The organism is Mucilaginibacter sp. CAU 1740 (genome assembly GCF_039839285.1).
Lineage (GTDB): Bacteria > Bacteroidota > Bacteroidia > Sphingobacteriales > Sphingobacteriaceae > Mucilaginibacter.
In genome coordinates this window covers 57,672-173,014 of record NZ_JBDOQS010000013.1, presented here as the reverse complement: position 1 = coordinate 173,014, position 115,343 = coordinate 57,672, and the positions used below count along the sequence as shown (strand labels likewise).

Sequence of the window (115,343 nt, the reverse complement as noted above, 5' to 3'; positions counted from 1 at the left end):
TTTTTTGGCGCGCTCGTTAGCTAATTTTTTAATACCGGCTATATCCTTACGCTCACGTTCCGATTGCAGGATGCGTTTTAGCAGCGCGTCGGCAGCGGCAGGGTTTTTATGCAGGTAGTTATCAAGCTCCTTTTTAACAAAGTCGTTAACAAAACCACGTACCGATGGGCCTTCCGGACCAACATTCAGTGAGCCTAATTTGGTTTTGGTTTGTGATTCGAATACCGGCTCCTGCACTTTGACAGCGATAGCGGCAACTATCGATGCCCTGATATCAGCCGCGTCGTATTCTTTCTTATAAAACTCGCGCACGGTTTTCACCACCGCCTCGCGGAAGGCAGCCTGGTGGGTACCGCCCTGGGTGGTGTTCTGTCCGTTTACGAAGGAGTAATATTCTTCACCGTATTGCTGGCCGTGGGTCATGGCTATCTCAATATCTTCCCCTTTTAGGTGGATAATAGGATAACGAAGGGTTTCGGCATCGGTATTACGGGTAAGCAGATCGTAAAGGCCCCGCTCCGAATAATATTTCTGGTTATTAAAGTTTATGGTGAGGCCAGCGTTCAGGAACACATAGTTCCAGATCATGTTCTCTACAAACTCGGGGATAAAACGGTAATGCCTGAAAATGGTATCATCGGGCAAAAAGTTAATAGCGGTACCGTTACGTTGGGTAGTATCTTTTTCTGCTTCGTCACGAATCAGTTCCCCTTTGGCAAATTCGGCCAGTTTGGTGCGACCATCACGGTATGATTGTACGGTGAACGAGTTTGAGAGCGCGTTTACCGCCTTGGTACCCACACCATTTAAACCTACCGATTTTTGGAATGCTTTACTATCGTACTTACCACCGGTATTTATTTTGGATACGCAATCAATCACTTTACCCAAAGGTATCCCGCGACCGTAATCACGTACCGAGACCTTATGATCGCTCATGTTGATCTCGATGGTGCGGCCCGATCCCATCACAAACTCATCTATCGAGTTATCAACGATCTCTTTCAACAAAACATATACACCGTCGTCATAAGCCGAGCCGTCGCCCAGTTTACCGATATACATACCGGGACGTAAACGGATGTGCTCCTTCCAATCGAGGGAGCGGATACTATCTTCACTATAATTAACTGGTTCTGCCATTTATAATAGAATAGAATTTTAAAGAGGCACAAAATGCACCAACTGCAAAAATAAAACTTCCGGTTTGAATAAACCGGAGACAAATATCAACTTATTAACATTCGGGGAGATGTAGCCTACCTTCTTTTTCCTTCAGCTTTGAATTTCAAGCAGTTGCTTGCCCTGTCAACATTTTTAAAAAACTCCGGGCCTTTATCGTTGGTGAAACAAACAGCCATAATGGTGCCGGTGTGGTTGCGCTGCAAAGTAATGAGCAAAGCGTATTTATAATGCTTGGTAGCCGGGATATCGGGCAGGGTTAACAGGTATGATTTTCCGGCATCAGCTTTAAAGCGTTTTAAAACGTTATTGGGTATAACGCGCAGCGGATTTTCACGTTCGCCGGTAAATGCGGTGGCCTGGGCGCGGCTCATGTTAATGTACAACGAGTCGGGGTTTTCGGTTTGCTTATCAGTATCATACCGCCCCTGCTCATAACTCACATAGTTTTGCTTTTGCGATTTTACCTGGTACCAAACCTCAAAGTCCTGATCCGGAATTTCGAGTGCGTAATCAAATAAAAAATCCTCATCATTGGGGGCCTGGATCTCTTTAAAACCTCTTGGTGGGGTGTAAACAACGTTGGCTTGCGCTAATACACGGATAAAATCTTTGTATTGCTCAGAACCCTGCTCGGCTTTTGCTGCAGGATAAATAATTTTCTTTTTTGCAGGTTTACGCTTATTTTGAGCATAAAGCTGCGAAGGTTTTATCTGTGCTGTGCTTTGCTCAAAACACAATAATGATAAAACCAATAGCAACAAGGTTATGGTCGGCTTCAAAATAGCTTTCATTTCAAAGGGTATGCCCCAAATTTACGGGCAAAAGCATCATAGGTAAATATAATAAATTGTCAACAAACAATTGAACCAATTATCACTTCGGCATTGTTAGTTGCCTTGCTTTAACGATAACATCAAAAATTTATTTGCTCGTGACGTATTTTTTTACGCTGTCAATTTTCTATTGTTTCGTTAAAAACACAAACAAACGTAACAATTTTGTTGATAAAATCAACAACCCTTAATGCTAAAAACTATAGCCTTGCGCTCTGCAACATCTGCACATAATCTGTATCTTTACCCATCCAAAAGTTTTTTATTGAATAATGAGTGACGATCTGAATCAAAACGATACACCTGCCCCTGATAATGAAAAGTTACATGCCGTTACATCGCTCGATGGCTTATACGAGAACTGGTTTTTGGATTATGCATCGTATGTAATTCTTGACAGGGCGGTTCCACACATTAATGATGGTTTAAAACCGGTACAACGCCGTATCCTGCATTCGCTAAAAGAAATGGACGACGGGCGCTACAACAAAGCAGCCAACGTTATTGGTAATACCATGAAATATCACCCCCATGGTGATGCCTCCATTGGTGATGCTATGGTACAGATAGGTCAGAAAAACCTGCTGATTGATTGTCAGGGTAACTGGGGCGACCCGGTAACCGGCGATTCGGCGGCGGCACCACGTTATATCGAGGCGCGCTTATCAAAATTCGCGCTCGATGTTGTTTTCAATGCCGATACCACTATATGGCAGGCCAGTTATGATGGCCGTAATAAAGAGCCTATTACCCTGCCTGTAAAATTCCCATTGCTGCTTGCTCAAGGTGCGGAAGGTATTGCCGTAGGTTTGGCTACCAAAATTTTGCCGCATAACTTTATCGAGCTGATAGATGCATCGATAGCAGCGCTAAAAGGCGAACGCCCTAATCTTGTTCCGGATTTCCCAACCGGTGGTATGGCCGATGCTTCCCTATATAATGAAGGGCAACGTGGCGGCAAGGTACGTGTGAGGGCTAAAATTGTGGAGCGCGATAAAAAAACGCTGGCCATTACCGAGATCCCTTTCACCACCACCACCGGCAGCTTAATTGATAGCGTAATATCTGCCAATGATAAAGGCAAGATCAAGATCAAAAAGATCGAGGATAATACAGCTAAAGATGTAGAGATCATTATACACCTCGCTCCCGGCATTTCGCCCGATGTAACTATCGACGCGCTTTATGCCTTTACCGATTGCGAGGTTTCCATATCGCCAAACACCTGTGTAATTCAGGATGATAAGCCGCGCTTTATGAGCGTGAACGATATGCTTACCGAAAGCACCTTCTTCACCAAAGATCTGTTGAAGCAAGAGTTGGAGATCAGGCTGAACGAATTGATGGAAAAGATCTTTTTCAGTTCGTTATTAAAGATCTTTATCCAGGAGGGGATGTATAAAAACGCTGAGTACGAAAACTCAGGTAATTTCGAAGTAGTACTTGAGGTGTTAAACAGGTTATTTGAGCCTTTCTTCCCTCAATTTTATCGCACCATCCTGCCCGAGGATTATAAAAAGCTGATCGATAAACCGATGAGCAGCATCACCCGCTTCGATGTTAAAAAAGCGGATGAGCAAATGAAAGCTTTGGAGAATGAGATAAAACAGGTAAAACATCACCTGAAACATCTCACCGACTATACCATTGCCTGGTTTGAAAAACTGAAAGAAAAGTATGGCAAAGGCCGCGAGCGTAAAACCGAACTGCGCACCTTTGATAAGGTAGAAGCAGCCCAGGTAGCCTTAGCCAACATTAAACTATATGTTAACAAGGTAGACGGCTTTGTGGGTTCGGGCCTGAAAAAAGATGAGTCGGTTGAGTTTGTGGGCGATTGCTCGGATATCGACGAGATCATTGTTTTCCGTGGGGATGGCCGTTGTGTGATCACCAAGGTGCAGGATAAGGTTTTTGTGGGTAAAGATATTATCCATGCCGCCGTTTTTAAAAAGAACGATGAGCGTACCGTTTACAACATGATATATAAAGATGGCGAAAGCGGCATCGCCTATATCAAACGTTTCTCGGTAATGGGTGTAACCCGCGATAAGGAATACGACCTTACCAAAGGCACCAAAGGATCAAAAGTATTATACTTTACCGCCAACTCCAACGGTGAGGCCGAGGTGGTAAACGTACAGCTTAAACCGCACTCCAAACTTAAAAAGCTGCAATTTGATGAGGATTTCGCTTCGATAGCTATTAAAGGCCGTGGTTCTATGGGTAATATCATTACCAAATACCCGGTTAAAAAGATCATCCTGAAAAGCAAAGGTGTATCAACACTGGCTGGCCGTAAGATCTGGTATGATGACATCTTAAAACGCCTGAATGCCGATAGCCGAGGTAAATACCTGGGCGAGTTTGATGGCGACGACCGGATCCTAACCGTACTAAGTAATGGTGTGTACGAACTAACCAGCTTCGATCTTAACAATCACTTTGATGATAAGATGATGGTATTGATCGAGAAGTATGATCCGCAGGCGGTATTCACCATTGTACACATTGAGGGCAAATCGAAAAACTACCTGGTTAAGCGTTTCAATTTTGAAAACGTTGCTATTGGTAAGCAGGTGAGCCTCATTAGCGAAGAAGCCGGCTCGAAAATGGTAATACTGGGCCATGCCGCGCCGGTGGTTAGCATGGTACACCTGAAAGGTAAAGATCAAACACCTGAAACGTTAGAACTGAACCTTGCAGAAGTGATTGATGTTAAAGGTATGAAAGCTATGGGTAACCGCCTGTCGCAAAGCCCTGTTAAATCAGTTGAGTTGATAAGTGATGAAGTTGCAACAACAGAAGCGGGAACAGATGAAGCACAGGAAGAAAGCCCTTCGGAAGTAACAGAGCCTAACGAGGAAGAGTCATCATCCGAATCAAAATCGGTGGAATCACCAGACCAGTCAGTAGAATCCCAGGCAAAAAAACCGGAACAATCCCCTGAGGAACCTGCAAAATCTCCAGCAAAAAAAGTAGATTTTGAGATAACTAACCCCGACGATATTGACATAGACGATCAAGGGCAATTAGGCTTATTTTAAATAAACTAAAAAATTGAATTTTCGGCCGTAAGCATAATGTTTACGGCCTTTTTTTATATTTTTGAGTTATTACTAAATCTTATATCATCAATGGGCATGTTTTTCGGTGGGGGAAACTATTATTATCTCATTTTAATTTTAGAAGCATTTTGCGCCATCCATTGCATCAGGCGTGGTACACAGCAAAAATGGCTTTGGATGATCATTGTTTTACCTGTGATCGGTTCCATTTATTATATCTATAGCGAAATACTATCTAATCGCAATTTCCGCGCGCCAAAAATCAATGTAGAAGCTGTTATAAACCCGGGGGCTAAAATAAAACGCCTGGAAGATGAATTACGCTTTACCGATACTTTTGCCAACCGTGTAAAACTGGCAGACGCTTATCTTGAGGCGGGCCTTACTGATAAAGCTATCGAGCTATATCAAAACAGCCTTACCGGCGCCTTTGCCGAAAACGAACATGTGCAGGCCCAACTCATCATTGCTTATTTTGAAAAAGGCATGTACAGCGAGGTGATCCCGATTGCTAAACGCCTCTACAAGCTACCGCAATTCGCCCGGTCAAAAGCGCATATTCTATATGCAAAAGCGTTGGAACTTGCCGATCAGCCGGAGCTGGCCGAAAACGAATTTAAACTAATGAAAGGCCGCTACTCCTACTTCGAGCCGAGATATGAATACGGCATGTTCCTGAGCCGTGCTGACCGCAGCGATGAGGCCTGGCAGATTTTTACTGATATGCTTAACGAGCAATCGCAACTTAGCCCGGTTGAGCGGAAAAGCAATAAAGTGTGGTTTGCCAAGGCTAAGGATGAATTGAAGAAGTTGGCCGCGGAGAGGAAGACGGCGTAAGATTATTTTTTTGTAGAGACGCATCACATGCGTCTCCCGCATGCAAATCCAACTGCTCGGCTTTATTAACAATACATCTTGGATAAGCAAGGCTGCTTGTCCTCTGGGAGACGCATGTAATGCGTCTCTACATTTGATCCCCTCCGTCATCCCCAAGTCATACTGACATCCTGACACCATCCCGTTAAAAAATTGTTAAGCCGCCAAAGCCCAATAACCTTTTGCTGACATTAAAACAGTTTAGCATGTCAATAACTGGCATAACGGGCAGTTGGCATAATTGATGTTGCACTTCGGGCTGAAAACTTAAATAAACAAACAGTTATAACTATGTCATTAAACATTAAACCTATCGGCGATAGGGTTGTAGTGGAAGCCGCAGCCGCCGAAGAGAAGACTGCTTCAGGTATCTTCATTCCTGATACTGCTAAAGAAAAACCTCAGCGTGGAACTATCGTTGCTGTTGGCCAGGGAAAAGTTGATGAGCCTTTAACCGTACAAGTTGGTGACCAGGTTTTATATGGTAAATACGCAGGTACTGAAATTACTTACGAAGGTAAAGAGTACTTGATCATGCGTGAATCTGACATTTACGCGGTTCTTTAATCAATTAGTGAATTAGTGGGTTATTGAATTAGTGAATTATTACTGTTCAGGCCGCTTATTCGGAAAAGACAAAAATCAAAAGAAATAATTATTGAGAGTGAGTTTCAAATCACTAATTCATTAACTCAATAATTCAATAACTAAAAAAATGGCAAAACAAGTTAAATACAATGTTGAAGCACGCGACGCCCTGAAACGCGGTGTTGATATCCTTGCTAACGCAGTAAAAGTAACCTTAGGTCCTAAAGGCCGTAACGTAATTATCGATAAAAAATTTGGCTCACCAGCTATCACTAAAGACGGTGTTACTGTAGCTAAAGAAATCGAACTGAAAGATGCCCTTGAAAACATGGGTGCTCAAATGGTTAAAGAAGTAGCTTCAAAAACTGCCGATATTGCAGGTGACGGTACTACTACTGCTACCGTTTTAGCTCAGGCTATTGTAACTGCAGGTATCAAAAACGTAGCTGCAGGTGCTAACCCAATGGATTTGAAACGCGGTATTGACAAAGCTGTTGCAGCTGTTGTTGAAAACCTGAAAACTCAATCGCAAACTGTTGGTGAAGACAATAACAAAATCAAACAAGTTGCTTCTATCTCTGCAAATAACGACGAGGTTATCGGTTCATTAATTGCTGAAGCAATGGAAAAAGTTGGTAAAGACGGTGTGATCACTGTTGAAGAAGCAAAAGGTACTGAAACTGAAGTTAAAACTGTAGAAGGTATGCAGTTTGACCGTGGTTACCTTTCTCCTTACTTCGTAACCAACGCTGATAAAATGGAAGCTGAATTAGAAAACCCTTTCATCCTGATCTACGATAAAAAGATCTCTTCGATGAAAGAATTGCTTCCAATCCTTGAAAAACAAGTACAAACCGGCAAACCATTGTTGATCATCGCTGAAGATTTGGACGGCGAAGCTTTAGCTACTTTGGTAGTTAACAAGATCCGTGGTTCACTGAAAGTTGCTGCTGTTAAAGCTCCAGGCTTTGGTGATCGCCGTAAAGCTATGTTAGAGGATATCGCTATCCTTACTGGCGGTACTTTGATCTCGGAAGAAAGAGGTTACAAATTAGAAAACGCCGACCTTAGCTACTTAGGTACTGCTGAGAAAATCGTTATCGACAAAGATAATACTACTATCATCAATGGTTCAGGTTCTGCAGAAGAGATCAAAGCCCGTGTTGCCCAGATCAAATCGCAAATTGAATCAACTACTTCTGATTACGACCGCGAAAAATTACAAGAGCGTTTAGCCAAATTATCTGGCGGTGTTGCTGTACTTTACGTAGGTGCTGCTACCGAAGTTGAGATGAAAGAGAAAAAAGACCGTGTTGACGATGCTTTACACGCTACACGTGCCGCTGTTGAAGAAGGTATCGTAGCTGGTGGTGGTGTTGCCTTCATCCGTGCGGTTGCTTCTATCGCTGATTTGAAAGGTGATAACGAAGACGAGAACACTGGTATCCAGATCATCCGTCGCGCTATCGAAGAGCCTCTTCGTCAAATCTGCGAAAACGCTGGTATCGAAGGTTCGATCGTTGTGCAAAAAGTTAAAGAAGGCACTGCCGACTTTGGTTACAATGCACGTACCGATAAATACGAACACCTGATCGCTGCCGGTGTTATCGACCCAACTAAGGTAGGTCGTGTTGCTTTAGAGAACGCGGCTTCAATTGCAGCTATGTTGTTAACAACAGAAGTTGTATTGGCTGACGATCCTGAAGATGCTCCAGCTGGCCCACCAATGGGTGGCGGCGGTATGGGTGGTATGATGTAATATCCCCGCATCCGGAAACGGGTGTACCAAAATATATACTCATCAAAACCCTGTCTGTTTTTGCAGACAGGGTTTTGTGCTTTATTACAGGCTGTTATCGTCATACCAAAGTAAACGGATGGTCATTAATCAATCATTTGATTAATTTTTAATTTTTAGGCTGTGTGTAAAGCATAAATTTGCATAACAAATCTGATACAGCCCCCATTAGGCACAGGATTTGAATAATGCAGGTCATGAAACGTCTATCTCAAAAAACTAAACAAATACAAAGCACCCTGGTTGATTGGGTACTTTTCAAAGGGCCCGAGCTCTTTGTATCTTTATACAGTTAATAGATAATTATTAACTTTGCGCCCAGTTATGAAACTGGACGAATTTTATCCGCAACTCCACCATTGGCTAATTACCCGCGGCCCAAATTATGTAGGTGGGATCATCGTATTTTTTATAGGTATCTGGTTTATTAAATGGCTGCGTAACCGCTTGCGTATGCGTATGGCCAAAAGGCAGGTACACTCGTCATTACAACCCTTTTTTTTAAGTTTAACCATTACCGCCCTATATGTATTGCTCGTGATATGGGTAATGAACATTATAGGTTGGGAAATGACCATTTTCACCACCATTATCGGCGCGTTCTCGGTAGCGGCGGGTTTAGCCCTTTCCGGAACCTTCCAGAACTTTGCAGGTGGTGTATTGATTCTCTTATTAAAACCATTTGAAATTGATGATAGCATCGTAGCCCAGGGACAGGACGGTAAGGTTGTATCTATCCAGATGTTTTACACCGTACTCATCACTGCCGATAATAAAACGGTGATCATCCCCAACGGTAAATTATTTAACGAAGTAATTGTAAACGTAACCCGCGAAGGAAAACGCCGTCTCGATTTTGAGTTGCGTGTTGGCTACAGCAATGATATGGAAAAGGCGAAAGCCATCATGCTGCATGTTGTTAACGCCAGTAAAGATATATTACATGATCAGGCAGCACGCGTAGGAGTTATCGGCCTTGATAATGATTGTGTAAGGTTCACCATTAACGTTTGGGTTGATCCTGCCAACTTTTTAGTTGCAAAGATCAATTTACAGGAAGCGATGTTGAAGGAATTGGCAGCGGGTGGTATCAACTTCCCTAAGCCGGGCTTTTAATTAATCGGCAAGTTCGCCCTGAAGCCAGAGCGTGCCTGTTACCAGCATCCCTTTTTGTATCTTATCGGCCTTGATATTACTGTTTGAAACATAGGTATCAATTATAAGGTCGGAACCTGGTATGTACCCACTGTTCACCAACATTAATGTCATGATACAGCCTATGGACTGCTTATCAACTGCGGCGGCTTTAATTTCAAGTATCACGGCCTCAAAGCCAAAATAACTTGGATGTTTATATCCTGTAGCGGGCCACAAGCCCTTTACTTCCTGATTTAACTGGTTATTATTTCGCTCAGATTCCAGCAGGTCAAAAGCAAATGCCGAAAGCCTGATATTGATATTATCCCCACTTTTGTATATGTTTTTATTAACCGCATAATCAGTAGCAAAAAAACAAAGCTGCAAGCGTTTATTCCACTCCCCTTTTATTTCAGCTTCAATAACCGGGTCGCCATTAACCCATTCTGTTATTTGCCCGGATTGAAATGAAATGGGGTTACTGCCACTCAAATAAGGATATACGGCCTGCCGCTGATTATTAACAGCAACGGCCCGCAAAAACAAACGATCCTCGTTCCCTCCGTGTCGCGCAAATGAGCCTTGCTTTATGGCAATATCACCATTTACAATAACCGCTGCAGCTACCATGGCATCGTTGGTAACAGCGTATAGTACCATCCTGCCGACTATGTCGCAATACCTTTTAAAGCCTATTAAGGCACTGTAATGCAGGGCGTGATCCTCATCGGCTATTGATATCGTTTTTACGGCCGCTTCATTTATGCCAGCATTTTGCTGAACAGATAACTCATTGTATGTATTTAACACACTTACTGTGGCATGCTGATTTTCGTTAAACCAATCTTTATAACGGTTTTCTGCCTTTTCTATCACCACATCCAAATGGTCTTCATGCAAACCATTACCAAGCAACATGGTTTTAACCTCATCAGGTTTACGCCCGTCATTTATCATGGCATTAGATGCCATTTCAATATATTGACTGATAGATTTGGACCTTTTTTGAAATAAGGCCGGATCCAACTGAGGTGCAGCCTGATTTTTTGCTTCCTGCCTGGCAACATAAAACACAATATTGATCAATATTCTAATCAGTTGAAACATATTATAACTTTTGCCTCGCCTTGATCTCCAAATACCTGTTCACCGTATTAACCGTAAGGTTTTGCGGCGATGTTAATATTGATTGGATGCCATACCCTGCCAGTTCTTTTACCATCAATTTCTTATCATAGGCAAACTTTTCGGCAATGGTTTTTATGTAGATGCCTTCAACATCGTTGGCAGGTTGTTCGCTCAAGGTTTTCAGTTCGGTATTTTCAAAAAACACCACCAATAGCAAATGGAATTTGGCTATGCGGCGCAAAAAAGGCAGCTGGCGCTGTAAGGCCGGTAAGCTTTCGTAATTGGTAAAGAAAATAACCAGGCTACGTTGCTTCAATACCCTGCGCGTATTGGTGTACAGCGCCTCCATATTAAGCTCAAGGTAGCGGGTTTTCTCCTTGTACAAAACCTCCATTATTTTATTAAGCTGCGCGTAGTTTTTATCCGCAGGCACTACCGATCCTATCTTTTCGCCTACGGTTATCAGGCCTGCTTTATCCTCTTTTAGCAAAGCGACGTTTGATAATACCAGGCTGGCATTGATGGCATAATCCAGCAGGCTAAGCCCCTCAAACGGCATACGCATTGATCGCGACTTATCGATAACACAATACACATGCTGCGATTTTTCGTCGGTATAGGAGTTTACCATCAGGTCGCCGCGACGGGCGGTGGCCTTCCAGTTTATGGTGCGGTAATCATCGCCCGGAACGTAGGCTTTTACCTGTTCAAACTCCATGCTATGGCCAATCCGTCTTATTTTTTTTATGCCGATATCCGTAAGGCGGTTTGATATGGCCATCAACTCGTACTTACGCATCTGCAAAAATGAGGGATATACCGGCAAGGTTTCGGTTTGCTCAAAATTGTAACGCTTAGCTATCAACCCAAGTGCCGAGCGCACAAACACCCTTACAAAACCAAACTCATATTCGCCACGGCGGGTTGGCCTCAGTACATAATTGATCTGCTTACGTTCGCCCGCGCTGATGGTTGTTGCAAACCAAACATCACGTTTTTGAAACTGCTCGGGGATCTCATCAATAATACCCGCGTTGATCCTGAAGCCATACCTGTTTTCAATGTAGATGCTTATCTCATTATCATCGCTGTTACTCAACCTCTCGGGGGCCATACGTTTGGCAAACACCCCGGCGCTTTTGCGGTAAAGCATTAAAAAATCAATAGCGAAAAGCAGCAACAGCGCGTAAAAAGCAATATCGGGCACTATACCCAGCCACGTAAAGAAAAACGATAGCAGGTACAACACCACACAGGCGGTTATAGCGCCAAACAGGCGTGTGGTTAAAAACAGGTTTGTATAAATAATTCCGAATAGCTTTTTCACGCGATCAGTTATCGTGGCACTTCAATTTTCTGGATTACCTGGGCTATTACCTCATCAGGGGTTACGCCCTCCATTTCCTTATCAGGCGTTAGCATAATACGGTGGCGCAATACCGGCGCTGCAACGTAAATAATATCCTCCGGGGTAACAAAATCACGACCGCGGGTTGCAGCAAGCGCTTTAGCGGCGTTTATAATAGCCAATGAAGCACGCGGCGAACCGCCCAACTGTAACGATTTGCTGTTGCGGGTTTCGTGAATAATTTTGGCCGTGAACTCCAATATCTTATCCTCCACATGCAGCGCCCGCACCTGTTGCCTTAACTGGATAATATCAGCTGCAGAAAGCAAAGGTTTGATCTCGCTTAACTGGTCAGTAGTTTTTTGCTGGTGCTGGCGGGTTAGGATGCTTATCTCTTCCTCGAGGGTTGGATATTTCACCTCTATCTTAAACAAAAACCTATCTAACTGGGCTTCGGGTAAGCGGTAAGTACCCTCCTGCTCAACCGGGTTTTGAGTGGCTAAAACAGTAAATGGCTCATCCATTTTATAGCGATGGCCATCTATGGTCAATTGCCGCTCTTCCATCACCTCAAATAAGGCCGATTGCGTTTTTGCTGGTGCACGGTTGATCTCATCAATAAGAATGATGTTACCAAATACCGGCCCTTGCTTAAATTCAAATTCGGCTGTTTTAGGATTGAAAACAGAGGTACCTAAAATATCCGATGGCATCAGATCGGGCGTAAACTGGATGCGGGAATATTTCGCATCAATAGCTTTGGCAATAAGCTTGGCGGTAAGTGTTTTGGCAACGCCCGGCACACCTTCAATAAGGATGTGCCCATCGGCCAGTACACCTGCTATCAGCAGATCGATCGATTCCTGCTGACCAACAATTATTGTTGCCAAAGTGGCCTTTATTTGCTCAACAGCAGTATTAAGCTTTGTAAGATCGGTACGTTGTTCAAAAAATTCGTTTTCCATATTTACCTGGATTGGATATAAAATTGTTCGATAAGGAAGTTCAGCCTGATCAGTTCATTATCTGTAACCAGATCATGCGTGCTGATAAAAATAAATGCGCCGGAGAGGTTCCGGGCCAGTTCTTCGGTAACACCGGTACGGCTAACCAGTTCTTCAACAAACTCAGGGCCTGGCCTGTTGGCCTTCATGCGGTAGCTTTCGCGTACGTTAGCCAAAAAGTATTGCATTTTTTTACGGGCTATGTTGATGTTCTCCCGGCGTTCGTAATAAACCTGGCCAACCACGTTAACAAAATCAACGGTAGAGTTCTCGAGCGGTTTAATTACAGGGATAACACGCTGACGCCTTTTAACCTCGTAAAGCACAAATATCAGTAAACCAGCCAGCGCAAGGTAGTAAGCTGCCTTTAGCTGCGGGTTACCAAAAAACACCCGCATCGGCGAATCCTCTTCGCCTGTGCCCTGGGTATAATATTCGTCCCAAACCACTTCATGGGTACGTTTCAGCATTGATAACGTGGTTGAAGCCCATTCGGCACCCTGCGTTTTAAGCATGCTATAATTGGTAAACATGCCGGGCAATGTACTTAAGTACAAATTACCTTTACCTATAGGGTACTTGATCAGGTTGGCGTTGTGTTTATCAGTTTCGCCAAGTACTACGGCACGTGTTGTATCTATTTGGGTAAAATAGGTCGAAGTAAGGCCTTTATCCACATAGTAATGCACCTCGGGCGAAAGCGCCGGGTTTACAAAATGGATCAACGTATGATCATTAACGTTGATCAGCTTGTTATCAACACTTGTTTTCAGTTCCTTTTTAAAAGGCTCACCAAAATATTCGGCAGCAATAAAAACGTCATTACCGGCAGCTACATACTTTTTAAGCTGTTTAATATCGGGTTGGGTAATATTAAGGCTGGCAGCAATAATAACGTAGGTTGATCCTTTGATAGAATCTTCGGCAATGGTATTATAAATAGCGTTACGCTTAGGCTTAATTGCCGCGCCAGGAAAAATATCGTCGGCACGTTCATAAAGCACCCGGGTACCAAACGGAATTTTATCAACGTTGCTAAATGTGGGCCTCCAGTCAACCTCGCGCGGTTTGTTCATGTTGGCAACAACGTAAAGTACAAACAGCGTTGTGGCTATGATCAGGTATATCTTCAGGTCTCTCATAACAGCTGCTTTTTAAAGTTTTGAAACAACTGGTTAATATTACCGAAGGCGCTGCCATCAATACTGAAGCCGCCGTACCAAACGTACTCAAACTGGCGGGTTAAGGATATAAAATCCTGCCGTACGGTGGGATTATTAAGCTCATATATATAAGCCGAGTTTGTTTTTTCGGGCTGCCATTTTATATACTCGCCATCATTAAGTTGCTTGAGGCTGCGTAAGTAAAGCAGGCGTACAGCTAAGCGGTAATTATGGGATGAAATAGCTTTTTCAATTTCTTCATCAAAATTTATCTCGTGGATATTCTCTGTCGATTCGCTGTAGGCCAACGGCGTTTTGCGTGCCTTGCCCAGTATCAGCGAATCCATATCCATACCCAAAAGCTTCATCACAAAATAGGCGATGCAGGCTATTCCCAATATCAAAAACAGGTATTTCAAAAAGCTACCCATACCCGGGTTAGCACTCAAACCCTCCAATATTGCCCGCCAAAACCAGTTCCAAAACCTATCCCATAAAGATATTTCCTGGTTTGGCCCTACATCGTTATATTGATAATCGCTGTCGGCCCTATATTTATCAAGTGCAGGTTCGCTAAAACGCCGTACATTAACTTTTGAACTATCGGAGTGTAAAACAGCAGGCTTCTTTTTTGTTACGCTATCCGTTTTAACAGCAATAGCCTTTCCCTTTACCGGCAAAGCGACAGACGGCATTGAAAAAAGCAATAGCAGTAAAAATATCAGTATCGGTTTAGGCATAGCTTATCAGTATTGCTCGGCGGGTAAATCGTCGGGTTTATCGGCATGGCTGCCAAATGCCTCAATGCGTTCCATTATGCCGGTACCATCTTTCCTTTCCTGCAGGCTGAAATAGCTTAATGCTATGGCTATTGTAGGTATAGTATAACTAAGCATCAGGATGTTTTGCAACATGCTTAAAAATATGATGATAGGCCACGAAATGTATTTAAACTTTATAAAAAGGCGCAGTCCGGACATTAAGGTTAAAGGAACGGTAACTATAGAACTGCCTACGCTAACAATGATCGAGCAAACGAATATTATCCCAAAAATTGTCCACCAATAATCTTTTATCAGCTTAAAACTTTTGTTAAATGAGTAATTGAAACTGGCATTTTCCATTACCATAATGGGCAGCACCAGGTAAAATACATTAAAGAGGTATATGCCCGGTATTATACAAAATACAAAACCAACACAAGCCAAAAGGATCAGTAAAAAACCAGACCACAGCGAGCGGAAGAAATAATATTTAAAGTATCCCCAAACATCCTGCACAGTGATCTTTTCGCCCTTTTTTTCATTATAAACAGCAACAAAGCACAGCGTGCTGAGATAAATAAAAAACTGCCCCAGTACTGTAATAAACCCACCGGCAATTATACCAATGCCTGTGGTAAGGTTGCTATCGTACTCGGTTGCGCCCCCGCTGCCAATGTCATGAATGGATATTTGCGAAAATGAGGTTGCAACTGTACCAGCAAGTATAAAAAAGCCACAGATTAGAAACAGGGATGAAAAAAGCGGCTTAAAGTTTTGTTTCAGAAAGGTGAAGGTATCATTTATTATTTCGCCAAAATCACGGATCCTTCTCAGCTCAATAGTATATTTCATTAATTATTTGATGTATAGTTTAGGCCTTTGTTAAGCTTTGCCGGATACAGTACCACGTACCATATCATAAACAGCAATGATGCAGCTAATATAATAATACTTAACCAAACCGGCATCTCGGTATGGCGGGTTATAAAACTTTCAAAAAAAGCAGCCAGTAAAATAACCGGAATAAGCCCCATGGTAATTTTCAAACCATCAAGCGCGCCTTTTTTTAATGATTCCAGCCGGGTATAAGTTTTCGGGAACAGCAAACTGTTGCCCAGCACCAGGCCGGCACCACCAGCTACAATAAACGATGAAATTTCGAGCGTACCATGAATCCAGATCACCAATACTGATTGCATACCCAATCCCTTACTAAAAAAGTAATATTGAAATGAACCCAGCATAACCCCGTTTGTAAGACTGGCGTATAGTGAACCAACCGAAAAAAACAGCCCCATTACAAAAAAGCGAAGCTCCACAAAGATGTTGTTAGCCGCGATTTGCAGAAACATCCAACCCGACGACATGCTTTTATAAACCCCAAAAGGATCGCCTTTGGCAATGTTATCATTGGTCATGTTCACATAATCATCGCCCATTATCAACCTCACAAAATGGTTATCATATTTGGCTGATAGCACCCCCATGCCGGTAAACACCAGGAAAAATATCAGCGAGTATAAAAGCTGTCTTCGATATTGAAAAAATATCAGCGGCAGTTCGTAGCGCCAAAATGTGATGAAACGGTTACTCTTTTCTTTCTGATTTTTGTAGATATCCTGGTGAAAGGTTGATGCAAGTCCGTTTAGGTATTTTGTAGTGTTTGATTGCGGATAGAAGGTTTTGGAATAGGCCAGATCATCAGTAATGGCTATGAAAGCGGCAGCCAGCTCGTCGGGATCGGTAGGTTTGTTGGTTTCAAAGGCCGTCCACTTTTCGGTATTTTGTTTGATAAACAGCGCCTCACGCATTTTTTTAAAGCAGGTTTTATTTTTTGTTAAAATAGTTACAAATCTTTAATAAGCAATGATATTTTGCATTAACAAATATATCTTTGTTTAGCATGCAAACCATAACCGTACACACAACTCAAAATATTGATATAGACTATGAAATTGCCGGCATTGGTGAACGCATACTGGCCCGGATAATTGATTACGCCATCTTCATAGCTTTTTATCTCATCCTCTTTTTCCTGGTGGTAAGCAGGATGCCCAAAACCGTGCTTATTATAACGATAATTATTATGGTTGCCGTTTTCGCGTTTTACGATCTGGTTTGCGAAATAACCCTTAATGGCCAAAGCGTAGGTAAACGGGTAATGAAAATACGGGTAATAAGCCTTAACGGTAACCGCCCAAGGTTTAGCCAGTACTTGCTAAGGTGGCTGATGCGGATGGTTGATTTTGGCATCACCCTAAATATGGGAGCTTTACTATCGGCTTTGCTTACCGAAAATGGTCAGCGCCTGGGCGATTTGGTTGCCGGTACAGCCATGGTTAAAACTCATCCACGCACAAAAATAGATAGCTTAACTTTCCGTCCGGCAGCTGATGATTACGAACCTATATTTAAAGAAGTAGCCGAACTGCACGATGAGGATGTAAGGCTAATAGGCGATGTGATCCACAATTATGTAAAAACGCATAACGCCATGGTAGTTTATACAATGGCGCAAAAAATAAAAGATCATCTTAAAATATCAGCGGTACCATCAGATATGAACGACCTGCAATTTTTGCAGGCCATTATAAAAGATTACACCCACATAAGCGCCATGGCCGAGCCTTATCAATAGGCGTAGCTACCATAGTGGTAAACATGCCACATTTTTACGCAATAGCTTATCAGCACAATGTTCCCGTTTATCAGGAATACTGTTTTCTTGATGATATGCTTTTCATTATCAAGCTTAAAAAGCCTATCGGCTATGCCATATAAAAAAAACAGGATCAGTGGGATAGTGGCAGGATAAAGCAGGAAGCTTTTTTGAAGATCGCCCTGGATAAGGGCCATTACCGAGCGTTGGAAACCACAACCCGGGCAATCAATACCCGTAAGATATTTAAAAGGACAAGGTAATAAATGCCCCTGCAACCAGCGGATAAAGCCCAACTGGTTGCAGGATGCATGTATCATGTTATAACTTAACCACATTAATAGTTTTGTGGCGGAGGATTTTGATTATTGAAAGGATCGCGGTAGTTGTTTGGATCGAAAGGTATGTTGCCTTGCGCTTCTTTAGCTGATGGGCCTAAATAAGTAGCGCTGCCAAAAGCTAAAATTGGCAAAAAAATGAAGGGTAAAAAGATTATACCTACAGTAAATCCCTCGCTTTTTCCAAAACTTTTGCTCAGTAGGTTTATCATCCATATAACGAAAATAATATTTGCACAAGGTACAAGCAATAAAATTGCCAACCACCACATAGGTTTTCCAATAATTTCGAGCCAAACTATGTAGTTATAAATAGGAATTATTGATGCCCAACCGGGTTTATTGGCTTTGCTATAAATCTTCCATATACTAATTAAGCAAATGAGACCGATAATAAAAATCGGAATTAAAAATGCGCCAAAAATCGCAGCTACCGCGTTACTCGACATATCGGCAGACGAAGTGTAAGAATCCATAGGTTTTGTTTAGTGTTTAAGTTTTGAGGTTATTGTTTGTTTAAGTTTCATCGAAAATAGAAAATATTTTTATCAAAACTATAATGCACAACGTATTTATTACAGAGCCGGTAATTGTAAATTATAGTTAATTTTGGCCTTGATGCAAAGAGAACAGATTTCGGTTTTTGATATGTTTAAGATAGGCATAGGCCCGTCAAGCTCACATACGCTTGGCCCATGGCGTGCCGCGCAACAGTTTGTACAATCGTTAGAAGAGCAGGGTGTTTTGCCATTAGTACAACAGGTTAAGATATTATTATACGGCTCGCTTGCTAAAACAGGCGTAGGCCACGGTACAGATATAGCTATATTATTAGGCCTAAGCGGCGATGACCCGGTTACTTTTGAGGTTGACCAGGTAACACCCAAAATAGCGCACATCAAAGCATCTAATCAATTAATACTTGGCGGTGTACTACCGGTAAGTTTTTATGCCGATGATGATCTGCTGTTCCTTTTTAACGAAAGCCTCCCCTACCATCCCAACGCCGTAACTTTCCAGGCTTTTTTAAATAATGGCAAGGCGATATCCGAAACCTATTATTCAATAGGTGGTGGTTTTGTGGTAAAAGATGGCGCATCGGGCCAAAACAAGGCCGAGGTCGACCTGCCCTTCCCTATCGATACCGCTTCCGAACTGCTGCACTGGTGCATAAAAACAGGTCTGCGTATCTCAGAGGTGGTTGCCGAAAACGAACTGGCCTGGCGCAGCGAGCAGGAAACCCGTACGGGTGTGCTTAATATCTTTAGAGCACTGAAAGAATGTATATACCGAGGCTGTCATACTACTGGGCAATTACCTGGCGGCTTAAATGTGGCCCGTCGAGCGGCTAAGCTAAACGCCCGGCTCATCGGCAATAATAAATACAGCAATTATGATGAGTGGGTTGCAGCCATCCGCGCTACCGGCGATAGTTTTAAAAATACGCTGGATTGGGTGAGCTGTTTTGCATTGGCTGTAAACGAAGAAAACGCTTCGTTTGGCCGCGTAGTTACTGCTCCAACCAACGGTGCGGCTGGTGTGATCCCGGCAGTATTACAATATTATATCGCTTTTTGCGAAGGCGATACCGAGCAAAAGGTGATCAACTTTTTATTTACCGCCAGCGAGATAGGCAGCATCTTCAAAAAAGGGGCAACCATATCTGCAGCGATGGGCGGTTGCCAGGCCGAGATCGGTGTATCATCGGCCATGGCCGCGGCGGCATTAACCGAATGTATGGGCGGTACCCAACGCCAGGTACTCATGGCAGCCGAAATTGCCATGGAACACCACCTCGGCCTCACCTGCGACCCAATTGGCGGCCTGGTACAAGTACCCTGCATCGAGCGTAATACCATGGGCGCCATCAAAGCCATAACAGCCTCACAACTGGCCCTGCAAAGTAACCCCGAAAAGGCTAAAGTAAGTTTAGATGCCGTAGTTAAAACCATGTGGCATACCGCATTGGATATGAATTCGAAGTATAAGGAAACAAGTGATGGTGGGTTGGCTATTAATATCCCGATCAGTTTACCGGAGTGTTAGATATTTCACTTAATATTTACGGTAGATCACAGTTCTAACCGGAAATTAAAGCGTAAATTGAGCGGAGTAGTAATTAGTTCTCAATAATTTATGAAATGCGTTCTCTTATACTCTTTACTAATCGGATTATTATTGTGCTGTAGTTGCGGCAGCAATAAGAAAGCTGCAGTAGATGATTTCTACACAGAAAAAGGAGAGTGGGACTCGGCCCGATTACCATTAGTAAAACCTTATGAAGCAATAATTGTAAACAAAGAAGCCGGATGGGGCATGAACCTGGTGGGAGTTGATGGCGATACAGGTTTCTTTCACATAAAAAAAGCTACAGTTGTAAATGGCGTTATACTTGTTTATTATGAAAATGATTTGCTACACGGAGAAACGGTATGGAAAGCCTGGTACGTTGTAATTCCAGCAAAGAAAATAGAAAAAGGCTTTTCAACCCACAAGCAATACACAGATTATTTAGACAGTATTCATATTCCTAAAGAAACGCCGCTTCATGACATTGAAGCCATTGCCGATTACTATGAATACCATGATACTATAGATTGGAAAGAAATCCACTAAAATGATCCTGCTCAATCGGATTGCCGGGCCTCTATTCCTTTTCAATTAAAACAAATACTTTCAGATCCTGTGGTACGGTGAAAACACCATAGCTGTTCGGAGGATTTTTACATTCCCTCCCTCGGGAGGGGCGCGATGGATTGTGCAGTGGCAGGGAGGGGTTTGTACGCCTTGCTTAACGGATAAGCATATTGAGAAACCCCTCCCTACACCCTCCCAAGGGAGGGAATCGCACTTTCCCCTGCTTCTTTTACTTCTTCCGAACACTTACGGTAAAAACACCGACCACAGGCTAAATAGCATAACTCCAACCAGGTACCAGGGGTTAACAAGGGTTAACAGAATTCAGGGTTAACACCGATTTAAATAACTAACAATCAGACAAATAGAAACAAAATAGTATTAACAAGCGTTAACCCCCATTAAACCGCCTAAAACCGTCGCTCCAAAAAAAACAAATGACTGGCTTAAAATAAGTTACAAAAAAAACAAAGCAAAAAAATACTATTACTGGTCGAAGTTTAGCGATAGCGTAACTTCGACCAGTGATTGCTTTACTTTTTCGCAAACACCTTTTGCACCTCAACCTTTAGCTTATCCACCCACATCTGGTACATTTTGGGCGAAGGGTGCAATCCGTCACTTGCCAAAAGAGTAAGATCATTGGCTGCAAGCCTGGAGATATTGGTTATTTCGATATAATTAACATGGGCATTAGCGCTAATCTCGGCGTTGATAGCATTAAACTGATCGATCTGCGGACTGATAGTATCACCCTTTCCGTTAGCATAAGGTGTAACCCCATAATCCGGTATCGATAATACAAACACATGGCTATTTATCCCGCCCGCAAATTTGATGGCGGTATTTAATACTTCCTGAAACTTTACCCGGTAGTTGTCCTGGCTCAGGCCTCGGTACTGATCATTCACGCCAACAAGCAGGGTAACCATATCATAAGTTTTCCCTTTAATGTCGCTTTGGTCAATGGCATTGATCAATTCCTGGGTTGTCCAGCCGGTGCGGGCAATGATGGTTGGTGTGAATATTTTAACGCTGTAACCCTGGTTAGACAACAGATTTGGAAAATTCTGATCGGGCGGTACGGATTCACCAATGGTGTACGAATCGCCAAGGGCAAGGTATGTTATAGTATCCTGAACCACAATATCTGGTTTTGATGGTGGAATATAATTATACGGCGCAGGCTCATTCTTATTAGCGCAGGCCGAAAGGGCAAAAACCGTAAGTAAACTTAATATGATGATCCTCATTTACAACATCTCCATACCAAAAAGTACGGAAATATGGTGTTTAAGGATTTGTTTAACTTCATTAATATCAACGGGATGGCCAAGTTCTTTCCGGATAGAGGTTACCGCCTTATCATCAATGCCGCAGGGCACAATGTTACCAAAATAATCCAGATCGGTATTAACGTTCAGTGCCAAGCCATGCATGGTTACCCAGCGGCTGCAGCGCACACCCATAGCGCAAATTTTACGGGCGTTTTCATTATCGGCATCAAACCAAACACCTGTATAACCTTCGTATCGGCCGGCCTTTAAACCCAGATCGGCCAGGGTAAGGATCACGGCTTCTTCCAGCGTGCGCAGGTACAGGTGGATATCGGTAAAAAAATTATCCAGGTCTAATATTGGGTAACCTACAATTTGTCCGGGGCCATGATAGGTGATATCCCCTCCCCTGTTTATCGGGTAGTAAACGGCTTGTTTGGCTTTTAACCCTTCGGCATCCAATAACAAATGTTCGGGCTTTCCGCTTTTACCTAAGGTATATACATGCGGGTGTTCACAAAAAACAAGGTAATTAAAAGTTTCGTCGGCTTCGATGGTATCATAGGCTACCGTAGTACCCGCGTTTTTAGCGGCTGCTTCGTAGGCGGTTTCGCGGTTGCGGTTATCTATTTTGGTTTGCACCGTTTGGCTAAACAGGGCTTCCTGCTTATCCCAGGCTTCCTGGTAATCGATCAATCCCCAATCCTGAAAAAATACTTTTTTGTTCTTCATCATTCCCCCTTTACGTAGCCTATCATATAATCCTGGTACTGCATATAGCCTACTGTATAATTAATAAGCGCATCCTTTTTCTGTAAGCGGGCATCCACCACGCCATGGTGCTCAAACTCAAAAGGCTCAAGGAAAATATTATCGGCAAATGATACCTCTTTTTGTCCGTTACATTTATAAATGGCCTCTTTGGCGCACCAGCAAACATAAAGCTGCTCTATTTTTTGTTTGCCGCCTATAAAAGCAAGCTCCTCTTTACGCATAAACTTACCGGCAATACGCTCAACTTTTTGTTTGATCTGCTCAATATCAATACCCACCTTATGCGTTTTGCTGATCATTACAGCGGCATAATCAAACGAATGGCTTAGCGAAATATGGTATGGCAGGTTAACCAGGTACGGCTTGCCATGTTCATCAACTTTACAATCTATATACTCATCCGTTCGGAGCATTTTGCGCAGCAGTACACGCGTGCCCAGCCAGTGCAGGTGGCGCTTGCCGCTGCTCAGGCTTTCCACAAAATCTTTCTCTTCGTGGTTAAGTTGTAATTGGTTGTACAGGTCGGTAGCCTCCTCTTCAATGCGCCAGAGTGCAAACTCGGTGTCATCATCAATACGCTGCCTGTATGCTATCGCCATATAAGTAAAGTTGCAAAATAGGTTGCAAACATATGTCAAAAAAAAGAAAATTATGTATGCCAACCGCAATATTGATAACACATTGATTGCGAAACGGTTCACCCTTTAACAACCTGTATAAAACCGCGTTTGCCAATTGCCGTTTTATTGCCGAAAAAGGGCCTGCTTTGGCTTAATTTTCATAATTTTGTCGCCCAGCAACAGCAACCTATGATATTATCAGATAAGCGCATCCTCGAAGAAATCGACCTCGGCCATATTATTATCGAACCTTTTAACCGCGAATACCTTGGCACCAACTCGTACGATGTGCATTTAGGCAAATACCTGGCCACCTACCGCAACCGGGTACTTGATGCCAAAGTTCATAACGAGATTGATGGCTTTGAGATCCCGAAGGACGGCTTTGTATTGCAACCAAACACGCTATATCTTGGTGTAACTATGGAGTACACCGAAACTCACCGCCACGTACCTTTTTTGGAAGGCAAATCAAGTACAGGCAGGCTGGGCATTGATATCCATGCTACGGCCGGTAAAGGCGATGTGGGTTTCTGCAACACCTGGACGCTTGAAATTTCATGCGCCCAACCTGTACGCATCTATCCGGGTATGCCTATTGGTCAGCTTATTTATTTTGTAGTTGAAGGTGATATTGAAACGCTATACAATACTAAGGCCAACGCCAAATATAATAACCCTACTACCCGCCCGGTTGAAAGTATGATGTGGAAGAATAAGTGGTAAATAATTCTGAATCAGAATTTACAGAATTTGAGAATGTGCAGAATAAAAGGAATAAACTATTCTGATAATTCTTTAATTCTGTAAATTCTGATTCAGACATAGTATCACACTTGTTATAAAACGCTGAATATATTTTTGCGTATATTGGTTCATATTTACCATTATGAACTTTAAACGCCTATCAACCGGCTTATTACTTATTATCACCATTGGTGCAACCCTTGCTTTTATAAAGCCCGAAGATGAACTGATCACCAGGATCATGGCCCAGCTTGAAAAGTGGCGGGCTGATCATCCGCAGGAAAAAGTGTATCTGCAACTTGATAAACCCAACTATGCCATTGGCGATGATATCTGGTTTAAAGCCTATGTAACCGTTGGCAGCGAACACCGCCTTTCGGCTTATAGCGATATCCTTAACGTTGACCTGATTGACGAAAACGATTCGGTAAAACGCAGTCTCAAACTACCGTTAACCGCGGGCCTCACAGCCGGCGATTTTGCCCTGGCCGATAGCATGACCGAAGGCAATTATCGTATCCGTGCCTACACCAACTGGATGCGCAACGAAGGCGACGCCTATTTTTTTGATAAAACCATAGCGGTTGTAAACGGTATCAGCAATAAGGTTTTCACCAAAACCACTTACAACTATAGCACCGCAAACGGCAAACAAAAAGCCGACGCGTTTATCACCTATACTGATTTAAATGGCATCCCCTACGTAAACAAGCCCGTAAGCTACGAGGTAGAGATAAATGGCAAATCGGTTAGCCGTGGAAAAGGCATTACTGATGATAAAGGAAACCTTACGGCTACATTCACCACTAATGCAACAGTAGCAATAACATCGGGGCATATTAATACCGATGTTAAAATTGATGATAAGCATACGGTAACCAAATCACTCCCCATAAAGGCATTATCAAACAAAGTAGATGTTCAGTTTTTTCCGGAAAGCGGGGCTTTGCTTAATGGCGTATTCTCCAAAGTAGCATTCAAAGCTGTTGGCTCTGATGGCTTGGGAGTAAACATTAAAGGCTACATAACTGACGACCAAAATACCCAGATCACAACCCTAAGCGAGACCCATTTTGGGATGGGTACTTTGAACTTTGAGCCGGAAAGCGGTAAAACTTATAAAGCGCATATCACCTATCCCGATGGCTCGGAGGGAGTTATCGATCTGCCAAAAGCAACAGATAGCGGCTACATCCTTAGCATTAATAATTATCGTGATGATAAAGTATTTGTTACCATAACCCCGGGTAAAAATGCAGGCTCAGCTTCACTGTCGGGCTTAACTGTAATAGCGCAATCTGGAGGCGAGTTGTGTTACGCTGGGAAAAGTAAAGACGACGCCACAGCGTTTTCGGCGGCTATCCCTAAAGAAAAATTTCCTTCGGGGATAATCCAGTTCACACTGTTCTCGGCCACAGGCGAACCATTGAACGAGCGGCTGGTGTTTATCCAAAATCCCGACCAACTAAAACTGGCCGTATCGTCAGATAAACAAACCTACAAACCGCGCGAAAAGGTAACCATCAACTTAAATGCTAAAAACAGCGACGACAAACCTATAATAGGCAGTTTTTCGGCATCGGTTATTGATGAAACCAAAGTGATCACAGATGAGGCTAATGAAAGTTCGATATTTTCAACCTTGCTGTTAACTTCCGATTTGAAAGGCTATATCGAAAAGCCCAATTATTACTTCACCAACGTAAGCGCCGAAACCAAGGCTAACCTGGATATACTGATGCTTACGCAAGGCTACCGCCGTTTTGAATGGAAACAGTTACTTGCCGGTAAATTTACCCCAATAGTTTTCAGGGCCGAAAAATCGTTGGAGGTAACCGGTCACCTGAAAACTTTTGGTGGCAAGCCTGTGCCAAATGGTAAAGTAACGCTGATCTCGACCGCTGGTGGTATGTTTGTTTTGGATACCGTTGCCGATGCCGAGGGCAAGTTCACTTTTAAAGACCTTGTTTTTAGGGATAGTTTGAAATTTATTGTTCAGGCGCGTACGGTTAAAGATCGCAGAAATCTGGATATCACCCTCGATAATGTAACCCAGCAACCGGTAAGCCACAACAAAAACTGGCCCGATATCCAAACCAACATTAATGATGGCGCGTCGGCTTATATCATCAACAGCAAAAGAGTTTTTGACGAGCAGGTAAAATATGGAATAGGCAACCACACTATTGTGCTAAAGGAGGTAGTGATCAAGGAGAAACGTGAAAATCAATTCAAAAACTCGGCTAACCTTAACGGTGGCGGCAATGCCGACCAAACCCTCACCAGTAAAGATTTAATGTACGGTGGCGGAATGCTTTCGCAGGTATTACAAGGCCGGTTAAACTTTGTGATATTTAAAAATGGCGTTCCCTATTCAACCCGCAGCCAGGGTACTCCAATGCAAATTGTTGTAGATGGAACATATGTTGAATCGGACTTTTTGGATAACATTACCCCAAGTGATGTGGCCACTGTTGAAGTACTGCGCACCATTGGGAATACTGCTATTTATGGATCGAGAGGAAGCGGCGGTGTATTGGTAATTACCACCAAACGCGGTGGCGGCGACACTGCTTATAACAAATATGCACCGGGCATTATAACCTATGCGCCAAAAGGTTATTACCGCGCCCGCGAGTTTTATGCGCCTAAATATGATGATCCTAAAACCAACGCAGCCATGCAAGATCTGCGCTCAACAATTTATTGGGCACCAGGTTTGTTAACGGATAAAGATGGCAATACTTCCATGAGCTTTTTTAACGCTGATGGCAGGGGAACTTATAGGGTAATTGTTGAGGGGATTGATGCGGATGGTAATTTGGGCAGGCAGGTTTATAGGTATAAGGTGGAGTAGGGTTTTAAAAAGCATATACTACAAAAACGTCATTATCCGCTATTCGAAGTCTCTGACTTCGAATCACCTATGCCTGGAGTTTGTAACTCCAGGCATAGGTATGAAACATTTCATTTTCTGTATTACTCTGGAGTTGCAAACTCCAGGCATAAACGTCCGAAGTCAGAGACTTCGGACAGCGGCGTACGAAGCAATCGCGAACTATACAGGGTAAACCTGCTAATAGGGGATTGCTTCGTACCTCGCAATGACGTCTTTATCAATTATTCGCCAAATAAAACTTCTCCCAAAAATCGATCGCCTTCGCCATTTCTCCGCTGCCGCCCATTTGGCCGCGGCCAGCACCGCCGCCCATTCCACCACGACCACCACCTCTGCCTCCGCGACCGCCGCCCATTCCGCCGCCGCCGCCTCTACCGCCACGACCACCGCCGCCGCCAAAGCCACCGGCATCTCCCTCTCCGCCGCCTCCTGAAGGCCGTTGAAAGCCATTTATTTTAAAATTGAAAGCCCACTCGGTTTTAAAAGCATCGTTACCGGCATGGAAAAAACTTAAAGGGATAGCTGCTTCATAAATTAAACTTCCATCGGCATCATAATTAATAGCCGTTTTAATGCCATAGGTGTTTGATGTGGTGATCATATCGCCATCAATATCTTTAAAACCCACTATTTTAATATAGCGTAGTTTGGTCAGCCTTTCGCGCATCAGTTCGTCGCGGTCGGCCTGAGTTAGTTCGGTGTTATCGGCGTTTGGTTTGGGAAAATCCTGTTTTTCATCGGGTGCCGATAACGGGAAGGTGATCATAAAAGCATCCTTCTTTTTCCCTTTAGGATCGATGGTTAGCGTGATGCCGGCGCGCAGCACCTTCATCTGGTCGAAGCGTTCGGTTACGCGGATGGCCGCGTACAGGTAATCTTTATCATTGGCGAGGGCATAATTTAACTTCTTTTCGTCGTTATAATACCTGAGGCTATCTCCCCACTCTTTGATGTTGCCATCAATATTGATATTTGCCGGAGGGGCCTGCAAATTATTTTTATTGTTTTGGGCCGATAATTGATTAGCTACAAGCAATTGTGCAATCAAGGCCAACGCAAAGCCGGGAAGTGCTTTTTTCATGTGAAATGAATTAGGGTTTTATGTGTAACATGATTTTTAAGACCATGGAACACGATTTTAACACTTTTATTATTGTTTTTGAGTAAATTTGTAGTTACGTATGCCAACCGAGATACAGGAAGAAACATTTACGCTCGAAGAGTTACTTGCAGGACTTAAAGAGATGCATCGTTTAATACTCTGGAACGATGATTTTAACACTTTTGATCATGTAATTCATTGTATGATGAAATATCTTGATTACTCCGAACCACAAGCTGAAAAAATTGCATGGAAGGTACACAACGAGGGCAAATGCGCCGTGCTGGAAGGTTCGTTCACCGAAATGGAAATTTACCGCAAAATTTTGCAACAGGAAGGCTTGACCGTTTCTGTAGAATAATCCAATAACCACTGCCATGATAAAAAGATCGTTTTTACTTTTAATGATGGTAGGTTGGATAAGCCTCACCGCCTGCGGACAGGGGAAAAACCTTAAGCTCGTATTTATCCGTCATGCCGAAAAGCCTGATGTTGGCGATAACCTTTCGTGCGCAGGCTTTAACCGATCGCTTAAACTTCCGGAAGTTATCAAAGCCAAATTTGGTTTGCCCGATTACATTTATGTGCCAGCATTACACCTCGGTAAATCAACACCACGGGGGCGCATGTTCCAAACCGTTTCTCCTTTAGCCGTAAAATACAACCTAACTATCAACAGCAAGTTTGAAGAAGAGGATGACGCAGGCATAGCTGCCGATCTGACCTCGAAAAAAGGCACTATCCTTATTGTTTGGGAACACAACCAGATCAAACCTTTATTAAAAGCATTAGGTTTAAAAGTAAAAGACCTTGACTGGCCGGCTAACGATTTTGATAGCATTTGGGTGGTTACCTTTAAAAAGGGCAAGCCTACTTTAACGCAAGATAAGGAAGGGATTACGCCGGGAGTTGGGTGTAGTTTTTAATCAATAAAATAACAAACACACGACTTTCTATTAATCTGCCGCGGGTTTAGCGATAGCGTAACCCGTGGTGCAAAACTACTTAAGTCTCTGACTTAAGCAACACCAAATTGGATAAATTATTGTTAAGTCCCTGGCGGATGGTATGTTGGTTTGTTGGGGTTAAGTCAGAGACTTAACCTTTTACTACCACGGGTTACGCTATCGCTAAACCCGCGGTAGTAAAAGGCTTTATATATAAACGCAAAACGCCCCGGAAAATCCAGGGCGTTTTGCGTTTATGTGTTGAGTGAAATTATTCGCTAACCAAATAATTCCAGCCACGGGTATCAGGAGCTAAACCATATTTAATAGCATCAAGCGTATCAAATACTTTTTTAGAGAACTCACGTGTTTGCGGATCGCTCAGGAAGTACTCTTCGCCTTCAAAGCTAATAGAAGCTACAGGGGCGATGGTAGCGGCAGTGCCTGCACCGAAAGCATCAGTCAGCTTGCCGTTTTTAGCACCTTCGATGATCTCGGCTACAGAAATTTTGCGTTCTTCTACCGGGATGCCCCATTCTTTAGCTAAAGCGATAACCGTATCGCGGGTTACACCATCTAATATGGTATCTTTTGCTTCGGCAGTAATCAGTTTACCATCTAACAGGAACATCGCGTTAGCGGCGCCCATTTCTTCAATAAACTTGTGCTCTTTGGCATCAGTCCAGATCAGCTGATCGAAACCTTCTTCGGCAGCTTTGCGGGCTGGCAACATCGAGCTTCCGTAGTTACCGGCAGCTTTGGCGTAGCCCATACCACCTTCGGCAGCGCGGGTATAGTGTGTTTCGATTTTAACACGCAATGGTTTTGAAAAATACGGACCAACCGGACCAACCAAAACCATGTATTTGTAAGTTGATGACGGTGTTACACCCAAGTAAGGATCTGTCGCGAACATAAACGGACGGATGTATAACGCATGGTTTGGCTGCGAAGGCACCCAATCACGGTCCAAGTCAACCAAAGTAGCGATACTTTGCAGGAAAATTTCTTCGGGCAAAGTAGGCATGCAAAGCCTCTCGGCCGATTTATTGAAACGGATAGCGTTTTTGTCCGGGCGGAAAACAGTAATTTTTCCGTCGGCATGTTTGTAGGCTTTCAGGCCTTCAAAAAATGCTTGTCCGTAATGAAGTGCAGAAATAGCTGGGCTGAGACCAATTTCGCCGTAGGGAATGACCGAGAGATTTGTCCATTCACCATTTGCATAATCGGCCACAAACATGTGGTCAGAAAAAGTTTTTCCAAAAGGTAAGTTGTCGAAATCCGTTTGCTCCAAACGGGAAGCAGTCGTCCTGCTGATCTTGATGTCCAATGTCTCGGTCATGGCGTTAAAAATTAATAAATTATAGAAAATGGCAAGGTAGGCATTTTTATGCCCTACGCCAAAAAATTATGCTTGCAATTGGTGATTACCACACATAAAAACATCATTTTGACAATATTATTGCGGTGGTTTTGCCGCCGTCCCTCAGTAGTTTAAAACGGATGTCATGCTGAGCTTGTCGAAGCATGGTGGGTAGGCCTCTGCGCGCGACCCTTCGACAAGCTCAGGGTGACGGGCCACCCAGTCAGTGTAATTTTACTTACATCCCGCTCAGCACATCATCAACCCATGCCTTACCCCAGTTGTCCTTTTCCTCATCCGTCCAAACCCAAGGATAAAAAATCCTTTTCTGAAAACGGGGAGGTAGGTATTTTTGCCAGTTGGTTCCGCCCGTAGCTTTGATATCTTCCGGCTCGCGGTTAAGGTAACGTACTGCCGATTTATAGTGCGACAGCGGCCAGTTCACATTTACGTTGATATCCAGCTGCCTTAACTCGGTTTTTAATTCTGGGGTTAGCTGCCCTTCGGTTTCAAAACGTTTAGCCAAACTGTTAAAGTTATTGGTAGCTGCTGATTTACCTAATTCAATAAAAGTTTTTGAATACTTTTTCTCAAACTGCTTTAGTGTAAGTGTTTTTTTACCGGTAGATAATTCAGTGGCGCCAAATTTCCAGTACAGGTACTCGAACTGTTCCTCAACTGAGGCATTCTTTAACTCATCGCGTTTGTCCTTAGCTACCAGATTAATAAAATCGGTAGCGTAGATCTCTATCATTCGGTATTGGCCAGATTGAAACCCACTGGCTGGTAGCAAAGACATTCTAAATTTCAGGAACTGTTCCTTCTCCATACCATCAACCATAATTTCGAACGAGTGGGTTAATGCGCCGAAATAGCGATTGATCCTTTTCAACCTCGCCGTAAAAAACTCAACGGTTAGGTGCTCAGCTTCGGCAATTTGCTTACACTCGTGCAGGGCCAGTTTAAAATACAGCTCGGTGATCTGATGATAGATGATGAAGATTTCCTCATCCGGAAAAGGCGTTTTAGGGCTTTGCAGGCTAAGCAGGGTATCCAGGTGAATATAATCCCAATAAGTTAAAAAATCGGCATAAAGGAGGCCATCCAGGTAGGAGTTCATATCCTGGCCCATGGCTTCGTACTTTTCTTGCAGACGGGTCAGTCGATCGTCTATTTCGGCGGAAAAATGCATGTAACAAAGGTAATAAAATAGTGAGCCTCGAAAACATATCGGCAAATGGTTGTTATATTTATACAAACCTTTTGATAACATGAAGATCAGGAAAGTACTCATCTGCATTGATGAGAGCGAATTTTCACAACACGCTGCCGAATACGGTTTCGACATAGCGCAAATCTATAGTGCCGAGGTTGGGCTTGTACACATTGTTGAACCTTTGGCCCCGGTTGCTGATACTACTGATACGCTCACCGGCGTGCCTTTCGACGCATCTGTTGGCCTACCCGAATCTATAGAGTTGGAAAATATCCAAACCGAACGATCGAACATAATCCTGGAACGCGCCCGTTTAGCCTTTGGCGGCGGACTTGCAGTATCAAAATTTACAGAATACGGCTTAACTGCCGATGGCATTATTGAATGTGCCGTAAATTTTAATGCAGACTTAATTGTAATGGGAACCCATCAACGTACAGGTATCGACAGGTGGTTTTTAGGCAACGTTGCCGATGATGTGATCAAAAACTCGGAGGTGCCGGTGTTGGTGGTTCCGTTTAAAAAATAATGGGTACAGGGTTTTGAGCCATACTGTTAAAGTTTTGTAAATGGTTCAAAACCCGGTGCTCATTTTATAAATGAATGAGGGTATATCCAGAAACGTCATTGCGAGGTACGAAGCAATCGCGAACTATACAGGGTGGACCTGCCTATGTGCGATTGCTTCATACCTCGCAATGATGTGTTTTTTAGTAAAGGCTTACAGTTTCTTAGTAAAGCAACCTAAACTTAATGGTATGCTCAATGGCCTTTAACTCGTTCAACACTTCAGTATCATAACCAGTATTCACATCGGTAATTACATAACCAATTTGCGGGTTAGTAACCAAAAACTCACCAACAATATTAATGTTATGACGGGCAAATACATCGTTGATCTTAGCCAAAATCCCCGGTACGTTTTTGTGGATGTGAATTAAACGGTGTGCATTGTTAACACGAGGCGGCTGCAGATCTGGAAAATTACAGCTGGTATGCGTTTTACCCTCGTTCATAAAGGCCATTACCCTTTTTGGGATAAAATCGGTATTGTGCGGATTGTGCTTAGGGTCATCGAATATAATGATACCACTATCAGTAGCGCCATCGGCCAGTTTGCGGTTGCAACGGCCAAATACGCCGATCACTTTTAAACGGCCTGCGTTTTGAACCTGTTCGGCACTTGGTTGATGTTCTTCATCACAGAATAACACACCCGCTTCTTCCAGGTAGCTTTCTTCAATAGCCTCGCGGTGGCGGATGTTGTAGCCTTCTTTTTTTAATAAGCCTACAGCCTCATCATCAACATTACCTACAACCAAACATTTAATCCGGTTTTTAGGGTATGAGATGGCGCGGGGAAGCTTATTTAGGTACAGGAACTCATCGAAACTCGGGGTAACGTGATCGGCTTTTTCGGCAACCGATTTACGTTCGATATTTTCGGTAAAGGCGAAGAACTTTTTGATCATGCCCGATTCCTTTAGCTGGAAATCAGAATATCCGTCGCCTATCCCATATATATCGCCTGGCAATTGTAGCTCTTTTAAAAGTTTTACTTTACCACCTTCCTGTGAGAGCGGATTTTCACGGTCGTAACCTATAATATTACCTTCTTCGTCGAACACGAAAGTGTTGGCGTAGATGTTTTCTTTTTTGATATGGTACTCGGTAACTACCGGGGTAATGAACTCTTTAAAGCCGCCGGATACGATCAAAACCTCATCCTGGTGATTTTTAAAGAAGATGGTGTTACGCGAAAAAGAGGTAGAAACCTTCTTTTTAAGATGGCTGATAAGTTGCTTTAAGTGATCGCGGTTAGCGTTGAGTAGCTTCACCCTTTTTTCCAAACTTTCAGTAAACGACAGCTTGCCTTCCATCGAGGCGTTGGTCAGATCTTCAATTTGCTTGTAGATATCTTCGCGGTCGGGGCGATTTTTGAGAGAGATACGGGCCAGTTCGTCGAGGGCCTCCACCTGTGTAAAGGTGCTATCGAAATCAATAATAAAGTACTGCTCCATCTTGGGTGCAAAGGTGCAAAAAATTTGCTGATGAAGTATAGGGAGTTTGTAGTTTAAATTTAAAATAACCTTTTTTTGGTAATTTAAGTTTCTGTCATTATATTTGTCTAAAGCAATCACAAGAACCACGGAAAGAACGGACATGAGCAACAAAAATTCGAAATTTAAAACTCCTTAGTAATGGAAGTAATAATTGAAGATCACTTTCTGGGTGAAGTGGCCAATTACAATAAAGTAACCGGAAAATCGCCTTTTCCGGACGAAGTGATTAAAGCTTTCAGAAAACGATTGTACCAAATCAGGCAGGCAAAAAACACCGCTGATTTACGTACGATCAAAAGCCTTCACTTCGAAAAACTAAAAGGAAAGAAATATGAAGGAAAGTATTCAATACGATTGAATATATCTTACCGTTTAATATTTCGAATTGAAAACAACGAGATCAGCAGGTTGGAGATCATGTATATTGAAGAAGTCAACAACCACTACTCATAAATTGGGGCCAGGAGCCCAGCATACTTATTATGAATAATCAGGTATTAGATCATAATGGTAACGAGATTGAAATAGAAGCATTTCATCCCGGTGAATTTTTGCAGGAGGAAATTGAAGAACGCTCAATTCTTAAAAAAGACGTTGCAAGCGCTTTGCATATCTTACCGCATCACTTAAGTGAGATTTTCGCGGGTAAAAGAAATATTTCGGCCAAACTTGCCGTAAGGCTTGAAAAGTTTTTAGGCATCAGTTCTCATTACTGGTTAGGATTACAAATGGAATATGATCTATTTATCGCTAAGGCTGAAGAGCTTTCAGCATAAATAAATCATTTCTATTTCAACGCCGTACAAATCTCCGCTATCGTTTTGCTTATCGGCTTAAATTCAATCCCGATAGCCTTTTTAATCTTCGAGTTATCAAACTCACGGGTTAATGATGCCGTTTTTGCCGATACTTTATCAATAGCCGGTACGCCGCCTGTAATAGCAGCAACAGCAGCAGCCCCACGCCAAGCTACTTCCATAACCCATGGCTTGGCAAACGTTGATGGCGGCTTTACCCCAAAGCCATTGGCAATTTCGGTTACCATACCTTTGTAATCGCGATTTTCGGCGCTGATAATATATCGCTGGGCCTTGATATCGCTATTCATTAAGCCTACCATGCTTTTGGCCACATCCTCTACATCAACAAAACCGATCCCCCCGGAGGTGTAAAATTTAAGCCCATTACGCACAGTTTTAAATAACGCACCACTGCCTTCCGTGCCTGCGCTGGCACCTATAATTAAAGATGGATTTACAATAACCGCATTCAATCCCTCAGCGATACCGCGCCAAACCTCCATTTCACTTTCCAGTTTGGAAATGGCGTAGCCATCATTTTCGGTAGATTGCTCCAGGTGATGATTTTCGGTGATCAGCTCGCCGGGTTTGGCAGCGCCTATGGCCGCTATCGAACTTACGTGAACCATCCTGATGCCGCGTTCAACGCACAGGTTAACCAAATTGGCTGTACCGGTTACATTGGTGTTGATCATCTGCTTTTTATCGGCCTGTTTTAACGATACCCAGGCCGCGCAATGGTAAACCTGCGTAACACCTTCAAGCGCATCCTCCAGCGCGAAAACATCCATCATATCGGCATCTACCCACTCAATATTCTCTGCAAAAGGAATGAGCAACGCCGGAATAACAGAAGATGCCCGCTTAGTACAACGAACGCTGTTGCCCGTAGTTACCAGAAGTTTTGCCAGTTCGGCCCCAAGAAAACCGGTAGCGCCCGTAATTAAGATCATTGTAGAGATGTGCAAATTTCAGATGTGCAAATGTGCAGATTTTAAATTTTAGATGTAAAGATTAATACAATGCTTTTACCATACAGTGGGTTACAAGCAATTTTCTTGACTTTCATTAGATTTCAATCCGCATAATTTATCCTATTCATACATCTGCACATTTGAAATTTGCACATCTGCACATCAAAAAATAATCTGCACATTTGCATATCTGCATATTTGCACATCAAAAATTATGTCGTTAGCTGATTTTTTTACGCCGATTGATCTTAAAAAGATAGCCCCTAAAAAAGGCTATTACACCAGCCAGCTTGGTGATAAAATTGTGCATTATTCTGTGGATTTCCCTGACCTGGAAGAGAAAACCGATATCGCCATTATCGGTGTTTTGGATGACAGGAACGCTATTGGCAACCCCGGCTGCTCGCTCGGCCCGGATTATATTCGCGAAAAACTATATCAGCTAAACGAAGGTGCCTACAATGTTAAAATAGCCGATCTGGGTAATATCCGCGCAGGCGAAAAAGTCACCGACACATATTTCGCGGTAAAAACGGTAGTAAGCGAATTGATTAAAAAAGATATCATCCCGGTTATTTTAGGCGGAGGGCAGGATATTACCTATGCTCAATATATGGGCTACGAAGAACTGGAACAAAAAGTAGACCTCGTGGTGATCGATTCGCACTTCGATCTTGATGAGGACGACCGTGGCGGCAGTATAGAAACCACGTCCAACTCTTATCTCAATAAAATATTCCTGCACGATCCTAATTACCTGTTCAACTTCAGCAATCTGGGTTATCAAACTTATTTTGCAAGTCAGGACAGTTTACGGGTGATGGATAAGCTTTATTTTGATGTACACCGCCTTGGCGAACTAAGCAGCAATATCGCGGCTACCGAACCGCTCATCCGTAATGCCAGCATGATCAGTTTTGATATCGGCGCTATCCGCTCGGCTGATGCTATGGGCAATGCCAACGCTACGCCTAACGGCTTTTATGGCGAGGAGGCTTGTCAGCTTTGCCGTTATGCCGGTTTTAATGACAAGCTTACGTCGATAGGTTTTTACGAGTTTAACCCGGCTTACGATAGTAATGGGCAAACAGCCTGGCAGCTATCGCAAATGATCTGGTATTTTATTGATGGTTTTTATAACCGCAAGCGCGATTTTCCGCTCAATCCAAAATCTCAATACTTGATTTATAAAACCAGTCTTACCCACGAAGACCAGGAAGTTGTATTTGTAAAAAGCAAAAAATCCGACCGCTGGTGGATGCAGGTACCCTACCCTTCGGCAGGTTCACCAAACGAGCGTTTTCATCTTGTACCCTGCAGTTATGCCGACTATAAAACAGCCACATCCGGCGAACTGCCCGACCTTTGGTGGCGCACCTATCAAAAATTAAACTGATAATCAATACTTTTACCCCGCGCAATGCGTTTAGCAAAGCGTATAGTTTTATTTTAATGAAGAAATTACTTTTTTATCTTTTCGCCCTGCTGCCATTAGCAACTTTTGCGCAAACCGGCGATACTTTTATTATTAATGGCAAATTGGGCAATGTTACCACCCCTGCCAAAGCTCACTTATTTTATCAACTGGGTGCCAATAAAGTTACCGACTCGGCCAATGTGGTTAATGGCGTGTTCACCTTTAAAGGCGAAATCATTAACCCGGTAAATGCCACCATAGTCATCAATTACAAAGGTTTACCGCTTGATAAATACCTTGATGCAGCTTACAAGTACGCCGATAATGGGGCGCTGATATCAAAAACTGCTGATGACCTTGATTTCTTCCTCGAAAAAGGCACGATCACCATCACCAGCAAAGATTCGATAGATAAAGCGCAGATCACCGGCTCACAACTTAACCTTGATAATATCAAACTGCAAGCTCAGCTTAAAGTAATTAATGCCAAAGGTGAAAAACTGATGGCCGAAGCAAAAGGAGCCACAGCCGAACAACAAAAATCGGCTACTTTCCGTAATTCGATTCAGGCAAAATATAAACTGTTGCAAGCTGAGCAAAAAGACATATTGAAAAGCTTCATCATTGCTAACCCGGATAGCTACCTGAGTTTATTAGCGCTTACTTCGGTTAGCGGTCCTGCTCCAGATCCATCAGAGATCGATCCGTTATATAACTCATTATCGCAAAACATTAGAGATACCGAGGCCGGTAAAATGATGAAAGTGCAGCTGGATGCATTAAGAGTTACCGCCATTGGTGCTGAAGCTCCGGATTTTATCCAGAATGATGTTAATGGCAACCCGGTAAAACTTTCATCCTTCAGGGGTAAATATGTGTTGATTGATTTTTGGGCATCATGGTGCGGCCCTTGTCGTCAGGAAAACCCGAATGTGGCCCGTGCTTACGGTAGGTTTAAAAATAAAAACTTTACCATAGTGGGCGTATCTTTAGATAGGCCGGATGGTAAAGCAGCGTGGCTTGCCGCCATTAAAAATGATGGCCTTACCTGGACACAGGTATCTGATCTCAAATTCTGGAATAACCAGGCGGCCGCATTATACTCGGTAACCTCTATCCCGCAAAATTTCCTGATCGATCCGCAGGGTAAGATCATTGCGAAGAACCTGCGCGGTGAAGATCTGGATGCTAAGCTGGAGCAGCTTTTTGGAAAATATAATTAATTAGTGAGTGGTGAGTAGGCGAGTAGTTCCTACAACTGAACATTCATAAAAAGATGTCATTGCAGGTAAATAAAAGGCGAGGCCTCTGAAGGACTATATGACATCAGGCGGGTCGGCCTGTCACCCAGAGCTTGTCGAAGGGTCGCGCGCAGAGGCCCGCCCACCATGCTTCGACAAGCTCAGCATGACACCCATTTTTAAACATGTCATTGCGAGGTACGAAGCAATCGCACGGAAGCAGGTCCGCCCTGTATAGTCCGCGATTGCTTCGTACCTCGCAATGACGTTTTAGAGGATAATTTTTCACCAACCCTTAAGTATATCCGCACAAATTGTAATTTTTTACAAACAATTAAATTATTTGGCGGCAAGCCATTATATTGCGGAATGAACTTGACCTCATTAAAGAAATTAACATTAACCGCTTTGGCAGGGGTACCTGCTTTAGCTTTCGCGCAAACCGCGCCATACACCATACAAGGTAAAATAGGTAATTACAACGCTCCTGCCAAGGTATACGTTGAATACCGCGATAAAGACAAAAAACTGATTGTTGACTCGGCGGTACTACACGAGGGTAATTTTAAATTTGCTGGCCAGGTAGGTACTACTCCAATAAGCGCCTACATCCTGGTTAACACAAAAGGTAGCGGATTAAGTGCCTCGGAAGATTACCATGCTGTATATCTCGAACCAGGCACTATCAATGTAAACACCGACGATAAAGTGGCCGATGCTGTTATTGACGGCACCAAAACCAACAACGATAACGAGAAATTCCGCCTCGCCGAAAAACCGGTTAACGATGCTTACGAAGCGCTTGCTGCAAAACGCAAAACCGCTACTCCGGACCAATTAGAAGTCTTGAACGCCGAAGAAAAGAAAATTGACGACCAGGACGCAGAGATCAACAAAAAATTTATCCAGGAAAACCCTGACTCATTCGTAAGCCTTAACGCGCTTGAATCATACGCTTACAGTGCTGATTATGTAGATATCGAGCCGTTATACAACAACCTGTCGGCTGCTATTAAAGCAACCGAAGCCGGTAAAAAATTTGGCGAACGTTTGCCTAAATTAAAGGCCGTAGCTTTAGGTGCAACCGCCCCTGAATTTGCCGAGGCCGATACTGCTGGTAAAATGGTGAGCCTGTCATCATTCCGTGGTAAATATGTATTGATCGATTTCTGGGCATCATGGTGTGGCCCTTGCCGCAGGGAAAACCCTAACGTGGTAAAAGCTTACAACGCTTATAAAGGCAAAAACTTCACTATTCTTGGTGTATCATTGGATAGGCCAAACGCGAAAGATAAATGGTTAGCAGCTATCCATAAAGATGGCCTAACCTGGAACCATGTATCCGACCTGAAATTCTGGGATAGCAAAGCAGCCGATCTGTATGCAGTACGCGGCATCCCTCAAAACTTTTTGTTAGATCCAAAAGGAAAGATCATCGGCAAAAACCTGCGTGGCGAGGATTTGCAGAAGAAATTAGCTGAGTTGTTTGGGAAGATTTAATTCGTTCGGTCATTGAATCATTGACCTGGAAAAGCCTTAGCAGTTTTGTTAGGGCTTTTTTGTTGATCCCCCCTTTCCCGCCACGTCATTGCGAGGAACGAAGCAATCCCCGACTGTACAGGGCGAATCTCATAACGGCTCTGCCTATTGGGGATTGCTTCGTACCTCGCAATGACGTGATGAATAAAAATACAAAAGCCCGGCTTCCGCCGGGCTTTCAAATATCTATGCTATGCAGGGAATTAAACCCCCAACAATAACCTTGCAGGATCTTCTAACAACTGTTTAACCCTTACCAGGAAGCTTACCGATTCACGACCATCAATGATCCTGTGATCATAAGATAAAGCCAGGTACATCATCGGGCGGATCACTACCTGTCCGTTAACTGCTACCGGGCGCTCAATGATGTTGTGCATACCCAGGATTGCCGATTGCGGCGCGTTGATGATAGGGGTTGAAAGCATCGAACCAAATACACCACCGTTGGTAATGGTGAATGTACCGCCTGTCATTTCAGGGATGGTCAGTTTGTTTTCGCGGGCTTTGCCTGCTAATACTACAATGGCTTTCTCAATTTCGGCGAGGCTCATGCTATCGGCATTGCGGATAACCGGAACCACCAGGCCTTTAGGTGCAGATACAGCGATAGAGATATCAGCATAATTGCTGTAAACGATCTCTTCGCCTTCAATACGGGCACCAACGGCAGGCCAATCTTTCAAAGCTTCGGTAACCGCTTTGGTAAAGAACGACATGAAGCCTAAGCCAACATTGTGTTTCTCTTTAAATTTATCTTTGTATTTAGAGCGCAGTTCCATGATCGGCTGCATATCAACCTCGTTAAAGGTGGTAAGCATAGCCGTTTCATTTTTAACCGATACCAAACGTTTGGCAACAGTTTTACGCAATGAAGTCATTTTTTCGCGTTTCTCACTTCTCTCGCCAGATGCCACAACAGCTGGAGTAGTAGTTACCGGAGCAGGAGTTGCAGCAGCGGCAGGTTTAGCAGGGGCAGCTTGCACGTTCAGTGCATCACCTTTAGTAATACGGCCATCAACACCAGTACCAGCTACAGAACCAGCAGCAACGCCTTTTTCGGCCAATATTTTAGCAGCAGCAGGCGATGGAGTACCTGATGCGTAAGTTTTTGAGCCTTCGGCAACGGCACCACCTTGCGGTGATTCATCAGCAGCACTAACTACGGCCGGAGTTACCGGGGTAGCGGCGGTTGCAGCACCGGCACCTTCAATAGTACAAACCACAGCGCCAATTGGCAATACATCACCTTCTTTAGCGATGGTTTTTAAAGTACCCGCTTTTTCGGCAGTAAGTTCAAAAGTTGCTTTGTCTGATTCTAATTCAGCAATAGCCTCGTCCATGGCAACAGCTTCGCCGTCTTTTTTGATCCAGCGTGATAAAGTTACCTCGGTAATTGATTCGCCTACGGTTGGCACTTTGATCTCGATTGACTCTGATGAAGCAGGTGCAGCAGCTACAGGAGCGGGAGCAGCAGCTGGCTGAGCAACAGGAGCCGGAGCGGCTTCTTTTGCCGGAGCAGGGGCAGCAGCTTCAGCGCCACCATCTTCAATGTTGGCAACAACAGCGCCAATGGCTAAAACATCGCCTTCGGCAGCAACAATTTTTAAAGTACCGGCTTTTTCGGCAGTAAGCTCAAAAGTAGCCTTGTCTGATTCCAGTTCGGCAATCACCTCGTCCATTTCAACGCGGTCGCCATCTTTCTTTTTCCAGCTTGCAAGGGTTACTTCTGTAATTGATTCGCCTACGGTAGGCACCTTAATCGCTAAACTCATATTATCGTTTTGTAGATTTTATTTTTTGTAAATGGATATTCTGTTTGCGGGGACATTGATCTCTGGATCAATCAGCACCGGCATCAGCCATTTTCTTTGTTGTTTTTTTGATAGCTTCTTTAACCACTTTGCCTGCTGGCGCTTCAAACGCTTTTGATACAATGTAAGCCTGTTGCGCGGCGTGCTGCTTAGCAAAACCGGTAGCAGTACTTGCACCTTCAATCCTCGAGATCACACTCAGGTTAATCAGTTTATCATTATGGAACTTACGGCAAATGTATGGCCACGCACCCATGTTTTCAGGCTCTTCCTGTACCCAGATAAATTCTGTAGCTTTTTCGTACTTGGCTTTCACCTTCAATATCTGTGTAACCGGGGTTGGGTACAACTGCTCAATACGTACAATGGCCACATCCTTACGTTTATCGGCCTGTTGTTTATCTAACAGATCGTAATAAACTTTACCGGTACACAGCAGTACACGTTTTACTTTTTTAGGATCGGCATAGGTGTCGTCGATCAATTCGTGGAATTTACCGCTGGTAAAATCTTCAATTGGCGATACACATTTAGGGCTGCGCAATAAACTCTTAGGCGAGAAGATGATGAGCGGCTTGCGGAAATCACGGTGCATCTGTCTCCTTAAAATGTGGAAGAAGTTTGCAGGCGTAGTACAGTTAGCCACCTGGATATTATCATCGGCACAAAGCTCAAGGAAACGTTCTACACGGGCCGAAGAGTGCTCAGGCCCCTGGCCTTCGTAACCATGAGGTAATAGCATAACCAGGCCGTTACCACGTTGCCATTTTGTTTCGGCACTGGCAATGTACTGGTCTACTATGATCTGGGCACCGTTAAAGAAGTCACCAAATTGTGCTTCCCAAATGGTTAAGGCGGTAGGGTTTGCAAGGGCATAGCCGTATTCAAAACCTAATACACCATATTCAGAAAGCAGTGAGTTGAAAATGCTCAGTTTAGCTTCCGGGTTGATCTCCGCAAGTGGAGTAAACTCATCTTCCGAATCAACCAAAGTTAATACCGCGTGACGGTGAGAGAAAGTACCGCGTTTAACGTCTTCCCCGCTCAGCCTTACCGGATAACCTTCTTTTAATAAAGTACCGTAAGCCAGCAATTCGCCCATAGCCCAGTCAAACACTTTGGTAGTGTTCACCATCGCGCTGCGGTCTTCAAATAATTTCTCAATTTTTTTGAAGAACTGTTTGTTTGGAGGTAGTGTGGTCAGTTTATTACCGATCTCCAATAACTCAGCTTCAGGAACCGAGGTATCGATAGCTTTTACCAGTTCTTTGTGGCTGGCCAAATGCAATCCGCTCCAGGCACCTTCAAACATGGCAATGGTATCGGTAAACCTTTCTTCCGATTTTACTTCATCCAGTTTTTGCTGCAACTCATCACGGAAAGCTTTTTCCATGCTTTTCAAAAACTCGGCATCAATGCTTCCTTCGTCAATCAGTTTCTGGTTGTAAATTTTTAACGGGTTAGGGTGCGCGTCGATAGCTTTGTACAACAACGGCTGGGTGAATTTAGGCTCATCCGCCTCGTTGTGGCCATAACGACGGTAGCACAGGATATCGATAAACACATCCTCGTTAAATACCTGCCTGTACTCCATAGCAAGGTTAACAACGTAAGCTAAAGCCTCAACATCGTCACCATTTACGTGGAATACCGGCGAAAGCACAGTTTTAGCCACATCTGTACAGTAAGTACTTGAACGGGCATCTTTATAGTTGGTAGTAAAACCTATCTGGTTGTTAATAACCAGGTGAATGGTGCCGCCAGTGCGGTAGCCATCCAGTTTTTCCATCTGTAAAACTTCGTACACAATACCCTGACCGGCAATTGAAGCATCACCATGGATCAGGATCGGGGCGATCTTTGAATGGTCGCCGCCATATTTAAAGTCGATTTTTGAGCGGGTGATACCTTCTACAACCGGATCAACTGCTTCCAGGTGCGACGGGTTAGGGCAAAGGCTCAGGTGAACTTTTTTACCGCTTTTGGTATGCACATCGGTAGAGAAACCTAAGTGATATTTTACGTCGCCACCAAAAGGTGATTCCGAATCGTAGTTTTTACCTTCAAACTCAGAGAATACCTCTTTATAGGTTTTCTCCATAATGTTGGTTAATACGTTCAAACGGCCACGGTGAGCCATACCGATGATAAACTCTTCGATACCCAGGTCGGCACCATTTTTAATAACCGAATCCATCGATGGGATCAGCGCCTCGGCACCTTCTAACGAGAAACGTTTCTGACCTAAAAATTTAGTACCCAAAAAGTTTTCGAAGGTTACAGCCTCGTTCAACTTGCTGAGCATTTCTTTTTTCTCATCAAGGGTGAACGATGGCGTATTGCGGCGGCTTTCCATCCGCTCTTCAAACCATTTAATTTTTATAGGGTTGCGGATATATTTGTATTCCGCGCCGATAGAACGGCAGTAAGTATCTTCAAGCAACTGGCGAATGTCGCGCAGTTTGGCGGCACCTAAACCAACTTCAACACCGGCGTTAAATACGGTATCCAGATCGGCTTCAACCAAACCGAAAGTTTCCAGGTCTTTACCCGGAAAATAGTGACGGCGCTCACGTACAGGGTTTGTTTTTGAAAACAAATGCCCGCGCGACCGGTAGCCGTCAATCATGTTTAAAACGCTAATTTCTTTCAGGAAATGCTCGGGAGTAGCTTCACCAACAACACCTGGCTGTATCGCGGCAGATGCTTCGGTATCCTTACCAAAATCAAAGCCTTCAAAAAATTTTTGCCATCCGTAGTCTACTGATTCCGGCTCCTGTTTGTACTGTTCGTATAGGGAAGATATGTAGGCAGCGTTACCGCTATTGATATAATTGAGACGATCCATGTTAAACTGATCTTTAAAACGGTACAAAAGTAAACATATACCGTTATATACTTCATAATTAATTGCAAAGAAATTTAACCACTGTTGGGCTTATTTTACCCATCAGTAACAAAGCAGGTGTTTTTTTGATTAGGTAAACGGTGATTAGTGGAAAAGAGTATTGGGTGGATATCATAAACAGAGAAAAATCGTCTCTCCCTGGCGTCATTGCGAGGCACGAAGCAATCGCGAACAATACAGAACGGATTTGCAAAGCGCTCGCTTCCGTGCGATTGCTTCGTACCTTATAATGAAGGCTTTTTTTATTAGTTGTTAACCTGTGGTCGGTGTTTTCACCGTACCACATGATTTGAAGAAGTTACATTAATTGGGACGAAAGCATTCTGCCCAGAAAGTGGTTCGGTGAAAACACCGACCACAAGCTAAATAAAATTTTTGCTTTATTAAGCCTCCACCAAATCCCCCGCCTCATCGATGGATGACGGCTGCCAGGTGATCACAAAATCGGTTTTTGCTTCCAATTCTTTGGGTAGTTTGGTGGCAATGGTGTACTTGCTTTCTTTTGCGTCATTCACCCCGGCAATAAAAGCCCAGTTGCCCCAGTTGCTGGCGGGTGAGTAATCGATCAGCTTTTCTTCAAAGTAGGCCGCTCCTTTTGTCCAGTCGGCTTTGAGGGTGTTTACTAAATAATCGGCAACTACCTGGCGGTTTTGGTTGCTGATGTAGCCGGTGGCGTTAAGCTCGTGCATAGCGGCATCGATGAGCGGCACACCAGTTTCGCCGAGTTTCCATTTATCAAATAGCGCATCATGGTCGGTTGCTAATTCGGCAGCTTCATTCTTAGCGCTGATAAACTTCTGTCCATGTTTTTTAAACATAAACCTGAAGTAATCGCGCCAAAGCAATTCAAGCTTTAACAGGTTGCCGTTGTTGCCGTATTTCTGAATTTCCCAATAAACTTGTCTCGGCGAGATACAGCCGATCGAGATCCATGGTGAAAGTTTAGTTGAATTGTCGTTCCCGTTTTTTCCTTTTTGCTTGGCCGAACTATCAATATTAGATAGACTTTTATGCAGCTGAACCAAAGCGGCGGTCTCCCCGCCCTGAAAATACTCGGTAGCGCGCGGATCATCAATTGGTTCGGTTAAACCTAATTGCTGCAAAGTTGGCAATTCACCGGCATCGGTAATCTCGGGCACGCTGATATGATCAGGCGTAGGTACAACCGGGCGCACATTGCTATCACGCTCTACTTTCTTTTTAAAAACCGCGAAGCTATCCGGGATATCTTTTATCGGGAAAGGAAGATCTTCCTTATGGTACATGGTATGTCCGATGAAATGTTTGAGATTAAGCCTCATTTTCCAAAGGGCGGCTTCAACCTGCTCGGAAATATTGGTTTCCTCGTACGCTACTTCCCGGTGGTGGTAAACTTCGCTTACATGATACTCTTCAGCAAGTTGAGGGATGATCTCGGCGGGGCTGCCTATCCTGATGATAAGTTCGGCACCAAAGCCCTGTAGGTTTTTACGCAGATCGGCTACCGCCTCTAATAAAAACCTCGCCCTGAAATTTCCCGTTTTGTTTGCCCCTGTTTCGGTGGGTTGAAAATAATAAGGATCAAAACAATAAACCGGCAGTACTTTATCAGCCTTGCGTACGGCTTCTAACAAAATCTCGTTATCATGAATACGCAAGTCATTTCTAAACCAAACCAGAATAGTTTTATCACTCATAGTTAAACAGGGGGTTAACTGAATAATGCAGTATTGCAAAAATGCAATTTATTTGCGTTTTCTGCACATTTTGCCACAACATTATGACACCGGCACAACATTTTATTACGAGCTTAAGCTAATTTAAAAGCTTTTAGCCCATGGCAAATGCCTGTTCATTGTGTTAATTATACGCAAAACCCGGGTAAAAGTTATGGAGATGGCCTTTAGCAACAAAATGTTACAACGGTTAAATAATAATCTGACCGTTTTTCGTAGAGACGCATAATTGCGTCTTCCGGAGGACAAGCGGCTATGCATGGCAAAAAATCAGTTAAGCTTTGCTATCGTAAATTGCAGGCGGGAGACGCAATTATGCGTCTCTATAGAAAAAATATTATTGATCAGCCTTGATCTTCGCCTTTATTACAGAATCTTTTTGGGCCTGCGTTAACTTGTAATTAAACTGAAAAAGCGCACCCTCAAAATCACCGTACGATGCGTTGGGTAACACAATATAACGATCGCCAAATTCCTTCATTAGTTTTTGTGTAGTGGCGGTACGGTTTTCCTCCGAAGGATGGCTATCATACAACAGATCAAAATCGGGCAGGTTATCGCCGCAAAGCAACAGGATATTGTGCGTTTTCAAAACATTGATACGGCGGGCTTCTTTGCTTGATGAACCTGTTTTCAGCAGCAAGTGTGCATCATCAGCATTAGGGAAGTTATATAGCTGTAAGTTTTTTAACGTGGCGGCACGCTCATTCTCGTTACGGTTGGTAACGTAAAAAATGGTAATGCCTTTTGATGCAGCGTATTTAAAAAAGGCAGGTGCGCCGGGTACGGTATCGGCAATGGCTTTGTCTGTCCATTGTTTCCAGGTGGCATCGGTATAATCTAAATTTTGCAGGGCCCGGTGCGCGTCGTAAGGGCTGTTATCTAAAACTGTCTCGTCAATATCGGTTACAATTGCCCAGGGCTTATCACCTGTTTTTTTTATCCCTTCATCAACCCTTAGTTTAGCTATATTATACGCCTGGAAGCACAAGGCCTTGTATTCGGCAGCACGCTGTTGCCATAGTGATGCCCAAACTTTACCATCGTTGGTGATGCTGGTATTTGAACTTGCAGTTTTTTTAACAGACGAACAGGCTGCGAATAGTAACAGGCCTGATAACAGATAGCTATAGTGTTTTTTCATATTGGTTGATGAAATTAAGACAATGGTACGTAACAACTTTTGTCATGCTGAGGCACGAAGCATCTTCTTCACACTCCCTTGCAAATTTATTGAGTTTTGGCTGGATAACAAAAGCGCAATAAAGCTTGCTATAGTTATCGTTAAAATTGCTTGCTCAAAAGAATAGAATTATATTTATTGCAGCTTTTAAGAATCACCTTTCCTTATGTACAAATCCATCGCCACTTTATTTTCCGTTCTGTTTTGCATGCTCGCATTTAATCATGCATCTGCCCAAAATACAGCGAAAACAGAAGAAGAACAATGGAGCAAAAAAGATACTAAAACCTACAATATCATATCCATTGATGGTAAAAATCAAAAAGTAACTATCATACCCGACTATGGAAACCACGTACTTAAAATAACATCGTTAAAGGAAACTATCAGCATATCTGATTATTGGGGTGTACCACCCGAAACACGTTTGCTGAACAAGAACTTTATCGAGATAAAATATGCGGTAAGGGGCGGGTCTGATTTAGGCTTAGGCAACATACTGATCATTTGCGTTAATAACACTCATCTATATGAAGCTATGCATGTTTTAGGATATGTAAACAGTGAAACAATGGGCGAAAACGCCCATTATAAAGTAACGCTTACTTCAAATGCTAAGAACACCAGCAACAAAGTCAATGCGCACATTCATGATGATATTAATTCAAAGCGCTACCCCGAAACAAATTATGTTTATGACAATAATACTGTTTTAGCATTTGATACTGCGCAGAACGTTTTTTACAGCGTTAAAGAAAATTTATATGATCATTTTATCAAAGTAAAAAACAAAGCCAAACAAAAGGTTGCAGGTATGTTCCCGATGCTCCTTTTAGGTAAGGAAACTTATTACTTTATTAACGATAAGTGGTACACCGGGGATCTTGATAAAGAAATGTTTGAGTTTAAGTAAACCAGGGAACTGCTTCCCTCCCACTTGCATATTTAAGCATTACTTATACAGCAGTTTTTACAACAAAAATGCCCGGGAAAATCTCCCGGGCATTTTGCTTTTATAATATTTGCGAATAATTATAAGATCAGGATCAACACCAAAATAATGATGATGATAGCACCTACCGAAAGATAGATACCGCCGCCGCCCAATGCATTGGCTTCTTTTTTCATGCCTTTAAGCTCGGTGCGCAATTCTTTACGTTCTTCTTTGCTCAGCTCCGATTTGTCCATCGCTTTAATTTCCTGAACGCGGGCTTTTATCTCTTCAACACGGGCTTGTTTCTGCTCGGTTGTCATGGTGGCAATTTCCTCTTTGCTTAATGGGGTTAGCGCGTGGCTATCCGCTGCAAAACTGGTTAAGGCTGTAAATGATAACAGCAAAGTAAGTGCTAATAAATAAATCTGCTTTTTCATAGTTGTAGTTTTTTAATGTGATCTGTACATTGGAAAATTAAAATCGAACAAAAATGTTTTAACAAATTTTAAATTTATTGTAAACCAATTGCTTAAAGGCATACAAAGTAGGCTGCTTCAAACACATGGCCTACACTTAATTTCTGAATAGCTTCCTTTTCTTTGATATCAACCTGCTTGCCTTCGGTATCAGCACAGCCCAGCCATGGCTCAATGCACACAAAATCGGCACCGGGTTTAGCCCAGATACCGAGGTAGTTAAAATGCGGAAATTCGAGTGCTAAGGTTTGATCGTGCTTGTCGCATTTAATGGTCAGCATGCGCGATTTCAGGTCTTTAAAAACCAGGGCGTCGGCGTTAAACAGATCGCGGGTTAGGTAAAGTTTTTTATTAGGCGTTGGTACGGCTTCGGTTACGCCGCTAAAGAAACCATCTTTTGATAGTACGTGCGTATCCAGGTGCTCTTCTGTTTCAAACTCCAGGTAATAATCTTCGTAATTTTCGCCTTTGTTAAACGGAACATTAAACGCCGGGTGACCGCCAACCGAAAAATAGATCGGCTTTTTATCCAGATTGATCACCTTATAGGTAATGCGTAAGGCTCCTTCCATTAAGTGGTACAGGATCTGGAAATCGAACTTAAAAGGATAAACCTTCAGTGTATTTTCGCAGTTTGGTAACGAGTAGCTTGCCGATGTTTCGTCGTTCTCCAATAAAAAAAACTCCGATTGACGGGCAAAGCCGTGACGGTTCATCGGGTACTTTTCATCATCAACCACCAGTTCGTTATTGATCAGGCCACCAACAATGGGGAACAGGTTAGGCGCGTGCCACGGCCATACCTTTTCGTCGGCCTGCCACATGTGTTCTGTTTTGGTGGCTTTGTTATAAAATGAACTTAATTGCGCACCTTTTGTATTGATGCTTACGCGGATAAATTCGTTTTCGATAGTGGTGATCATGGGTGTATAGTTAGTTTGTCTGAACCGGAATTTTAAACAATTATTCGAATTTCACTAATTTTAGCTACATGCTAAACTAATTCAGGTAAATTATTGGATAATTCAAGGCTAAACGAAATTAACAAATCAATCATCATCCTGTTCTTTTTTAGGTTCTAAAATTACGAAGGCGCTCCTTTTTGGCGCGGGCATGACAGAAGCCTCACCTTTTACGTACTTCCAAACCACTTCATTCAAATCAATATCCGGCGCGGCATCTTCTTTTGCAAAATTAAACAACTCCGACCGGCGGCTACTTTCGTTTACGGCTACGTTGCGTTGCTCCAGATCAACTTGTGCTGCTTTGGCGGTGTATGGGGTAAGATCGGGTGTGCTGGTAAAGCAATCGTACAATGGCATGGCCGCTGCATCATACTGGCTCATTGGCGGCAGGCCTAATATCAACTCCATAGTACGTAAAACGCCAGATGTTGAGTACATGCCATGTATTACCGCGTTGCGTTTTACATATGGCCCGGCCACAAATACCGGCGAGCGGTGCGCATCCACATGGTCGGGGCCGTTTTGTGCATCATCCTCCAAAATAAAAACAACCGATTCTTTCCAGATAGAACTATGTGATAAATGCTCTATGAATTGGCCGATAGCCTGATCGTTGTCCCCTACCGCCGCGATAGGTGAAATCGCGCCTTTACGCTGCCCGCTGGTATGATCGTTAGAGATGCGGACGGTATTGAAATGAGGCACCGCGTTGATGGTTAACAGCGAATCAAAATCATGCGCCCAGATCTCGGTACGTTTAACATCTTTCACATTCAGGTCAAAGCCGGGAGAGGCGGCGCAAAAATGTCCTTCTAACGATTTCAGGTTCGCTTTGCCAGGGTTACCATCGCTCACAAATTCGCCATAGGTACGGTAGCTAACACCCGCCCTTTTACAATAATCCCAAATAAAACCATCACGTGGATAGGCAGCCTTGCGGGTACCTTCAAAATCATAATTACCTCCGCGGCCGCCATAGCTTGTAGGCCATGTTTTCTCCACAAAATCGGTAGCGTAGGCAGCCATGCTCCAGTTGTGGCCGTCGGCGCTTACCTCGGCATCAACATAAAAATTATCTAATAAAACAAACTCGTTGGCTATGGCGTGGTGGTTTGGCGTTACCTTGTTGCCGAAGATACAAAGTGAAGTATCGCCGTTACCTTGCGGCATATCGCCCAAAACCTGGTCGTAAGTGCGGTTTTCTTTAATAATGTAGAAAACGTATTTGATGGGCGATTTTTCGCCAACCCGGCGTGGGATGGGGTTGCCCTCTTCGCCTTTGGCTGTTTTTTCAATTTTATCAGTAAACGGCGTGTTGGCGTAAACCTGTTTGGTGAGTTTCTTTAGTTCGATATCGGTAGGTTTATCAATAAATGATAGCGTGCCTTTAAACAAGCCACCAATATATTGCTCGCGGCTATTTATCGCTCCTTGTTTATAACCGCTGTTATCCGTTTTCTTTACGGGCTGTGGCCCTTGGGGGTTAGCCATTGATGAGAAACCTTTGCCGTTAGCCACCAATATTTTATTACCCAGCATTTTTACATTAGTAGGGTACCAGCCTACAGGTATAAAACCTTTGCTTTTACTGCTGCCAGGAGTGGTTACGTCAAACACGGCCAGGCAATTGTTATCGGCATTGGCAATGTACAGGGTTTTGCCATCGGGCGATAAAGCCAGTCCGTTGGTTGTTGATCCGGTGAGATGGGTTGGGTAAAGTGCTGTTGATACGGTTTCTAAAATTTTATGCGTAGCCGTATTTATTACTGATACCGCGTTGTCATTTGCATCGGCCACGTATAGGTATTTGCCTTTTTTATCTACCAGCAACTCGTTGGGGTGGCTTGGGGTTTTAATGGTGCTGAGTGTTTGCGTAGCGATGTTGTAAAAGCCCAACATATCGCCTCCCCATAGTGAGATATACAGTGTTTTTTCATCGGGCGAGAGTGTACAGGCATAAGCCTCGGCCGGGAGTTTAACCCGGTTCATGATCTGTTTTTTATCAGGATCGATAATGTACAGGGTGCTATCCTCTTTAGTTACCGAGTACAGGCGGTTATTGCTTTTATTGGTTACCATCCCCGTAGGGCAAACCTTACTTTTGGGCCAGGCGTTAGGAGCTAATTTGATGGTATCCGGCGTGCCAAGTTTGTTATCGTTAATGTTGTAAATCAGGATCCAGTTATCGTTACCTCCCGATGCATAAAGTTTCTTCTCATCGCGGCTGAAAGCTAAGCCATACCACGATTTTTTGATCACCTGCTCATCCAGCAGTTTTTCATTTTTAGGGTCGATAAGTTGGATAGATTGAGTGCTTTGCCCGTTATTGGTAACAGCAAGCAACCTGCCCGATGAAGAAAGCTGCATATTAAGCGGAAGATCGCCAAGGGGCAGCGATCTGCCAGCCGGGCTCAGTTTCCAACCATTAGGTAATAATACCTGCCCGGTTTGTTCAATTTTGCCCGGCGTTTTTGTTTGCGCGAAGGATTGAAAAGTGATGCACAGCAAAGCCGCGCAGCCAGCCAATTTTAATTTCATAATCAAGCGATTTGAATCAAAATTACGAATCGTTTAACGAGTAGGTGTGAAGTTAACAGAAACTTAATGTACGGCTTAGGTGGTTCATTGCTTTGGCGCTACTCTCTGTCTTTATTCAACAGGCTATAAAAAAATAAAACCCCTGCTACGCGTGGCGTAACGAGGGGTTGACCAGTGTGGCGCATATCCGGTGAGTGGACTGCGCCGTTTGTAGGTTTATCTGCTCCTTATTATCAACGTGCTGCTGCTTAAGCCATCAGCCGTTGCGGTAAGCGTGATATTGCCGGCTTTTTCTTTAGCCTGCACAATAGCCAACGCTAATCCGTGGAATGCTTTTCGGTAATTAACTTTAAATGAATCGTGGTTTACAGGGTCCCCGTTATCAACGCCGGCTATGAAGCCTTCGCCGTTAATTTTAAAGTTAACTTTATTATCGGCATCTGGAACTATATTTCCGTCTTTATCTAAAATTTTTACGGTAACAAATGACAGGTCTTTGCCATCAGCTTTAATTGCTGAACGATCGGCAATTAACTCGATTTTGGCAGGTGCGCCAGCCGTGCGAATCTCGCGGGTTAAAACAACTTTACCATTTTTGCGTGATACGGCTTTCAATGTGCCCGGCTCAAATTTTAAACGCCACATTACGTGCAGATCATCGCCGGTTTTCTTTTTGATGCCTACCGATTTTCCGTTCAAATAAAGCTCAACTTCATCTGCATTATTGTAGTATGCCCAGATATCTATCATTTTGCCTGGTTCCCAGTTCCAATGTGGAAAAATGTGGAGTACATCCTTTTTAGTCCACTCGCTTTGGTACATGTAGTAAACATCTTTAGGGAAGCCCGCCAGATCAATAATACCAAAGTATGAGCTGCGCGACGGCCATGAGTATGGTGTAGGTTCGCCAAGGTAATCGAAGCCAGTCCAGATGTACATGCCCGATAGGAAATCATATTTTTTCATGATCTTCCAGGTCATCTCGTGAGTTGAACCCCATGGTGGTCTGGTATTGTCATAGGCCGATACGTTGTTGCCTTCCCTCACAAAAGGTTTATCCCAGCTGGTAGGCCAAACGCGAATGCTATCTGATGGCATTTCGTAATAGCCGCGTGTTTCCAAACCCGAAGTAGTTTCGGTAGCGATGAACTTTTTGCCGGGATAACGGTCATGGAATTTAGGATAGTCATATTCATGATAGTTATACCCGATCAGGTCGATAGCGCCCGATTTTACAATTTTGTTGGTAGTATCCGGACGATCATTGGCTGTAGTGATAGGGCGGGTTTTATCAAGGCTATGAACTATGCCTGCCAACTCTGGTGCTATGCGATAGGCCGAGGTATCACCCTGTTGTGGGATCTCGTTGCCTATACTCCAGATCATTACGCTTGGATGGTTACGGTCTCGTTTTATTTGATCTTCCAGATCGCGTTTGTGCCATTCTTTAAAAAACAGGTGGTAATCGTACGTGGCTTTTTTCCATTCCCAGCAATCAAAAGCCTCGTCCATTACAATGAAGCCCATTTTATCGCAAAGGTCAAGCAGCTCAGGAGCCGGTGGGTTATGCGAAGTACGGATACCGTTACAGCCCATTTCTTTAAGTATTTGTAACTGGCGCTCCAAAGCACGTGTGTTAACAGCCGCACCGAGGCTACCCAGATCGTGGTGATCGCAAACGCCTAAAATTTTCATGGCTTTGCCATTAAGGCTAAAGCCATTATCGGCATCAAAATAAAAATAGCGGATCCCAAACGGAGTGCTGTACTCGTCAAGTACCACTTTGTTTTTAACTACCTGCGTAACTGCTTTATACAGGTAAGGGTTATCAACACTCCATAAAGTTGGCTTATCGATAGCTATCTTGTTTGATAATTCAAGGTTTTTAGTTTTTGAGTCTGTTTGAGGTGGAACAGTACCGCCTGCAGCCACAAATTTGCCGTTAGCATCATATATAGTTGTTTTTATAGTGATGCCGGACAAATCGCCATCCGCAACTTTTACAGAGGCGTTAATATTTACATTGGCCGATGCTCCGCTTACTTCGGATGTGGTTACGTAGGTCCCCCACTCATCGATAGCAATTTTATTGGTAGTTTCCAACCAAACATGACGATAGATACCCGAACCCGAATACCAGCGAGAATTTGGCTGCACCGAGTTATCAACCTTAACCGCGATAGTATTTTTACCACCGAAGTTTAAGTAAGGGGTAAGATCGTATCTGAACGAGATATAACCATTAGGCCTGAAACCTAAGTGATGCCCGTTTACCCACACATCGCTTTTTTGATAAACACCATCAAAATCGATATAAACCAGCTTGCCTTTTGATGCCGCCGGAACAGTAAAAGTTTTACGGTACCAGCCAATGCCGCCGGGTAGTGCGCCGCCTTCGGGAGTAGCAGGGTTATCTTTTGAGAATTTGCCTTCAATACTCCAATCGTGCGGGAGGTTGAGCATGCGCCATTTGCTGTCATTAAGCGATGGCTTTTCGCCGCCCTCAACGGCACCAAGGTTAAAGTGCCAGTTCTTATCAAAATCAAGTTTTTGGCGCGGCTGCTGGGCAAAGGCCTGGCTGCCCGCCATGAGTGCCATCAGCAGTAAAGCCTTACCGCGGATGCTTGGAAATATCGACATAGTGTATTAATTGTGTTTTGTACACTAAATTAGGAAATATAGTTGGGAAGTACGCTTTAGAATATTTAATTATGTATGTGCTTATCACTCTTTATTGTTGTTTTTGCGCGGCTATAAACCACTGCAATAAAATAATTAATTTTATAGTTGATAATAGCTCATGCAAACATCCTAAAACCTGCAATCACATCTAATATGACAGTAACAAACAGCAGCAATTTTACCAAAGTTGGCTTATTAACATCACAAATTTTGTTGAGCATAATTTGTGTAGTGCACTTGTTAGTTACAGTTACTTATCTTTTTAATACCGTGTTATCTGTTTTTGTATTTCCCGGGTCAGTGTTAGTTGCCATCGGTTTGAATTTTTTGATGGCTGGAAGATTTGGAGTAGAAAAAAAAATATTGTGGCCGGCAACATTTCTAAGCCTTTTGGTATTAACAGGTTCATTGTTGGTGGCTGGGTTTTATTTTGATCTTTCGTGGGATGGCCAGTGGTATCAGCAGGCGGCGGTTTATAATCTTGCAGAAACCTGGAATCCATTATTCAAGCCAATGGAAACGCCCGATGGGATTAACCATACGTCGATTTTGCATTTTCCTAAAAATACGTGGTATTTCGCTGCGGCAGCTATGCGATTATTTAATACTGTTGAAGCAGGTAAAGCGTATAACCTGATGATTCTTGTTGTTGCATTTGGGGTAGTGTATTCCTTTTGCCGCAGTTTGGGCATTTCTGCGCTGCGTTCCGTGATTTTTACAATGCTGGTTTTGCTAAACCCTGTGGTTTGGAGTGAAATAACCACTTACCTTAACGATGGCGACCTTTATTTACTCCTGGTTATTTACCTGTCCGCAATTTTATCCTGGATCCGCGACCCAAAACGTGTTTATACATTATTATCTACAATGGCCATCTGTTGCCTGGTCAATGTTAAATTCACCGGATTGGTTTTTATTTTGATCATATCATTTTTCATTTTTTGCTACATCCTTATTCGAAAACGAAATTTGATCAAATCGTTTTTAATATCTCATCTTATAGCCGGTACAATAGCATTATGCATATTTGGTTTTAACCCTTATGTAACCAATTTCATCAACCGTGGTAATCCCTTATATCCGTTAATGGGTTCCAAACAATTTCCGGGTGTTTTAGATAAAGGCATTGATGATAACGAAGCATACGAAACACCTAAAAATATGATGGGAAAAAGTTTACCTGTCCGGTTATTATATGCCAACTTTGGTTATCCCGGCAATGCACCTTACAATGGCGAGGATACTGCACGATTAACCAATCCGTTTTTAATTGACCCTAAATCATGGAGCGCCTACCATTTTCACGAAACAAGAGTGAGCGGGTTCGGGCCATATTTTGGTATTCTTTTAATGTTGGCTTTCATTACACTTCCGGTACTTTTAATTACCTTAAAAACATCTCGATTACCTGTTGCCATATTTTTTATCTCGCTTTGCAGTTGTCTGTTGCTCAGTAAACACTTTTGGTGGCCCCGCTTTTTTCCGATGCTTTGGCTGGTTCCTTTACTGCCTTTATTGTTGCTGTGGATAGATCGGGACAGGTTTATAATTAGCAGTGGCAAACTGCGTGTGTTTATAAATAATTTTGCCTGGGTGTTTGTAGTGGTTATCGGCATTAACGGATTTATTGTAGCTGTAGTCCACCTCAAGTGGGAAACAACTTCTTCCATTAACTTAAGAAACGAACTGCAAAATATACATGATACTCAAAGGTCAATAGCGATAGATTACGGCTATTTTAAGCGTGCCACGGAAGAAAAGTTGGATCGCTGGAATATTCAATATGAACCCATTTTACTTGAGAAAGATACTACGGCCAAAAAACTGACAAGTGTGGTTAATGGTTATCCCAATCAAATTTTATACAAATTTAAATAGGTAGTAGTTATTTAAAGGATATACTGCTACAACGTATATAGAATCATGGCAGGTAGATTATCCCGTTTTAAAACACAACCACCGCATCACTATCCGGATTATCCAGCTTAGTACTCTTCCGCTCGCCTCCTACCGTAATATGCATCATATTGATCTGCTCCGGATGTTCGGTGTATAACAGATCATCATGCACTTCAAACTTTTTAGGTTTGCCGGTAATGCCCTTCACCTCAAAATAACTCCAGGCAGCATCTTCCTGTACTTCGTAGCCTATAAAGGTTAAAACCACCGGTTTTCCATCTGCTTTAATAGTGAGGTGTTTTTTAATATAATCGTTAATCAACTGGCCAACCTTGGCTTTATCTTTTGGGTGAACAATGTCAATTTGGGTGTGGTATTGCTTTTCGATGGTGTGCTCCAGGTCATCATAAAAAATGCGGCAGCTTACTTCAAGGCTTTGATTTTTGGCGTTGTGGTTGATCTCGGTAACGCTTACATAAAAAGGGTGAAAGATGCTGAGCCAGCTAATGAGGAGTAATTGCAACATAATTGCGTTGGATAATTGTATTATCTACAAAAAACGCTATTTTTATTCGCAATCGCTAATTTAACTGATGACTGACTTTTCATTGTACTTCCAGCTGGGCTGGCAGCACATTTGCAATTGGGAAGGGTACGACCATATTTTGTTCGTCACCGTTCTGTGCGGCACGTATTTACTTGCCGACTGGCGCAAGGTGCTCATTCTTGTTACGGCCTTCACCATAGGGCATTCCATAACTCTGGCTTTAAGCGTTTTAAATATCGTACACATCAATACTTCGGTCATCGAGTTCCTGATCCCGGTTACTATTGTGTTTACCAGTTTGGTGAACATCCTCAATAAAAAACGTACCAACACCACCATGCGGCTTAACTATAGCCTGGCTTTATTTTTTGGGTTGATACATGGCATGGGCTTTTCAAACTACCTGAAAAGTTTGCTGGGCACCAGTACTAACATAGCCGCGCAACTGCTTGCTTTTAACATTGGGCTGGAGTTTGGGCAGGTGTTGATTGTAATATCCGCGTTACTTATATCTTATTTACTCATCCGGTTTAGCCGGATGGCCCAGCGCGATTGGACAATGTTCCTGTCATCGGCTATATTTGGAATTGCTTTTATAATGTGTATTGAAAGGTTTGTATTAATAAAATTCAGATGAATAAATTTTACCCAGCTTTGCTTTCGTGCTGTATCATGGCCTCATCGGCCTGGGCGCAGTACAATAACAACCCAGGCTCCAACCACGGTAATAAGTTTGAGCAATTAGGCACCATGGTGTCAACCCCTAATGAATATCGTACGGCATCGGGCGCCCCCGGGCCGAAGTACTGGCAGCAAAAGGCCGATTACGATATCAGCGCCACGCTTGATGATAACAAGCAGCGTTTGGATGGTGTTGAAACCATTACCTATACCAATAACTCGCCCGATCCGCTTACTTACCTGTGGCTTCAGCTGGATGAGAACGAGCATAAAAAAGATGCCGAAAGCGCCAAGTTTGACGAAAGCAAAATGCAAAGCAAAATGAGCATCCGCCAGATTCAGGCTATTATGGGCCATGATCTGGATCTGGGTAACCATATTGTAAGCGTAAAAGATGGCGCGGGCAATAACTTAACCTATACCATTAACCAAACCATGATGCGCATTGAGTTGCCAACAACACTGGCACCCGGCGCTAAGTTTAAATTCAAAGTAAACTGGTGGTATAATATTTCCGATCGTTTAACCATTGGCGGTCGTGGCGGTTACGAATATTTTCCGGAGGATGATAACTACCTGTACACCATGACGCAGTGGTATCCAAGGATGGCTGTTTACAGCGATTTTCAGGGATGGCAAAACAAGCAGTTTATTGGTCGCGGCGAGTTTGCCCTAACCTTTGGCGATTATAAAGTAAGCATGAACGTACCTGCCGACCACGTTGTAGGCGGTACCGGCCAATGCTCAAACTACGCGCAAACCCTTACCCCGGCACAGCTTAAACGCTGGACTGCCGCACAATCGGCCTCGCAACCTACCGAGGTTGTAACGCTTGATGAGGTTAAAAACGCCATGAAAAAACATGCCACAGCCCGCAAAACCTGGACATTCCATGCCGAAAACGTGCGCGATTTTGCCTGGGTATCATCTCGCCGTATAGTTTGGGATGCGATGAGTACCCAGATTGACGGTGGTAAAAAAGTAATGGCGATGTCGTACTATGGTCCGGAGGCTTATCCGCTTTACCGTAAGTATTCAACTAAAGTTGTTGCGCATACGCTTAAAACTTATTCAAAGCATACATTCCCTTATCCTTACCCGGTAGCTATTTCGGTTGAGGCATCAAACGGAATGGAATACCCGATGATCTGCTTTAACTATGGCCGTACCGAAAAGGATGGCACTTACACCGAGGCCACCAAAAACGGCATGATCGGTGTAATTATCCACGAGGTTGGTCACAACTTTTTCCCGATGATCGTAAACTCGGATGAGCGCCAGTGGACCTGGATGGACGAAGGCCTGAACACCTTTTGCCAGTACATGGCCGAGCAGGAGTGGGACCCTCGTTTCCCATCGCAACGCGGTCCGGCATATAAAATAGTTGATTACATGAAAATGCCGAAGGATATGCTGGAGCCGATCATGACCAACTCTGAAAACATTGTAATGTTTGGCCCCAATGCTTACGCTAAACCGGCTACAGCGCTTAACGTATTGCGCGAAACCGTAATGGGCCGTGAACTGTTTGATTACGCCTTTAAAACCTACGCGCACCGCTGGGCCTTTAAACACCCAACCCCCGCCGACTTTTTCCGCACCATGGAAGATGCCTCGGCTGTTGATTTGGATTGGTTTTGGAGAGGATGGTTTTACGGAACTGATCCGGTTGATGTATCTATCGATAGCGTAAAATACTACCGCCTGAACACCAAGAACCCAGCATTGGAAGCTGATGCCGACCGTGCCCAGTTTGACCGCAACCTCGAAAACATCAGCACCACCCGCAACAAGGAAGCCGGTACGCGCTTTACAGTTGAGGCAGATACTTCACTACAGGATTTTTACAGCAAATGGGACCGCTTTGCAGCCACTCCGGCAACCACCCAAAGCTACCAGGCCATGTACAATGCCCTAAGCCCTGCCGAAAAGAAACTATACGATAGCAAAAATTACTTTTACGAAATAAGCTTCACCAACAAAGGCGGCCTGGTAACCCCACTGCTTATAGAGTGGACTTATGCAGATGGCACCAAAGAAGTAGAAAAAATTTCGGCCTACATCTGGCGTAAAAACGAGAATAAAATAACCAAGGTATTCGCAAAAAGCAAAGAGGTAAAAGGAATCAAACTCGACCCATACCGCGAAACCGCCGATATTGACGAAAGCAACAACAGCTGGCCAAGGGAATATGCCCCATCAAGGTTTGAACTGTTTAAACAGCAAACCTTGCCGAGAGGCGCGACATCGGGAGCTAATCCGATGCAGGATGCAAGGAAAGGCGGACAGTAAAATTTATGAGAACAGCCTCTCAATCGAAGATTGGGAGGCTGTTTTGTTTCTTTAAAAAGGCACCAAACCTTATATATATATTAGTTTTTGAGATGATTTTTTCGCTGGCTAAAATTATCTTTGGGCCGTATGAAAAAACTATTCCTTATCCTATTTGCCGGCCTTTGTTTATCGGCCCAGGCACAAACACAACTTGACGTTGGAGATTACTATTCAGCATCGCGCATAGTGGAAATTCGTGATTATATAACAACGTTTACGCCCAAAGACTATAAATTTTACAGTTATGGAGGCCCTAATATAACAGATAGTAGTATTGTGGGGAAGGAATACAGTTTTAGGCTAACGAATTTTAAATCGTATGACGAAAAAGTTGATGTTGATATTGAACGGCCTGATTATGATCATACTATCACGAAAATTACAATTATGGGCCCAATAGTTTTGATTGATTCAATATTTAATTCAACATTCAAACGAGACAAAAACTTGAAGATAAAAAAAGATTTGGGGACAAACATCTCTGAGATCCATCAAGCTGTTTTCATGTTGGGAACATCAAATGAATATTACGATGAATACGTTACGCTTTTTAAAGCAGAGCCTGGTCGTAAACGTTTAGAAATAGAAGCTGTTAGGGCTGTAAAACCAACAGTGAAAGCCGTGTGGACAAAAGCCGATGAAGAACTATATGGTAGCCAGGCCGAAAAAGTACATCAGGATATGATAGAAAGGCAAGCAGGATATTCTTTGGTGCGGATTATTGGCTTTAAAGAATATTATACTAACGAGATCTCATCCTATCTACAGCAGAACGGCTATAGGTTAGAAGACTCGCCTGATAGAAAAGGATCTTTTAATTATGTTTTTTCGCCCTCATATATTGGCACGCAAAAAGCACCCAAATTGCGAATGAGTTTCATGGTTAACCAAAGCCATCGGGTTACATCAGGAACTATTACAGGTAGTTTGTTTGATTTAGCAAGTCTATTTTTATATTACTGGCCCCAAAGCGCCGAATGGCGGACCCGGGCGCAGTTAAAGCGCGGCGTTGTAGCTCAAAAACACAATTTTGGTGATCTGATTACATTTGGCTGGAATGGTGTTACCCCAGTTATTAGAATTACCAAAGATCCAAATATCAGCATGCCGGTACCTCCATTAAAAAATTAGATCGATAGTCGACCTAATTAGCCACCTGTAATGTTTCTGCTTACTGTTTACAGTGTTGGAATCATAACAATATTGCTTGAACTAATGTAACGTTGCTTAAGTTTCAGAGGTGCCACCGGTTAAGCAAGCAAAGACGGGCAGTAAGACTTATTTTATTATAAACAGCCTTTCAATCAAAGATCGGGAGGCTGTTTATTTTTATTTAAAACGTAATCGCGAGGCGCGAAGCAATTATGAACTATACAAACACAACCAGGTTCCGTGCAGTTGCTTCGTGCCATTGATGGATGTAGTGGGTTTATCAATCTTAGGCTAAATAGAGCTTTATTCTGATCTCCCATACTATTTTTATAAATGCCCCGTTCTTACTGGCAATGAAAGCAATTTCCTTTTTCATGCTAATATTAATGCTGCTTGTTTCCACAATGCCTGGAAAGGCTGAGCAGGCTATGAGCATGAAAAATTGTTGCCATAAAATGGTTAATATGCCGCAAAAACATCAAGGTGCTACAAAAGGATGTGATGGAGGTATGTGTGCAACCGTGTTATCATGCAATAATTGCTGTTTTTTAAAAACAGAACCAGTTAAGGTAGAAGGGCTTGCTATCCACGTTGATAGCAAAACGATCTCGCCGTATTCAATAGGCAATTTATCCGGTTATGCCAACTCCTGCTGGAACCCGCCGAAAGTTTAAATGAAAAGAACATCTGCCTATCTCCAATAGCGTATCTTTTTATTTAAACATTCAATTTGAAAAATCATGAAAAAGTTTCTTTTCATCACCGTAGTGATGCTGTTTACTGCGTTTAATATTTCGTTTGCTAATACCCCTTGCTGCAATAGCAAAATGAACCATTGCACTAAATGTGCAAAATCATGCACCAAACCAACCTGTTTGGATAATTGCAGCAAAAGCTGCAAGGCCAGCGGCGATTGCAATAAAACGTGCAGTAAGTAAATGAAAACAGCCCCGAAAAAAATCGGGGCTGTTTTGTTATAAGCATAGTCCACCCGTCATTGAGGTGCGAAGCAATCGCGAACTATACAAGGCGGATCTGCCTCCCTGCAATTGCCTCGTTCCTACCCATAACAAGTTTAAAATGGGTGTCATGCTGAGCCTGTCGAAGCATGGTGGGCAGGGCCTCTGCGCGCGACTCTTCGACAAGCTCAGAGTGACAGGCCCGCCCGCAAATGTCATATATCCTTCAGATGCCTCGGCTTTTACTTACTCGCAATGACATGAGGTATTGACAAACATTCTTCTTAATGTACCCTATCAGTTTTATAAATCCCCAACGGCCCATCAATAACATCAGCAATCTGCTGACTGAATAATTGAAAATGCTCCTGCTTAACATGCTGGTCAAGGCCTTCCTGGCTGGCCCATGTTTCGTGGAAGATGAACTGGGTTTCGTCGGTTGTTGATTGGTATAGCTCGTATTGCAGGCAGGCTTCTTCCTGGCGCGATGCTGCTACCAGTTTATCCAGAAACCCACGCATTTGGGCGGTTGTGCCGGGCTTACACTTCACTAAGGCTGTTAAGTAAATTTTCATGGCTTGGGTTGTTCTGGGTGAATAGTTTGTTTAAATGTTCCTGGTAGCGTTGCAGATTTTCGTCAATATTGGCGTTTTTCATTACATCGTAGAAATGGATGCTTTCCAGCGGTTGCATGCCGGTGAAGGCATTCATACGGTGAAAACCGAACATCGGGCCTTCGTCAACACTGTGCTCGTTAAAAAACTCGCCGGGTAGCGTGAAAGCTGTAATAGGCGCGTTCCATGATGTGGTGAGCATGTAATTTTTACCATGCATCAAACCACCGGTACCGTAGTTAATACCAGGATTTTCGGCTGTGCGACCGTCACTGCGGTAAATGCCGTTTTGATAGCCGGCGGTAAATACCTCGTCGATGTATTTTTTCAGCGCATGCGGTACCTGGAACCACCAAACCGGTGTGTGGTAAATAACGATATCAGCCCATTTATAGTTTTCCGCTTCCTGTTGCGGATCGTAATCGTTATTTACATCTGTTGATCGTACTTCAAAATCAGGGTGTTCGGTAAAATATTGTACGGTAGTATCAAGCAAAGTTTTGTTAAACTTTCCACCCGAATGGCCAAAAACCTGGCCTCCGTTTATTACAAATATATTCTTCATTTATTTTCGTGTTTTAATTTTCATCAAAACTACGGCAGTATAAACTATAATTAAAATAGTATAATTTATACATTTGTATCATAATTATAATAGATTAAACCATGGTAAATTTTGAATGGTTCCGCACGTTTAAAGCGATCTATGAAACCGGATCATTAACCGGCGCTGCCGAGGCCCTGTTTATCTCCCAACCGGGAGTAAGCCTTCACCTGAGTTCGCTGGAAAGTTACGTGGGCTATAAATTGTTTGATCGTACTTCGCGCAAAATGGTATCAACCGAGCGGGGAAAGATCCTTTACAACTATATACAGGAATCGATCAGCACCCTGGAAGAGGCCGAGCGCCATTTTCATAAAAGCACCGAAAAGGATGTGCCTACCATTAGCATCGGCATGTGTTTTGAAACGTTCCAGTTCACGCTCGAATCCTACCTGCCCACGTTACCCTTTAACGTGATCATTAAATTTGGCGAATATCCCGAAATGCTGGCCGATCTGGATAGCGGCATCCTCGATCTGATTGTAACCCCACATAAAGGCGATTACAAAGGCCTTGAATACAAACCCTTTTTTAAAGAGCGGATTGTAGTGCTGGCCGGTGCTCAAACCCCAACCGAAGAGTTCAATGAGCTACTAAAAACCAAAGACCTTAACCAGATCCAAACCTGGCTTAAGGCCCAAACCTGGTACGGCTCATCGGGCGATATGGAACACCTGCGCCGCTTTTGGCATATTAACTTCGGTAAGCGACCCGATTTTAAGCCCAACTTTATTGTACCTAATATGGGATCGATCATCCGCTGCTTAAGCGATGGTAAAGGCATCGCGGTGATCCCCGATTTCCTGTCGAAGAAAGAGCGGGATAATGGGAATATCAAATTACTTTGGGAAGGGTATAATAAAATAGAGAATACGCTATACTTCGGTACCCGCAAAAAATCCATTTATGCAGAACAGGTGGCTATAGTGCAGGAGATTTTCGAGCGGGAAATGGTGGGCGAAGTACTGGCTTAAGTAAACCAAGCATCATCAAGTTGAGGAAATCCCCATAGGGGAAGCCTTGCAAATTTCTCAACTTAATCGACAGCAAGGCTCATAAATGCAAAAAGCCTCAAGCAGGGTGCTTAAGGCTTTTTAGCTAAATATTTGATTTACTTATTTTTTAGTAGAATCTGTTTTTGGGGCAGTACCCGCAGCTGGAAGCGTTGGAGCAGTAACCGGAGCAATAGCACCTGGCTTGGTTGCTTTTTCAATTTTATCGCGTAAACCTGAGTTATCGCCGCTGGTTGATGAAGCACCTTTTACAGATACGTTGATGGCAAGGGTTAACACCATTAAGCCAATAGCCAATACCCAGGTACCTTTTTCAAGGAAGTCGCCTGTTTTTTGCACACCCATTAACTGTGATGAGCTTGAAAAATTTGATGCCAAACCACCGCCTTTAGGGTTTTGGATAAGTACGATAAGCCCTAACAAGGCGCATACAAGTACGGTAACAATGATTAAAACGATATACATTTCTTTATATTAGTTTGCTTTTTTTTCTAACTGTTCAATTTGGCTTGCAAAGTAACGGCTTTTATCCGGGAATTTCAACATTAATTTTTTGTAAGTTGCAATAGCCTTGTGATATAACATTTGCTCGGTGTAAATATGGGCAAGGGTTTCACTTACCAGCTCATTCCTATCTTCCGAACTTTTCTTCGCTTTATTCTCGTTATCTATTTTATTAGGCGATGGCGGCCTGATCTGTGGCTCTTCTTTAATAAATTTTTCGATAATGATATCTTCCTTGCTTTTCACCTCTGGTCCATCCGGTTGAGGCGTTTTTTCCAATTCCTCGAGGGATTGGGCATGGAAAATATTTTCATAGTACTGGTGCTGAAGCGCATCGGCAGTTCGCTGTACAACGGGTTGTTCTGGTGTACTCTTAGCTGCTACAGTTTCAATATTATATGGCTGATAGGTTGCAGCATATTCTTTACGGGTTTTATCCAGCCACCACATAAAGGTGTAAGGCATTTTTTCGTCGTTATATTTCGATATAACTTCGGGTGCCTCTTCCTTAATTGCAGGGGCCTCTTCCTTTGCCTGTGGCACTTCCGGTGCAGGTGCAGGCTCAACCGCCTTGTTTTCAGTACGGGTATCCGCTACTGATTTATCAAACATAAAATAATCGGCAGATGCTATATTGCCAATTATCAGTTTTTCGGTTTCGTCGTTAGCCTGTTGTTTTGCTTCGTTTGGCTGAACCTCGGTTTCAGCGCTTACTTCGGCTACATCTGGTTGCGGTATGTTGATGTTCTCAATACCTACAATCTCATCATAAACCTCATCCTCAATATCATCTACAGGGATTTCAACTTTTGCTTCAACAGGCTGAGTTGTACTTTCTGCAGCTTCATTTACCGGCTCAACAGGCAAAGCTGGAGGAGTGTCAACTACAGGCTCAGGTATTGGAGGTAACTCATCCGCAGAAACACTGAAGCTGTTCACTACAGGAGCAGTATCCTCTGGATTACTTTCCGAGATTTGTGCATCAGGCGTGGCAGCCACACTTTCAGTATGTTGAGTTTCTGTAACCGTACCACTGTTAAAATAATTTTCGGCCGGGGTAAACCTGCCTATCGATGGCTTGCTATCAATAAGGTTGATGATCTGAGCAGGCGATACCTGAGCAAGGGCTTCGGGATCATTGATCAGTTTATGTAACAATTGCGGGTTATAATACACCGCAGCATGTTTAATATCATCATTAGTACCGGCATGTGCCAGCAATGCCCTCAGAATCCCACTCTGCGGATAGCTACTAACCAGCTGCTGCAGGTTATACCCATGAAAGGTGCCTGCATCGGCCGGATTGGCCAATAGCTCGTCTAATATTTCGTATTGTTTATTATTCAAATATTGATCCACGTGGTTGAAAATACAAATTGCTTACCAATTAGAAAAGGCCTTGTTAAAAATATCGTCAATCAGCTGCTTATTAATTTGCTGAATAAGCGCCTGCTCCTGCGATCCGATATCACCTTTATAATCGGCATACTTAGTAAAACTTTCCTCAAAGCTAATTTTTTTATCGGCAGGAGTCTTAGCTGCGTCAAAAGAAAATTTAACCCTTACAGTTATAGATAGTCTGTTGGCATCGGCAATTGGGGCAACGTTATTAGCTGTGGCCTGGATAGAAACCGGCGCGATGGCATACCCAGTGATAGCGCCCGACATGGTAGCATCAGCCTCGCCCCTAACCAAACTTAGGCGGGTTTGGGTACGGATCCTGTCTTTCAGCGCTTCGGTAAATGTTTGGCTTAAGTTATTTACTACCAGCGCGGCGTTGTTTTCAAAAAACTGGATATTCACAGTTTTCATATCAGCGGGGATAGATTCATTTTTTAGCGTGTAGCATGATGAGCAAAACAACATCAAAGCAAACGCCATAGTGATCCCCAAAAATCGTTTCATCAATTTTTATAAGTTTAGTTCTTTTATCTTTCTGTATAAAGTACGCTCGGAGATCCCCAATTCGTGGGCAGCCAGTTTACGTTTGCCTTTGTGCTTTTTTAAAGCTTTACGTATCAGGTCTGATTCCTTTTCAATTAACGATAACGATTCTTCTACTTCTTCGGCATCGTGCGTAATGTTAAACCCGTCGATGGTATTGTTGTTATTACTAACATTATTATTAACCGTATTAACGGGTTGTTGCAAAGTAAATTGTGGTTCGGTATTGCCATTCAGCTCAATATCGCGATAAAGCTGGTTAAGCGTTTGCGAATTATTGGCATAATGCTGCGAAACGCCCCCATGCTCAATAATATCGGCCACCAGTTTTTTCAGTTCAACCATATCGCGCTTCATATCAAACAGCACTTTATACAGGATATCCCGTTCCGAAAAATCTTCTTTAGGTTGATTATCCAAACGCATAGGCAGGTTACGCCCTCCCACTTCGTGTGGAATGTAAGTAAGCAACGTTTGGGCGGTAATGATGCGATCACGCTCCAGCACGGCCAATTGCTCGGCCATATTTTTAAGCTGCCTTACGTTACCCGGCCAGGAGTAATTAGTTAATACCTGCTGCGCATCATCATCCAGCTGGATTGGCGGCGTGCGGTACTTATCAGTAAAATCGGCTGTAAACTTGCGGAAAAGGAGGAATACATCTTCCTTCCTATCGCGCAAAGGTGGTATTTTAAGCGGAACGGTATTTAAACGGTAGTATAAATCCTCGCGGAACTTTCCATTTTTAACAGCTTCGTACACATCAACGTTAGTAGCGGCTATAACACGGACATTGGTTTTCTCTACTTTAGATGAACCTACTTTAATATACTGACCCGATTCAAGTACGCGCAAAAGCCTGGCTTGGGTTCCCAGCGGCATTTCTGCGATCTCATCCAAAAATATGGTACCGCCGTTTACGGTTTCAAAGTAACCTTTACGCTCACCCACGGCACCGGTATAAGCACCTTTTTCGTGACCGAATAATTCCGAATCGATAGTCCCTTCAGGTATCGCACCGCAGTTAACGGCAATAAATGGCCCATGTTTACGCGGGCTCATCTGGTGAATGATCTGCGAAAACACCTCCTTACCACTACCGCTCTCCCCGGTAATTAATACCGAAATATCAGTAGGCGCAACCTGGTTTGCTATAGTTATAGCCCGGTTAAGCAACGGCGAATTGCCGATGATACCAAAGCGTTGTTTTATTTCTTGTACTTCCATTGTGTTAGATTCAAGAAGTCAAGAGTCAGGAATCAAGATTTAAGGAAGATAACTTTCCTTTTAAATATTATTCCTAAATACGTCTTGTCTTTTATATAAGTGATGCTTTTATTCATCATCGGAGTTCAAAATGTATTCTCTAAAAGAAAATATCATTTTCTGAACTTCAACAACGAGTTCCAAACACTCTTTCAACTTTTCTTTAGAGCCGTAGCCCCTTCGTTCACATATTAATAATTGGGTCTCCACTTCAAACGATGAAGTAAGAGACGTTGTCAAGAACTCGGCAAAATGTGCCTTCGTTCTCTTTCCTGATCCCTCGGCGATATTGGATGGAACAGAACAAGAGCATCTGTTCAACTGGTCTATCAGGTTATATCGCTCTTCAATTGGTAAAGCTTTGCAATAATCATAGGTTAAGTCGGTAAGATCCATAGATTTCTGCCAAATCTTCAAGCTCTTAAAATTATGCCGCTTCATCATTGAATCTTGTATATATACCTTTTCTTGACTCCTAATCTTTACGTCTCGCTTCTATTTTTCCTTTCTTGATTCCTGATTCTTGACTTCTTGCCTCTATACTACTTTACCTATTAATGTTGCCGTTGTGCTACGCTCAACAAGTACATTAACATACTCGCCTGGCTTATAACCTTCGCCTACCGGGAAGATCACCATGGCATTCTGATCACTTCGGCCTGCATAATCCTTGTCCGATTTTTTTGAGAAGCCTTCTATCAACACCCTTTCCACTTTACCAATTCTCGATTGCATCCTGTAAAAAGAATACTCTTGTTGTTTGGCTACTATTTCGGTAAGGCGTTTTTGTTTTACATCTTCCGGAATATCATCGGCATAGCGTTTGGCGGCTAATGTGCCTGGTCTTTCGCTGTACTTGAACATGTAGGCAAAATCGTACTTCACGTAATCCATCATGCTTACAGTATCCTTATGCTCCTCCTCTGTTTCGCTGCAGAAGCCGGTGATCACATCGGTTGAGATAGCGCAATCGGGGATAATTCGGCGGATGGCATCAATACGGTTTATGTACCATTCACGATCATAAGTACGGTTCATCAGTTCCAGTACGCGGCTGTTGCCCGATTGTACCGGCAGGTGGATGTAATTACAAATGTTATCGTATTTATTGATGGTGTAAAGCACATCATCGGTAATATCTTTTGGATGCGAGGTTGAGAACCTTACACGCAGATCAGGGTTGATCAAGGCAACCAATTCCAACAGATCAGCAAAGTTAGTGGTGATCTTGTTATCATCTTCGCCTGTTGAGTATTTGTATGAATCAACGTTTTGACCTAACAAGGTAACCTCGCGGTATCCCCTGTCAAACAGGTCACGGCATTCGGCTTCTATCGATAGCGGATCGCGGCTACGCTCACGGCCACGGGTAAACGGCACTACGCAAAACGAGCACATGTTATCGCAACCACGCATAATGGATACGAAGGCGTTAATGCCATTGCTGTTTAAACGCACCGGACTGATATCGGCATAAGTTTCCTCGCGCGATAGCAACACGTTCACGGCTTTCTGCCCGCTATCAACCTGATCTATCAAATTAGGCAGATCGCGGTACGCATCCGGACCAACAACTACGTCTACTAATTTTTCTTCTTCCAGGAATTTGGATTTCAAGCGCTCGGCCATACAGCCTAATACGCCTACCACCAACCCCGGATTTTTTACTTTGGTTACGGTAAACTCCTTAAGGCGGTTACGAACGCGTTGCTCTGCGTTTTCGCGGATTGAGCAGGTATTGATAAAAATAACATCGGCCGATGTATGGTCGGTTGTGGTTTCGAAACCACTTTCGGCTAAAATAGAAGCAACTATCTCGCTGTCCGAAAAGTTCATCGCGCAACCATAGCTTTCAATATAAAGCTTGCGACCGTTATTTTTAGCTGTTTCGGCATTTAACATCAACGCCTCACCCTGCCTGCTCTCATCATGTGTTTTATCCGGAATAAGCAAATCCATCATCCTTGTATAAAAATTAGTTTGCAAAAATAAACAAAATTTAGTTAGATAGATGACATAATGGCAGTATTTATTAAAATGAATTTGAGGGTACAAAAGGGCGTATTTACTCGCCCCGGCATCGCTGCGCTTGCCACCCCTCTCTACGCTTCGCGTATAGAGGGGATAAGAAAAATAAAAAAGTTTTCAGACCCTCTTTGCGGCCTGCCGCAGAGAGGGTGGTCCAGCGAAGCGTAGACCGGGTGAGTAAACTCCGCTAAATGCAAATGCTCTCCTGAGATGAACCCTGCATGAACTTTTAACAAAAAACGAGGTGTTTAACATTATACAATAACAAAAGTTGCTAACTTGCTGTTAAACCTTAAGTAACAACAACCCGGGTACATGAAGCTAAACTTTTTAAAGCACAGCTGGCAAAAACGACTATTTAAATTTGTGCTGATACCGGTGGTGGTTATTTTAATATTGGCCATACCGGTAAACCGGTATTGGTCGCCCATATTGGCATCCAAGGTAAAAGATGTAGTGCTAAGCAGCAGCGATAGCCTTTATGTGGCCGATTTTTCGGATGCTGAACTACACATTTTACAAGGCAAGATCATCCTTTATAATATAACCCTAAAACCCGATACCGCGGTTTACAATAAAAAGAAACGCCTGCACCTCGCCCCCAATACCTTATTTGAGCTAAGCGTTAAAAGACTGGTCATCAATCACGCCCATCCATTTAGCCTGTATTTTCAAAAAAAGCTCAACATTGGGCAAATCATCCTTAATGAGCCTAAACTTAAAGTAACTTATCAGCTCAACCATACTAAAGATACCGTAGTTAAAGATCATCGAACGGCTTGGCAACGCATCTCCAAAAGTCTTAAATCGATCCACGTTGGTAGTATCTTACTTAATGATGTTAATCTTAACTATGAAGATTATTCGGGCAACAAGGTAGCCATCTCTAAACTAAAAGAACTTAGCTTAAGCGCAAACGATCTGCTTATCGACTCGGCTACGCAAACGGATAAATCGCGGCTGCTTTATTGTAAAGACATTGTAACCGAGCTAAACAACTATACCGGCGAAACACCAAGCGGGCTTTACAGTTATAAGATCAAGCACCTTAAACTATCTACCCTTACCTCACAATTAAACATTGAAGGACTGGCGCTGCAACCCGTTAAGCCCGGAGAGTTTTTCGGCAAAACCCAGAAAGACAGACTGGGGCTACTTGCCGACTCCGTTCAGTTGAACAATTTCGATTATCTCAATTATCATAAGTACCGAACCATCTCGGCGTCAAGCTTAAAAATGGCAGGCGGGAAGATCACCGCGTTCACTAATCCCGGCAAAAAGAAGGATACCATTACAGACCAGGTCAAATCGTTCCCCAACATGCAACTCCGTAAATTAAGCCTGGACCTGCGAATAGATACTGTAAACCTGCACCGCTTTGACGTAGTTTATAACGAGTTTAACGATAAATCGCAAAAAACCGGTACTGTTGAGTTTGATAACACCAGCGCCACCGTTTTAAACTTAACTAACAATCCATCGGCTGTTGCCAAAAACAATATTACTACCATCAACATTGTTTCTTATTTCATGAACCGTGGAAGGCTTGACGCCCAATTTAAATTTACTTTAAATGATGACAATGCCCCCTTCAGCTACAAAGGCAGTTTAGGGCCGATGGATCTTACCAAACTTAACCCGGCAACTATGCCGCTGGCTATGGTAAAAATGACATCGGGCAAGGTGAAAAAATTCAGCTTTGATATTGATGCCAACAGCAAGGTATTTAAGGGCAAGATAGATTTTTTATATAACGACCTTAAAGTTGTATTGCTGAAGCCCGATACTGCAAACGACAGGTTGAGACGAAAAACTATCATTTCTATTTTTGCCAATCTGTTTGTTATCAAACATAATAATCCGGATGATAAAGGAAAGCTGACTTCATCTTATGTTGTATTTAAACGCCCCAAAGATTTTGCTTTTTGGAAAACGGTTTGGAAAACCCTGCTCACTGGCATAAAACCATGTATAGGCCTTGATGAGAAAACCCAAAAGGCCACTAAAGACCGCATTGACGAGCATAATAAAAACAAAGCCGAACGATTAAAAAACAAAGCGGAAAGACAGAAACGGAAAGCGGAGAAGAAGAAGTTGATGGATGCGGGTAAATTTTAAAAGCAAATCCCCTTATGTCATTTCGACGAACTGCTGAGGCCGAGCGATGGCGTGAGGAGAAATCTTCTACGCCCTGCTAAGCGTCCTCGCATATCGGCTTTACGTGTCGCAGAAGATTTCTCTTTCGCCCTTACGCTTTTACCCCCCCCCGCTGCTCTATTGAAATGACATTTTGTTTTGAGCCTACTGCAGCAACAACTTCAAGTTAATCCCGAAATTGGTAAACGAGGTATTAAACGTTTGCGAGGTGTACGGCTTGGTTAAATTAGAATCGTAAAACAAATTCAGGTTAAACCGCTGGTTGATCACATAATCAATAGAAGGACGAACGGTGATATTCTGCGCGCCTGATGAGATCTCGGCCGATTGAATGTCGGCGCGGTAGATCAAGGTTTTGTTATCCCTCAATGAAAAATCGAGCTTAAAGTTTACGTCCTTATGCTGTAAGCCTTCAAACAAGCCGAACGGAAAATGAAAATCTTTGGTATGGTAACCGAAACCCAGCACAATGATCTTTTCGTTTTGCTGAGCCAGCTGGCTGTTCAATAAACTTAGGCTCAACGCACGGCTTTGACGGTATTCGGCATTGGCGGTCATGCTGTTTTTAAACCTCATGCTGGCACCAATTAAAGGCACAAACTGTTCAAAAATGGTTACCTGCGAGAACTGGTACAGCGGCAAAAAGTCATTGTTCAAATCGCGGGCGCTTGACGCACCATTCTCTTCGCGGTATTGCAGCAGCGAGGTATAACCGGTTACGTTATAAGCCGAACGGTAACCATGGCTCAGATCGAACGAATCAAATATATCCTGGAACCACGAGATCTTGCTCAAACCATTATAAGTAACCTGCCAGTTAGGGATAGGTATTTTAGGGAACTGCGTTGTGCTACTGCCCGCTTTTTTGCCCGAGTAAGCGGCCAGAAATGCAGGCACCAATACGTTTTGCGAGTTTGGCCCATAGCCATCAGCATACCCATCAGTAGTTGTGCCGGTTGAGTTAGGATTTGTTTGCGCCAGCTTTTGCGAGACCACCGTACGGGCATCCAAAAACTTTTGGAAAGTGCTGGATACATTGGTGATGCCCTTGGCTTTCTCGAAGGCCGTACCGATGGTCAAAAACGAGATACTGTAATTGCCTGTAGTAACCGGGCTAAGCGTTTCAATACTATTGGTTGATGCCAGGTATTTAAAGTTGGCCTGGTAGTTATGATCCTGTGTTTTATAGGCGGTTAATTCGATCCTCAGATCTTTAAACGGCTCGATAATGCCACGGAAGTGCATATCCTCGTTAGATGTTGTGGTGTACAACTGGTTTTGCAGGGTATCATTAGTGATCCAGCCGTTAGCAACTGCTTTGGCCCTGATATCGGTTTGGCTACCCAGCAAAAACCCTAAACCCGGCGCGCCACCACTCGAACCAAAAAAGCCCGACGTTGGTAAATAACCCGGTAAAAATGTGCCCTGGGTATGCGTGTAAGTAGCGCTCAGGTTTTTAACGCTCGTCAGCAATCCTATCCACACATTTGGCTTTTTGTTTGGATTATTAGCCTTGCGGATAAAAGGGAATTTATTGTAAAGCGATGTAAGGTTAAGCGTAGGGTTTAACTGAACAACCCTTGAGTTTTGGATGCTGTTACCTACATCATAACTCGGATCATTAATAGCGAACAAGGGCTGCGTTTGCCAGTTAAAATGCGTACTGTAACGGGCAATGGCCGATACCCAATCCAAACCCGGAATTTTATTTATCGGAACGGTATAGTTAAAGGTTAGCGTGTGGTTATAATTGGTAGTACGCCCCAATTTTTTCAGGTTATCCCAAAGGGTATCGCGTTTTAAACCATTGATACGACCGGCCGGTTCATCCACTACCGATAAGTTGGTAGCGTCGATATCCATCTGCAATGATTTGGTTAAATTCCAGCCGATACCATACACACGGGTTATGTTAAAATACTTGTTGAATGTGGTAGTTGGCACAGGAATAAAATTGTTCGGATCGTTATCGCGCAGGGTATTTTCTGAGTAAAAACGATCAAAGTTAATGCTGAAGTTTAACCTTGATGGCAGCAGACTATAGTTAAAATCCCTTAACAAAGCCAAAGTGTTTTTCTTGATGATCTTGGCAAAGGGGCTATAATATTTAGGCTGATTGGTATAGTTATAAGCCACCGTTAAGTTGTACGTTTTCTCGATATCGTTCTGCGTTGTAAAATCGTGATGCGTGTACTCGGTGTAAGCGTAAGTGGCGTTAAAATTTTCAATATCCCAGATGTGGTTAATGGCGCTGGTATTAGTGCGCGCCTTATGCACATTGGTAAAGTTGATGCTTTTACGCATGGTAATATCAATAGCCGCGTTCCTGATCGAATCGCGTTCCTTAGTACTTGTAGCCGCGGCAAGCGATGATTTCAGCTCCACATCGGGCGCGCTTGGATCATACTGCGGCATACTGCGCTGTTTGGATACGTTGATGTACGCTGGGATCTTAATTCCGCTTTTATCCGGGAAAAATTTACCGAGCTCCACATTTGCCGATACATCGTAGGTTTGATCATCACTCTGGCTCCTGTCGTTCAAACGCGAATCCAGTGTACCAAAACCGATGGTTGTTTTACTGCCCGATACAGTTACATCGGCAAAGTCGGCGAGCTTGGCATCAACACGGGCCGTAGCTGCCCAGCCGCCGCGCTGATCAAAATCGGTAAGGCGCAACTCGTCAAACCAAACCGTTCCCGATTTATCGAGGCCGTCGTCGGCTATCACACTGGTACCTTTATATGGGTTTCGCACACCTAACATAATGGTGCGCAAACGGCTCAAATCCGGCTGACCTTTAATATATACTGTTTTATCGCCCTCAACATATTTAAACAACGTGTTGTAAGCCACATTCGAGTGGTTACGGGCCAGCTTGGCGCGCACCAACAGGTCAAGCTCCAGGTCCATTTGGTTGGCATCGGGCCAAATAGCATTCGGATCGCTGGTACCCGGATTGGTAATTTTTAATGGCAACTCGTATTCGTAGTAGTTATCCTGGTAATCCACACCTAAACGGATAAAGGCGTTCAGATCGTTATCCTTCAAATAATCGCCCTCGGCATGGATAAACATCTGCATGCGCTTGTATTTACGCAAGTCGTTATAAAAAGTACGGAAGGCTGCCCTCGAGTAACCATCGCGCAGATTTTTAACATTTACCGATAATGATTGCTCGTTAAGCTTGGTGTTGGTTTGCAGGTTATTGTAATTACGCTGGCGATTAATACCCGGCGGCACCACATACGGGATAGGCGTACGATTACCATTCTCTTCAATATTCACGGCCTGCACATCAATAACCGAGGCATCAATAGGTGGGTTTTGAATGGCCGGATCGGCAATTACATTCAAAGGATTTTTCTCGTTGTTGAAAGCGCGCCACTCACCGCGAACCAGCTCCAAAGTTGCAAAACGCAATACCGCGGTATCGGCAAAGTTGGTCATGAACATCCGCATAAAACGGATGGCTTTAAAATCCTGGATGTTACCAACTTTAGCCTGATAATCGGTAATTGGGATCCTGAACTGGTACCAGTTAACCGCCTGTGTTGTACCGTTAGGCAACTTCACCTGCGCGGTTACTTTATCGCTGATATAGTTTTGACCAACCACCATATCGGCAGGACGCATAGATACTTTATACTGGAAGTACGAATCTTCCTGGCTCATGTTGTTATCCCTGTTGATATCCTCACCATCGGGCAGCGAGGTTGAAGCTGAGTTTTGTAAACCCAGTTCAGCTTGCGATTGCTGGGCGGTTTTGGAGTTGCCATCGGTGCCATTGTAGCGGCTATAACGATCAAGGATGCCGGCGCGAGCCTGATCTAAAGCTGGCCCCTGGTAGTATTGGTAGTTATCTGATGACGGATCGGCGGTGAGGGCAGCGGCGGCTTGCGGGTTCAGTTGGCCTTGTAGCTGTTGTACTACCGGTGCGAATTTGGTTTTCTCGTCCTGATCGTTCAAACCATCCAAACCCACATCCTGTAGTTTACGGGCATCGGGGTTGTTATCAAAAGCGTTAATAACCGGCTGTAGTTTGGTTACCCTACCCCAATGGGTTTCATCAACTTTGGTTAAGTCGCCGTCAATAGGCAGGCCGTTTTCCAAACTTTTCTGGCCGTCTTTTAAAATATCTTCAGATATCGAACCTAAGTTGAAATACAGATCGCCACCTGCCGAATTTGGTTTGTAGATAAACGGATCCAACATCCAAAACTCGATGTACGATACGTTTAACGATTCAAAATCATTGGTCTCCAGTTTCCTGAACATACCACCCCACCGGTTTTTAGGGTTTTGCAACGTACCATCGGGGTTAATACCAGTTGTGGCGTAGTTATACGGACCACGGATGGTTGGGTAAAAAGCCATGTTCAGGGTAGCTAAACTCAACGGCTGCCCGGTGGCCGATTGTTTATACGGGAAAACTTCCTGCTCAATAACCTGCCTTACGTAATGGTTGGATAGTTCGCTTTTTGATATTGGGATAGAGCCGGTGTTGGTATAAAATATAGGGTCGATATTATAAAAAGCCAACCTTGCACGGTTGTAGCCATAGCTCAGGTCATCAAACAAACCCGACTCAGAGAACAATTGCGGCGTACCCGAAATTTGCCAGGCATTGGCGCTTTTTACATCGATAACAGATTGGCTGTTTTCAAAATCATCAAGATATGAAGTACCGTTTTTGGAACCCGCGAAATTCAAGGCACCCGGACTGCCCGGCATCAGTTTGGCAAACTCGCCATAAAAATTGATAGATGATGGGGCTTTGGTATGGATACCCGGAATTTTATCAACCAAACGGGTTAAAAACCTGGAGTTGGAGCTATAGTTGGCATCAAAACCCCAGATGGTATTAGAGATAGATTCTTCGCCCGCTATTTCATTTTGGGTGATGGGCTGCTCGGTTAAGTGCATTAAGGTAGCGCCCAATTGCAATTTATCGCTGGCATGGTAATCTAACCTGGTACCATATAATGATTTCTGCTGAACGCCAAAAAGTTCGTTGTTCTCTAACTTAACAGTAATGGGCTGGCCTGATGAAAGCAGCGCCTGGTTCAGGATCCTGATCCGGCCGGCGTTGTAATCAACCGTGTAATCGTTACCCTCCTGTAGCTTAACCGTACCGGCATTAACCACTACCGAACCCTGCGGAATATTCACCGCGTTCAATTGGTATTCCGACCCGCCTGTAGATGTATAAGTACCCTTAATTACATAGCGGTTAAGCGCCGGGAAATATTGCTGGGCAATGGTTTTGGTTGAATCATACAACGGTTGATAAACGTAGCGTTTGGCCAGATCAGCCTCGCCTGCTGTAAATTTAGCTGCCAGATCAGAACCAAAAGGTTCGACCGTTGGGAACGAGATCCGCCCGTTTTGCGAATCGATGGTGATACCCTCTAAAAAGTCGAAATAGCCGTCGGGCTTTTTATCGCTTTGCTGGTTCAGGTTATCCAGGCCCGATACCTGCAGCCATAGTTTACCTTTTAGGTTCTGCCCCTCTTCCATCACCGTTTTTTCGATGCCCGATTTATCATCCAAGCGGGTAACCGTCAGTTTAAAATCAGTAGGGGCTATCTGGAAAGCGCCAAGGGAATAGATGTTCTTCATCATCAGGTCCCACTGCGGTAAATTGGTTTTAAGTATTTCGCCTTTAAGCAATTTTACGTACAGCATTTTGGGCGTTGTAGGATCAACCGCTACATCGCTGCTAAACTCACCCACCTGGTACTGCACACCGTTAACCGTATATTGGTAAGCTACAGCCAATACCTCATCATTATTTAAAGGGTAATTCAAAGATATATAACCCAACTGCGGATGCAAGGTAAACTCCTTATCGGTAAGCTTACGGGCGTAGGTTAATTTCGAATAGTTATCTGTACTACCCGATCCCTGAAAAAAGCTTGCAATGGCATTTGAGTTGGTTTGCTTGGGATTGCCGGGCAAATTATTAATAGTAGTTAACAGGTTGTTTGATTGTTGCGGAAAACCCTGCCCCGAAAAGCCTGCGGGCAAACCGCTAAACCCAGCCCCCGTAAACCTTGTTTTATTATAAGGGTTGTTCTCACCCAAATCCGTAAAAGCCATAATATCCCGCGAATCGGTAGTTACGCTGGTACGGTTGGTTGTCCAAACCTCAATTTTTGTGATGGTAATATTCGAGCTGATGATCGGGATATTGGCCAGCGCCTTGTTATAATTATTACGGAAATATTGCGCCAAAAAGAAGTGTTTATTAGCTTCATAATCGGCGGGAGTTAACCTGAACTCGCCCTGCTGCGAACCATTGGTGATGGTGATAGTTCTTGACTGCGACCGCTGTTGCGAAAAAATACTGGTAACATCCAGCCTGCCAAACTTCAACTTGGTTTTTACACCAAACAGTGCCTGGCTACCGGTTATCAACGTGGTATTTAAAGGCATACTTACCGTACCGGCCTCAATTTTCTGGATGATCTCATCGGGCGAACCGGTGTAATCCAGCTTGATCTGATTTTCAAACTGGAACTGGGCATCAGTGTTGTAATTGGTGGTGATCTTTAATTTATCGCCAATGTTACCGGTTACGTTCAACTGGATCCGCTGATCAAAATTAAAATTGAACTGGCTGCGCTGGCGGGTATTGAACAACGGGTTGGCATTTTTATTCACCTGCCCGGCCAATATCATCTCGGCCGATCCCTGCGGACGGATATCAATAACCGAACTACCAAAAATTTGCTCAAACGTACGGCTCCTCACTTTAATAGGCGGGATAAAGCCCGGCTGCTGCGAATCATAAGCATACGCATCAGCCTGCTGCTGGAAGTTAATACGTTGGATGGAGCGTTGCCTCAGTTTTAAATACTGATCAAAAGTGAGGTACTGTGGCGGACGGTAAAGTAAATTACCTACCCTCTCGTATAAAATATAGCGATTGGTAACCGGGTCGTATTCTACGGTACGGGTTAAGTTTGCAGGGTCGGGACTAAACATACCTTCCCTTAGCCGTGTACTGCGCGGCGTAACGAGGTTTATAGGTGCATTGGCTTTTGTTGTATCACTTTTGGTTGCAGGCTGGGTTTGCTGCTGCTGTTGTGCATTCGCGCTTCCCATCCCACCCAATACCACGATGAACAACACACTTATAAGTATCTTATAAGTAAATATTTTGATCAAAAGTTTAGTCGAATTTTATTCAGTAATTATAATGTTTTTAATGCAATTTTAATAAGCTCTTCCACCGTTAATTCGGTATTATTTTTCTTTATTTCCTGGTCCAGTACCTTTTCTGCAACGTTACGTGCAAAGCCCAGCATTACCAATGCCGAAAGTGCTTCATCTTTAGCAGTTACACTTACAGGGACAACTGTTAAAGTATCAGGGCCTTCTTTGCGCAGCTTATCCTGCAGCTCTAAAATTATCCGTTGAGCTGATTTAGGGCCGATACCTTTGATCCGCTGGATCAACGATACATTGCCGCTTACTATAGCTACCTGGATCTCGGCCGGCGTTATTGATGATAACATCATTCGCGCAGTATTAGGCCCTATCCCCGAAATAGAAATTAAATGTAAGAACAACCTGCGCTCGCCATCAGTTGCAAAACCGTACAAGGTGTGCGCATCCTCTTTTACGTGTAACCAAACTAATAGTTTACAATTTTCATCCTCGTTAATTCCGGAGTAAGTGTTTACCGAAATATTAATGTGATAGCCCACGCCACCGGCATCAATAACCACATACGAAGGGCTTTTAAACATCAGCCTTCCGCTAATATAATCATACATATTTTACCGCTTTGTTAAGTTGTGTTAAATAATCCCGCAAATATTACCGTCACGAAACCGGGAAGAGCCAAAGTTAAGATTTCCGACGGCATTAGTTTTTCCATTTACTAAAATTGCGCTACTTTTGACAACGTCAAACAAGCAAAAACACCTAATCATGCCAAACACTAAGATATCAGCAAAAGAGTTAATTATTGCTAAAGCCTTAGAAATGTATAATAACTGTGGTGTAGAATATGTAGGCGTACGTGAACTGGCCAAAGAATTGGGAATAAAAGGTGGAAATATTACCTATTACTTTCCTACAAAAAATGATCTGCTGCGTGAGATCTCGAACAGGGTAACGGAGTCGAACGCTGAAATATTAGGTAAATCGAAAATACCCGGCTTATATGGCTTTCTGGAGATGAACAGGCTACTGTATTTTAATCAGTATAAATACCGGTCGTACTTTATCAGCCTGCCGCTGTGGCTTCAGCAGGATGTTGAATTTGCGCAAACTTACCAGGCAATGCAGGTATCAAGGCGTGTTACATTTACCCAGGAACTGAAGACATTGGCTACCGGAGGCTATTTATTAGCTATTTCTGATGAAGATTTAGCTCCCTTGCTCGCGGCTTTATCAATAACTAACCGTTTGTGGATAAGCGAGGCAACTCTTGATGGGTTAATAGCCGATGAAAAACTTGTTGTAAATACCTACTTAGGCCGTTTGGCTGGTCTGCTTAATTTTATCGCTTCAGAAAAAGGGAAAGCAGATATCAGGAAATTTTTGAAGGAACTGAAATAAAAACGGCGTTGAACATTTGCATGCTCAACGCCGTCATTATATCTATCTAAATTAATTTAAACTTTAGCCGCTTTAACCTGCGCGTCAACAACGGCAATGGTTATCATGTTCACAATTTCGCGCACTGAGCTACCCAACTGCAACACATGCACCGGCTTTTTCAAACCAAGTAATATCGGACCAACAGCTTCAGCGCCGCCAATTTCCTGTAACAGTTTATAGGCAATGTTACCCGATTCCAGGTTAGGGAAGATCAGCGTATTTGCCGGTTTACCATTCAGGGTTGAGAACGGGAAATTATCAGCCAACAAATCGGAATTTAACGCGAAGTTGGCTTGCATATCACCATCAACTACCATATCCGGATATTTTTCGTGAAGGATCTTCACCGTTTCCCGAGTTTTTTCAGGAACCTCGCCTTCGTTCGATCCGAAGTTTGAGTATGATAGAACAGCTACCCTTGGGTTTATATTGAACTGTTTTACCGAACGCTCCATCAACACCGTAATATCCACCAGATCATTAACACAGGGGTTAACGTTTACCGTGGTATCGCCAAAAAACACAGGGCCTTTAGCAGTGATCATCATGTACATACCGGCAACTCGGTTAACCCCTTCTTCAGTACCGATAATTTGCAAGGCTGGTTTTACGGTAGTTACATAATTTTTGGTTAATCCGGAGATCAAGGCGTCGGCACGACCAAACTGCACCATACAGGCACCATAATAGTTCCTGTCGATAAGCAGTTTCTTAGCCTCAAACAGGGTCACGCCCCTACGCTGACGTTTGTTGTACAGGTATTCAGCATACTCATCCATATGTTCGCAGCCCTCTCGTGGGTCGATGATCTGTACATCGCCTAAGTCAAGGTCGTTGTCATGGATGATTTTTTTGATCCTATCAATATTACCCAACAAGATTGGGGTGGCAATACCTTCCTCTTTTACTATCTGAGCCGAACGCAGGATCTTGTAGTTATCAGCCTCGGCAAATACAACTCGTTTAGGGTCTTGCTTGGCTTTGGCGGTTAGGTTACGCAACAACTTATCGTTAGTGCCCAAACGAGACCTTAGCTCTTCAGCATAGGCATCCCAATCGGTGATTACTTTACGGGCCACTCCCGATTCGATAGCTGCTTTGGCAACGGCCATTGATACCTCGGTGATCAACCTTTGGTCCATTGGTTTGGGAATAATGTAATCTTTACCAAACTTCAGGTTGGTTAAATTATAGGCGAGGTTAACCGCTTCTGGCACCGGCTTTTTAGCCATCTCGGCAATAGCGTGGGTGGCGGCTATTTTCATTTCCTCGTTAATAGCAGTCGCCCTAACATCCAACGCTCCCCTGAAAATATATGGGAAACCCAATACGTTATTCACCTGGTTAGGAAAATCTGAGCGGCCGGTTGCCATAATAATATCATCGCGAGTACCCGCAGCCAGATCATAATCAATTTCAGGCACCGGGTTAGCCATCGCAAAAACGATAGGCTTTTTAGCCATGGTTTTCAGCATATCTGGCGTTACTACGTTACCCGCCGAAAGGCCAACAAATACGTCGGCATTTTTCATGGCATCAGCAAGGGTTTTCACATCCTTGCGGTCGGTAGCAAACTCCATCCTGATCTCGTCAAGATCGGTACGCTCCTGGTTCAGTACGCCGTTTATATCAAACATCACGAGGTTCTCTTTTTTAACCCCTAACGACAGGTACATTTTTGAGCAGGATACCGCGGCGGCACCCGCGCCATTAACTACCATTTTTATTTTATCCAGCTTTTTCCCCTGTATCTCGCAGGCATTCATCAACGCCGCGCCTGAGATAATGGCAGTACCATGCTGATCATCGTGCATTACCGGGATATTCATTTCGGCTTTTAACCTGCGTTCAATTTCGAAGCAGGTTGGTGCCGAGATATCTTCCAGGTTCACACCGCCGAATGTTGGCTCAAGGGCTTTTACGATCTTTACAAAATCATCTACATTTTTGGCGTCCAGCTCCAGGTCGAATACGTCGATATCGGCATAAATTTTAAATAGCAGGCCTTTGCCTTCCATTACAGGCTTGCTGGCCTCAGGGCCAATATTGCCTAAACCTAAAACGGCAGTACCGTTACTGATCACAGCTACGAGGTTGCCTTTGGCGGTATATTTATAAACATCTTCGGTATTGTCCGCAATTTTTAAACATGGCTCGGCCACACCGGGCGAGTAGGCCATGGTTAAATCGCGTTGCGAATTTGTTGGTTTGGTAGGTACAACTTGTATCTTTCCGGGACGGCCTTGCGAATGGTAGTTAAGCGCATCCTGTTTACGATTGATTTTATTCATTTTTTTCAAATTGAAGCGCCCAAAATTACAATTCTTTTTATGCACCACGCATAAAAAAGCCCCTTTTTACAATTATGATAAAAAGAGGTTAAAATACGGTTAGTGTTTTGCAAAGATTGGGTTAAAAGAATGAAATATGCTTCGCTGTTATATTATATCCCACTGAATGAAGTTATAGTCTGTTATAGGCCGCCGAGATTTAGAATCAAACTATAGCCTGGGTTTTAGTTTGATCACATTACCCAAAGAATCCCCTTCCACCGTGTAAGAGTATTTTAACGACTCAATTTTTTGGTGATTTAAATACTGGCAAACGCTTTGATCTAATTCGTCGTAATCATGATGAACTAAGTTGGCGATCTCCCAAATATAAGGTTCAACGTTTAGTTCCTTATAAGCAACTAATTTATGATGCCCGTCTATCAGGAAACTATTGCCGGTTAAAGAACCATTGCTATAATCTTTTCTGTATGAAAGAATTATCGGTTTACTTCCATCGATGATCTGTTGCTTATAAAGATCTATAGTCGTCCGATCTAAGCTATTGAGTTGTTTAGTAGCGAATAAAAATGGAGAGTGATCATCGAATGAGCCAAACACGAATTCTGTATTCGACACTATTTCGCAAATAACAAAGTTAGTTACATGTTCCACACAAAACGAACCGGGTTCAAATATTTCAAGTAAACGCTCCACGCTACTGCTTTTTTCTCTAAATAAATTGGCCTTTGTATAAAAATCAAATTCTATGTCTTTAAGCGCGAAATTTAACAGAGCGTTGTGAGAATACCCTTTAACATGATAAACGTTAATTGGGTCAGGATACGGCCCCTCAACAGTTACAACGATTATATTATTGTCAATCTTTAAACAACTAATAGTCCCGTCATAATCCACTCTGATTTTACTGCTTCCGGTAGTATTATACATTACAAATTCAAGTGCCATTTTTATTCCTTTTTCTTCGCCTTCTCTAAATTTTTCTGCACCCTGAACTTTACAATTTTGGTAATCAAATCAAGCGGCAAAGGTTTATCCAACGGGAATTGCACCGATCCTTTAGCCCCTTTGTAGCCCGAAAGTTCTTCCTTAAACTCTTCCAATCCCTGAGGAGCGGGATAGAAACCAATATGGTTTTTAAACCCGCCAAAGTGTACCAGGTTACCGTTGAGGATAAAAGTTGGGATTGCGTATTTGATTGCTTCTTCGGCATCGGGCGCAGCGGCTTTTATGGTAGCGCGTACCTGTTGAAGCTTTTGCTGAACATCTTCGGGGAAGTCGGCAATATATTCATCGATGGTTTCCTTTGGCTTTTGCATTGTACAGGTGATTGGTTTATATAAAGCTACAAAGGTTTTGGGAAAATTCTGTAGTCGCAGACTACAGGTATAGTAATCCGAAGTTTGGAAACTTCGGACAGCGGGTACTCAGTTTCCGCAAAGCATTTCCGAAAACGTCATTGCGAGGCACGAAGCAATCCCAAACTATACAGGGCGGACCTGCTTATCGGGGATTGCTTCGTACCTCGCAATGACGGCTTTTTTTTATCTTTTTATATTGGATTTTTTAATTCTTCGAATATCCACCATCATCCTGCACATTGGCAGCAACCTCACCCGCCGATACCTTCAGCATTGCCCCTATCGGCGCACGGTTGGTTTTCAGATGGTTCCAGGCTTTCAGATCGGATACTTCGCAGCCAAATTTATCAGCTATCGAGGCAAGCGTTTCGCCTTTACGCACTTTATGATGCGTTGGCATCCTTCGCTCAACTTTAGCAGGCGTTTCGGTTGCCGCGGCGTAAGTATTTGTTTTAGGAGTTGTAGCCAGTACTGGATTATCAACACCATTCAATACATTATATAACGAGGCATAATTAGCCTTAGCCGTTTGTGGTAATATTAACCTGCGCGGAGTTTTAGGGCTGCCGTTAATTACCGCCATCCGGTATGATGGATTGAGTACAGTGATCTCTCTCAAACTTACATCCAGCGCCTGGGCAACGCTGCTTAACGGCACTATCCTTTTTACCATTACGGTATCGGTACGGATACTAAAATTGCACGGCTGGGCAACTATATTGTGCTTGTTAAAATAGTTCATCACATAGTTCATAGCTATAAAAGCCGGAACGTAGCCGCGGGTCTCTACCGGTAAATACTGGCGGATACTCCAAAAGTCGGTTACACCGCCTGCTTTTTCAACAGCGCGCTCTACGTTGCTTTTGCCGCAATTGTACGAGGCAATAGCCAACAGCCAATCGCCAAATTCCTGGTAGGCATCTTTTAGGTAGGCGGCGGCGGCATAGCTCGATTGGATAGGGTCACGACGATCATCGATATAGTTGTCCATGTTCAAGCCATAAATTTTGGCTGTAGTACCCATAAATTGCCAAAGCCCTGTAGCCCCTACGCGCGAAACAGCATTGGGATCAAGCTTTGATTCAACTATCGAAAGGAATTTAATTTCTTCGGGGATACCTGCCTCGCGGAAGGCTTTTTCGTAAATAGGGAAGTAATATTTGGTAAGGCCAACCACCTGTCCCATCTCTTCGCGGTTGCGCATGTACAGATCGATATAGGCCTGCACGTATTCGTTATAATCTAACTGGATATCCTTGCGGATGGAATCTAACCTGCGTTTGTACACTCCGCCATAGCTGGTAAGCGGAAGCGGTTGGTTTAGCACCGGCAAAATAGTAGTATCGGCATTTACAGCTTCCGGATTAAATTTGGTTACGCGGCTTAGCTGCGTAAATAACTTTACCGAATGGCTTAATTTAGTTTTGGCTTGTAAAATTTGCAGTGATAAAAGGCAGATGGTCAGCGTAAATAATCTCTTCATTCTTTATCGGTTTGACTAAATATTTAATGCCCAAAGCATCAGCACGTTTACTAAAGTACTGTTTTTATTATAGTTCCAGAAAATATTTGGCGAAGTCTAACAGTTCCTGTTCGCCAAAATGCTTTGTTAATAACTGTAACCCTAACGGCAAACCATTGCTGTTATTGCCCGTAGGTACTGATATGGCCGGCACACCGGTTAGTGAGGCTTGTACGGTAAAAATATCAGAAAGATACATCACCACCGGATCTTTCTCTTCCCTACCTATGTTAAAGGCCGGTTCGGGAGCCGTTGGTACCAAAATAAAATCGTACTCGGCAAGGATCTCGTTGGTTTTCTCCTGGATCAGGCGGCGTACTTTTTGCGCTTTGGCGTAATAGGCATCATAGTAACCGGCACTTAAAACAAAGGTACCAGTCATGATACGGCGTTTCACTTCTTTACCAAAACCTTCGGAACGTGATTTTTTATAGGTTGATTGCAGATCAACAGCCTGCGGACTGCGGTAGCCGTAATGTACACCATCGTACCTTGCCAGATTTGATGATGCTTCGGCCATGGCCAAAATGTAATAGGTTGGTACCAGGTAATCCAGCAATTCAAAAGCTATTGGGGTAACGGTATGGCCTTCCTCGCGCAGCTTTTCAATATGCTTTATCAGGTTATCTTTTACCTCGTTATCCACGCCCGGGCTTGAAATGGCTTCCTGTAAATAAGCTATCTTCTTTTTGCCCGGCTTCTGAAAGTTGGTGTAGGTAGCAGGCGGCGGAGTTTGCGATAGCGTGCTATCGTAATCATCCGGACCGGCCAATACTTCCAGCAATAAGGCGGCATCCTCTACCGATTTGGTCACCGGGCCAACCTGATCAAACGACGAAGCGTAGGCAATAATACCGTGCCTTGAGATGCTTCCGTAAGTAGGTTTTAAACCAACCACCCCGCAAAACGAAGCAGGTTGCCTTACAGAGCCACCGGTATCTGTACCCAAAGCAGCGTGGCACATCCCAGCCTGCACAGCCACCGCCGAGCCTCCTGATGAACCACCGGCTACCCTGGTTTCATCGGCAAAGTTTTTTACCGGGCCAAAGTATGATGACTCGTTGGTAGCGCCCATAGCAAACTCATCGCAATTACAACGGCCTATAATTACCGCGTCTTCGGCCAGCACGCGTTCAACTACGGTTGATGAAAATATCGATTTGAAACCGGTTAGGATCTTTGATGAGGCGGTTACCTTGTGGCCTTTGTAGCAGATGTTATCTTTTATACCGATAACCATACCCGCCAGTTTACCGGCGGTGCCATTTTTTATTTTATTGTCAACGTTTTTTGCAGCAATTAAAGCCTCATCGGCAAACACCTCGTTAAAAGCATTTAAATGAGCGTTTTTTTCAATTTGAACAAGGTATTCTTTTACAAGTCCTTCAACAGTAATTTCTGCACGTTGCAACCCACTCTTAATTTCAGATAAAGTGGAATAAGTATTAGCCATGGGGCTAAAATAAAAAACTTATCCGTTGAAATAAGAAATAAATCAACAGATAAGTTCATATAGTAAGTAAAAGCGGCTTTAAAAGCTGATCCCCGTCAGGGCGATTATGCTTTTTTCTCTTCAGATGAAGTTGAAGAGGTGTTCTCGCCGTTTTGCGCGTCTTTAAATTCTTTAACGCCTTTTCCTAAGCCTCTCATTAGTTCAGGGATTTTTTTACCGCCGAATAATAAAAGTATCGCAATGATGATCAGAATAATTTCTGGTGCGCCTAATCCACCCATGATTTTAAGTTTTTATGTAATGATTAATATTGTACTATGATTTGTATTCTTCTTTTTCGGTATCCACATGGTTACCGGCAGGAGTTTTTTCCAGGTTGATATGACTTTCTTTTTCGTGCTCAACCGGGGTATTTACGTGGTAATCGCTAATAGCGATGGTGTTTGGAACGGTATTTTCAACTACCGGCTTCTCGTATTCGGCAGCGGTATTTTCAGGCGCTTCGGAAGCTTTCTCTTCTATAGCAGGAACCTCTGTTTTTATTTCCGGCTTTTTTTCTTCGTAGTTGTTGATCTGGTTATTGATCTCGCGTTTTACATCTTCAGATGCATCTTTAAAATCGCGGAGGCCTTTGCCTAAACTGCGTGCAAGACCGGGCAATTTTTCGCCCCCAAATAGCATCAATGCTGCAAAAAGTATCAGTACCATCTCGCCCGTACCAATATTCAAAAATAACAAAACTGAACTTAACATAGCATTCTGTTTAAGGATACAAATATATACAATTAAATTTTCTTATAACTCAAAACTAATTAGTTAGAGGCTATCCACAACTTAGGGTTAACTGGTTCTTTACCCTTATAGATCTCAAAATGCACCTCGGTTTCACCGCTCGATGGGTCTGTTGCTACCACACCTATCGGCTGTTTGGTAGTAACTTTTTGCCCCCTTGCCACACTTACCGATCGCAGGTTACTATAAACCGTAAAGTACTCACCATGTACAATCACCACAAGGTATGTACCGCTAATATCCATTACTTTTACAACCGTACCATCAAACACCGAGCGTACTGTAGCGCCCGCATTTGTACGGATATCTAAACCATTGCTTTCGCTCCTGATACCCTCTGGTGTGGTATAAATACCAAACCCTTGTGTAATGATACCATTTGTTACGGGCCATGGTAAACTGCCCCTACTACCTAAAAAGCTGTTTGAAAGCCTTGCCGCTTCAGGCGTGGCATTCAATATGCTTGATGTGCTGCGTGTCGCGGCAGGTTTTGCAACTGGGGTTGAAATAGTTGGAGCCGGCTTATTTTCAGCTTTGGCTTTTGCCGCTGCTAACCTTGCCGCTTCCTCTGCCCTACGGCGTTCTTCCTCTTCTGCTCTGCGCCTTGCTTCCTCAATCTCCCTGCGGATCGCGTCTTTAATAGCGCTGTTAGTTTTAGCTATCTTGGCCTGCAGGTCCTTTTGTTGTTTTTTCAGGATCCCTTCATGCTGCGACAGGTCGCTCACTACTTTAACCTGGTTGTTACGCTCGTTACCCAGCGTTTCTTTTTCTTTTTGCTGATCTTTTAACAGGTTGGTTTTCTCATTTTTGGTTTTATCCAACTCGTTGATCTTAACATGCAGTTCTTTTTGTGTACCCTGTATCGAAGCTGCCTGGCGCTCACGATAGGTACCGAACTGCTGCAAATATTTTAAACGCTTGTAGGCCTGGTTAAAATCTTTCGATGCAAACAGGAACATCAGTTTATTGTACGCGCTTTGGTTGCGGTACGCAAACAGGATCATAGCGCCGTATTCTTTTTTAAGCTGATCCAGTTGCGATTGCAAACTGCGTACGTTGTTATTGCTCTCGTAAATCTGGTTATCCAGGTTCCTTACTTCCGAGTTGATGTTCTCTATTTTTTCCTGCCGTAGGTTTATCTGCGCTTTTAATAAGCTTAGTTGTTTTAAGCTTGCTTTTTTATTACTCAATGTTTCCTGGTAGTCTTCATTAAGCTGTTCAAGTTCCTTGTTCAGCTTATCACGACGGCGTTTTAACTCATCGCTGCTTGTAGACTGCGCCCGAACGTTAACCGCTGCCAGTACCAATAGTAAAAAGAAAACCGCTTTTAATACCTTCATCCAACAAACATATTAATTATTTACCTGGCTCGTACCCATCAGGTATACTGAATGGATAATTTTGTTCAACTTCAAAATCGGCCTTAGTGTAATGCAAATTAACCTGTATTTTTTTATCTTTTACTACCGATGCTATATCTATTTGCGATGGCAGCACCCTGTTTGTTGCCTGTATAAACGTATTATTGGTTACCTGTAATGATTGTGCCTGGCTCTGGTTATCCAAATTTGTTTGTGTAACCTTATTATCCGGACCTAAAATCAGCTTATAAACCAAATCATTAAGCGTACCGCTTAAGGTTGTATTGCCCTCCGCATGTACTATTGTTGCCTGTTCATTTACCAACTCGGGCACCGCGTTGCCTATCAGCAATGACTCAAGCGTTTTATAGTTAACCTGTTTACTTGCATACGTATATATATAGCTGAACGGTTTTTTAATATACACCCCTTGCAGGCGGTTAACTATCATAATGCTATCCGGCGTGATCAGCGCACGGGCAGCCTCAATGCCTAATACCGCTGTGATAGAAACCCAGATCTTTTTATCCTTCGCTATCCTCACATTCAGCGTAACATCATTACTGTTGTTGTTGATGCTAAGCTTGGTTTTGGCCCTGCCGGCAAAGGTTGTAAAGTTAACCTGGCTTGCCCTTATGGCAGCCAGCTTACTTGCTACATCATTATTTACCTTCGCCGTCGAATCGGCTTTGCGGGTAACCAGTACCTGTTTGCGCGCCTTACAGCTCACCAGTATAAGCAGGGAGCAAGCTATAAGTAAACTATTCGCTATATTTTTTTTCATTTATTTTACGATCTAAGGCCGGTGTTTTACCACCAAAACTTTTTGCTTTTTTCCAGTTTGTTACGGCTCCGTCTATATCTCCCACAAAAAACAAAATATCGCCGTAATGTTCGTACTTCACCGAACTATTATCTTTATCATGCGCTAAAGCTTTCTCCATCCAGGTTTTAGCTTGTGGATATTTCTTTTGCATAAACAGGATCCATGCATAAGTATCTTCAAACGATGCCGTGTTAGGTTGCAACTCGTTAGATCGGGCCGACATTTGCGCCGCCTTTTCCAGTTGCTCATTCCTTAACGATAAATAATAAGCATAATTGTTTAAAGTAAATGCATTATCCGGATTGTAGGTCAGCGCTTTTTCGTAACTCTCGTCAGAAGCTTTAATATTCTTAAGCTCGTGATAGCAATCGCCCAATAATGAAAAACTTAACGAAAGTAATTCCTTATCCTGAAGTTCTAATGAAGTAGCGTTTTTTAAGTAACCAACAGCCTTGCCGTTATCCTTTTTTTGCGCCCAGGCCACACCTACCAAATAATTCATCCAGGCCTGGTTAGGGAATAAGGATAGCGCGTTCTCGCCATCTTTTATGGCAGCATCCAGGTCATTATCGCCCAGTTCCAACCTCACCAGTTGTTCCTGCACGTTATAAACCTGATCATTAAGCTGCATTGATTTTTTCAATACCGGGCGGGCTTCCTTATACTTGGCGTTTTGCAGCAGCATATCGCCATAGATGGCATAAGCCCTTGCATCGCTTGGGTGAGCTACAGTAAGGATCCTGCTTAGTTCAAGCGCGCTGGCTTTGGCATTAGCTTCGGGAAATTTGGGGAAATAGCCCGATATAATATTAACCTTTTGATCTATACTAACATCAGGTATGGCGAAACCTAAAGTAAGTTCGTTAAAACTGGCCTCGTTGTTTTTTTTACCACGATAGATATCGGCTAAAGCAAAATGTACCATGCCATTGCGTGGATCGAGCTTTTCGGCCTGGAGTAATATTTTAAGCGCCTTATCTGTAAAACCGTTCGAGTTATAGATCTCGCCTAATGCTAAATAATAACGGATCTCGTTAGGGTTAGCGGCTATCTGCTTTTCCAGATCAGTGGCGGCCTGATCAACTTTGCCTTGTTTAAGGAATATTTTTTGCCTGTTGGCTAAAATATCATCGCTTGTGCCATCCTTTTTTTCCAGTTCATCATACACTTTCAACGCGTCGTCATACCGTTTTAAAATGGTATAGGCGTTGGCTTTATCAAAGTAATATTCGGATTTATCGGGATTAAGCCTGATCAGTTGGTTAAAAACATTTTCCAGCTTATCAATGGTATTGGTTTTCTCGTAGGTATCGGCCAATGAGGCCCAGTACCATTCATTATCTTTATTAATAGATACGGCCTGCTCCAACAGCGGTTGCGCGCCGGTATAGTCGTTTTGCTGGCGTTTTAAATTGGCAAGTTCGTAAAGCGAGGCATCGTTTGAGGGATCGGTTTGTACGATGCGCTCAAACATTTCGGTAGCCAGCTTATAGTTCTCGATAGTTTTTTCACGCAGGGCCGAAAAAAACAATTGCTTCACCATCAGGCTATCCTGATAGCTCATGGGTTTACCCTGAATGCTTACCGAAGTGCTACCAGTGTTTTTTTTATGCTGAGCATGGGAGGAAAGAGGCAGGATGGCAAGAGTCAAGAAGCAAGAAGCCACAATCTGAACAGAAAACATTCGGGTTCTCCGCTCACTGCTCAAGTTTAAATTATTGGTTCTTCTTCTCATTTATCTTGCTTCCTGATTCTACGAGTCTTGCTTCTATTTTTTATTTCTTGTTTCCTGATTCTTGAAATCTCGCTTCTACTTTCTTGCTTCCTGATTCTAAAAGTCTTGCTTCTACTTCCCTATCGTTTAAAGATAGCGTTTAACTCCTTGCGCTCAAAGTAATACGCTCCGGCCGCAAATAACAGTAAAAGCCCATTACCAACAAATATATTACGTTTAAATACCGTAAACGACAGGAAAACAAACACTCCGGCGACAATTATATACGCCAGGTTCTTTTTTAAGTTGTACGGGATAGGATAATTTTTTTGTCCCCAGATGTATGATAACACCATCATCACGGCATAAGCCGCGAATGAGATCCAGGCCGAAGCCATATAGCTGTATTTAGGGATCAGCATCCAGTTTAGTAAAATGGTGAGCACCGCTCCGATACCTGAAATATAGAGGCCATATTTAGTTTGATCGGATAGCTTATACCATACCGATAAATTCATGTAAATACCCAAACTCAGGTAGCCAAATAGCAACGGCGGCACAACGCCCAAACCTTGCCAAAACGGATTATGAACTATATGATTTTTTACTTCGTGGGTTTCTTTACCCACTATAAAAGTAGCGAGGATATTGATATTGGCCACAAGCCCAACACATATCACGGCAACCATAATTACAAAGTAATTCATGATGCGGGCATAGGTATCGCCAGCGTTTTTATTTTTTGAGTGACTGAAAAAGAAAGGTTCGGCACCCAGCTTGAACGCGTTCACAAACAAGCTTAAAAACAAAGAAATTTTTGCGCACGTGCCATAAATACCAACATCAGTATCGGCAATACCGGCTGGCAGGATATGCTTCAGCATCACCTTGTCTAACGATTCGTTAATGATGTATGAGATATTGGCCACCAGCACCGGCCAACTGTACAGAAACATTTCGCTGTACATGGCCGAGTCAAATTTCAGCCTCAGCTGCAGTACCTCGGGTAGCAATAATAATATGGTAAGCCCGCTGGCTATCGCGTTAGCTAAAAACACATAACCCACCCAGCCATGCCTGTACCAGCTATGCATCCAGTCGCCGCCCGGCAAATGATGACTGATAATAAACGGCACTCCGAACAGAAAAAACAAGTTAAGGATCATTACCAATGCTATGTTTGAACATTTGATAACAGCGTATTTCATTGGTCGCCCCTCAGCTCTTAACTTGGCGAAAGGCATCACGCAAAACGCGTCGAGAACAAGGATAACCAGGAAGCACTTTACGTAAAAAGTATAATCGGCATGGTCTTTAACCACTCCGGCCTGCATGTAGGTAACAATAGGATCCAAAAAAAACAGACCGAAAACCAAAAACACCAACGATACAGCTATTACAACACCAAAAGCATTGTTGTAAACCTGCTGCTTATTGTCTTCGCGTTTTTGCAAATACCTGAAATAGGTGGTCTCCATACCAAACGCCAGTATATTGTTGATAATGGAGGCGCTGCCGTAAACCGTTGTGAAAACGCCATTAGCTCCTACCGTTAGGGTACGGGTATAAATAGGCGTTAAAATAAAATAGATCATCCGGGAGATAATGGTACTTAGACCATAGATGGCGGTTTGCCCGGCAAATTTTTTTATTGTAGACAATGGGATATTTAATTTTAGTTGGCAGTATTAATTATGAGCGCCTTTTAACAACCTCAAAATTACGATAGTTTTTCAATTCGCCTTCATGACTTTCAACAGCGGTTACTTCGGCATCCTGCGGGCCTTCTTCGCACCACTCCATAAACATTTCGAGGGTTGCCTGATCAGATTCGGCCTCGATATATACATCACCGTTAGGTTCGTTCAATACAATACCGCGCACACCCAGCTGATCGGCAACGGCTTTGGTAGCTTTACGGTAAAAAACGCCTTGTACTTTGCCTTTAACAGTAATATCCAGATGTTTGATCATTAGCCTGATGGTATTATTTATTGTTTGATGTGTTGATATTGCAAAGTTAACTTTTTTCCTGCTAAGCAACCTGTTTAAACATACATGCGTAATGATTACAAAGCGCGCTTAACAATATTAGTTGATTGATAGTATATTAAAAATCTATTTTATGAAAAAACTCATTTTACCGGCAGTGATTGTTTTATTCACAAGCCTATCAGCATTTGCCTTTTTTGCCAACTGGAAAGTTAAAGCCGATGCAGCCGAAGTAACTTTTGAAGGGCACAGGGTTAGCGGATCATTCACCGGATTAAAGGCGGAGATCGTTTTTGATAAGGACCATCCCGAAGCTGCCAAAATTTCGGCAACTATTGATGTTACCACCGCCTCTACCGGCTTTTTTATTAAAACCAGCCATGTTAAGTCGGCATTAGGTGCAGATGATTATCCAACCATCAAATTCGAATCGACCTCGGTTGCTAAAAGCGGTAGCGGTTATATAGCTAATGGAAAATTAACCATGAAAGGCAAAACCAATCCCGAAGCCATTCACTTTACTTTTGATGAAAAAGGCAGCGAAGGCACTTTTAAAGGCGACTTTAAAGTGGTACCTGCTAAGTATGGCATTGACAGGAACGGTACCCCGCCCGAGGTTACTATACATTTGAGTGTGCCGGTGAGTAAAGGATAATTTTACACGAATGCTTGTGTTGCAGATGATAATTTAAACGAATTACACGAATGCTAATTCAACAAAATCCAAATCTGACGCGTGTTTGCTTTAGCATAACCTGTGGTAATTTTATTAAAAAAGGGCTTCCGAAAATCCGGAAGCCCTTTTGTTTTTTCTTACAAATAATTCGTGTAATTCGATTTAATTCTTAAAAATCAGTGTCGATTATATCAATTTCTTAACGGCTGTTTCCGGAGTTATTTTAAAACCATCCAAACCGGTTATGAGGTTGAGTCCCGGTGTTTTTCCGGGTGCTAAAGTTCCTTTTTCATCATCGATACCCAAATATTCGGCACCGTTGCGTGTAGCCCATTCTGTTAGGCGGGGAAGACCTATGGATGGGAATTTTTGTTGGATTGCCTGCATTTCGCTCAAAATAGAGAGCTTGCTGTTTGAGGCCAGGCTATCGGTACCTAAGGTTATATTAAAGCCTTGATCAACAAACAAGTCGATTTTCGGTAAACGGCCTTCAATGTATAAATTGGCGTTAGGGCAAAAGCACCAGTTTATTTTTTTATCAAAGCGTTTTATAAAGTAAATATCTTTAAGGTTGGTGCAGGTATTATGTACTAGCAAAACTTTCTGTTTACTGCTTAGCAGCGGAATAATGGATTGTACCGAGTTACGGGCCTGCGGCTTGAAATAGGATATATCCATTCCAAAATGATCATACAGATCTAAAAACGCGCCCAATTTATAGCGGTAAAATTTATTCTCATCCTCGCACTCCTGGTTATGGATGCTTAACAAGTTATCATCGGGCCCGTCGCTGTATTTTTTTATTAGTTTAAATAGCTCCTTCGATACCGAATATGGGGCGTGCGGCGTTATAGAGCATGCACCAGGTTTAAACTCGCTCTGTAGGGCCTGAGCCTTTTCAAATATTTCGGTTGCACGTTCGGGTAAAAAACCAAAAGTTTCGATAAAAGTATGATAGTACAGCTTGCTTTGCTTTTTCATGGCAACACTGTTGTTGGTATTGGAGATATCTCCAACGGCAACAATGCCGTTATCATACATTTCCTGGTCGGCTTTGGCTATGGCATCCAATACCTCTTGTTGGTCGGTATTCCGCAGGGATTGAACATCTTTTATAAAATTAACCAGTCCGCCGCGGGGCTTTACCCTGTCTTTTAAGTGCGAAAGTTCGGTATGGCAGTGGGTATTAATAAATCCGGGGGTAATAATACCGCTAACTTGCTGTATAGGCCCGCTGGGGGGCTTATTACTTTCGGTAACGGCAATGATCTTCCCCTGATCATCAACGGTGACAATTCCATTTTTAATAGGATCGGCATAAATAGGAAAAACGTAATCGGCTCTAAAACTTTTCATCAAAATGTAAACTTGGTATCGTAACGCATAACGTTTTTCAAAAGACTTCTCTTGCAAATAAACACAATTAACTTTTAGTTATTGTTTTTTATCTAATCAAAAATAATGACTTTAAAAAAAGATAGATTTTTTTAAATTTAAGTACTTTTGCACTGTGAACAATACAAATGGTAAAATAGACATCCGCAGCCTGAGCCTGAGTGCTTTACAGGAGCATTTTATCCGTATGGATGAAAAGGCCTTTAGGGCGAAACAGGTGTATGAATGGCTTTGGAAAAAATCTTGCTTTTCTTTCAACGAGATGAGCAATATATCAAAAGAACTGCGCGCTAAACTGGATGTCAATTTTACAATCAACAACGTTAAAATTAATTCCTCACAGGTTAGTGCTGATAAAACTATAAAAAATTCTTTTATTTTACACGATAACCATTTAATTGAGGGTGTTTTAATTCCAACTCCCGGTCGCATGACGGCCTGTGTATCATCACAAGTGGGTTGCAGCCTTACCTGCAAATTTTGCGCTACCGGCTACATGGAGCGCAAACGTAACCTCAACCCCGATGAAATTTACGATCAGGTTGTGCTGATCGATAAACAGGCGCGTGAAAACTACGGTCAACCGCTTTCAAATATTGTTTACATGGGCATGGGCGAGCCATTGCTTAACTATGCCAATATGATGAAATCGATAGAGTACATCACATCCGAAGAAGGCCTTAATATGGCCGCCAAACGGATCACCGTTTCTACTGCCGGCATCGCCAAAATGATCAAAAAATTGGGCGACGACGACGTTAAGTTCAACCTGGCATTATCACTTCACGCCGCTAACGACGAAAAGCGAAATACCATTATGCCCATCAACGAGCAAAACTCGTTAAAAGCACTGGCCGAGGCTTTGAAGTATTATTACGCAAAAACCAAGAACCCGGTTACTTACGAATATATTATTTTCGACGGCGTAAACGATAACATACAGGATGCCATTGAGTTAGCTAAATTCTGTAAGCACCTGCCCTGCAAGGTTAATATTATTGAATATAACCCCATTGCTTTTGCCAGCTATATCAATGCAGGCGAGGATAAGGTAGAGGCATTCGCCGCCTATCTTACCAAACAAGGTATCAATACCCACCTGCGCCGCAGCCGTGGTAAAGATATTGATGCCGCCTGCGGCCAATTAGCCATTAAAGAAAAAGGAAAACTGGCCGAAGTTTAAAAAATCCATCTTAAATTGAGGCCATGAATTTGCTGCGCACTTACCTGGCCGATTTTGTTTCCCTACTATTCCCTGAGCTTTGCTTGGCCTGCGAAGCCAGTTTGGTTGCTGGCGAGCACATCTTATGCAGCGATTGTCGCTTTAACCTGCCATTCACCAACTTTCACCAACAGCCCGACAATATTGTAGCCCGCCAGTTTTGGGGTAAGATCAATGTAGAGGCCGCATACGCTCTGTATTATTTTCAGAAAGGTGGCAAGGTGCAACACCTGATGCATAATTTTAAATATAACGGCATGCAGCAAATTGGCAACTTGCTGGGCAATATCGCGGGTGGGCAATTGCTCAATAATCCAATTTTAAAAACTGTTGATGTAATTATTCCTGTGCCCCTGCACAAAAAGCGTTTGCGCGAGCGTGGTTACAATCAAAGTACCTGCTTTGCCGATGGACTGGCCGAAAAATTAAATGCTGTTGTTGATGATGAAAATTTAATTAGAACGGTAGCTACAAAAACCCAAACGCATAAATCGCGCTTTGCAAGGTTTGAGAATATGCAGCATGTTTTTGAGGTAAAAAATCCACAGTTGCTTGAGGGCAAGCACGTTTTGTTGGTGGATGATATTGTTACCACCGGATCGACTTTGGAGGCCTGCGGGGTGGAATTATTGAAAGTACCGGGGTTGAAGTTGAGTATTGCTACTATTGCTTATGCAGAGTAGAAGGTTTGATATATTGATCCACATGTACCTTGTGCGCAACGGCCTTTTAATTCCCTCCCTCGGGAGGGGCGCGGCTGGATAGTGTTGTGGCAGGGAGGGGTTTATGCAACTTGCTATAAGATATGCAAGGCGATGAAACCCCTCCCTACACCCTCCCAGGGGAGGGAATCGCACAAGCCCTTGCTTTTTTAATAAATGATTGGTAAAAACTAACCTCTAATCACTAAGAAACTACTGTTGCTGATATCTGCTCAGCTTCTCATATAAAACCCTCGGATCGAATGGTTTAAGGATGTAATCATCCATACCGGCACCGTTAATTTCGCCCATTTGGTTGCTTAACATCGATGCGGTAAGTGCTATGATTGGCAATTGTTTAAAGTAAGGATCTGTTTTAGAACGGATGATGCTGGTAGCTTCCAGGCCGCCCATTTCGGGCATGTGGATATCCATTAGTACTACGTTGTAGTTGCGGTTAGCTTCTACCTTTTCAACGGCTTCGATTCCGTTCTCAGCGAAATCGGCATTGGCACCCCATTTTTTTAATATTTTATTGATAAGCAGGCGATTGATCTGGTTGTCGTCAACTACTAAAACATTTATTTTCAGTCCTTCTTCCACGTTGTTGTTTTTGCTGTTTAATTGGTTATCCCCTTTTTTAAAGCCGATGGTAAACCAAAACGTTGATCCCTGCCCGGGCATGCTATCTACGTTTATCCTCGAATCGTGCAATTCAATAAGGCGCTTACTAATGGCTAAACCCAAACCTGTACCACCATATTTACGTGTGGTATCGGCCTCGGCTTGTTTAAACTGTTCAAATATGGTGCCCAATTTGTTAGCAGCAATGCCAATGCCTGTATCAATAACAGCAAAGCGGATGCGTAAATCATGCTCGCTTTCCTGTATCACCTTTAAATCGATGGTTACGCCGCCTTTTTCGGTAAACTTAACCGCGTTGCCAAGCAAGTTCAACAGTATCTGGATCAACCTCGTCCTATCGCCTAAAATGGTTTTAGGCACGGCCTCATCTATGCAGTGGCTAATATATATATTTTTTTCGGTGGCCTTATATTGCATCGAGCTGGTGATGCTTTGAACAATATCCCGCAGATCAACCCGCCTCTTTTCAAGCTCAACATTCCCGGTTTCTATTTTGGTAAAGTCCAGCACATCATTGATCAGCGTCATCAGGTTTTCGGCCGAGAATTTCAGAACGTTCAGGTTTTCCTTCTGGGTTTCGAGCGGATTATCCTCGGCCAGCAGGTGCGACATACCTATCACCGCATTAAGCGGCGTACGGATCTCGTGGCTCATCACCGAAATAAACATATCCTTCGCCCTGCTTAGTTGCAATGCCTCTTCGCGGGTATTAATGAGTTCTATCTCGGCTTTCTTTTTAGATGTGATATCGATAATTACTTCGATGTATTTATCAACCTCACCTTTGCTATTCAATATCACCGAATTGATCACCGAGATCCAAAGCGGTTGCCTGTCCTTACGATAAACCAGTAGATCAACTTCAAATGATTGTTTTTGCTCGGATAGTTCGCGGGCTTTTTGAATGATAGATACATCGGTCAGCTCACCTTTCAGCACATCGCCAAGGTGGTTGTTTTGCACATCGGCCAAACTATAACCGGTAACCTGCTCAAAAGCTTTGTTTACCCATTCAACCTTACCATCGCTATTGTTAATGACTACACTGCTTGCTGTGCTGCTTGCTACCAACGAAAGTAGCGTAAGCTGATCTTCGGTCTTTTTACGTTGGGTGATATCAACCATTACCCCAATCTGCCGTTCTACCTGCCCGGTTTCGTTAAGTAACGGACTGTTTGACAGGAATGCCCATAAAGGCGTTTTATCTTTTTTATAGATCTTGATCTCTACCTCGTATGATCGCTTTTCTTCAACAGCCTTTACGGCAGATTTAAATACCTCCAGATCACTATCCTCACCTAACAACATCGTACCAAAAGCCCTACCCTTCATTTCGGTAAGGGTATAGCCGGTTATACTTTCAAGCGCTTCGTTCATCCACACCACCTTACCTTCGGCATCGCGGATCAGGATGCCGCTTGGCGATTTGCGGGCGGCAAACGATAAGATCTCCACCTCCTGCTCGGCCAACTTACGTTTGGTGATATCAATAATTACCCGGATAGATTTATCTACGCTTCCATCAGCATGATAAAGCAATGAGTTCATTACCGAGATCCATTTTGGCGAGCCATCTTTAGCGTTAAAAAACAACTCAACCTCGTACGATCTTTTATCGCGGATAGCAACATCCAGTTTTTCGATCGCATCGGCATTCACCGGTTTGCCTTTTATTACCTCGGGCAAGCGACGTTGCTTAACATCGGCAAAGGTATAGCCCGTTATATTTTCGAAGGCATCATTTGTCCACATTATCTCGTCATCAGCGTTGCTGATCACTACACCATTGCTCACCTTGCTGGCCACCAGCGAAAGTTGTTCTATCTCCTGAGCTACCTGTTTTTGATAGGTGATATCGCGCCCGCTGGCAAACCATTTATCATCCTTAAAAGTAACCGACCAGCTGATCCACCTGCTCTCCTCGCCCGCGGTAATTACCGGAGTTTCAATTTCAAATTTGCGTTGCTGTTTAGCTATCCCTTTTTTTAGGGTTGATAATGACCGCTCCCGCTCCTCAACCGGAAAAAACTCCCAGATGGCTTTGCCCTTAACTTCGTTAGGTGTATATCCCAAAACAGATTTCACCACACGATTAATATGCCCTATTTTAAAATCCCTATCCATAATGCAATGGATATCGGGCGAGCTATCAAAAAGATCATGAAATTCTTTATATCCGGCGAGGCTTTGCTCCAGTTCAAGCTTTTGCTTGCGGAGTATCAAATGCGACATTACTTCGCCGGCGAGGGTTTGCAGGGCATCCCTTTGCTCGGCAGTGAGCTTGCGGGGCTTCATATCGATAACGCAAAGCGAACCTAAACGGTGCCCGTCCGGATCGATAAGCGGCGCGCCGGCGTAAAAACGCACACCCATAGCATTTGCTGTAGGATTGTCTTTAAACTCCTCGTCCAGCAGCGAATCGGAGATTTCGGTAAGTTCGTCGGAAAGGATGGTGCGGTTGCAAAAAGCGTCGGCGCGGGAGTTACCTTCCGCGTCGACGCCGTATGTAGATTTGTACCATTGTCTGTCGGCATCCAGCAAAGAGATGAGCGCCACAGGCACCTGGCATATATAGGAGGCCAGCCGGGTAATGGCATCGTACTCCTTTTCGGGCAAGCTATCCAACACCCTGTACGATTGCAGGGCGGCTAAACGTTTGGTTTCGGCATTGGGGGGAGCTTGCCTTTCTGTCATTTTTTACTATTCCGTATCCTTTTCCTTATACAAAGGAAAATCTTCCATTAATTTATGGACTTTTTTACGGACTTTCTTGATAGAATGTTCATTTTCAGGGTCAGAAATCACCGCATCTATCAATTCAACTATCTCATCCATGTGTTTTTCCTTCAAACCACGGGTTGTAATAGCGGCAGTACCCACACGGATACCCGAAGTTACAAACGGTGATTTATCATCAAAAGGCACCATGTTTTTGTTAGCGGTGATATCGGCAGCAACTAAAGCGTTCTCGGCAGCTTTACCGGTGATATTTTTGTTGCGCAGGTCGATCAGCATCAGGTGATTATCTGTACCGCCAGAGATCAATTGGTAACCGCGTTTTACAAATGCTTCGGCCATTGCTTCGGCATTCTTTTTAACCTGTACAATATATTTCATGTAGCCATCGCTCAAAGCCTCGCCAAAAGCAATAGCTTTAGCAGCGATGATATGCTCTAACGGACCACCTTGTGTACCTGGGAACACTGCCATATCCAATAATGACGACATCATCCTGATCTCGCCTTTTGGAGTTTTAAGGCCCCATGGGTTTTCAAAATCTTTACCCATCATGATCATACCGCCACGTGGGCCACGCAATGTTTTGTGGGTAGTGGTAGATACGATATGGCAATGCGGAAGCGGATCGTTCAGTAAGCCGCGGGCGATAAAGCCTGCAGGGTGAGCGATATCGGCCAGTACCAAAGCACCAACTTCATCAGCCACTTTGCGGATAAACTCATAATCCCAATCGCGTGAATAAGCCGAAGCACCACAGATAATCAGTTTTGGTTTTTCGCGCAGGGCAACTTCTTTTAATTGCTCATAATCAACACGGCCGGTTTCTTTGTTCACCCCGTAAAAATGAGGCTCATACAATTTACCAGAAAAGTTAACAGGCGAACCATGGGTTAAGTGACCACCATGCGAAAGATCGAAACCTAATATTTTATCGCCCGGCTGAAGCACGGCAAGCAAAACCGCCGCGTTGGCCTGTGCACCAGAGTGAGGTTGTACGTTAACCCACTCGGCGTTGAACAGTTGCTTGGCACGCTCAATAGCAATGGTTTCAATTTCGTCAACCACCTGGCAGCCGCCATAATAGCGTTTGCCCGGTAAACCTTCGGCATATTTGTTGGTAGCTACCGAACCAGCAGCTTCCATAACCTGCCTGCTTACAAAATTCTCAGATGCTATCAGCTCGATGCCTTCTTCCTGGCGTTGCTGCTCTTCATCCAATAACTTAAATATCAGTTTGTCTCTTTTCATTGTATGGTTTTAACGGCGCAAAGTTAGCTAAAAAGATACATTTTGACTACGGATTTTGTAGGGGATATACAAGTTTTAAGCAAACCTAATTTTATTTGCTACAGAGCGCTTTACAGCGAATAAAACAACAATTATCCAAGCCATTTCCCATCTATTTACTCACTCCTCAAACTTTTAACCGGGTTAGCAAACGCCGCCTTAATAGTTTGCAAAACAATCAAAACAGCTGTAACAGCCGTAAGCACCAATATCGACAACACAAATGGCGACAATGACATATCGATACGATACACATAATCATTAAGCCACTTTTGCATAATTACATAAGCCAGCGGGCAGGCTATTAAACCGGCTATGATCACCACGCCTAAAAAATCTTTTAAAAATAGGCCGGTGATACCTGTAACAGATGAGCCGAGTACCTTGCGGATGCCGATCTCTTTGGTACGTTTCTGGATGCTTAATGATATTAATCCTAATACGCCAAGCAGTACAATGATCACCGCTAAAACCGCGGCTATGTAAGCGGCTTTTTTCAATTGCAGTTCGGTAGTGTAAAGTTTTGTGAGGGCATCATCCATAAAGTGATATTCGAAAGGGGCGTTGGGGATAAGTTCGGCCCATTTCTTTTGGACCGCGCTTAGGTTTTGTTGCATATCGCCCGCCTTTAGCTTGAACGAGAAGTAGCGATAAGCGGTATAATAATTAACGGTTACAAATATTACCGGCTTGATCCGTTCGTGCAGTGAGCCAAAATGAAAATCGGCAGTGACGCCGCCAATGGTATAAGGGATGGCAATGTTTCCCTGCTGTATTATTATTTTTTGGCCAATAGCATCATCCGGGCGGCTAAAGCCCAAGGCTTTTGATTGCGTTTCGTTAATGGCCACCAATGTTGAATCCGCTGCTTTGTAAACCGGTTTAAAAAAGGAGCCGGCTTTTAACGGGATATTATAAGTTTCGGCATAGTGGTTATCGTCCATTAAAATTTGTGCAGCAACCGCTTGCGCCAAAGTAGATCCCTGCCTGTACACAGGAGAGTTTACACCATTGGCCCCATCCGGGATCTCGAACGAAAGCGACACACTGCTCACCTGCGGCAATTGCGCCATTTGTTCACGAATGGCCTCCATTTTATTTACACCCGCGGTCGACCAATCTCGCGGCAACTGCGAGTACACGATATAATCTTTACTATAGCCCAGGTTGTTGCCGAAAAACAAACTGATCTGTTTTGAAACAATAATTGCCCCAATAAACACCACGGCTGCCGTAGTGAACTGAAATGCCACAAGTGCCTTCCTGAAAAACACCCGTTCCTTTACCGCGGTTAGTTTACCTTTTATAGCATCAACCGAGCGCAAGGCAGATAGCACCAAAGCCGGATATATACCCGCAAGCCCTCCTACCAGCAGCACAAACGCCAGCAAAACCGGGATAACGTAAATAGGAAAAGCAAACAGCCCTGCAATTTCTCTACCTAAAACACTACTGAAATATGGCCTTGCCAGCAGGTAAATAATTATGGCAAATAATGTTGCAAAAAGTACCATCAATACCGATTCAACCAAAAACTGCCAGATGAGTTGTTTGCGTAAACCGCCAAGTACTTTGCGTACCCCCATTTCTTTCATCCGACCTGAAGAGCGGCCAATGCAGATATTTACAAAATTGATCACCGCCATCAATAAAATAAACAACGCGATGGCCGACAGCGTAATGATCATCTTTTTAACCACGCCGCCCTCGGCAGCAAGGTTATAATCCTTCAGCGAAACAAGGTATGGGGTAAGATCTTTCGCCACCTGCGGAATGGCATTTTTTACCAGCAATTCTTGCATTGCCCTTTCAACCGCTTTCGGATCAACTCCTTTTTGCAGTTCGATATAATTTACCCATTGCGGGTTGTTCCAGTTATTAACCGTGAAATTCCAGAAGGTATTTGAGCTTTGCCCAAAGAAAAAATCAGAGTTATTGCTCTCGTTTAAATTAGTGACCGAGTTTTTGGGCAGCTGTTGCAAAACACCGGTAATAGCAAAATCATGCTTATTACCATTAAAGTTTTGAAAGTTGAGCGCCTGCCCTACAACATCTGTTTTACCAAAATATTTTAACGCCATACGTTCGGTTATCACAACCGATAGCGGACCGTTCAATGCCGTTGTCGCATCACCTTGCAATAGTTTAAAGCCGTACATATGCAGCAATGTACTATCGCCAAACTGCATGCTTTCCCTGAAACTTTTTTCGCCTTTGCTTACTATGGATGTTATCCCGTTAAAACTATAGTAGTTGGCAACAAGGTTCGGATAGTTTGCCTTGAGTGCTTTAGGCAAAGCATCAACAGATGCAATATCCGCTCCCTGGTTAGCATCACGCCATTTGCTTAGAATGATATATTGGTCATCAGCATTTTTAAGTTCATGATTTATGCGGAGTTCGCCCCAAACATAAGCACCGATAAGCAGCGTAAAGGCTATACCTACAGAAAGGCCAAAAATGTTGATAATTGAAAAAGCTTTGTTTTTCCAGAGGTTACGCCAGGCTATTTTAAAGTAAGATTTCAGCATCGGTTACAGGATTTACACAAAAATGCAATTCAATAACCGATAAGCGCTCTAACTAAATGTTAAATAATGTTATTATTAGAGATTAAACGTTAAAAAAACTTACCGCTGCCCGATCTTTATCTTTTTTAACCAGGCCTCAATTTCACCACGCGCCTGTTTTTCACGGTCGCCCTGCATTACAAAATAAACGCCATCGCGTTCAACGCCACCTTTTGTGGTAAAGCCGTCCAACACATTACTGTTTGGACATAGCTCCTTAACAGTATCAAAAGTGCTGCCTATACCATAACCCGCATTGGTATTAAATGGCACTATGGTTTTACCGCTCAAATTATATTGCTTTAAAAAGCTTTTAACAGGCGGCGGCAACTTCATTCCCCAGGTAGGGAAGCCAATAAACACCATATCATATTGATCAATGCTGTCAATTTTGGTTTTCAACGGCGGCAAATAGCCTGTTTCGTTTTCTTTTGCAACCTGCTGTACAATGGCCTGGTAATTTTCGGGATATGGCTTTTCGAGTTCGAGCGCGACCAGCTTACCTCCTACCTTTTCATGTATAATAGTGGCTATCGCTTTGGTATTATTAGTGCGCGACAAATACACAATCAAGATCTTTTTTGGAGATTTGGGCTGCGCGCTTGTACAGGCCGATGTACCGCAGAAGATTGCTATTAGCAAAATAAAGCACACGTTTTTCATAGACTTAGTTTTTATTGCTTGATCTCGGTCTTCATTTTAACCGGCCTTAACAACTGCGAAAAGGTGAGCGACCCCATTGTCCATTTGCCGTTTTCTTTAATGTAAACTTCGGTAACCATAAATGAGTGCACAACCTCATTGCCGCCAACTACTGCCAGCAGGTCGATATCATTTAAAAGGATAGCGGTGTTACCGAAAACTTTTATTGAGGTAGAGTAAACCTCCGCCTTTTTATACCAGATGCCTCCGGATTTAATTACGTTGAGTTCCTGTTGCTTCCCCCAGCTTCCGCCCATGTGTACAAACACACATTTTTCGTTAAAAAGTACACTTAGCGAATCCACATTTTTATCGGCCATCCAGGTCCATTTGTTTTTTGAAAGATCGATGACCTGTTGCTCTGCTTTGGTGGCTGCAGCCGGTGATGTGGTTTGTGCGCGCGAAAATTGAACCCCGGCTATAAACATAACCAGTGCGATAATTGATATTTTCATGATTTTGCAGGATTAATTAGTGTGATAATTATTTTGCGCTGTTATATTCCGCATCGGTTACCCTTTGCAACCATTGGGTTTTATTGGTTGCGCCATTAGTGCTTACCGCTATGTAGGTAAATGTTGATTTAGGCGATGCCCCATGCCAGTGCGCTACGCCGGGAACGCATTTGATCACATCACCTTGATGAACTACCTGGATAGGTTTACCTTTTTCCTGGTAATAGCCTATACCCTCGGTAACCATCAGGATTTGCCCGGCTGGGTGGATATGCCAATCAAGCTTGGCACCCGGCGCAAAGGTGGCCGTAGCTATATTACAATCAATTACGCTATCAGCCTTGTTCAACTCTCTTAACCAAACATCACCGGTATGGTTATTGGTTTTTGAGATTTCGCCTTTGGTGAAAACGGCGGTACTTTGCGCCATTGCCCTGGTTGAGGTTAGTGCTCCTAACAGCACCATTACATACAATACTCGTTTCATATTTTGCAGGTTTAATTATTCAATTTTCTTTCGCCAAGCCATTTTACCATTGCCGGGGCGCGGTGGTCAAAAAAGCTGCTGGCTTTGGTATCTAATGTTTTAATTGCTTCCATGTCGGCGGCACTCAGTTCAAAATCAAAAATGTTGATATTCTCTGCCATCCGTTCTTTTCGCACCGATTTGGGAATAGCGACAACGCCCCTTTGGGTAAGCCAGCGGAGGATCACCTGGGCGATGGATTTATTGTATTTGGTAGCAATGGACTGCAGCAGTTCGTTGCTAAAAATGTTGTTTTTACCTTCGGCAAACGGCCCCCACGATTCTATCTGCACTTTATTATCCACCATAAATTGTTGCGCATCGTTTTGCTGATGAAAAGGATGGGTTTCAACCTGGTTCACTGCCGGAACTATTTCATTATGGATGATCAGATCGATCAACCTATCGGGATGAAAATTACTTACGCCTATAGCCCTTGCTTTTCCTTCTTTATACAACTCTTCCATCGCACGCCATTCGCCATAAACATCGCCATATGGCTGATGGATGAGGTATAGATCGAGATAATCCAACTGTAGCTTTTTCAGTGAATTTTCAAAAGCTTTTTTTGCTCCCGCATACCCATCCGATTGGATCCAAAGCTTAGTAGTTATAAACAATTCTTCGCGGGCAACACCACTCGTTTTAATAGCTTTGCCAACAGCTTCTTCATTCATATATGATTCGGCCGTATCAATTAGCCTGTAACCGGTTTCAATGGCATCCCTAACACTTCTTTCACACTCGGCCAAATCTGTTACCTGGAAAACTCCAAACCCCAGCACCGGCATTTCAACACCATTATTTAATTTAACTGTTTGCATAACTTTTGTTTAACATCACAAAGTTGGTGTGTTTTAACCACCCTGATAGGATACGGATTACGGATGTTTCTACCATTATTACTGATAGCGTTTGCCTAATTACCAACACGTTGATTATTAGCGTAAATTTGAATCAAAACAAAGTAGATATGGATAACATGCGGCGCTTCAACACCATCAGCGAATACAACGCTTTCAATAAAAATGAAACTAAACACCCTTTGGTTAGTGTGGTCGATCTGTCGAAAGCCGATCCGAGATCAGGCTCGCGCATGTATTTTGGTTTTTATATTGTGTTTTTAAAAGATGTTAAATGCGGCGATATGGTGTATGGCCGGAACACTTACGATTATCAGGAAGGCACATTAGTGTTGCTTGCGCCGGGACAAGTTGCAGGTATAAACAGCAATAACGAAATCTATCAACCCAAAGGCAATGCATTGGCATTCCATCCCGACCTGTTGCACGGAACCTCCCTTGGCAAACGGATCCAGGAGTACTCGTTTTTTGGTTATCAATCTAACGAGGCCCTCCATCTATCTGAAAAGGAGAGGAACATTGTTTTGGATTGCTTTTCGAAAATAGATTACGAACTGGAGCGCAATGTGGATAAGCACAGTAAACGGTTAATTATTGCCAACATCGAACTATTTTTAGATTACAGCGCCCGCTTTTACGACCGCCAATTCATTACCCGCGATCATGTGCACCAGGGTGTTTTAGAAAAATTTGAGAACCTGTTGAATGATTATTTTCGATCAGATAAACCGCAAGACATAGGCTTACCTTCCGTAGCCTGGTGTGCAGAACAGTTACACCTATCCCCTAATTACTTTGGCGACCTTGTAAAAAAGGAAACCGGCAAAACAGCGCAGGAGTATATCCAGGTTAAGCTAATAGATATGGCCAAAGAAAAGATCTTCGACGGCAACAAAACAATCAACCAGGTGGCTTACGAACTGGGATTTAAATACCCTCAGCATTTTGCACGGTTATTCAAAAAAAAGGTGGGGCAATCGCCACTTGAATACCGTTCATTGAATTAAGCAGAAACTAATAAATTTCACTCGCGATATGCGAAAAGGCATCACCAATATGAGATTGGTGATTTAGTTGATTACCTTATGGTAACGGTGTTCCGGGGTGAGATCCGGGACACTTTTTTAATTAGCCTAAAGCTGAAAGCTCAAAGCTTCTCTGTATCCCTCCAAAGCTTTTTGCTCCCGGCCTTTAACTTTCAGCTTCAAAGTAATCTTCAGCTCCCGCCTTCGGCGAGATCCAGAAATTATTATACCCAAGGCCAATTTGTATATCAACCAGCTCCTGCTGCAGCATCTCCAGCACGGCTAAAAAATTATATACAAAGTGAACCTTGTTTTCCGATTCTTTGGCGATGGCTTTAAAATCGAGCATTTTATTGATCCGGAGCAGATTGGCAACCGCTTTTTTCTGTTTTTCGATGGTGTAAGGATACTGAACTACCGTGTGCTTTACCTCTTCGCTACGGCGGGTAAAATTGCGCATCATACGTTCATACACTACTGCCAAACGGTATAGGGTAAGTTCAGATAATTCTTCACCGGGAACGGATACTTTCTCCACCTGTTCCAGATCCTGTTTAATGTTACCCCGTTTTTCCCGCTTAAAGCGCTCGTCTTCCATCGGCTTTAACTCATCGCAGGCTTCTTTAAATTTCTTATACTCGATGAGTTTTCGGATCAGGTCTTCCTTGGTATCTGCTTCATCGATGATACCACCGGCTTCAAAACGGGGGAGCAACATTTTGGCTTTGATGCGCATAAGGGTTGCGGCAACGAAAATAAATTCGCTGGCAATTTCCATATTCAGGCTGCTCATCTGGTGCAGGTAATTCAAAAAGTCGTCCGCGATCTTAGCAATCGGAATATCGTGAACATCCAACTCATCGCGCTCAATGAAAAATAGCAACAGATCGAACGGACCTTCAAACTGGGGTAACTTTATGGCAAAACTATCGTCGGTCATATCAAAATGAGGCCAAAAATAAACATTTTAATAAGAGAATAACATGCTCGTTGACAATGGGAATCGAGTTGGAAGTAAAAAGATTTAACGACGCACCTACGGAGCCAAGACATCGATCTGTTTGTGGCTATAAACACGATACTCCTACGGAGTGCTTTCCTCATTTAGAAACTCCATAGGAGTACCGTGTTTATAGATAAATTGCAATTCGGCTCAAGGCTCCGTAGGTGCCTCGTATATTGAAGCTTCCTGACTTGCTACTACCTGCTATCCTTACTTATTATAAGGAAACTCATTAACCCAATGAAAGCCCCGGTTTATCAGCTTAAAATTTTTCATATCGAATTTTTTCAGGCTGATGTTAAGGGTATCGAGGCCAAGCCCTCCCTTCAGTACCAGGCTATCTTTCCCAAATTCCGAATATTTAAAAGTATATTTTGCAGATGTATCGGCATCTGTAAACATCACAATGGTATGCGCGTTTAAATCTTCCCTGAAAGTATAATTCTGTGTACTATCATTCATTTTTTTCACTGTAGCATAGCCCGAGCTACCGACTATCAGTTTACGCCATCTCATGGTATTTGTAGTGAGCGGCGCAATGGTATCCTTATTTAGCACATAATTATGAATATCATAAATACCATAAAAGTGTGGCTTTTTAGCAGCCTCGCCATACTGCGCCGAAGCCTGTATATCGCCATAAATATTTGTTAATAGCAGGTAAACCAGCATTACATATTTAAGAGCAGAAAGGGTGATATTTTTCCATTTCCGCCTGAAGCGGTGCGGTTCGATCTCGGATGGTGGTGCTGTTTTATTCAGGAAAAAGAAATTGATAAGCCTGTGGGCATCCTTCGCCAGCAAAAACAAAGACATTGCTACCAACGTGGTTGACAACAGCTTAACCGGCACATCAAAGCAATAATTGATAGCCATAATATTGCCGGCCACCACCAGCCCCAACACAGCGCCAAGGGTTGTGGTTTTTCGGAAGAAGAGCAGCAAGCCACAGCTAACCTCGGCTATCCCGGTAAAATAATTAAACCCTTTCGAATAGCCCATATACGTCCAGGCCAAACCCATTGGCGAAGCATTGCCGAACGATTGTAGCAATCTGCCCGGCGATGGTGCAGGAAATTGAAGCTTAATGACTTTCACAAAACCATAGCTCAACATGGTTATACCCACATAATATCTTAAAATAACGCACAGCCAATAAAACAGCTTATTGTAGTTACGCGCTTTTCTGTCTAATACCGACCAAATCAGCGCACCGATTGCCGATAGCGTTGTTATAAATAAAATAACAAGATAATCATAAGTGGTATCGCCACTGCCATTGGTAAAAGTTGTAACGGGTTCGGCCCTGTTTAACAAATGTTTTGACAGCCAGGGAATAATGGTATGAAACGGCTGGATCAGGTATTCGGCAATAACTTCGGCGTAAGGCAAAACCCCGTTGGGGTTAAAAAAGATATACAATATAAATAGCAGCAGGAAAAACCTTAAAGCTATTTTTTGTAAGGCCGACCAGTGAAGCGCGTTCGCGGTAGTTTCAGTCATGTTAACAAGGCTAATGGTTGAAGGCTAAATATAATGATTTAATTTATGGAGACCGCCAGTGTGAGGGAACATTAATTGAAACCTCAACATGATAATATATTGCACTTTACCACGTATTTAACAACCCTGCAAAACAATTAATACATTAAAATGTCCTTTATTTAACAATAAATACCGTATTTTGCAGGTTAAATACCCTTACAAATGTCAATGCAGGTACCGGCCGGAGATTTATTACAAAAAATAAATTATCCATCTGATTTAAAGCAACTTAACGAAACAGAGCTTGAACAGGTGTGCAAGGAGTTGCGCCAGTATATTATTGACGTTGTATCGGTTAATGGCGGCCACTTTGCCGCCAGTTTAGGTGTTGTTGAGCTTACAGTTGCATTGCAATACGTACTCAATACCCCATACGATCAGTTGGTTTGGGACGTAGGCCACCAGGCTTACGGCCATAAAATATTAACCGGTCGCCGCGATGAGTTTCATACCAACCGCATTCATGGTGGTATAAGCGGTTTCCCTAAACGTTCAGAAAGCGAGTACGATACCTTTGGTGTTGGGCACTCTTCAACTTCTATCTCAGCTGCTTTAGGCATGGCCGTTGCATCGCAATACAAAGGCGAAACCGACAGGCAGCACGTAGCAGTTATTGGCGACGGATCGATGACCGCAGGTATGGCCTTCGAGGCCTTGAACCACGCGGGTATCGAAAACTCAAACCTGTTGGTGATCCTGAACGATAACAACATGGCTATCGACCCTAACGTTGGTGCCTTGAAAGAATATCTTACAGATATTACCACCTCAAAGCCATACAACCGCTTTAGGGATGATATTGCCCATGTACTATCCAAGCTATCATCAATTGGCCCTGATGCGTTTAAAGTAGCTCAAAAGCTTGAAAAAAGCATCAAAGGTACCCTGCTTAAACGCAGTAACTTTTTCGAGGCGTTAAAGTTCAGGTACTTTGGCCCTATAGATGGGCATGATGTAAATCATCTGGCCAAAGTATTGAAAGACCTGCGCGATATTCCAGGTCCTAAATTACTGCACTGCATCACGGTAAAAGGTAAAGGCTATGCCCTGGCAGAAAAGGATCAGACCAAGTGGCATGCTCCCGGTTTATTTGATAAAATTACCGGCGAGATCAAAAAAGCGAAATACGATAAGCCTCAACCACCTAAATACCAGGATGTGTTTGGCCATAGCATCATAGAACTTGCCGAACAAAACCCTAAAATAATGGGTATTACCCCGGCAATGCCATCAGGCTGTTCATTAAACCTGATGATGAAGGCCATGCCTAACCGCGCTTTCGACGTAGGTATTGCCGAACAGCACGCGGTAACTTTTTCTGCCGGTTTAGCCACCCAGGGGCTTACCCCGTTCTGTAACATTTACTCCAGCTTTATGCAACGGGCTTATGACCAGGTAATCCATGACGTGGCCATACAAAAGCTTAACGTGGTATTTTGCCTTGACCGTGCCGGCTTTGCCGGTGCTGATGGCGCTACCCATCACGGCGCTTATGACCTGGCTTATATGCGTTGTATTCCTAACATGACTGTATCTGCCCCTATGAACGAGGAAGAGCTACGCAACCTCATGTACACTGCCCAGCAGGAAAACATGGGTCCGTTTGTGATCCGCTATCCACGTGGCAATGGCGTTATGGTTGATTGGCAGCGCCCTTTCAAAGCCATCCCGGTGGGTAAAGGACGTAAGGTTTGCGATGGCGATGATGTTGCTATATTATCAATAGGTGCCATAGGCAACGAGGTTGTAAAAGCAACAGCCGCGCTAAATGCCGAAGGTTATAACCCGGCCCACTACGATCTGCGTTTTGTGAAACCACTTGACGAAGCTTTGCTGCACGATGTGTTTAAAAAGTTTGATAAAGTGATCACTGTAGAGGATGGTTGTTTGGAAGGCGGAATGGGCAGTGCAGTGCTTGAATTTATGATAGATAACGGCTACACTAACATCCGCGTTAAACGTTTAGGCATACCTGATACCTTTATTGAACACGGCGACCAACCCGAGCTTTGGGCTGATTGCGGCTTTGATGCCAACGGCATAGCCCAGCAAGTACGCAACATAGCCGGGAAACGGAGTGTGAATATTATAGCGTCATAACAACTGTAAAACAGAATTTTGCTGTCTGAATTGCATATAAGTAAACAAACATTCAGTCATATTTGATAAACGATTAAAAAAGAAGAGGCTAAGCTTTTGATAAGCTTAGCCTCTTCTTTTTTGCACTGATTGATTATTGATTAATGCGCCCTAAAGCTCACAATGTCATTATATACCGCCCTGAACGAGCTACGGATACCAAAAGTAAGCATCGAGGTTTTATCATTAAACTGGCTGTTTTTATCGCTACGGATAAGGCCGCCGAGTTCGAGGCGAAGGTTATACTTTGGATTTAGCAAATAGGCTATTTTGGGTTCAAAATAAATCATATTGGTGGTTAAGCCCTGGCCGGTATAATTACCAAACTCGCGGGCCGGGTCAATATAGGGATCAAACAGATCCTTGCCGTAATTCAGCCCGTCTTTATCTAAGCCGTAGTGACCATAATCAACCTCGGTTGAAAAATCGAAACGTTTGTACGAGTAATTGAGCAAAGCAACAACCTCGCGGAAGTTAGCTCCCCATGGATGGCCAATTGGCTCGCCATTTTCGGCATAGTTGATAACAGAAGCCCTCTCAGAGTAAGTATAAGGTTTCGCGTTATTGGTCTCCAGCAAATAGTTTAAGCCTTTTACGCTAAACAGGTTTGCCCCGCGGATACCAAACTGCCAGGCATATTTGTTACGCGAACTACCATTGCTTGAAAAGAAGTTTTTTGATTCAAACTCATCCAACGCAAACTGACCGTAGGCTGTGATACCATCAGTTAGCTTGTATTTACCTGTAAGACCTACCAACGCGTTATCCGGCGAACCGTTTGAGGCTTCTACCGGCCTTAAAAACAGGATAGGGTTTAAATAGGTAAAATCAAACCCGCGTGAGTGTCCCTGATCATCTTTAGCCGCCCAGATCACCGCGTCGAAGAAACCTAATGATAAGCGATCGGTCACGTTCCAGTCTAAGTAATGAAATACACCAAATTTCTTCCTGTCGCCATTATCAACCTTAACAGATAGTGGATCATTAAAGTACGACCACATGGCCATATAGCGCACGTTACCAAGCGTAGCAGTTAATTTGAAGAAAGGATATGGCGAGGCATAATCTGATAATAACAACGACCGGTAACCATCACCTATAAAAGTTTTATCGCGCCCGGCGCTAAGGTTTAAAAATTTTGCAGGCGTGTACGACACATTACCTGTAATATACGACCACCGGTATTCATTGCCATAAATTGCTCCATAAGCCTGCCCAGGCACTACGCCAACCTGGTTAACGTAAGTGGCCAGGTAATTTGGCAATACAGCCCGGTTTTCGTAACCGGCTATATTGTATGAAAACTTATCGCCAAACGTACCACCAATTTGTAAGCCAAGGGTACCAAAATTGGTATTCCTTTTATTCGAAAAATCACGGCTCACATTAAGATCAGGCAACAGGTCTGCATAGAATGTTGAATTGGCCGTTTTTACGTCGATCTGGTGTTCGTTAAAAAAACGTCCCTTCAGGCCATTGGCATTCATCAACGAATCGTAATGA

Annotated in this window: 94 protein-coding genes (2 of these 94 cut by a window edge); 33 read left to right on the top strand and 61 right to left on the bottom strand. The window is 43.3% G+C overall.

The genetic code is table 11. The annotated features are described in order from the left end of the window. Both AAFN85_RS24760 and AAFN85_RS24755 read right to left on the bottom strand, forming a co-directional pair. Positions 1-1,143: the 5' portion of a DNA topoisomerase IV subunit B gene (locus AAFN85_RS24760; protein ID WP_347530458.1), read on the bottom strand. Its footprint begins 756 nt before the window's first position; the window shows 1,143 of its 1,899 coding nt (coding positions 1-1,143); the start codon lies at positions 1,141-1,143; its stop codon lies beyond the left edge, outside the window. 116 nt (positions 1,144-1,259) lie between these two features. Continuing rightward, entirely contained in the window at positions 1,260-1,976 is a 717-nt protein-coding gene (locus AAFN85_RS24755; RefSeq protein ID WP_347530457.1) for a hypothetical protein, read from the bottom strand. 314 nt (positions 1,977-2,290) lie between these two features. Between AAFN85_RS24755 and AAFN85_RS24750 the strand changes: the two genes are divergently transcribed. From AAFN85_RS24750 to AAFN85_RS24730, 5 genes are all read left to right on the top strand, one after another. Beyond that, entirely contained in the window at positions 2,291-5,062 is a 2,772-nt protein-coding gene (locus AAFN85_RS24750; RefSeq protein ID WP_347530456.1) for a DNA gyrase/topoisomerase IV subunit A, read from the top strand. 90 nt (positions 5,063-5,152) lie between these two features. After that, entirely contained in the window at positions 5,153-5,920 is a 768-nt protein-coding gene (locus AAFN85_RS24745) for a hypothetical protein (protein WP_347530455.1), read from the top strand. Between the two features lie 330 nt (positions 5,921-6,250). Continuing rightward, positions 6,251-6,526, top strand: a complete 276-nt coding sequence (groES, locus tag AAFN85_RS24740) for a co-chaperone GroES (protein ID WP_090530466.1) — start codon at positions 6,251-6,253, stop codon at positions 6,524-6,526. Between the two features lie 148 nt (positions 6,527-6,674). Further along, entirely contained in the window at positions 6,675-8,306 is a 1,632-nt protein-coding gene (groL, locus tag AAFN85_RS24735) for a chaperonin GroEL (protein ID WP_347530454.1), read from the top strand. A 363-nt stretch (positions 8,307-8,669) separates the two neighbouring features. Then, a complete protein-coding gene (locus tag AAFN85_RS24730) occupies positions 8,670-9,461 on the top strand; it encodes a mechanosensitive ion channel domain-containing protein (protein WP_347530453.1) in 792 nt (263 codons plus the stop codon). On the opposite strand, the gene AAFN85_RS24725 is transcribed toward AAFN85_RS24730, so the two are convergent. The 7 genes from AAFN85_RS24725 to AAFN85_RS24695 are packed head-to-tail and all read right to left on the bottom strand — an operon-like array spanning position 9,462 to position 16,700. Further along, entirely contained in the window at positions 9,462-10,589 is a 1,128-nt protein-coding gene (locus tag AAFN85_RS24725) for a hypothetical protein (protein ID WP_347530452.1), read from the bottom strand. It abuts the gene before it with no gap. Between the two features lies 1 nt (position 10,590). After that, positions 10,591-11,937 carry a DUF58 domain-containing protein gene (locus AAFN85_RS24720; RefSeq protein ID WP_347530451.1) on the bottom strand — a complete coding sequence of 449 codons (1,347 nt, stop codon included), beginning with the start codon at positions 11,935-11,937 and terminating at the stop codon, positions 10,591-10,593. A gap of 8 nt (positions 11,938-11,945) precedes the next feature. Next, complete coding sequence (locus tag AAFN85_RS24715) at positions 11,946-12,923, bottom strand: MoxR family ATPase (protein WP_347530450.1); 978 nt, start codon at positions 12,921-12,923, stop codon at positions 11,946-11,948. Between the two features lie 2 nt (positions 12,924-12,925). Beyond that, the gene (locus AAFN85_RS24710) at positions 12,926-14,104 is read right to left on the bottom strand and encodes a DUF4350 domain-containing protein (protein WP_347530448.1); all 1,179 of its coding nucleotides are present in this window, start codon (positions 14,102-14,104) and stop codon (positions 12,926-12,928) included. Next, a complete protein-coding gene (locus AAFN85_RS24705; RefSeq protein WP_347530447.1) occupies positions 14,101-14,865 on the bottom strand; it encodes a DUF4129 domain-containing protein in 765 nt (254 codons plus the stop codon). The genes AAFN85_RS24710 and AAFN85_RS24705 overlap by 4 nt, the downstream gene beginning before the upstream one ends. Positions 14,866-14,871: 6 nt before the next feature. Further along, positions 14,872-15,741, bottom strand: a complete 870-nt coding sequence (locus AAFN85_RS24700; RefSeq protein WP_347530445.1) for a hypothetical protein — start codon at positions 15,739-15,741, stop codon at positions 14,872-14,874. Continuing rightward, positions 15,741-16,700 (bottom strand): stage II sporulation protein M, encoded by a 960-nt coding sequence (locus tag AAFN85_RS24695; RefSeq protein ID WP_347530444.1) that lies wholly within the window; start codon positions 16,698-16,700, stop codon positions 15,741-15,743. Before AAFN85_RS24695 ends, AAFN85_RS24700 begins: the two co-directional genes overlap by 1 nt. A 92-nt stretch (positions 16,701-16,792) precedes the next feature. Here AAFN85_RS24695 and AAFN85_RS24690 point away from each other — a divergent pair, with 92 nt between their 5' ends. Further along, complete coding sequence (locus tag AAFN85_RS24690; RefSeq protein WP_347530443.1) at positions 16,793-17,527, top strand: RDD family protein; 735 nt, start codon at positions 16,793-16,795, stop codon at positions 17,525-17,527. Here AAFN85_RS24690 and AAFN85_RS24685 read toward each other — a convergent pair. Beyond that, positions 17,521-17,868: a DUF2752 domain-containing protein gene (locus AAFN85_RS24685; protein ID WP_347530442.1), complete on the bottom strand. Its 348-nt coding sequence runs from the start codon at positions 17,866-17,868 to the stop codon at positions 17,521-17,523. The two genes, AAFN85_RS24690 and AAFN85_RS24685, sit on opposite strands and share 7 nt — an antisense overlap. A 17-nt stretch (positions 17,869-17,885) precedes the next feature. Continuing rightward, the gene (locus tag AAFN85_RS24680) at positions 17,886-18,362 is read right to left on the bottom strand and encodes a DUF5684 domain-containing protein (RefSeq protein WP_347530440.1); all 477 of its coding nucleotides are present in this window, start codon (positions 18,360-18,362) and stop codon (positions 17,886-17,888) included. A gap of 142 nt (positions 18,363-18,504) precedes the next feature. Here AAFN85_RS24680 and AAFN85_RS24675 point away from each other — a divergent pair, with 142 nt between their 5' ends. After that, positions 18,505-19,932 (top strand): L-serine ammonia-lyase, encoded by a 1,428-nt coding sequence (locus AAFN85_RS24675; protein WP_347530438.1) that lies wholly within the window; start codon positions 18,505-18,507, stop codon positions 19,930-19,932. A gap of 90 nt (positions 19,933-20,022) precedes the next feature. Continuing rightward, positions 20,023-20,502 carry a hypothetical protein gene (locus AAFN85_RS24670; RefSeq protein WP_347530436.1) on the top strand — a complete coding sequence of 160 codons (480 nt, stop codon included), beginning with the start codon at positions 20,023-20,025 and terminating at the stop codon, positions 20,500-20,502. A gap of 554 nt (positions 20,503-21,056) precedes the next feature. Here AAFN85_RS24670 and AAFN85_RS24665 read toward each other — a convergent pair. From AAFN85_RS24665 to AAFN85_RS24655, 3 genes are read right to left on the bottom strand one after another with little or no spacing between them, the layout of a single operon-like run. After that, complete coding sequence (locus AAFN85_RS24665) at positions 21,057-21,776, bottom strand: SGNH/GDSL hydrolase family protein (RefSeq protein WP_347530434.1); 720 nt, start codon at positions 21,774-21,776, stop codon at positions 21,057-21,059. Beyond that, positions 21,777-22,535, bottom strand: coding sequence for a lipoyl(octanoyl) transferase LipB (lipB, locus tag AAFN85_RS24660; RefSeq protein ID WP_347530433.1), 759 nt, complete (start codon positions 22,533-22,535; stop codon positions 21,777-21,779). After that, entirely contained in the window at positions 22,532-23,173 is a 642-nt protein-coding gene (locus AAFN85_RS24655; RefSeq protein WP_347530432.1) for a 4'-phosphopantetheinyl transferase superfamily protein, read from the bottom strand. Before AAFN85_RS24655 ends, lipB begins: the two co-directional genes overlap by 4 nt. Positions 23,174-23,383: 210 nt before the next feature. Between AAFN85_RS24655 and dcd the strand changes: the two genes are divergently transcribed. Both dcd and AAFN85_RS24645 read left to right on the top strand, forming a co-directional pair. Further along, entirely contained in the window at positions 23,384-23,920 is a 537-nt protein-coding gene (gene dcd / locus AAFN85_RS24650; protein ID WP_347530431.1) for a dCTP deaminase, read from the top strand. Between the two features lie 163 nt (positions 23,921-24,083). After that, entirely contained in the window at positions 24,084-26,798 is a 2,715-nt protein-coding gene (locus AAFN85_RS24645) for a TonB-dependent receptor (protein WP_347530430.1), read from the top strand. A 259-nt stretch (positions 26,799-27,057) separates the two neighbouring features. Here the strand turns inward: AAFN85_RS24645 and AAFN85_RS24640 are convergent, their stop codons facing one another. Beyond that, positions 27,058-27,921: a hypothetical protein gene (locus AAFN85_RS24640; protein ID WP_347530429.1), complete on the bottom strand. Its 864-nt coding sequence runs from the start codon at positions 27,919-27,921 to the stop codon at positions 27,058-27,060. A gap of 100 nt (positions 27,922-28,021) precedes the next feature. Between AAFN85_RS24640 and AAFN85_RS24635 the strand changes: the two genes are divergently transcribed. Both AAFN85_RS24635 and AAFN85_RS24630 read left to right on the top strand, forming a co-directional pair. Continuing rightward, the gene (locus AAFN85_RS24635) at positions 28,022-28,303 is read left to right on the top strand and encodes an ATP-dependent Clp protease adaptor ClpS (protein WP_119411005.1); all 282 of its coding nucleotides are present in this window, start codon (positions 28,022-28,024) and stop codon (positions 28,301-28,303) included. Positions 28,304-28,319: 16 nt separating this feature from the next. After that, positions 28,320-28,868, top strand: a complete 549-nt coding sequence (locus tag AAFN85_RS24630) for a histidine phosphatase family protein (RefSeq protein ID WP_347530428.1) — start codon at positions 28,320-28,322, stop codon at positions 28,866-28,868. A 292-nt stretch (positions 28,869-29,160) separates the two neighbouring features. Here AAFN85_RS24630 and AAFN85_RS24625 read toward each other — a convergent pair whose 3' ends face one another. Both AAFN85_RS24625 and AAFN85_RS24620 read right to left on the bottom strand, forming a co-directional pair. Continuing rightward, positions 29,161-30,231, bottom strand: a complete 1,071-nt coding sequence (locus AAFN85_RS24625) for a branched-chain amino acid aminotransferase (protein ID WP_347530426.1) — start codon at positions 30,229-30,231, stop codon at positions 29,161-29,163. Between the two features lie 259 nt (positions 30,232-30,490). After that, positions 30,491-31,444, bottom strand: a complete 954-nt coding sequence (locus tag AAFN85_RS24620; RefSeq protein ID WP_347530424.1) for a tryptophan 2,3-dioxygenase family protein — start codon at positions 31,442-31,444, stop codon at positions 30,491-30,493. A 79-nt stretch (positions 31,445-31,523) separates the two neighbouring features. Between AAFN85_RS24620 and AAFN85_RS24615 the strand changes: the two genes are divergently transcribed. Next, positions 31,524-31,997 (top strand): universal stress protein, encoded by a 474-nt coding sequence (locus tag AAFN85_RS24615; RefSeq protein ID WP_347530423.1) that lies wholly within the window; start codon positions 31,524-31,526, stop codon positions 31,995-31,997. Between the two features lie 202 nt (positions 31,998-32,199). Here AAFN85_RS24615 and AAFN85_RS24610 read toward each other — a convergent pair whose 3' ends face one another. After that, positions 32,200-33,489 carry an HAD-IB family phosphatase gene (locus AAFN85_RS24610; RefSeq protein ID WP_347530421.1) on the bottom strand — a complete coding sequence of 430 codons (1,290 nt, stop codon included), beginning with the start codon at positions 33,487-33,489 and terminating at the stop codon, positions 32,200-32,202. A 180-nt stretch (positions 33,490-33,669) separates the two neighbouring features. On the opposite strand from AAFN85_RS24610, the gene AAFN85_RS24605 reads away from it, so the two are divergent. Further along, positions 33,670-33,984 carry a type II toxin-antitoxin system RelE/ParE family toxin gene (locus tag AAFN85_RS24605; protein ID WP_347530420.1) on the top strand — a complete coding sequence of 105 codons (315 nt, stop codon included), beginning with the start codon at positions 33,670-33,672 and terminating at the stop codon, positions 33,982-33,984. A 29-nt stretch (positions 33,985-34,013) separates the two neighbouring features. Next, positions 34,014-34,307 carry a HigA family addiction module antitoxin gene (locus AAFN85_RS24600; protein WP_347530419.1) on the top strand — a complete coding sequence of 98 codons (294 nt, stop codon included), beginning with the start codon at positions 34,014-34,016 and terminating at the stop codon, positions 34,305-34,307. Positions 34,308-34,318: 11 nt separating this feature from the next. Here the strand turns inward: AAFN85_RS24600 and AAFN85_RS24595 are convergent, their stop codons facing one another. After that, on the bottom strand, positions 34,319-35,284 hold the full coding sequence (locus tag AAFN85_RS24595) for an NAD-dependent epimerase/dehydratase family protein (RefSeq protein ID WP_347530417.1): 966 nt from the start codon (positions 35,282-35,284) through the stop codon (positions 34,319-34,321). Between the two features lie 235 nt (positions 35,285-35,519). Here AAFN85_RS24595 and AAFN85_RS24590 point away from each other — a divergent pair, with 235 nt between their 5' ends. From AAFN85_RS24590 to AAFN85_RS24580, 3 genes are all read left to right on the top strand, one after another. Then, on the top strand, positions 35,520-36,701 hold the full coding sequence (locus tag AAFN85_RS24590; protein ID WP_347530416.1) for a formimidoylglutamase: 1,182 nt from the start codon (positions 35,520-35,522) through the stop codon (positions 36,699-36,701). Between the two features lie 56 nt (positions 36,702-36,757). Then, complete coding sequence (locus tag AAFN85_RS24585; protein ID WP_347530415.1) at positions 36,758-37,945, top strand: TlpA disulfide reductase family protein; 1,188 nt, start codon at positions 36,758-36,760, stop codon at positions 37,943-37,945. Between the two features lie 387 nt (positions 37,946-38,332). Continuing rightward, on the top strand, positions 38,333-39,463 hold the full coding sequence (locus AAFN85_RS24580; RefSeq protein WP_347530414.1) for a TlpA disulfide reductase family protein: 1,131 nt from the start codon (positions 38,333-38,335) through the stop codon (positions 39,461-39,463). Positions 39,464-39,705: 242 nt separating this feature from the next. Here the strand turns inward: AAFN85_RS24580 and odhB are convergent, their stop codons facing one another. The 4 genes from odhB to AAFN85_RS24560 all read right to left on the bottom strand — a co-directional run bounded on the left by odhB (position 39,706) and on the right by AAFN85_RS24560 (position 47,083). After that, entirely contained in the window at positions 39,706-41,277 is a 1,572-nt protein-coding gene (odhB, locus tag AAFN85_RS24575) for a 2-oxoglutarate dehydrogenase complex dihydrolipoyllysine-residue succinyltransferase (RefSeq protein WP_347530412.1), read from the bottom strand. Positions 41,278-41,344: 67 nt separating this feature from the next. Beyond that, complete coding sequence (locus tag AAFN85_RS24570) at positions 41,345-44,164, bottom strand: 2-oxoglutarate dehydrogenase E1 component (protein WP_347530411.1); 2,820 nt, start codon at positions 44,162-44,164, stop codon at positions 41,345-41,347. Between the two features lie 443 nt (positions 44,165-44,607). After that, positions 44,608-45,900 (bottom strand): DASH family cryptochrome, encoded by a 1,293-nt coding sequence (locus AAFN85_RS24565; RefSeq protein WP_347530409.1) that lies wholly within the window; start codon positions 45,898-45,900, stop codon positions 44,608-44,610. 376 nt (positions 45,901-46,276) lie between these two features. After that, complete coding sequence (locus AAFN85_RS24560) at positions 46,277-47,083, bottom strand: 5'-nucleotidase, lipoprotein e(P4) family (protein ID WP_347530408.1); 807 nt, start codon at positions 47,081-47,083, stop codon at positions 46,277-46,279. A 247-nt stretch (positions 47,084-47,330) separates the two neighbouring features. Here AAFN85_RS24560 and AAFN85_RS24555 point away from each other — a divergent pair, with 247 nt between their 5' ends. Beyond that, positions 47,331-48,035, top strand: a complete 705-nt coding sequence (locus AAFN85_RS24555) for a hypothetical protein (RefSeq protein ID WP_347530406.1) — start codon at positions 47,331-47,333, stop codon at positions 48,033-48,035. 119 nt (positions 48,036-48,154) lie between these two features. Here the strand turns inward: AAFN85_RS24555 and AAFN85_RS24550 are convergent, their stop codons facing one another. From AAFN85_RS24550 to galB, 4 genes are all read right to left on the bottom strand, one after another. Further along, positions 48,155-48,493, bottom strand: a complete 339-nt coding sequence (locus tag AAFN85_RS24550; RefSeq protein ID WP_347530405.1) for a hypothetical protein — start codon at positions 48,491-48,493, stop codon at positions 48,155-48,157. 92 nt (positions 48,494-48,585) lie between these two features. Continuing rightward, the gene (locus AAFN85_RS24545) at positions 48,586-49,455 is read right to left on the bottom strand and encodes an aldose 1-epimerase family protein (RefSeq protein WP_347530404.1); all 870 of its coding nucleotides are present in this window, start codon (positions 49,453-49,455) and stop codon (positions 48,586-48,588) included. A 126-nt stretch (positions 49,456-49,581) separates the two neighbouring features. After that, a complete protein-coding gene (locus AAFN85_RS24540) occupies positions 49,582-52,035 on the bottom strand; it encodes an SMP-30/gluconolactonase/LRE family protein (RefSeq protein ID WP_347530403.1) in 2,454 nt (817 codons plus the stop codon). Positions 52,036-52,251: 216 nt separating this feature from the next. Beyond that, a complete protein-coding gene (gene galB, locus AAFN85_RS24535) occupies positions 52,252-54,675 on the bottom strand; it encodes a beta-galactosidase GalB (RefSeq protein WP_347530401.1) in 2,424 nt (807 codons plus the stop codon). 372 nt (positions 54,676-55,047) lie between these two features. On the opposite strand from galB, the gene AAFN85_RS24530 reads away from it, so the two are divergent. After that, a complete protein-coding gene (locus tag AAFN85_RS24530) occupies positions 55,048-56,595 on the top strand; it encodes a hypothetical protein (RefSeq protein WP_347530399.1) in 1,548 nt (515 codons plus the stop codon). Between the two features lie 67 nt (positions 56,596-56,662). Here AAFN85_RS24530 and AAFN85_RS24525 read toward each other — a convergent pair whose 3' ends face one another. Continuing rightward, the gene (locus AAFN85_RS24525) at positions 56,663-57,142 is read right to left on the bottom strand and encodes a DUF6702 family protein (RefSeq protein WP_347530397.1); all 480 of its coding nucleotides are present in this window, start codon (positions 57,140-57,142) and stop codon (positions 56,663-56,665) included. A gap of 67 nt (positions 57,143-57,209) precedes the next feature. Between AAFN85_RS24525 and AAFN85_RS24520 the strand changes: the two genes are divergently transcribed. From AAFN85_RS24520 to AAFN85_RS24500, 5 genes are all read left to right on the top strand, one after another. Then, on the top strand, positions 57,210-57,800 hold the full coding sequence (locus AAFN85_RS24520) for a HupE/UreJ family protein (protein WP_347530396.1): 591 nt from the start codon (positions 57,210-57,212) through the stop codon (positions 57,798-57,800). Then, positions 57,797-60,136, top strand: coding sequence for a M1 family metallopeptidase (locus AAFN85_RS24515; RefSeq protein WP_347530394.1), 2,340 nt, complete (start codon positions 57,797-57,799; stop codon positions 60,134-60,136). The genes AAFN85_RS24520 and AAFN85_RS24515 overlap by 4 nt, the downstream gene beginning before the upstream one ends. A gap of 129 nt (positions 60,137-60,265) precedes the next feature. Further along, positions 60,266-61,309: a hypothetical protein gene (locus AAFN85_RS24510; RefSeq protein ID WP_347530393.1), complete on the top strand. Its 1,044-nt coding sequence runs from the start codon at positions 60,266-60,268 to the stop codon at positions 61,307-61,309. Between the two features lie 374 nt (positions 61,310-61,683). Then, positions 61,684-62,004 carry a hypothetical protein gene (locus tag AAFN85_RS24505; RefSeq protein ID WP_347530392.1) on the top strand — a complete coding sequence of 107 codons (321 nt, stop codon included), beginning with the start codon at positions 61,684-61,686 and terminating at the stop codon, positions 62,002-62,004. Positions 62,005-62,070: 66 nt separating this feature from the next. After that, positions 62,071-62,268: a hypothetical protein gene (locus AAFN85_RS24500; RefSeq protein WP_347530390.1), complete on the top strand. Its 198-nt coding sequence runs from the start codon at positions 62,071-62,073 to the stop codon at positions 62,266-62,268. A gap of 305 nt (positions 62,269-62,573) precedes the next feature. Here AAFN85_RS24500 and AAFN85_RS24495 read toward each other — a convergent pair whose 3' ends face one another. Both AAFN85_RS24495 and AAFN85_RS24490 read right to left on the bottom strand, forming a co-directional pair. Beyond that, positions 62,574-62,864 carry a putative quinol monooxygenase gene (locus tag AAFN85_RS24495; RefSeq protein WP_347530388.1) on the bottom strand — a complete coding sequence of 97 codons (291 nt, stop codon included), beginning with the start codon at positions 62,862-62,864 and terminating at the stop codon, positions 62,574-62,576. Next, the gene (locus AAFN85_RS24490) at positions 62,830-63,468 is read right to left on the bottom strand and encodes an NAD(P)H-dependent oxidoreductase (RefSeq protein ID WP_347530386.1); all 639 of its coding nucleotides are present in this window, start codon (positions 63,466-63,468) and stop codon (positions 62,830-62,832) included. Before AAFN85_RS24490 ends, AAFN85_RS24495 begins: the two co-directional genes overlap by 35 nt. A 101-nt stretch (positions 63,469-63,569) precedes the next feature. On the opposite strand from AAFN85_RS24490, the gene AAFN85_RS24485 reads away from it, so the two are divergent. Then, the gene (locus tag AAFN85_RS24485) at positions 63,570-64,481 is read left to right on the top strand and encodes a LysR family transcriptional regulator (RefSeq protein WP_347530384.1); all 912 of its coding nucleotides are present in this window, start codon (positions 63,570-63,572) and stop codon (positions 64,479-64,481) included. A gap of 141 nt (positions 64,482-64,622) precedes the next feature. Here AAFN85_RS24485 and secG read toward each other — a convergent pair whose 3' ends face one another. The 6 genes from secG to miaB form a co-directional block, all read right to left on the bottom strand. Continuing rightward, positions 64,623-64,985 (bottom strand): preprotein translocase subunit SecG, encoded by a 363-nt coding sequence (secG, locus tag AAFN85_RS24480; protein WP_347530382.1) that lies wholly within the window; start codon positions 64,983-64,985, stop codon positions 64,623-64,625. Positions 64,986-64,994: 9 nt separating this feature from the next. After that, positions 64,995-66,371, bottom strand: a complete 1,377-nt coding sequence (locus tag AAFN85_RS24475; RefSeq protein ID WP_347530381.1) for a hypothetical protein — start codon at positions 66,369-66,371, stop codon at positions 64,995-64,997. 33 nt (positions 66,372-66,404) lie between these two features. Next, positions 66,405-66,929, bottom strand: coding sequence for an LptE family protein (locus AAFN85_RS24470; protein WP_347530379.1), 525 nt, complete (start codon positions 66,927-66,929; stop codon positions 66,405-66,407). Positions 66,930-66,935: 6 nt separating this feature from the next. Beyond that, entirely contained in the window at positions 66,936-68,195 is a 1,260-nt protein-coding gene (locus AAFN85_RS24465) for a sigma-54 dependent transcriptional regulator (RefSeq protein WP_347530378.1), read from the bottom strand. Positions 68,196-68,303: 108 nt separating this feature from the next. Further along, positions 68,304-68,678 (bottom strand): four helix bundle protein, encoded by a 375-nt coding sequence (locus AAFN85_RS24460; protein WP_347530377.1) that lies wholly within the window; start codon positions 68,676-68,678, stop codon positions 68,304-68,306. 93 nt (positions 68,679-68,771) lie between these two features. After that, a complete protein-coding gene (miaB, locus tag AAFN85_RS24455; protein WP_347530376.1) occupies positions 68,772-70,196 on the bottom strand; it encodes a tRNA (N6-isopentenyl adenosine(37)-C2)-methylthiotransferase MiaB in 1,425 nt (474 codons plus the stop codon). A gap of 381 nt (positions 70,197-70,577) precedes the next feature. On the opposite strand from miaB, the gene AAFN85_RS24450 reads away from it, so the two are divergent. Beyond that, positions 70,578-72,380 carry a hypothetical protein gene (locus AAFN85_RS24450; RefSeq protein ID WP_347530374.1) on the top strand — a complete coding sequence of 601 codons (1,803 nt, stop codon included), beginning with the start codon at positions 70,578-70,580 and terminating at the stop codon, positions 72,378-72,380. Between the two features lie 183 nt (positions 72,381-72,563). Here the strand turns inward: AAFN85_RS24450 and sprA are convergent, their stop codons facing one another. Continuing rightward, a complete protein-coding gene (sprA, locus tag AAFN85_RS24445) occupies positions 72,564-79,592 on the bottom strand; it encodes a cell surface protein SprA (RefSeq protein ID WP_347530373.1) in 7,029 nt (2,342 codons plus the stop codon). A 26-nt stretch (positions 79,593-79,618) separates the two neighbouring features. After that, complete coding sequence (gene ruvA / locus AAFN85_RS24440; protein ID WP_347530371.1) at positions 79,619-80,203, bottom strand: Holliday junction branch migration protein RuvA; 585 nt, start codon at positions 80,201-80,203, stop codon at positions 79,619-79,621. A gap of 157 nt (positions 80,204-80,360) precedes the next feature. On the opposite strand from ruvA, the gene AAFN85_RS24435 reads away from it, so the two are divergent. Beyond that, positions 80,361-80,993, top strand: coding sequence for a TetR/AcrR family transcriptional regulator (locus AAFN85_RS24435; protein WP_347530370.1), 633 nt, complete (start codon positions 80,361-80,363; stop codon positions 80,991-80,993). 56 nt (positions 80,994-81,049) lie between these two features. Here the strand turns inward: AAFN85_RS24435 and AAFN85_RS24430 are convergent, their stop codons facing one another. From AAFN85_RS24430 to AAFN85_RS24375, 12 genes are all read right to left on the bottom strand, one after another. Further along, complete coding sequence (locus tag AAFN85_RS24430; protein WP_347530369.1) at positions 81,050-83,326, bottom strand: NADP-dependent malic enzyme; 2,277 nt, start codon at positions 83,324-83,326, stop codon at positions 81,050-81,052. Between the two features lie 210 nt (positions 83,327-83,536). Next, complete coding sequence (locus AAFN85_RS24425) at positions 83,537-84,274, bottom strand: hypothetical protein (protein ID WP_347530367.1); 738 nt, start codon at positions 84,272-84,274, stop codon at positions 83,537-83,539. 2 nt (positions 84,275-84,276) lie between these two features. Continuing rightward, positions 84,277-84,645 (bottom strand): DUF1801 domain-containing protein, encoded by a 369-nt coding sequence (locus AAFN85_RS24420; protein ID WP_347530365.1) that lies wholly within the window; start codon positions 84,643-84,645, stop codon positions 84,277-84,279. Positions 84,646-84,892: 247 nt separating this feature from the next. Further along, a complete protein-coding gene (locus AAFN85_RS24415; RefSeq protein ID WP_347530364.1) occupies positions 84,893-86,170 on the bottom strand; it encodes a transglycosylase SLT domain-containing protein in 1,278 nt (425 codons plus the stop codon). A gap of 67 nt (positions 86,171-86,237) precedes the next feature. Then, positions 86,238-87,662 carry an Asp-tRNA(Asn)/Glu-tRNA(Gln) amidotransferase subunit GatA gene (gatA, locus tag AAFN85_RS24410; protein WP_347530363.1) on the bottom strand — a complete coding sequence of 475 codons (1,425 nt, stop codon included), beginning with the start codon at positions 87,660-87,662 and terminating at the stop codon, positions 86,238-86,240. Positions 87,663-87,766: 104 nt separating this feature from the next. Then, on the bottom strand, positions 87,767-87,943 hold the full coding sequence (tatA, locus tag AAFN85_RS24405; protein WP_347530362.1) for a twin-arginine translocase TatA/TatE family subunit: 177 nt from the start codon (positions 87,941-87,943) through the stop codon (positions 87,767-87,769). A 34-nt stretch (positions 87,944-87,977) separates the two neighbouring features. Beyond that, positions 87,978-88,415 carry a twin-arginine translocase TatA/TatE family subunit gene (locus AAFN85_RS24400; protein ID WP_347530361.1) on the bottom strand — a complete coding sequence of 146 codons (438 nt, stop codon included), beginning with the start codon at positions 88,413-88,415 and terminating at the stop codon, positions 87,978-87,980. Positions 88,416-88,474: 59 nt separating this feature from the next. Then, positions 88,475-89,794: a peptidoglycan DD-metalloendopeptidase family protein gene (locus AAFN85_RS24395; protein ID WP_347530360.1), complete on the bottom strand. Its 1,320-nt coding sequence runs from the start codon at positions 89,792-89,794 to the stop codon at positions 88,475-88,477. 16 nt (positions 89,795-89,810) lie between these two features. Beyond that, positions 89,811-90,599, bottom strand: coding sequence for a DUF4292 domain-containing protein (locus tag AAFN85_RS24390; protein ID WP_347530359.1), 789 nt, complete (start codon positions 90,597-90,599; stop codon positions 89,811-89,813). After that, a complete protein-coding gene (locus AAFN85_RS24385) occupies positions 90,577-92,205 on the bottom strand; it encodes a tetratricopeptide repeat protein (protein ID WP_347530358.1) in 1,629 nt (542 codons plus the stop codon). Before AAFN85_RS24385 ends, AAFN85_RS24390 begins: the two co-directional genes overlap by 23 nt. 290 nt (positions 92,206-92,495) lie before the next feature. Next, complete coding sequence (locus AAFN85_RS24380) at positions 92,496-94,016, bottom strand: polysaccharide biosynthesis C-terminal domain-containing protein (RefSeq protein ID WP_347530357.1); 1,521 nt, start codon at positions 94,014-94,016, stop codon at positions 92,496-92,498. A 31-nt stretch (positions 94,017-94,047) separates the two neighbouring features. Continuing rightward, complete coding sequence (locus AAFN85_RS24375) at positions 94,048-94,329, bottom strand: acylphosphatase (protein WP_347530356.1); 282 nt, start codon at positions 94,327-94,329, stop codon at positions 94,048-94,050. 151 nt (positions 94,330-94,480) lie between these two features. On the opposite strand from AAFN85_RS24375, the gene AAFN85_RS24370 reads away from it, so the two are divergent. After that, entirely contained in the window at positions 94,481-95,002 is a 522-nt protein-coding gene (locus AAFN85_RS24370; protein ID WP_347530354.1) for a YceI family protein, read from the top strand. A 207-nt stretch (positions 95,003-95,209) separates the two neighbouring features. Here AAFN85_RS24370 and AAFN85_RS24365 read toward each other — a convergent pair whose 3' ends face one another. Then, a complete protein-coding gene (locus tag AAFN85_RS24365) occupies positions 95,210-96,379 on the bottom strand; it encodes an amidohydrolase family protein (protein WP_347530352.1) in 1,170 nt (389 codons plus the stop codon). Positions 96,380-96,533: 154 nt separating this feature from the next. Between AAFN85_RS24365 and rlmN the strand changes: the two genes are divergently transcribed. Then, entirely contained in the window at positions 96,534-97,601 is a 1,068-nt protein-coding gene (rlmN, locus tag AAFN85_RS24360; protein WP_347530350.1) for a 23S rRNA (adenine(2503)-C(2))-methyltransferase RlmN, read from the top strand. Positions 97,602-97,624: 23 nt separating this feature from the next. Beyond that, positions 97,625-98,323: a phosphoribosyltransferase family protein gene (locus tag AAFN85_RS24355; RefSeq protein ID WP_347530349.1), complete on the top strand. Its 699-nt coding sequence runs from the start codon at positions 97,625-97,627 to the stop codon at positions 98,321-98,323. 231 nt (positions 98,324-98,554) lie between these two features. Here the strand turns inward: AAFN85_RS24355 and AAFN85_RS24350 are convergent, their stop codons facing one another. The 7 genes from AAFN85_RS24350 to AAFN85_RS24320 all read right to left on the bottom strand — a co-directional run bounded on the left by AAFN85_RS24350 (position 98,555) and on the right by AAFN85_RS24320 (position 108,089). Further along, positions 98,555-101,680: a PAS domain-containing protein gene (locus tag AAFN85_RS24350; RefSeq protein WP_347530347.1), complete on the bottom strand. Its 3,126-nt coding sequence runs from the start codon at positions 101,678-101,680 to the stop codon at positions 98,555-98,557. Between the two features lie 6 nt (positions 101,681-101,686). Continuing rightward, positions 101,687-102,973, bottom strand: a complete 1,287-nt coding sequence (gene glyA, locus AAFN85_RS24345; protein ID WP_347530346.1) for a serine hydroxymethyltransferase — start codon at positions 102,971-102,973, stop codon at positions 101,687-101,689. A gap of 155 nt (positions 102,974-103,128) precedes the next feature. After that, entirely contained in the window at positions 103,129-105,543 is a 2,415-nt protein-coding gene (locus AAFN85_RS24340) for an ABC transporter permease (RefSeq protein ID WP_347530345.1), read from the bottom strand. Between the two features lie 99 nt (positions 105,544-105,642). After that, positions 105,643-106,245 (bottom strand): flavodoxin, encoded by a 603-nt coding sequence (locus AAFN85_RS24335; RefSeq protein WP_347530344.1) that lies wholly within the window; start codon positions 106,243-106,245, stop codon positions 105,643-105,645. Positions 106,246-106,256: 11 nt separating this feature from the next. Further along, positions 106,257-106,739, bottom strand: a complete 483-nt coding sequence (locus AAFN85_RS24330) for a nuclear transport factor 2 family protein (RefSeq protein WP_347530343.1) — start codon at positions 106,737-106,739, stop codon at positions 106,257-106,259. A 28-nt stretch (positions 106,740-106,767) separates the two neighbouring features. Beyond that, positions 106,768-107,226 carry a cupin domain-containing protein gene (locus AAFN85_RS24325; RefSeq protein WP_347530342.1) on the bottom strand — a complete coding sequence of 153 codons (459 nt, stop codon included), beginning with the start codon at positions 107,224-107,226 and terminating at the stop codon, positions 106,768-106,770. Positions 107,227-107,237: 11 nt separating this feature from the next. Next, entirely contained in the window at positions 107,238-108,089 is an 852-nt protein-coding gene (locus tag AAFN85_RS24320; protein WP_347530341.1) for an aldo/keto reductase, read from the bottom strand. 149 nt (positions 108,090-108,238) lie between these two features. Between AAFN85_RS24320 and AAFN85_RS24315 the strand changes: the two genes are divergently transcribed. Then, positions 108,239-109,135: a helix-turn-helix transcriptional regulator gene (locus AAFN85_RS24315; RefSeq protein ID WP_347530339.1), complete on the top strand. Its 897-nt coding sequence runs from the start codon at positions 108,239-108,241 to the stop codon at positions 109,133-109,135. A gap of 184 nt (positions 109,136-109,319) precedes the next feature. Here AAFN85_RS24315 and AAFN85_RS24310 read toward each other — a convergent pair whose 3' ends face one another. Then, complete coding sequence (locus AAFN85_RS24310; protein WP_347530338.1) at positions 109,320-110,093, bottom strand: segregation/condensation protein A; 774 nt, start codon at positions 110,091-110,093, stop codon at positions 109,320-109,322. 273 nt (positions 110,094-110,366) lie between these two features. After that, the gene (locus AAFN85_RS24305) at positions 110,367-111,659 is read right to left on the bottom strand and encodes a hypothetical protein (RefSeq protein WP_347530337.1); all 1,293 of its coding nucleotides are present in this window, start codon (positions 111,657-111,659) and stop codon (positions 110,367-110,369) included. Positions 111,660-111,869: 210 nt separating this feature from the next. On the opposite strand from AAFN85_RS24305, the gene dxs reads away from it, so the two are divergent. After that, positions 111,870-113,801: a 1-deoxy-D-xylulose-5-phosphate synthase gene (gene dxs, locus AAFN85_RS24300; RefSeq protein WP_347530523.1), complete on the top strand. Its 1,932-nt coding sequence runs from the start codon at positions 111,870-111,872 to the stop codon at positions 113,799-113,801. A gap of 140 nt (positions 113,802-113,941) precedes the next feature. Here the strand turns inward: dxs and AAFN85_RS24295 are convergent, their stop codons facing one another. Then, a protein-coding gene (locus AAFN85_RS24295; protein ID WP_347530336.1) for a gliding motility protein RemB crosses the window boundary here: on the bottom strand, positions 113,942-115,343 show its 3' portion. Its footprint extends 185 nt past the window's final position; 1,402 of the gene's 1,587 nt are visible here — the last part of the coding sequence; its start codon lies beyond the right edge, outside the window; the stop codon is at positions 113,942-113,944.

Coding starts and splice junctions, on each gene's coding strand:
- AAFN85_RS24645 (WP_347530430.1), top strand. CDS start 24,084: ATGAACTTTAAACGCCTATCAACCGGCTTATTACTTATTATCACCATT.
- AAFN85_RS24500 (WP_347530390.1), top strand. CDS start 62,071: ATGAAAAAGTTTCTTTTCATCACCGTAGTGATGCTGTTTACTGCGTTT.
- AAFN85_RS24670 (WP_347530436.1), top strand. CDS start 20,023: ATGAAATGCGTTCTCTTATACTCTTTACTAATCGGATTATTATTGTGC.
- AAFN85_RS24310 (WP_347530338.1), bottom strand. CDS start 110,093: ATGACCGACGATAGTTTTGCCATAAAGTTACCCCAGTTTGAAGGTCCG.
- AAFN85_RS24690 (WP_347530443.1), top strand. CDS start 16,793: ATGCAAACCATAACCGTACACACAACTCAAAATATTGATATAGACTAT.
- AAFN85_RS24505 (WP_347530392.1), top strand. CDS start 61,684: ATGAAAGCAATTTCCTTTTTCATGCTAATATTAATGCTGCTTGTTTCC.
- gatA (WP_347530363.1), bottom strand. CDS start 87,662: ATGGCTAATACTTATTCCACTTTATCTGAAATTAAGAGTGGGTTGCAA.
- AAFN85_RS24465 (WP_347530378.1), bottom strand. CDS start 68,195: ATGGAAGTACAAGAAATAAAACAACGCTTTGGTATCATCGGCAATTCG.
- AAFN85_RS24630 (WP_347530428.1), top strand. CDS start 28,320: ATGATAAAAAGATCGTTTTTACTTTTAATGATGGTAGGTTGGATAAGC.
- AAFN85_RS24725 (WP_347530452.1), bottom strand. CDS start 10,589: ATGTTTCAACTGATTAGAATATTGATCAATATTGTGTTTTATGTTGCC.
- AAFN85_RS24565 (WP_347530409.1), bottom strand. CDS start 45,900: ATGAGTGATAAAACTATTCTGGTTTGGTTTAGAAATGACTTGCGTATT.
- AAFN85_RS24655 (WP_347530432.1), bottom strand. CDS start 23,173: ATGGCGATAGCATACAGGCAGCGTATTGATGATGACACCGAGTTTGCA.
- miaB (WP_347530376.1), bottom strand. CDS start 70,196: ATGATGGATTTGCTTATTCCGGATAAAACACATGATGAGAGCAGGCAG.
- AAFN85_RS24525 (WP_347530397.1), bottom strand. CDS start 57,142: ATGTTGCAATTACTCCTCATTAGCTGGCTCAGCATCTTTCACCCTTTT.
- AAFN85_RS24395 (WP_347530360.1), bottom strand. CDS start 89,794: ATGAAGGTATTAAAAGCGGTTTTCTTTTTACTATTGGTACTGGCAGCG.
- groES (WP_090530466.1), top strand. CDS start 6,251: ATGTCATTAAACATTAAACCTATCGGCGATAGGGTTGTAGTGGAAGCC.
- AAFN85_RS24730 (WP_347530453.1), top strand. CDS start 8,670: ATGAAACTGGACGAATTTTATCCGCAACTCCACCATTGGCTAATTACC.
- AAFN85_RS24390 (WP_347530359.1), bottom strand. CDS start 90,599: ATGAAAAAAAATATAGCGAATAGTTTACTTATAGCTTGCTCCCTGCTT.
- AAFN85_RS24595 (WP_347530417.1), bottom strand. CDS start 35,284: ATGATCTTAATTACGGGCGCTACCGGTTTTCTTGGGGCCGAACTGGCA.
- AAFN85_RS24325 (WP_347530342.1), bottom strand. CDS start 107,226: ATGAAACGAGTATTGTATGTAATGGTGCTGTTAGGAGCACTAACCTCA.
- AAFN85_RS24610 (WP_347530421.1), bottom strand. CDS start 33,489: ATGGAGCAGTACTTTATTATTGATTTCGATAGCACCTTTACACAGGTG.
- AAFN85_RS24340 (WP_347530345.1), bottom strand. CDS start 105,543: ATGCTGAAATCTTACTTTAAAATAGCCTGGCGTAACCTCTGGAAAAAC.
- AAFN85_RS24460 (WP_347530377.1), bottom strand. CDS start 68,678: ATGATGAAGCGGCATAATTTTAAGAGCTTGAAGATTTGGCAGAAATCT.
- AAFN85_RS24420 (WP_347530365.1), bottom strand. CDS start 84,645: ATGCAAAAGCCAAAGGAAACCATCGATGAATATATTGCCGACTTCCCC.
- AAFN85_RS24685 (WP_347530442.1), bottom strand. CDS start 17,868: ATGATACATGCATCCTGCAACCAGTTGGGCTTTATCCGCTGGTTGCAG.
- AAFN85_RS24665 (WP_347530434.1), bottom strand. CDS start 21,776: ATGAGGATCATCATATTAAGTTTACTTACGGTTTTTGCCCTTTCGGCC.
- AAFN85_RS24710 (WP_347530448.1), bottom strand. CDS start 14,104: ATGAGAGACCTGAAGATATACCTGATCATAGCCACAACGCTGTTTGTA.
- AAFN85_RS24510 (WP_347530393.1), top strand. CDS start 60,266: ATGAAAAAACTATTCCTTATCCTATTTGCCGGCCTTTGTTTATCGGCC.
- AAFN85_RS24355 (WP_347530349.1), top strand. CDS start 97,625: ATGAATTTGCTGCGCACTTACCTGGCCGATTTTGTTTCCCTACTATTC.
- AAFN85_RS24425 (WP_347530367.1), bottom strand. CDS start 84,274: ATGGCACTTGAATTTGTAATGTATAATACTACCGGAAGCAGTAAAATC.
- AAFN85_RS24705 (WP_347530447.1), bottom strand. CDS start 14,865: ATGCCTAAACCGATACTGATATTTTTACTGCTATTGCTTTTTTCAATG.
- AAFN85_RS24550 (WP_347530405.1), bottom strand. CDS start 48,493: ATGAAAAAGCAGATTTATTTATTAGCACTTACTTTGCTGTTATCATTT.
- AAFN85_RS24585 (WP_347530415.1), top strand. CDS start 36,758: ATGAAGAAATTACTTTTTTATCTTTTCGCCCTGCTGCCATTAGCAACT.
- dcd (WP_347530431.1), top strand. CDS start 23,384: ATGATATTATCAGATAAGCGCATCCTCGAAGAAATCGACCTCGGCCAT.
- AAFN85_RS24400 (WP_347530361.1), bottom strand. CDS start 88,415: ATGTTAAGTTCAGTTTTGTTATTTTTGAATATTGGTACGGGCGAGATG.
- AAFN85_RS24560 (WP_347530408.1), bottom strand. CDS start 47,083: ATGAAAAAACACTATAGCTATCTGTTATCAGGCCTGTTACTATTCGCA.
- AAFN85_RS24755 (WP_347530457.1), bottom strand. CDS start 1,976: ATGAAAGCTATTTTGAAGCCGACCATAACCTTGTTGCTATTGGTTTTA.
- AAFN85_RS24615 (WP_347530423.1), top strand. CDS start 31,524: ATGAAGATCAGGAAAGTACTCATCTGCATTGATGAGAGCGAATTTTCA.
- AAFN85_RS24545 (WP_347530404.1), bottom strand. CDS start 49,455: ATGATCACCACTATCGAAAACGAATTTATCCGCGTAAGCATCAATACA.
- AAFN85_RS24430 (WP_347530369.1), bottom strand. CDS start 83,326: ATGAATAAAATCAATCGTAAACAGGATGCGCTTAACTACCATTCGCAA.
- glyA (WP_347530346.1), bottom strand. CDS start 102,973: ATGAAAAGAGACAAACTGATATTTAAGTTATTGGATGAAGAGCAGCAA.
- AAFN85_RS24675 (WP_347530438.1), top strand. CDS start 18,505: ATGCAAAGAGAACAGATTTCGGTTTTTGATATGTTTAAGATAGGCATA.
- AAFN85_RS24335 (WP_347530344.1), bottom strand. CDS start 106,245: ATGAAAAACGTGTGCTTTATTTTGCTAATAGCAATCTTCTGCGGTACA.
- secG (WP_347530382.1), bottom strand. CDS start 64,985: ATGTATATCGTTTTAATCATTGTTACCGTACTTGTATGCGCCTTGTTA.
- AAFN85_RS24745 (WP_347530455.1), top strand. CDS start 5,153: ATGGGCATGTTTTTCGGTGGGGGAAACTATTATTATCTCATTTTAATT.
- AAFN85_RS24385 (WP_347530358.1), bottom strand. CDS start 92,205: ATGAGCTATCAGGATAGCCTGATGGTGAAGCAATTGTTTTTTTCGGCC.
- AAFN85_RS24470 (WP_347530379.1), bottom strand. CDS start 66,929: ATGAAACGATTTTTGGGGATCACTATGGCGTTTGCTTTGATGTTGTTT.
- dxs (WP_347530523.1), top strand. CDS start 111,870: ATGCAGGTACCGGCCGGAGATTTATTACAAAAAATAAATTATCCATCT.
- AAFN85_RS24695 (WP_347530444.1), bottom strand. CDS start 16,700: ATGCGTGAGGCGCTGTTTATCAAACAAAATACCGAAAAGTGGACGGCC.
- AAFN85_RS24635 (WP_119411005.1), top strand. CDS start 28,022: ATGCCAACCGAGATACAGGAAGAAACATTTACGCTCGAAGAGTTACTT.
- AAFN85_RS24750 (WP_347530456.1), top strand. CDS start 2,291: ATGAGTGACGATCTGAATCAAAACGATACACCTGCCCCTGATAATGAA.
- AAFN85_RS24375 (WP_347530356.1), bottom strand. CDS start 94,329: ATGATCAAACATCTGGATATTACTGTTAAAGGCAAAGTACAAGGCGTT.
- AAFN85_RS24370 (WP_347530354.1), top strand. CDS start 94,481: ATGAAAAAACTCATTTTACCGGCAGTGATTGTTTTATTCACAAGCCTA.
- AAFN85_RS24555 (WP_347530406.1), top strand. CDS start 47,331: ATGCTCGCATTTAATCATGCATCTGCCCAAAATACAGCGAAAACAGAA.
- AAFN85_RS24515 (WP_347530394.1), top strand. CDS start 57,797: ATGAATAAATTTTACCCAGCTTTGCTTTCGTGCTGTATCATGGCCTCA.
- AAFN85_RS24415 (WP_347530364.1), bottom strand. CDS start 86,170: ATGAAGAGATTATTTACGCTGACCATCTGCCTTTTATCACTGCAAATT.
- AAFN85_RS24600 (WP_347530419.1), top strand. CDS start 34,014: ATGAATAATCAGGTATTAGATCATAATGGTAACGAGATTGAAATAGAA.
- AAFN85_RS24450 (WP_347530374.1), top strand. CDS start 70,578: ATGAAGCTAAACTTTTTAAAGCACAGCTGGCAAAAACGACTATTTAAA.
- tatA (WP_347530362.1), bottom strand. CDS start 87,943: ATGGGTGGATTAGGCGCACCAGAAATTATTCTGATCATCATTGCGATA.
- AAFN85_RS24700 (WP_347530445.1), bottom strand. CDS start 15,741: ATGAAATATACTATTGAGCTGAGAAGGATCCGTGATTTTGGCGAAATA.
- AAFN85_RS24605 (WP_347530420.1), top strand. CDS start 33,670: ATGGAAGTAATAATTGAAGATCACTTTCTGGGTGAAGTGGCCAATTAC.
- AAFN85_RS24625 (WP_347530426.1), bottom strand. CDS start 30,231: ATGACCGAGACATTGGACATCAAGATCAGCAGGACGACTGCTTCCCGT.
- AAFN85_RS24315 (WP_347530339.1), top strand. CDS start 108,239: ATGGATAACATGCGGCGCTTCAACACCATCAGCGAATACAACGCTTTC.
- AAFN85_RS24485 (WP_347530384.1), top strand. CDS start 63,570: ATGGTAAATTTTGAATGGTTCCGCACGTTTAAAGCGATCTATGAAACC.
- AAFN85_RS24350 (WP_347530347.1), bottom strand. CDS start 101,680: ATGACAGAAAGGCAAGCTCCCCCCAATGCCGAAACCAAACGTTTAGCC.
- AAFN85_RS24365 (WP_347530352.1), bottom strand. CDS start 96,379: ATGAAAAGTTTTAGAGCCGATTACGTTTTTCCTATTTATGCCGATCCT.
- AAFN85_RS24640 (WP_347530429.1), bottom strand. CDS start 27,921: ATGAAAAAAGCACTTCCCGGCTTTGCGTTGGCCTTGATTGCACAATTG.
- AAFN85_RS24495 (WP_347530388.1), bottom strand. CDS start 62,864: ATGAAAATTTACTTAACAGCCTTAGTGAAGTGTAAGCCCGGCACAACC.
- AAFN85_RS24435 (WP_347530370.1), top strand. CDS start 80,361: ATGCCAAACACTAAGATATCAGCAAAAGAGTTAATTATTGCTAAAGCC.
- AAFN85_RS24520 (WP_347530396.1), top strand. CDS start 57,210: ATGACTGACTTTTCATTGTACTTCCAGCTGGGCTGGCAGCACATTTGC.
- AAFN85_RS24715 (WP_347530450.1), bottom strand. CDS start 12,923: ATGGAAAACGAATTTTTTGAACAACGTACCGATCTTACAAAGCTTAAT.
- AAFN85_RS24620 (WP_347530424.1), bottom strand. CDS start 31,444: ATGCATTTTTCCGCCGAAATAGACGATCGACTGACCCGTCTGCAAGAA.
- AAFN85_RS24570 (WP_347530411.1), bottom strand. CDS start 44,164: ATGGATCGTCTCAATTATATCAATAGCGGTAACGCTGCCTACATATCT.
- AAFN85_RS24590 (WP_347530416.1), top strand. CDS start 35,520: ATGTCGTTAGCTGATTTTTTTACGCCGATTGATCTTAAAAAGATAGCC.
- AAFN85_RS24680 (WP_347530440.1), bottom strand. CDS start 18,362: ATGGATTCTTACACTTCGTCTGCCGATATGTCGAGTAACGCGGTAGCT.
- lipB (WP_347530433.1), bottom strand. CDS start 22,535: ATGATGAAGAACAAAAAAGTATTTTTTCAGGATTGGGGATTGATCGAT.
- AAFN85_RS24490 (WP_347530386.1), bottom strand. CDS start 63,468: ATGAAGAATATATTTGTAATAAACGGAGGCCAGGTTTTTGGCCATTCG.
- AAFN85_RS24580 (WP_347530414.1), top strand. CDS start 38,333: ATGAACTTGACCTCATTAAAGAAATTAACATTAACCGCTTTGGCAGGG.
- ruvA (WP_347530371.1), bottom strand. CDS start 80,203: ATGTATGATTATATTAGCGGAAGGCTGATGTTTAAAAGCCCTTCGTAT.
- AAFN85_RS24330 (WP_347530343.1), bottom strand. CDS start 106,739: ATGAAAATATCAATTATCGCACTGGTTATGTTTATAGCCGGGGTTCAA.
- AAFN85_RS24530 (WP_347530399.1), top strand. CDS start 55,048: ATGGCTGGAAGATTTGGAGTAGAAAAAAAAATATTGTGGCCGGCAACA.
- AAFN85_RS24320 (WP_347530341.1), bottom strand. CDS start 108,089: ATGCAAACAGTTAAATTAAATAATGGTGTTGAAATGCCGGTGCTGGGG.
- AAFN85_RS24540 (WP_347530403.1), bottom strand. CDS start 52,035: ATGAAATTAAAATTGGCTGGCTGCGCGGCTTTGCTGTGCATCACTTTT.
- groL (WP_347530454.1), top strand. CDS start 6,675: ATGGCAAAACAAGTTAAATACAATGTTGAAGCACGCGACGCCCTGAAA.
- odhB (WP_347530412.1), bottom strand. CDS start 41,277: ATGAGTTTAGCGATTAAGGTGCCTACCGTAGGCGAATCAATTACAGAA.
- galB (WP_347530401.1), bottom strand. CDS start 54,675: ATGTCGATATTTCCAAGCATCCGCGGTAAGGCTTTACTGCTGATGGCA.
- AAFN85_RS24305 (WP_347530337.1), bottom strand. CDS start 111,659: ATGACTGAAACTACCGCGAACGCGCTTCACTGGTCGGCCTTACAAAAA.